The organism is Streptomyces sp. NPDC001393 (assembly GCF_053597455.1).
Map to the genome: position 1 here is coordinate 172,474 of NZ_JBSFIH010000002.1, position 111,672 is coordinate 284,145.

Consider the following 111,672-nt stretch of genomic DNA (forward strand, 5'->3'; position numbering starts at 1 on the left):
GATCTCCCGGGCGCGGTCGACCGTGACCTCGCCCTGGAAGCGGGCGTGCACGGTCAGCGAGTGGGTGGTGATCACCGGAACCCGTACGCAGGTCACGGCGACCGGCAGCCGCGGCAGCCCGAGGATCTTGCGGGACTCGTCGCGGACCTTCATCTCCTCCGACGACCAGCCGTCCTCCCGGAGCGACCCGGCCCACGGCACGACGTTCAGCACGACAGGCTCCGGGAACGGCCCGGTGTCCTCCCCGACGACCCGCCGTACGTCGCCGGGCTTGGTGCCCAGCTCCGTGCCGGCCACCAGGGACAGCTGGGCCCGCAGCGCGTCCACCCCGGCCCGCCCGGCCCCGCTCACCGCCTGGTACGACGACACCACCAGCTCGCGCAGCCCGAACTCCGCGTGCAGCGCGCCCAGGGCGACGATCATCGTCAGGGTCGTGCAGTTGGGGTTGGCGACGATCCCGCGCGGCCGGGTGCGTACGGCGTGCGGGTTGACCTCGGGCACCACGAGCGGCACCTCTGGGTCCAGCCGGAAGGCGGCGGAGTTGTCGACGACCACCGCGCCGCGCGCGGCGGCGATCGGCGCCCAGTGCGCGGCGACCTCGTCGGGCACGTCGAACATCGCGACGTCGACCCCGTCGAAGGCCTCCTCGCTCAGGGCCACCACCTCGACCTCCTCCCCGCGCACGGCCAGCTTGCGGCCGGCCGAGCGGGGGGAGGCGATCAGGCGGATCTCGCCCCAGACGTCCGCGCGCTGGGACAGGATCTGGAGCATGACCGCGCCGACGGCTCCGGTCGCTCCCACGACCGCGAGCGTCGGCTTGCCGGTCATCGGCGGGTACCCGCGCTCACCGGCCGGTGCCGCCGTAGACGACGGCCTCGTCCGAGTCGGAGTCGAGCCCGAAGGCGGTGTGCACGGCACGCACGGCCTCCGGCACGTCGTCCTGGCGGGTGACGACCGAGATGCGGATCTCGGAGGTCGAGATCAGCTCGATGTTCACGCCCGCGTCGCTCAGCGCCTCGAAGAAGGAGGCGGTGACCCCGGGGTTGGTCTTCATCCCCGCGCCGACCAGCGAGATCTTCCCGATCTGGTCGTCGTACCGAAGGGAGTCGAAGCCGATCCCCGGCCGGTTCTTCTCCAGCGCGTCGATGGCCTTGCGGCCCTCGGTCTTGGGCAGCGTGAAGGAGATGTCCGTCAGGCCCGTGGCGGCGGCGGACACGTTCTGCACGACCATGTCGATGTTGATCTCGGCATCGGCGATGGCCCGGAAGATCGCGGCGGCCTCACCCGGCTTGTCCGGCACGCCGACGACCGTGATCTTGGCCTCGGAGGTGTCGTGCGCGACACCGGAGATGATGGCCTGCTCCACCTGCTTGTCCCCAATCGGCTCACTGCTGACCCAGGTGCCCTGCAGCCCGCTGAAGCTGGACCGGACATGGATCGGGATGTTGTAGCGGCGGGCGTACTCCACACAGCGGTGGAGCAGCACCTTGGAGCCGGACGCGGCCAGCTCCAGCATGTCCTCGAAGGAGATCCAGTCGATCTTCTTCGCCTTCTTCACCACACGCGGGTCGGCGGTGAACACGCCGTCGACGTCGGTGTAGATCTCGCAGACCTCGGCGTCGAGCGCGGCGGCGAGCGCCACGGCCGTCGTGTCGGACCCGCCACGCCCCAGCGTGGTGATGTCCTTCTTGTCGGCGCTGACGCCCTGGAACCCGGCGACGATGGCGATGTTGCCCTTGTCGAGCGAGTCGCGGATCCGGCCCGGCGTGACGTCGATGATCCGGGCTTTGTTGTGGACCGAGTCGGTGATGACGCCTGCCTGGCTGCCGGTGAAGGACTGGGCCTCGTGACCCAGGTTTTTGATCGCCATCGCCAGCAGGGCCATGGAGATCCGCTCTCCGGCGGTCAGCAGCATGTCGAATTCGCGCCCGGCAGGCATCGGAGAAACCTGCTCGGCGAGATCGATCAGCTCGTCCGTCGTGTCGCCCATCGCGGAAACGACGACGACAACCTGGTTGCCGTTCTTCTTCGCTTCCACGATCCGCTTGGCGACGCGCTTGATGCCCTCGGCATCGGCTACGGAGGAGCCTCCGTACTTCTGCACGACAAGGCCCACGTGCGCTCCTCGCTCGGTTCGTTTGTGTCGGCTCAGTCTAACGAGCGCCCGAATTCCACCACCCTGCTCCCGCATGGTGAGACATCCGGTCGTCCGTGTCCGGCACCTGCCCAGCCCACGACGCACCACTCGGGAAAGTGCCCCGGCTCACAGTGCCGACTGTGTACGTTTCAACCAGGGGGTGGAGGATGCCGGAGATCCTGCTGGCGGCGATCGTCCTGCTCGGCGGATGCGTCCAGTCGCTGACCGGCATGGGCTTCGCCCTGGTCGCCGTACCGGCGCTGGTACTGCTGCTCGGCCCCGCCGACGGGGTGGTGCTGGCCAACTGCGCCGCCGGCGCCATCAGTGTCGTGGGCCTCGCGGGCGGCTGGCGCCGCGTCCGCCCCGCGGCGATGGTGCCGTTGTGCCTGGCGGCGGCCTGCACCGTCCCGGCGGGCGCCTGGATGACCCGCCAACTCCCCCGTCCGGTCCTGCTGTTGACGATGGGCGCCCTGGTGACGGCGGCCGTCCTGCTGGTGATGCGCGGCGCCCGTCTCCCGGCCCTGCGCGGCGGCAAGGGAGCGGTGACGGCCGGCGCGCTGGGCGGCTTCATGAACGCGGCGGCGGGCGTCGGCGGCCCACCCGTCTCCCTCTACGCCCTCAACGCAGGCTGGACGATGCGGGAGTTCGTCCCCAACGCCCAGTTCTACGGCGTGGCCGTCAACGCCTTCTCGATCGCGGCGAACGGCACGCCTCGCCTGACCGGCGTGCAGTGGGCGGCGACGGTCGGCGCGCTGGCGGCCGGCGCCCTGCTCGGCCACGCGATCGCCGGCCGCGTCCCGGAACGCCGGGCCCGCCATCTCGTCCTGCTGCTGGCCCTGGCGGGCGGGGCGACGGCGGTGGGGAAGGGGTTGTGGGGGATGGGGCCGGCCTAAGCGGCGGCGCCGTTGCCGGTGACGCCGGTGTGGAAGACCGGCCAGCAGACCTCGGTCCGCCACAGCGCGCTGTCCGGGGTCTGACGCCGGCCGACCAGGTAGTACTCGCGGATCGGGCCGTCGACAACGAGTGCGTGGCGGGCCACGTAGGCGGCGAGCGTGCCGTAGGCGCGGTCGACCTCCGAGGGCGGGCCGCAGTGCTCGATCACGGCCAGTTCCGCAGGCGGCACCTCCAGCGGCTCGACCCGGCCGACGGTCCGGAGGGGGCCGTCGCAGGGCACGAACACGGTGACCCGCCCCCGGTGCCGGGTGAACAGCTCGTCCGCGTACACCCCGCCGGCCGTGCCGGTCTCCCGCAGTCCCTGGCTCGCCACGGTCGCGAACAGTTCGCCCAGGGCGCCTTGGAACCAGGCCTCCAGGTCCTGGACGTCGACCGTCGCCGTGACGGCCGCGGCCCGCACCGCGCCGACGCTGCGCAGCTCGATCCCGGCCATGTCCTCGGACGCGGGCGGCGACAGCAGGTCGTGCAGCGCCTCGACCGCCCGCCGGGTGCGGCCCAGCTCCTCCTCCAGCCGGTGCAGGTGCGCGCTGATGTGCCGGTTGCGGCTCTCCACGTCCGTGGCAGCGAGGACGGTCGCGATCTCTTCCAGGGGCATCCCGAGCTCCCGGAAACGGCGCACCACCTGGGCCGTGGGTATCTGCTCGGCCGAGTAGCGGCGGTACCCGGTCCGCGGATCGACGTCGTCCGGCACCAGCAGGCCGACCTCGTGGTAGTGGCGCAGGGTCTTGACGGTCATGTGTGTGGCGCGCGAGAAGTCGCCGATCGACAGGTGGCTCGTCACGCTTCGATTGTGCGGCCTCCCCCCGGGGGAGAGTCCGGGGGCTCGGCTGCCCTTGACCCTCCCGCGACGGCCGACCACAGCCTGATGCACACGGCCGCATCCCGGCCCCTCAGGCATCAGAGCAAGGGAGTTGACCCCACATGTCGCAGAGCACCGCCACGGATGTCGACGCGATCGTGCAGCGCTACGTCGCCGTCTGGAGCGAGCCGGACGCCGCCGCACGCAAGCGTGTCGTCGCCGAGTTGTGGGCCCCGGACGGCGTCGAGTTCGTCGAAGGCGCACAATTCCGCGGCCACGACGGGCTGGTGGACCGGGTCGCGGAAGCGTACGGGCTGTTCGTCGGCTCCGGTGAGTACCACGTCACGCACGACCCCCACGTCACCGTCCACGACGACATCGCCGTCCTCACCGTCCAGCTGAGGTACGCCAAGGGGCCGCGGGAGGGTGAGGTGGCCTGGGCCGCCAGGGCCTTCCTGGTGCTGGACGACGACGGACGGATCCGGCAGGACTACCACCTGACCGTCCAGCCGCTGCCGGAGGCATAGGGCCGTCGTCAGCCGCTGAACTCCCTGAGCGGCTCGGTTTCCAAGGTGAGAACACCACGACCGAGCGGTCGTCACGGTCGATGAGGAGGTGGACGGGGATACCGGCGGCGGCGTAGCCGTCGGCTTCTCGAGGCGCTTTACGTTCCGGCGCAAGCTGATCACGCAACGTCACCCGTTCGGGTTAGACCCGCCTAACTCACGTACAGACTTGGCTGGTTGGGAGGTTCAACCAAGCCCAAAACCCAAGGGAAGGGCTCGAGGCCCGAGGCTCAAGCCCCGGGCTGAAGTGCGGCGATGAACGCCGACCAGGCGGGGGCGGGGAGATGGAGTTCGGGGCCGGTGGGGGCCGTCTTGGAGTCGCGGATGTGGATGGTGGTGGGGGTGGGGGCGACTTCGACGCAGGCGCCGCCTTCCGAGTTGCTGTAGCTCGATTTGGACCACTTCAGCTGGTCGTTCATGGCTGATCCACCATCCGCTCGATGAAACGGGCCGACTCGTCGGGACTGAGAGCCTCCGCGCGGATCATGCTAAGCATCTGCGCAGCGCGGCTGACAGCTGGCGGATCAGCCGAAAGCGAGCTGGACAACGCCCCTTCGGTGAACGTGAACCGCTCATGGTCACGGGTCTCCAGCAGGACCATGGGCCCCATGAGCGCGGGCGCAGTGGCCCGCTCGAACGGAAGCACCTGGATCACTACATTGAGCAGGTTCCCCAGCTCCAGCAGTCGACGCAGCTGCGGCTCACCGACCTGAGGGCTCCGCAGGGCGCCCTCGTACAGGACGAAGCTCAAAGCCACCGGCGGTTTTCGTTCCGTCAGAATCGCCTGCCGCTCCATACGCGCCGCGATCCGCTCTTGCACCGTCTCGTCGTCCAGTAGCGGAACATGGTTCTGAATCAGGGCAGTTGCGTACGCCTTCGTTTGCAGGAGCCCGGGAATGTACGTGACCTCGTACCACCAGAGGCTGATCGCCTCCTTCTCGCGCTCCATGAAATCCACGGCCCCCGCCGGGAACTTCTCTCTGCTCAAGTAGTCCTTGGCAGCGCTCAGCAGCCCCTCCGCTCCGCACAACTCGTCCGCCACGTCCAGGACTCGGGGCGTCGGCATGCGCACCCCCTGCTCCATGGCCTTGATGGTGTCCGGGGAGTAGTTCGACGCGGCGGCCAACTCCTCCCGGGAGACGTTCGCCTTCATGCGCCAGCGCTTCAATTGGTTGCCGCTGAAACGCCACATGGGGGGCGACTGGGACACCGCATGCACCTCCGACCGACACAGCCATGCGTGTAGCACCTGAGTCACTACCGAGGGTAGCGACGCTGACGCCACCGTGTGACCATGACGAACGGAATTCACCGGCCCGCCTGGGTCCCCCTCCGCGGCCACCGACTGCGCGTCGCCGGCGTGCACTTCGACGCCGTGCGGATCGAAGGGAGGTGGGGAGAGGCCGTCGCCGAATCCCTGATCGAGCGCGAGGACGACGACGCGGGGCCCATCGTGTGCGCAGGCGGCAGCGGGACCCGGTGGGTGTACTTCCTGCTGGCGCCCGGGGTCGTACACCACTACGACTGGCCACTCGGCGTGCAGTACTTCGGCCGACGCATCGACCGGACGACCGTCACCTACGTGGGCGTTCCCGCGCTGGACGGCGACACCTGGCCGCTGCGCTGGTACAGCGAGCCGACGCCGACCGCGCCGTACGTCGACGCGGAGGCGCTGCTCGTGGCTACTTCCCTGGCCGCATCCCCAGGGGTGCGCCGATCTCCTCGGCCATGACGCGGCCGGCCTCGAACTCCAGGGTCTCGTCGCCCATGTCGGACTGGTCGGTGTCGAGGCCGTCCAGTTCCTCCAGGGGCTGGTTGAGGCGGACGTGGATGAGGACCGACTGCAGGGCGCGCAGGACGGCGGAGGACGTGGGGCCCCAGTTGGAGAAGTAGGAGAACTGCCACCACCACAGGGCCTCCGTGGTGCGGCCCGCGCGGTAGTGGGCCATGCCGTGGCGGAGGTCGGTGATGATGTCGGCGAGGTCGTCGGACAGGCGGGCCGGGACCGGGGCCTTGCGCGGCTCGTAGGGGTCGAAGACCTCCGAGTACACGTCCACCGGCTCCAGCAGGCGGGCCAGGTTCTCGCGCAGCCCGTCCACGTCGGCGTCGGGGCCCGTGTCCGGCTCGTAGCGCTCGTCGGGGACGATGTCCTCGTGGGCGCCCAGGCGGCCGCCGGCCAGCAGCAACTGGGAGACCTCCAGGAGGAGGAAGGGGACCGTCGAGCCCGGCTCGTCGCCCCTCGCCACCTCCGTGACGGCCACCAGGAAGCTCTCGATCTGGTCCGCGACCTGGACCGCGAAATCGTCCGGGTTCCGACCGGTCGCGTGCAGTGTGGCGTCAGACATCTAGGAGTCGTCTCCCCTCGAAGGCGCGGCCGAGGGTGACCTCGTCCGCGTATTCCAGGTCGCCACCCACCGGGAGGCCGCTGGCCAGGCGGGTGACCTTCAGGCCCATGGGTTTGATCATGCGGGCGAGGTAGGTGGCCGTGGCCTCGCCCTCCAGATTGGGGTCCGTCGCAAGGATCAGCTCCGTGACCGTACCGTCGGCCAACCGCGCGAGAAGTTCTCGTATACGCAGGTCGTCGGGACCGACACCCTCGATCGGGCTGATGGCGCCGCCGAGCACGTGGTAGCGGCCGCGGAACTCGCGGGTGCGCTCGATGGCGACCACGTCCTTGGGCTCCTCGACCACGCAGATGACCGACGGATCGCGGCGCGGGTCACGGCAGATGTTGCACAGCTCCTCCTGCGCCACGTTGCCGCACGTCGCGCAGAAGCGGACCTTCGCCTTGACCTCCAGGAGCGCCTGCGCGAGCCGCTTCACGTCCGTCGGCTCGGCCTGCAGGATGTGGAAGGCGATCCGCTGCGCGCTCTTGGGACCGACGCCGGGCAGCCGCCCCAGTTCGTCGATGAGGTCCTGGACAACGCCTTCGTACAACGGACTGACCTTCCTGGAGACCTTTCGGTACGTACGCTAGTTGCCCCGGGCTCAGAACGGCAGACCGGGGATGCCCGTGCCGCCGCCGAGGCCCTGGGCGAGCGGGCCGAGCTTCTGCTGCTGGAGCGTCTGCGCGTTCTCGTTGGCCGCCTGTACGGCCGCCACGATCAGGTCGGCGAGGGTCTCGGTGTCCTCGGGGTCCACGGCCTTCGGGTCGATCTTCAGTGCGCGCAGCTCGCCGGAGCCGGTCACGGTGGCCTTCACCAGGCCTCCGCCCGCCTGCCCGTCGACCTCCGTGTTCGCCAGTTCCTCCTGCGCCCGCTGGAGATCCTGCTGCATCTTCTGGGCCTGCTGGAGCAACTGCTGCATGTTGGGCTGGCCACCACCGGGGATCACGATCAGCTCCTCTACGTTTTTCTCCGCTGAGCATGAGCCTACGTGGTCCACGCGGCCATCGCCCCGCCACTCTTTCGAGTGAGAAGCACGGGAGCCCTATACCTGATCAAGGCCCTCTTCCGGGCGGAAAAGTCGGGAAAGCGTCCTCTCCGCCACCCATTGGGCGGTAGGAAGGGTCCCGCGCGTCGTCATGGAATGTCACGGAACGTGACCGGTCGTGATCAGTAGGGAGTGCCGGGTGGGTCAGCCGGAGATGCAGCCCGAGGGTCCGCCTCAGGACGGGCGGGGCGAGGGTGCGGCCGGGCTGCGGCCGGGCGATCTGACCGGGCGGGCGTTTCCGCTCGGGGACTGGGGCGAGCCGGCCGAACGGCTCGACGAGCTGTACCGGTGGGTGGAGCGCGGAGCACTGCAGACGGCGTCCTGGTATCTGCGGGACCGGGTGTGGAAGCGGCGCGGCGCCCGGGTGCTGCGCTGCGGCGCGGCCGCGGGTGCGGCGGCCGGGGCGGCACTGCCCCTGCTGGACCTCACCGGGGCCGCCCACGGGGTCGCGCCCTGGGGCTGTCTGGCGCTGCTGCTCGCCGTCGGCTGCGTCGGCATCGACCGGTTCTTCGGCGTGACGTCCGGCTGGATAAGGGACGTGGCCACCGCGCAGGCCGTACAGCGGCGGCTGCAGGCGTTGCAGTTCGACTGGGCCTCCGAGAGCATCCGGGAGGTGCTGGGCCCGGCGGAGGGCACGGCCGGCGAGGCGGCCGAGCGGTGCCTGGGGGTCCTGCGGCGCTTCGCGGAGGACGTCACGGAGCTGGTGCGCACCGAAACCACCGACTGGATGGTCGAGTTCCGCACCGGTTCCGCGCCGCTGGGCATGCAGGCGGCGGTGGCGTACGTCCCCCGGCAGGAGCCCGGCGCCCCGGCAGGCCGCTTCCCCCTCCCGCCCGCCAACGGAACCCGCCCGAACATGCCCAGGCAACGCCCGCCGGAGCCGCGTTAGGCCCGGTCGGGGTCACGTACCGGCGGCCTCGGCGGAGTCCTACTGTTTCGTGTACGTCAGGCTCTCCCCGCCGCCCGCCTTCGTCCGCTTCAGCCTGCCGTCCGGCAGCAGCGTGACCTCGGTGGCCTCGCCCGGGGTGCAGGAGGAGGCGGGTTCGCCGCTGGTGACGGTGGACGGACCGATCTCCAACGGCCCGCCCGCGCTGGGCTGTTGGGCGAGCTTGGCGTCGAAGACACAGTGGTACGTGCCGCCGCCGTCGGTCGGCCCGTCCGCGATCAGCGTCAGCACACTCTGGCCCACCTCGCCCTGCCGGATGGTCAGTTGGCGGGTGTTGGTGCCGTTGGCGTTGTCGATGGTCGTCTCCCAGGTCCCCAGGTAACCGGCCGGAATCGGGCCGTCCGAGGAGGCGGAGACGGAGGCGGAGTCGGACGGCGTCGGCCCGGCCGTACTGGGCGCCCCCGAGGTGCCGGAGCCGCTGACGGTGGGCGCCTGACTGACGGTCCCGCCGCCCTTGTCGCCGCCCCCGCCGCCGTTCCTCATCAACGCGTACACCGAGCCGCCCGCGCCCAGCGCCACCACCAGCGCGATCACGACGAGCAGCGCGGTCGAGCGCCCATTGCGCCGCTCCGGCTCCCGCGCCCCACCGACGGGCGGCGGCCCGTACGGCGGCGTGGACCCGAGCCCGCCGCCATGGGGGGCGTACGGCTGCGGATAGCCGTAGGCACCGCCCGGCTGCGCATACGGCTGAGGCGGAGGCTGAGGCTGTGGATGCTGCTGCGCATACCCGTACGCCCCCGGTACGGCCCCGAACCCCGGGGCCGCCGGTGGCGCGCCCGGCGGTGGAGTCTGCCCCGCAACGACGGTCGGCAGATGATTCACACCGCCGACCCCGACCCCGGGCCCGCTCCCCTCATCAGCAACGGCCCCATGCTCGGCCGCCACAACACCGTCACCACTACCCGCACCAGCCCCGGGCGCGGCACCCCCACGGCCACCACCCGCACCAGCGACAGGCGCAGCACTCCCACCGCCACCACCCGCACCGGCCGACGGCGCATCCGCCCCACCAGGGCCACCCGCACCCGACAACGATTCCTGCACCGGTGGTGCGGGTGGGAACCCGGACCCGGCCGAAGGCCGGGTGCCCCCCGACGCACCCGCACCCGCACCCGCACCCGAGGACGACGACGAGGACGAAGACGAGGACGACGACGAAACAGCCCCGTCCCCCTCCGGATCCTCGACCTCCAGCAACTGCACGGCATGCCGCCCGAGTTGCGCCACCAGCGCCCCCGGCAGCCAGGGATCCCGCGACCGCCCCCCGGCCACCGTGTCCTCCGCCCCCGTCCGCTCCAGAATCGCGTCCAGCGAAGGCCGGCCCCCCGGCTCCTTGCGCAGGCACTCCCGCACCAGGTCGGCGATCCCCTCCGGCACCCCCGCCAGATCCGGCTCCTCCTGGGCGATCCGGAACATCATCGCGTGCACCCCGCTGTTGGCGGTGCCGAAGGGCAGCTTCCCGGTCGCCGCGTACGCCAGCACCGACCCGAGGCAGAAGACGTCGCACGCCGGTGTGATCCGGTCCCCCCGCACCTGCTCGGGCGCCATGAACCCCGGCGACCCGACCAGCGACCCGGTCCGGGTCAGCCCCTCACCGCCCAGCGAGGTCGTCTCCAGCGCCCGCGCGATCCCGAAGTCGATGACCCGCGGACCGTCGATGGTGACGAGGACGTTCGACGGCTTCAGATCCCGGTGCACGATCCCCGCCGCGTGGATGTCCTTCAGCGCGTGCGCGAGCCCCGCCGCCAGGATCCGCACCGACCGCTCGGGCAGCGCCCCGTGATCGTGGCCGACCACCTGCTGCAGGCTCGGCCCGGCGACGTACCCGGTGGCCACCCACGGCACCGCCGCCTCGGTGTCCGCGTCCAGCACGGGCGCGGTCCAGTACCCGCCGACCCGCCGCGCGGCCTGCACCTCCTGCCGGAACCGCGCCCGGAACTCCTCCTGCTCGGCGAGTTCCTCGCGGACCAGTTTCACCGCGACGGTACGGCCCCGGTCGGACCGGGCCAGATACACGTGCCCCATGCCGCCCGCGCCCAGTCGCGCCAGCAGCCGGTAGCCCCCGATGCGCTGCGGATCCCCCGCCGCCAGCTTCTCCATGCCCGCCCCGCCCTCCCCCTGGCCACACATCGCATACGTGTGCAACAGACCGAGAATAGTCCGGCCCCAGAAGGAGTCGCGCGGCCCGCCGCCTACGGTTCCGTAACAGGCCTACCCAGTTCGTCCACGACTGCTGGTGGTGTCGACAACCTGTCGCAGAAACCCCTCGTCCACGGAACAAGACGCCGATGTCGCTTCCGCATCGCGGACATTTACCCTCACCGGCATGACCCCTCAGCCCAACCCCGACGCCGGCGCCGCAGTCAAGGCCGCGGACCGCGCGCACGTCTTCCACTCCTGGTCCGCCCAGGACCTCATCGACCCGCTCGCCGTCGCCGGCGCCGAGGGGTCGTACTTCTGGGACTACGACGGCAACCGGTACCTGGACTTCACCAGCGGGCTCGTCTACACGAACATCGGCTACCAGCACCCGAAGGTCGTCGCGGCCATCCAGGAGCAGGCCGCGAAGCTGACGACCTTCGCGCCCGCCTTCGCGATCGAGGCGCGCTCGGAGGCGGCCCGGCTGATCGCCGAGCGGACCCCCGGCGACCTGGACAGGATCTTCTTCACCAACGGCGGCGCCGACGCCGTCGAGCACGCGGTGCGCATGGCCCGGCTGCACACGGGCCGCCCCAAGGTGCTCTCGGCGTACCGCTCGTACCACGGCGGCACCCAGCAGGCGGTCAACATCACCGGTGACCCGCGCCGCTGGGCGAGCGACAGCGCCACCAACGGTGTCGTTCACTTCTGGGCGCCGTTCCTGTACCGCTCCCGCTTCTACGCCGAGACCGACGAGCAGGAGACCGCGCGCGCCCTGGAGCACCTGGAGACGACGATCGCCTTCGAGGGGCCGGGGACCGTTGCCGCGATCATCCTGGAGACCATCCCCGGTACGGCCGGGATCATGGTCCCGCCGCCCGGCTATCTGGCCGGGGTCCGCGAGATCTGCGACCGCCACGGCATCGTCTTCATCCTGGACGAGGTCATGGCGGGCTTCGGGCGCACGGGTGAGTGGTTCGCCGCCGATCTCTTCGGTGTCGTACCCGACCTGCTGACCTTCGCCAAGGGTGTGAACTCGGGTTACGTGCCCCTCGGCGGTGTCGCGATCTCACCGGAGATCGCCGCGACCTTCGGCAAGCGGCCCTACCCGGGCGGTCTGACGTACTCCGGGCACCCGCTGGCCTGCGCCGCCGCCGTCGCCACGATCAACGTGATGGCGGAGGAGGGCGTCGTCGAGAACGCGCGGCGCCTCGGCGAGAGTGTCCTCGGCCCCGCCCTCGCCGAGCTGGCCCAGCGCCACAGAAGCGTCGGCGAGGTGCGCGGTGTCGGCATGTTCTGGGCGCTGGACCTCGTGAAGAACCGCGAGACCCGCGAGCCGCTGGTGCCGTACAACGCGGCCGGCGCGGCGAACGCCCCGATGGCGGCGTTCGCGGCGGCCGCCAAGCAGCACGGCATCTGGCCCTTCGTGAACATGAACCGCACCCATGTGGTCCCGCCGTGCAATGTCACGGAGGCCGAGCTGAAGGAGGGCCTCGCCGCCCTGGACGCCGCGCTGGGCGTGGCCGACGAACACACGGAGTAGACGAACACAGGGAGTAGCCGCACCGCACCTGCCGCCGGGGAGGCTCGAACGCGTAAGGTGACGTGCTCGTACGAAATCTCCCAGGAGATGCCCGAGCACGTCATCTACGCGCAAGGAGTGACCCCGACCATGCCCGGCAACGGCGCCGTGACCCGCAGCACCCTGCGCCAGCAGATCGCGGACGCGCTCCGTGACGAGGTGCTCGCGGGGCGGCTGCGGCCGGGCCGGGCGTTCACGGTCAAGGAGATCGCCGAGCAGTACGGCGTCTCCGCCACCCCCGTCCGCGAGGCGCTGGTCGACCTGTCCGCGCAGGGCATCCTGGAGGCCGACCAGCACCGCGGCTTCCGGGTGCCGGAGTACTCCGTCACCGACTACCGGAACATGATCGAGGCCCGCAGCCTGGTCACCGACGGCATGTTCCAGGCCCTCAGCACCGGCCACCCCGCCTTCCGCACCCCGCCCGAGGACCCCCGTACGACGGCCGCGCTGACCACGGTGCGCCGCCGCGGCGAGGAGGCCGCACGGGCCGCAGCGGCCGGTGACCTCACCATCCTCATCGGCTACGACCTGCGGTTCTGGCGCGAGCTCAGCGCGCTCTTCGGCAACCCCTACCTCGGCGACTTCCTCAACCGCCTGCGCGTGCAGTCCTGGGTCTGCGCGGTGCAGCACCTGCTCCGCCTGCCCGACCTGCGCGGCCGCCTGTGGGCCGGGCACACGGACCTGGTCGACGCGCTGTCCCGCCGCGAGGCCGACGCCGCCCGCAGCATCGTCGCGGCGTCCAACGCCCATTCGCTTCAGCTGCTGGAACACCTGACCAACGGGTAGATGACCAGTACCCTTCCCAGACCACCTGCTGTGCGAACCCTTCTGTGCGAGGAGCTCTCTTTGGCCTGTGACCTGTGGCTGGTACCGCTCGTGGACGTGTTGTGCCACACCCCGGAAAACCCGTTCGCCGAGGAACTCGCGCAGTACAACAACGCACTGGCGGCGGCCGGCCTCCCGTCGGTGCCCGTGTACCAGTACATGCCGGGCCTGTCCGGCGAGGTCGCGCCCGTGGCCGGCTTCGACTACGACGCCCTCCACTTCCTCCGCCGCGCGTATCTGCTCCAGGTCTGCGGCCTGCCGGTGACCCCGGTGGACGAGCTGGGCGGCGACTACGAACAGCTCCTGGAGATGTTCGAGTCGACGGCCCAGCAGTCCCACCTGGTCTGGCACTACGACCACGCGGGCGCGTACGTCCCGGTGGACTTCCCGCACCCGCTGTCGAACGACGAACTCCTCGCGGGCGGCGGCCCGTTGGGCAGCTCTCAGTCGCTGCTGCGCGAACTGGAGTACGTCGCCGCGTCCATCGGCATCGACCCGGCCAACCCCCCGGCCGCCCCGGCCCCGCCCACGGCCCCCACGGAACTGGAGGAACCGGCCGTCCCGGCGCCGTACGACCCGAGCCCCTTCGCCCGCGAACGGCATGTGTGGCTGGGCCTGCACGCGGCGGCGACCCGCTCGCTGGCCCAGGGCTCGATGATCGTGTTCAGCTGAAGGGCACCTCGGAGCGGTGTGATTTCACCCACCTGTTCTTGCCGTGGGGGAAATGCCCGGCCTACGTTCGATGACATGTCCCCCCACGGCCCCACCTTCGACTTCACCGTCGACCTGAGCTCGCACGAGATGCTCCGGCGCACCCATGTCATGGCCGCCCTCGGCCCCGGCTGGGACCCTGCGGCGGCGCTGCGCGGCGAGGAGGAGGCGCGTGCGCTGCTGTACTCCGGCCTGGACGCCGAGCAGCAGCGCATCTACGACGAGCTGGTGGCGGCCGGTGTGCTCCCGGCGGGGCCCGGCGATGCTGCCGCTTGATCCACAGGCCGACAGGGCCCGGCGCGCCTGGGGGGTGGACTGCCCGAACTGCGACGACCGGAGCGGGTGGCGCTACCTGCTCTCCAACTCCGGCAGCCTGCTGCACCTGCAGTGCCCCGCGTGCCACCACGTCTGGCCCCACGAGACCCACTTCGGCGCCACCCGCTCCACCCCCTGACGGTCAGAAGACCGGCGTTCCCGCCTGCGTCAGCTTCCAGTTGGTGACGGCGAAGTCGGCCGGGTCGAGGGTCTTCTTCGCGGTCACGTAGTCGATCATCAGCTGACGGATCTCGTTCGTCGAGCTGTAGGCGATCGGGGCGGAAGCGATGTGCGGGTAGCCCGAACCGCCGTTCGCGCGGTAGTTGTTGACCGCGACCACGAAGACCTGGTCGTCGGCCACCGGGGCGCCGTTGTAGCTGAGGTTCTTGATCCGCGAGCCCTCCGGCTGCGCGATGTCGATCTCGTAGTCGACGCCCGCCGCCGTGTCGTACATGTAGTCCCAGAAGTTGTTGGCGTTGGTCAGCGTCGCGGTGTCGACCTTCGTGCCGGCCGGAACCTGGTGGTAGTACTTCGCCGCGTACTCCAGGTAGTCCCTGAGCTGGGCGCCCGTCAGCTTCTTGCCGTACAGGGTGTTGTCGTAGATGTAGAGGCCGGCGATGTCCTTGATGGTGACGTTGCCCTTGGGGATGTCCGCCGTGCGGGAGAAGGGGGCCGCGACCGAGATCAGCGGGAGCGCGGCGTCCGACGCGGACAGGCCCGCCTTCACGCTCTCCGTCTGGACCTTGTGGATGAAGTCCATGATCGGCACGTCCTTCCAGCAGGACTCCGCCGCCGAGAGGTCCGCCGTACACGTGCCGACCGCCGTGTTGACGTACTTGACCACCAGCTCGTGGTCGGCCTCCAGGAGCTTCTTGATCTCCGGGTCCTCGTCCACCGTGTTGGGGTTGAGGGTCTGCGCCGTCTTGCTCGTCACCTTCCACTGTCCGTGGTGGAGTTCGAGCTCGAAGTCGAAGACGCTGAGCCGGTAGCCCCAGCAGTACGGCTCCGAGAGCAGGACCTCCTCGCCGGTCTGCTCGTTCTTCACCGTGTAGGACGGGACCTCGACGTGGGTGTGGCCCACCAGGATCGCGTCGATGCCCGGCACCTGCTCGGCCACCAGGTTCGACGCGTTCTCCACGTACGGGAGTTCGTCGCCGTACGACGACGAGCCGTCCAGGCCCGAGTGGTCGGTCAGGAAGACGACGTCACAGCCCAGCGCGCGCAGGCGCGGCACGTACTTCTTCGCCTGCTCGACCAGGCCCGGGAACACCATCTTCCCGCTGACGTTGTCCTTGTCCCACAGCGCGATGCCGGGGTTGGTCAGGCCGAGGATGCCGACCTTGATGTCCGGGGCGCCCGGCACACAGATGCGCTTCACGGTGTACGGCTTGAAGGCGGGCCGCAGGGTCTTCGCGTCGAGGGCGTTGGCGCCCAGCAGCGGGAAGTGGCACTGGCTCTCGAACTTGCGCAGCGTCTCGATGCCGTAGTTGAACTCGTGGTTGCCGAGGGCGGCGGCGTCGTAGCGCATGTGGTTCATGGCCACGGCCATCGGGTGCCTGGGGCCCTTCTTGCCGTCGGTGCCCGTGATCGGGTCGACGCGCGCGAAGTAGTAGGCCAGGGAGGTGCCCTGGATGATGTCGCCGGCGTCGACGAGGAGGACGTGGTCCTCGCCCTTGGCCTCGCGCTGCTGCTTGATGAGGGTGGCCACGCGCGCCACGCCCACGGAGTTGCCCGCCTTGTCGGTGTAGGCGGCGTCCTTGTAGTAGTCCCAGTCGAAGACGTGGCTGTGCAGGTCGGTCGTGCCGAGGATGGAGAACGACCAGGTGCGGGGCGGCTTTCCGGGGCGGTGGCGGTCTTCGGCCGCCTGCGCGGTGCCGGTGCCGACGGCCCCGGCGGCGGCCACCGCCGCACCGGTGACGGCCGACTTCTTCACGAACTCCCGGCGGTTCATGGGACTGACGGGCATGCAAAGCTCCTGGTTCGGCTGGAGTTGGCGAATGGCAGCGGCGGTGCAGTGCGGAGGCTACCCGCGTAGATGCTGCTCGCGCCGGTGATTGCCGGAAACCAGGAAATGGTCATGTCCAGGTCAAGGATGAGTCAGCACGCGGCCTGTGTGAACCCTGGGAAAACCGCCGGTGTCAGATACGGCCGATCATCCTGATCTCCGGCGGCCACAGCACCCCGCTCGCCAGCAGCAGGCAGGGGCCGAGATGCACCGGGCACACCCGGAGCGGGGGCAGCTGGTACCGGGCGACCTCGAAGACCGCGGGATCGGAGCAGTCCGTGCCGTCGCCGGCGGCACCTTCGCCGCCGTACGGTCCCCGGCACCGTGCGTTCCGGTGGACGCTCATACCTCGATTGTCCACCGGAACGCAGGACCACGGCTCCTGAAGCAGGAACGAGGCTCCTCTACAGGAACGAGTTGATCTCGATCGTCTCGTCACGGCCCGGGCCCACGCCGATCGCGGAGATCGGGGCGCCGGACATCTCCTCCAGCGCCTTGACGTAGTTCTGGGCGTTCTTGGGGAGGTCGGAGAAGGACTTCGCCTTGGTGATGTCCTCGGACCAGCCCGGCAGGGTCTCGTAGACCGGCTTCGCGTGGTGGAAGTCGCTCTGCGAGTACGGCAGCTCCTCGACGCGCTTGCCGTCGATCTCGTAGGCCACGCAGACCGGGATCTGCTCCCAGCCGGTCAGCACGTCCAGCTTGGTGAGGAAGAAGTCGGTCAGGCCGTTGACCCGGGTCGCGTACCGGGCGATGACGGCGTCGAACCAGCCGCAGCGCCGGTCACGGCCCGTCGTCACACCCCGCTCGCCGCCGATCCGGCGCAGCGCCTCGCCGTCCTCGTCGAACAGCTCGGTCGGGAAGGGACCGGCGCCGACGCGGGTGGTGTAGGCCTTGAGGATGCCGATGACCCGGCTGATCTTCGTCGGGCCCACGCCGGCGCCGGTGCAGGCACCGCCCGCGGTCGGGTTCGAGGAGGTCACGAACGGGTACGTGCCGTGGTCGATGTCGAGCAGCGTGCCCTGACCGCCCTCGAACAGGACGACCTTGTCGTCCTCCAGGGCCTGGTTCAGGACCAGCACGGTGTCGGCGACGTACGGCTTGATCTGCTCGGCGTAGCCCAGCAGCTCCTCGACCACCTGGTCCACGGCGATCGCGCGCCGGTTGTAGAGCTTGGTGAGGATCTGGTTCTTGACGTCGAGGGCCGCCTCGACCTTCTGGGTCAGGATCGACTCGTCGTACAGGTCCTGGACCCGGATGCCGACGCGGTTGATCTTGTCGGCGTAGGTCGGGCCGATGCCGCGGCCCGTCGTCCCGATCTTCCGCTTGCCGAGGAAGCGCTCCGTCACCTTGTCGACGGTCACGTTGTACGGCGTGATGATGTGCGCGTTGCCGCTGATCAGGAGCTTGGACGTGTCGACGCCACGCTCGTTCAGACCGCTCAGCTCGGAGAGCAGTACCGACGGGTCGACGACGACGCCGTTACCGATGACCGGAACACACGTGGGCGAGAGGATTCCGGAAGGGAGGAGGTGGAGCGCGTACTTCTGGTCGCCGACGACGACCGTGTGGCCGGCGTTGTTGCCGCCCTGGTACCGCACTACATAGTCCACCGAGCCACCGAGCAGGTCGGTCGCCTTTCCCTTGCCTTCGTCACCCCACTGAGCACCGAGCAGCACAAGTGCGGGCACGCGCGTACACCCCTTCCGGGCGGGGCATGTCCAAGGTCGGGGGCGTGGGCGTAAGGTTCACCGCCGCGTGCCACAGCGACCGCCGTTGGTCGCACAACCGTCGGACCGGATGCCCCGGAATAGACGAAGCCCCTGGCGCAATAGCGCAAGGGGCTCTTGCACAAAGATGCTACCCGAGGAAGCGAGGCAGGACCGAGGTGGCGACTTTCGCGATGTCCGAACAGCTGCTGGTGATCATCGATCCGGCGGCACGGCAGACGGACGGGGAGTCCGTACGGATCGCGAAAGACGTGCTCAGCGCGGGTGCGGCGGCGAAGGTGTGCCTGCCGGACGGGCCGGAGGAATTCGCCCGCGCGCTGGGCCGACGGGGTTCCAGGCGGCCGGTTGTGGTGGGCGACGGTCACGCTCTGGTACGGGCCGTGACGCTGCTGCACCGGATGCGCGAGCTGGCCGGATGTGCGCTGTCGGTCGTCCCGGTGGGTGACACCGGCCTCGCCGAGTCGCTGGGCGTGCCCGGCGGCACGGTGGCGGCGGCGCGAGCCGTGCTGGACGGCTCCGAGCGGCGCCTGGACCTGCTGGTCGACGAGAGCGACGGGGTCGTGCTGAGCCGGCTGGGCATCCCGCCGGAGCCGGCAGTGCGGGCGCCGGCGGCCGAGCCGGTCCCGGTCGCCTCCGGCCGCCCCTGGTACCGCTCCCTGGTCCGCACCCTCGCCCCCCGCCCGCCCCGGCTCTCCGCCGTACCGTCGCCGGGTGCCTCCCGGCTCCGGGTCGAGGTCGACGGGCAGACGGTGGTCGACCTGGGCCAGCCCGTGGAGGCGGTGTCGGTGACCCCGGGCACGGGCGGACTCGCGGAGGTGGAGGTACGCCCGCTGTCGGTCGGCGCGGAGGCCACGCCGGTACGGGCATCCGGGCGGACGGTGACGGTGACCGGCGCGGACTTCCGATACCGGGCGGACGCGGGGGTGTCGGGACCGGTACGACGGCGGACGTGGCGGGTGGCGGAGGGGGCTTGGGGGCTGGTGCTCCCGGGGTCGGCGGGGTGAGTCAGCCCTCGTCGTCATCCTCCTGCGGCGCCTGGAAGCCGTCGGTGTCGAGGGTGCAGCCGATGGGGTCGGGGATGTAGAGCTTCTCGCCGAACGACTTGGTGAGGCGCCCCTGGTAACCGTTGGGCGTCGGCTCCCAGAAGACGGTGGCCTGTTCCTCCTGCATGTCGAGGAGAAGGTAAACGGGCACGCCGACCTTGCTGTAGACGTCGAGTTTGTCCGTGCGATCTTCGTCTCGTGTGGCCGGAGAGGTCAGCTCGGCGACGAACGAGAGAGCCTGGCCGTCGAGGCGGTTACTGGTGGTCCGGCGGGCACGTCGGTGAGCCGCGTGAATGTCGGGGCCGTAGGCGCGCTCGACGCCCGGGAACACGTACAACAAGGGGCCCCAACTGATGCGGTGCTCCTCGGGCAGATGAGGACGCAGCTGATCGCAGACCATGTCCATCACGTCCGCGTAGTACGCCTTCGACCACGGCGACACGACGATGCTCCCCCTGATGATCTCGGCCTTGTAGCCGTCGGGCACGTTCAGCTCGTCGAGGAGGTTCAGGAGCTCCTCGAAGCTGCCGCGGGGTTCGGCGTCGTTTATCACCGGTCGCTCTGCCATCAAGGTCATGATGCCCCCTTCCTCCGACACGAACCAGCAGCTACGTAACGTAGTCGATCGGCTACACGATCGGGGCCGTGATCGACAAAGTCGACCCTTCAATGGTCTGGTGACAAATATTTAACCGCGCCAACCCCTTCCCGCGCCCCTCCCCCGTGCAGCATCCTGCTCCATCAGGACCCATCAGGAAGCACGGACCGGACACGGAAGGGGCCACCCGATGGCAATAGACGAGGGCGTCGCCCCAGCGGCCGACACAGGGGACGGTGAAGCGGTTCACCGGCTGAAACCCAATGCCGTGGGGCTGCTCGGCGTGGTCTTCATGGCCGTCGCCACCGCCGCTCCGATCACCGCGATGACCGGCAACGTGCCCTTCATGGTGTCGTCCGGCAACGGCATCGGGGCGCCCGCGAGCTATCTCGTCGCAATGGTCGTCCTGGCAATCTTTTCCGTGGGTTTCACGTCGATGGCGAAGCACATCACGTCCACCGGGGCCTTCTACGGGTTCATTTCCTACGGCCTCGGCCGGACCGCCGGCCTCGCCTCCGGGCTGCTCGCGACCTTCGCGTACGTCGTCTTCGAGCCCGCCCTGATCGGCATCTTCTCCACCTTCGCGACGACGACCCTGAAGGACCAGACCGGCGTGCACCTGCCCTGGTGGGCGTTCGCGATCCTGATGCTCGCGATCAACGCGACCGGCACCTGGTTCGGGGTCAGCGTCGCCGAGAAGCTGCTGGTGGCGCTGCTGGCGACCGAGGTGACCGTGCTGGCGGCGATGGCGGTGTCCGTGGCCTTCCACGGGGGCGGCCCGCACGGGTTCAGCCTCGCGCCGGTCAACCCGGTCAACGCCTTCAAGGGCACGTCCGCCGGACTCGGGCTCTTCTTCGCCTTCTGGTCCTGGGTCGGCTTCGAGTCGACCGCGATGTACGGCGAGGAGTCCCGCGACCCGAAGAAGATCATCCCGAAGGCCACGATGATCAGCGTCCTGGGCGTCGGTGTCTTCTACGTCTTCGTGTCCTGGATGGCCATCACGGGCAACGGTGAGGCCGAGGCCGTGAAGGCGGCCTCCTCCGCCAACCCGCTCGCCCTGTTCTTCAACCCCACCGAGCGCTACGTCGGCCACTGGGCCGTCGACGTGATGCAGTGGCTGATGATCACCGGCTCGCTGGCCTGCGGCATGGCCTTCCACAACTGCGCCGCCCGGTACCTCTACGCCCTCGGACGGGAGGGCGTCCTGCCCTCGCTGAAGAACACCGTCGGCCGCACCCACGCCCGGCACGGCTCCCCGCACATCGCCGGCCTGGTGCAGACGGTGGTGAGCGCCGTACTGATCGCCGCGTTCTGGATCGCGGGCAAGGACCCGTACAACGCGCTCTACGTCCTGCTGGCCATCCTCGGCACGATGGCGATCCTGGTCGTGCAGGCCGTGTGCTCCTTCGCGGTCCTCGTCTACTTCCGCAGGCACCACCCCGAGAGCCGCCACTGGTTCCGGACCCTCACCGCCCCGCTCATCGGCGGCATCGCGATGCTCGGTGTGGTCGTCCTGCTGGTGTCCAACATGGGGGTCGCGGCGGGCACGGAGTCCGGCTCACTGCTGCTGAAGGCGACGCCGTGGCTGGTGGCACTGGTCGCGGCGACGGGCGTGGGCTACGCGCAGTACCTGAAGCACCGGGCACCCGAGCGGTATGCGCTGCTGGGGCGGACGGTGCTGGAGGAGACCAAGGAGCGCTGAGAGGGCGGGAACGCTGAGAAGGCGGGAACGCTGAGAAGGCTCAGCGGCCGTACTTCCGCTCCCGGTACACCCGCCAGCGTTCCATCATCTGGGCCACGTCCTTCTCCACGAACTCGAAGAAGTCCAGCGTCTCGGCCAGCCGGCGTCCCGCAGGGGTGTCGGCGCCGAGGCTGTTCACCCCTTCCCGCAACGCCTCCTCCCAGCGCTTGATGATCGCCTCGCGGTTGGTGAGCGCCTCGTACCACTGGTCGCTGTGCACCCGGTACCGCTCCCGGCGTGAGCCCGGCTCGCGTTCGCGGGAGACCAGGTGGACCTGCGCGAGATAGCGGACGGCGCCGGAGACGGCCGCCGGGCTGATCCTGAGCTGTTCACCCAGCTCGGCGGAGGTCAGGGTGCCGTCGTCGGAGGCGAGCAGCGCGCCGAAGACCCGGGCCGGCATGCGCGGCACGCCCGCCTCCACCAGCTGTGCCGCGAAGTGCTCCACGAACCGCGAGACCGTCTCCGGGTCCCGCTCCGGCGTTCCTGCCCTCGGCTCCGTCATGCCCCTCAGCCTATCCGCGGTTCAAGTGATTCCTTAACTTCACAAATTTCTGAAAGAAGCGTACGTTCGGAGGCATGACGAAGGCAATCACGGTCTCCGGGCTCCACAAGTCCTTCGGCCGTACGCACGCGCTGGACGGCCTCGACCTGGACGTCGAGGCCGGTGAGGTGCACGGCTTCCTCGGCCCGAACGGCGCCGGCAAGTCGACCACGATCCGGGTGCTGCTCGGCCTGCTGCGCGCCGACGCGGGCGCCGCACAGGTGCTGGGCCGCGACCCGTGGCGGGACGCGGTGGAGGTGCACCGCAGGATCGCCTACGTGCCCGGTGACGTCACGCTGTGGCGCAACCTCTCCGGCGGCGAGGTCATCGACCTCTACGGCCGGCTGCGCGGAGGACTCGACGCCCGGCGCCGCGCCGAGCTGATCGACCGCTTCGAACTGGACCCGACCAAGAAGGGCCGCACCTACTCCAAGGGCAACCGGCAGAAGGTCGCCCTGGTCGCCGCCTTCGCCTCGGACGTGGACCTGCTGATCCTGGACGAGCCGACCTCGGGCCTGGACCCGCTGATGGAGGAGGTCTTCCAGGCGTGCGTGGAGGAGGAGCGGGAGCGCGGCCGTACGGTCCTGCTCTCCTCGCACATCCTCAGCGAGGTCGAGGAACTCTGCGACCGCGTCAGCATCATCCGCAAGGGCCGGACGGTGGAGAGCGGCTCGCTGGCCGACCTGCGGCATCTGACCCGGACCAGTGTGAGCGCCGAACTCGCCGGGCCGCCCAACGGGTTGGCCCGCCTGCCGGGCGTGCACGACCTCGACGTACAGGGCCACCGGGTCCGGCTCCAGGTGGACACCGACCAACTCGACGCCGTGCTGCGCTCGTTGACCGCCTCCGGCGTGCGATCGCTGACCTCGACGCCGCCGACGCTGGAGGAGCTGTTCCTGCGGCACTACCAGGACGAGGTGCCCGCATGAACTCCCCACTCGCCGGTACCGGAACCCTGCTGAGGTTCGCGCTGCGCCGCGACCGCGTGCTGATCCCGGTCTGGGTCGCGGTGAACGCGCTGATGGTCCTCTCCATGCCGAACACTCTGCGGACCCTGTACGGCACCCCGGCCGCCCGCGCCGACCTGATGCGCCAGATGGCCACCAACACCTCCCTGCGCGCCATGGTCGGCCCGGTCTTCGACGACTCCCTCGGCGCGCTGACGGCCTGGCGGGTCGGGGTGTACGCGGGCGCGCTCGCCGCCGTGACGAGCCTGCTCGTCGTCGTACGGCACACCCGGGACGAGGAGGAGAGCGGGCGGCAGGAGCTGGTGTCCTCCGGGACGGTGGGGCGCCGGGCCCCGCTCACGGCGGCCCTGCTGACGGCGGCCGTGGCGAACGCGGCCCTGTGCGTGCTGGTCGTGGCGGGGCTGGCCGGGCAGGGTGCCCCGGGCGCCCTGGCCTTCGGGCTCGGGGTGGCGGGTGTGGGCATGGTCTTCGCCACCATGGCGGCGATCGTCGCCCAGCTGACGGAGAGCGCCCGGCTGGCCCGGGGGCTGACGGCGGCCGTGCTGGGCGCGGCGTTCGTCCTGCGCGCGGCGGGCGACTCGGCCTCCTCCGACGGCTCCTCGCTGTTCACCTGGCTGTCCCCGCTGGGCTGGCTGGAGAACCTGCGTGCCTTCGCGGCCGAACGCTGGTGGGTGCTGCTGCTCTTCGCGGCGGCCGCCGCCCTGCAGGGGCTGGTCGCCTACGCGTTGGCCGGACGGCGGGACATCGGCATGAGCTTCCTGCCGACCCGGCCGGGTCCGGCGGCCGGCCGCCTCGGCACGGCGGGCGCGCTGGCCTGGCGGCTGCAGCGCGGCAGCGTGCTCGGCTGGTCGACCGGCTTCTTCGTCGCCGGAGTCGTCTACGGCGGGATGACCGACGGCGCGGCCAGACTCGTCGGCGACAACGCCAGGGCGCGGGAGATCTTCCAGCGGATGGGCGGCCAGTCGGGGCTGACCGACGCGTTCCTCGCCGCGATGGTCGGCATGCTGGGCCTGGTCGCCGCGCTCTACGTCGTCTCCTCCGTGCTGCGGCTGAGCGCTGAGGAAACCTCCGGCCGAGCCGAACCGGTCCTCGCCGCGGCCGTGGGCCGGCTGCGCTGGGCCGCCGGCCACCTGCTGATCGCCTTCGGCGGCTCGGCCCTGCTGATGCTCCTGGCCGGCCTGGGCTTCGCCGTCGGCTACGGCCGGCAGATCGGGCCGGTGCTGGGGGCGTGCCTGCTCCAGGTCGCCGCGGTCTGGGTGATCGGCGGTGTCGCCGTCCTCCTCCTCGGCGTCCTGCCGCGGGGCGCGGTCGCGGCCTGGGGCGTGGCCGGTGCGGTGCTGCTGATCGGCTGGATCGGGCCCGCCCTGAACGCGCCGCGGGTGGTGCTGGATCTGTCCCCGTTCGGCCATCTGCCCAAGCTGCCGGGGGGCGGGATGGAGTGGGGGCCGGTGCTGGTTCTGCTGGGTCTGGCCGTGGTGCTGGTGGCCGGCGGTCTTGCCGGGGTACGGCGGCGGGATCTGGCCGGCTGAGGGATCCGGCCGGCTGGGCGGTGGTGGCCGGCCGGGCGTCGTGGCCGGCCGGGCGTCAGCCGACCACCACGCTCAGCCCCTCCAGCCCCCTGATGACGAAGTTCGGCTTGCGCCGCGGCTCCGCCGCGAGGGTCAGCGTGGGGGCCTGCTGCAGGAGGGCCGTCATGGAGGCGGCGAGCTCGATGCGGGCCAGGGGCGCGCCGATGCAGTAGTGGACGCCCGCGCTGAAGGAGATGTGCGGGTTGTCGGCGCGGGTCAGGTCGAGTCGCTCGGGGTCGTGGAAGACCTCGGGGTCGTGGTTGGCGGAACCGAAGAGCATCGCGATCTCCGAGCCCCTCGGGATCGTCGTGCCGTCGATCTCGATGTCGTCCAGCACCCAGCGCTCGAAGAGCTGCAGCGGGGTGTCGTAGCGCATCAGCTCCTCGATCGCGGAGGGGATCAGGGAGTGATCGGCGCGCAGGGCGGCCAGCTGGCCGGGGTTGCGCAGCAGCGCCCACCAGCCGTTCACCGTGGCGTTGACCGTGGCCTCGTGGCCGGCGTTGAGCAGCAGGACCGCCGTGGAGATCATCTCCTGCTCGGTCAGCCGGTCGTCGTCCTCGTCGTGGGCCGCGATCAGGCCGGAGATCAGATCCTCGCCGGGCTCCTTGCGGCGGGCCGCGATCAGCGTCCGCAGATACTCGGAGAACTCCACCGAGGCACGGACCGCCCGCGCCGCGGTCTCCTGCGACGGGTTCAGCTCGTACATCCCGCAGATGGCCGCCGACCAGGGACGGAGCTGCCCGCGGTCCGCCTCCGGGATGCCCAGCATCTCGGCGATCACCGCGACCGGCAACGGCTCGGCCACGTCGGTCAGCAGATCACCGCCGCCGTCCCGGACGAGGGCCGCCACCAGGTCGTCGGCCAGGCCCTGCACATACGGCGCCAGCCGCTCCACCGTGCGCGGCGTGAACGCCTTCGACACCAGGCGCCGGATCCGGGTGTGGTCCGGCGGCTCCAGGTCGAGCATGCCGTGGTCGTTGAGGGTGTGGAACGGCTCGTGCTCCGGCGCGGGCGGGGTCCGGCCGAACTCCTCGTGCGAGAAGCGGTGCTGGTACGTCCGCCCCAGCCGGCGGTCCCTGAGCAGCGCCGAGACGTCCGCGTGGTGTGGGACCAGCCACTGGTCGGTCGGCTCGTACCGGATCACCCGGCCGCGTGCGCGCAGCTCTGCGTAGGCCGGGTACGGGTCCGCGAGGAACGCCGGGTCCCAGGGATCGAAACCGAGGTCGGTGGGGCCTGCCATGCCGGGACGCTAACCCGCCGGACGGATGTCTGACCAGGGGTCTCCCGTCCGAAGGGGCCGCCCTTCCCGTCAGCCCGGTGTCACCAGGCGCGCCTCGTACGCGAACACCGCCGCCTGCGTGCGGTCTCTGAGGCCCAGTTTGACCAGGACACGGCTCACATGGGTCTTGATCGTCGACTCGGCCACCACCAGGCGCTCGGCGATCTCCGCGTTGGACAGGCCCTGGGCGATCAGGATCAGGACCTCTGTCTCGCGTTCGGTGAGTTCGCCGTAGGCCGCCTGGGCCGACGGGACCAGGCGCGGGGTGTCCGAGAGGCGGGAGAACTCCGTGAGCAGGCGTTTGGTGACGGAGGGGGCCAGGAGGGCCTCCCCCGCGGCCACCACCCTCACCCCGTCGGCCAGTTGGCGGGCCGAGGCGTCCTTCAGGAGGAAGCCGGAGGCTCCTGCGCGCAGGGCCTGGTACACGTACTCGTCCAGGTCGAAGGTCGTCAGCACCAGCACCTTCGCCGCCGCGTCCGCCGCCACGATCTCCCGGGTGGCCTCGATGCCGTTCAGCTCCGGCATGCGGATGTCCATCAGGACGACGTCCGGGGCGAGTTCCCGGACCCGGTCCACCGCCTCCCTTCCGTTGACGGCCTCGCCGACGACCTCGATGTCCGGCATCGCGTTCAGCAGGACGGAGAAGCCCTCGCGGACCATCATCTGGTCGTCCGCGATCAGTACGCGGATGGTCATGCGTCCCCTTCGCTCGCGGTGGCCGCCGGCACCGGCAGGAACACCGTCACCTCGTAGCCCCCGTCCTCCGCCGGTCCCGCCGTCATCTCGCCGTTCAGCATCGACACGCGCTCCCGCATGCCCGTGATGCCGTGCCCCGCACCCGGAGAGGGCTTCACGAGGTGCGGCGCGGGCGGGCGGGTGTTGACTATGCGCAGGCCCAGACCGCCGAGGACATAGCCGATCTCCACGCGGGCGCTCGCTCCGGGTGCGTGCCGCAGGGTGTTGCTGAGGGCCTCCTGCACTATTCGGTACGCCGACAGCTCCACGCCCTGCGGCAGTTCACGCACCGCGCCGGTCACCACCCTGTCCACCGTCAGGCCGGCCTCGCGCACATTGGCCAGCAGCCCGTCGAGGTCGGCGAGGGTCGGCTGGGGGGCGTCCGGCGCCTCGTAGTCCTCCGCGCGGACGACCCCGAGGACCCGGCGCAGCTCGGTCAGGGCCGCCACCGCGTTCTCCCGGATGGTGGCGAACGCCTTCTCCAGCTCCTCCGGCGGGTTCTGGACCCGGTAGGGCGCGGCCTCCGCCTGGATGGCGACCACCGACATGTGGTGGGCGACCACGTCGTGCAGCTCACGGGCGATCGTCGTGCGCTCCTCCAGGAGGGTGCGGCGGGAGCGTTCGTGCTCGGTGACCGTCTGCTGGGCGGTCACCTCCTGCTGGGCCTGGCGGCGGATGTGCCGGACCGAGACGGCCAGCAGGATCAGGGCCGACATGAACAGCATCGGGGTGACATTGGTGTCGTAGCGGTGCCAAACGCCTCCGGTGACGAAGCCGTAGGCCGCGGTCATCACCCACATCGAGGCCGCGGTACGCGGGCGGGTGCGCAGCGCGACAACCGTGAGCACCACCAGGTGGGACAGGAAACTGCCCGGCAGCCAGGGCCAGTCGCTGAAGTCGCCGCGGCCGATCAGGGCGGCGACCGTGCTCGCGGCCAGCGAGCACCAGAACGCCCCCACCGGACGCGCCAGCGTCAACAGGACCGGCCCCAGCGCCAGCAGCCCGCACAGCAGGGCGGCCGGCCCGGACTCGAAGGAGCCCGCCACGGCGAGGGACATCGCGAGCACACCGAGGGCGGCCACCACCACGTGCGGCAGCCAGACCGCGCCGGACAGACGGCGGACGAGCGGGCCGTCGGCGCTCCGGCGGGGCAGCGGGTCGTAGGCGAAGGCGTCCTGGAACAGGTCCTGCCGCAGCCCTCGCAAAGCGTCCGCGGCCAGCCGGAACTCCGGACTGCGCGGCCGGCCGGCCGGGCCCGGCGGTGTCGTCTGCGTGTGCGTCGTCTGGGTCACGTACGCAACGGTAGGCGGGCGGCCGGGCCCGGTCGTCACCTTGGAGAGGGGTTCTCGGGGGTCCCTCTCAGGTACTACGGGTCGCCCCTTGAGGGGTGTCACCGGCCGCCGCCGGGGCGGACCACGCCGGACTCGTAGGCGAAGATGGCCGCCTGGGTGCGGTCGCGCAGGCCCAGCTTCACCAGGATCCGGCCCACATGCGTCTTCACGGTCTGCTCGGCCACGACCAGCCGCTCGGCGATCTCCGCGTTCGACAGGCCCTGCGCGATCAGCGCCAGCACCTCCGTCTCCCGCTCGGTGAGGTCGCCGACGCGCTGCTTGAGCGGGGCCCGGGGGCTGCCGTCCATGCGGGAGAACTCGGCGATGAGCCGGCGGGTGATGCCGGGCGCGAGCAGGGCGTCGCCCGCCGCCACGACCCGGACCGCCTCGGCCAGCTTGTCCGCGGAGGCGTCCTTGAGCAGAAAGCCGGAGGCCCCGGCCCGCAGCGCCTCGTACACGTACTCGTCCAGGTCGAACGTGGTCAGCACCAGCACCTTGACGGCCGGATGCTCGGCGGCGATCCGGCGGGTCGCCTCGATGCCACCGAGCTCGGGCATCCGGATGTCCATCAGCACCACGTCCGGGGCCAGTTCGGCGGTCTGCACGATCGCGTCCAGACCGTCCACCGCCTGCCCGGTCACCTCGATACCGGGCTGGGCGCTGAGCAGCACGCTGAAACCCTGCCGGACCATCTCCTGGTCGTCGGCGATGAGTACGCGGATGGGACCGGCGCCGCTCGTCATGGGTCCTGTTCTCCTGTCGGGAACTCGGGCGGGTACGGATCAGGGGTGGAGGAGCCGGCCGGCAGCCGGTGCTGGAACGCGGCGGGCAGGGCGAGGCCGGCCGGCACCGGGGTGCCGTCGCGCGGGAGGAACGCGGTCACCCGGAATCCGCCGTCCTGCTCCCCCGTCGCGACGACGTGCCCGCCCAGCATCGCCGCCCGCTCCCGCATGCCGAGCAGACCGTGACCGCTGCCCGGCGTCGGCGGGACCGGAAGGCTGGGCGGGGAGTTGGTGATGTCCAGGCATATCCCATGGGGGTGGTGGAGGACCGTCACGCCGACCCTCGCGCCCGGGGCGTGCCGCAGGACGTTGCTCAGGGCCTCCTGGACGATCCGGTACGCCGACAGCTCCACACCCTGTGGATAGCCGCGGGGCTCCCCCTCCACCGTCTTGACCACGTCCAGGCCGGCCGCCCTGGTGTTCTCCATCAGCGCGTCCAGGCGGGCGAGATTCGGCTGCGGCGCATCGGGGGCCGGGCCGGTGCCGGGGGTGGGCAGCCGGTGGGCCTCCTCGACGGCCTCGGGGTCGTCCGGGCCCTCCGACCGCAGCACCCCGAGGACCCGGCGCAACTCGGTCAGGGCCTCCAGGGCGTTGTTGCGGATGCCGGCGAGGTTCTCCTTCAGCTCCTCGGAGGGGTTCTCCACCAGGTGCGGGGCCACCTGGGCCTGGATCGAGATCACCGACATGTGGTGCGCGACCACGTCGTGCAGCTCGCGGGCTATACGGCTGCGCTCCTCCAGCAGCGTGCGCCGGGCCCGTTCCTCGGCGGTGATCGTCGTCTGCTGGACCAGCTCACTGCGGGCCTCGCTGCGGCTGCGCAGGGCCGCGCCGATGGCGGTGGCGATCGCGAACAGGCCGACGGCCACCGTGCCCGTCGGGGAGTAGCGCGCCGCTCCCAGGCCGCCCTCCACGACGGCGGTCACCAATGCGGTCGTCACGAGCGCGGCGACCGTCCCGCGGAACCGGACGCGCAGGGCGAGGAGCACCAGGACGGCCATGTGGGCCAGCAGGACGGGCGTGGCCCAGGGCCAGCCGGGGCTGGCCAGCCGAAGCAGCGGTCCCATCATCTGCTGGCGGGCCAGCAGCGCGGTGGCGAGGGCGGCGAACAGAGACAGGGCCCAGGCGGGCACCGGCCGCCACAGGGCCAGGACGACGGCGACGGCCTGGAGGAACGTGCTGAAGAACGCCACGGCCGTGGTGAAGCCGTAGGCGTTGGCCAGTTCCTCGGCGCCGCCGAGGGCGATGGCCAGGGCGAAGTAGAAGGTGACCAGGTAGGTGAGGAGACGGGCCCAGCGGTGCCGGGACAAAGGGGGTGACTGGGGCGAGGGGTTCTCGCCGAGCCAGGCCCGCAGGCGGCGCCGGGCGGACTTGGGGGTGGGTGCACCGGCCGTCGCGGGGGCGTGGTCGGGTGCAGGTGGCCCCTGGGGGGCGTTCTCACCGTCGGCGGCCGCGGGATTCACAAGGTCAACACTAGGCATTGCGCGGGTTCTTTGCTGGGGGCAGATGGCGGTGGACCACAGGGGACCTGCGGTTTCGGGGGCGGCGAGGGCCCTGTTCGTGATGGCGGAAGGCCGTCCAGCACAGGGCGAGGACCAGGCCGAAGACAGGGAGCCAGACGAGGCGGTACGGCACCCAGCCCGGGGAGTCGGGTTCGGTGTGCAGGCCGGGCACCCGGCCGGCCAGGAGACCCGTGGCCGTCGTGGCCATCATGGCCGTCTGGTGCCAGAGGTAGATCGTCATCGCCGAGAGGTTGACCAGCGCCACCGCCGCCCAGAGCAGCGGGCGGGCCATCGCGCGGCGCAACCGGTCGCGGAGCAGGAGGGCGAGCCCGCACTGGGCCAGGCCGAAGGTGACGGCCGCCAGGGTCGGGGGGTCGAGGTTGGAGATCGTCGCGCCGGGGACGCCGACCATGGACGCCGGGTATCCGGCGCAGCCGACGAGGACGGCCGTGGCCGCCGTACCGCCGAGGAACAGGACCCGGGCCGCGCGGCGGCTGTCCAGCTCGCCCCGGGTCCAGGCCGCGCCCAGGGTGTACGGGACCAGCCAGCCCGCCGGGAGGTTCAGCCAGCCGAGCCAGGACGGGCCGCTGTGCAGACCGAAGCGGAGCAGGTCCACGTGCAGGACGGCGGCCAGGGGCCAGAGCGGGTTGAGGCGGGTGAGGAGCGGGGTGGCGGCCGTCAGGCCGGCGAAGACCAGCAGGAACCACAGCGGTGACAGGGCCAGCTTGAGCAGGGCCTCGATGGTGGCGAGCGGGGTGCCGGACAGGAGGAGGGTCGTGGCGGCCACCGCCCACAGGCACAGGAGTGCGGCCACCGGGCGGAGGAGGCGGGTCAGGCGGGCGTGCAGCCAGGAGCCGTAGGTGTCGCCTCTGTCGCGGGCGGTGGCGAGGCTTCGGGTCGCCACATGGCCGCCGACCAGGAAGAACACGGCCAGGGTCTGGAACAGCCAGGAGATCGGGGCCAGCCAGGGCATGTGCTGCAGCGGGCTGGTGGCGTGCAGGCCGCCGTCCTTGGTGACCAGGGCTGTCACCAGCCAGTGGCCGAGAACGACGCCCAGGATCGCGATCGCTCGGAGGGCGTCCACGGCTCGGTCGCGGGAGGCGGGGGTGAGGGTGTCGAGGTGGTGGGCGGAGTGGTGGAGGGTGCGGAGAAGGTGGCGCCGGGTTCGGGTGCGCGTCGGGTGCGTGTGCGGGTTCGGCTGCGGGTTCGGTCGCGGGTTCGTGGGTGGGCACCCGGCCTCCGGCCGGGTCTGGGTTCCCACCCGCACCACCCGTGCTGCCTTCGTCGTCGGGTGCGGGTGGCCCTCGTGGGGCGACAGCGCCGTCGGCGGCTGCGGGGCCGTGCGCGGGGAAACGACATGAGGGGCCGGCGTGGGCCGGGGGTTGCTGGGCGCGCTGGGGGTGGGGTCAGGCACGGGGCACCTCCGGGGTCTCGCCGAGGGTGATGCGGGCCAGGTCGGCGAGGGAGACCGAGCCCGGGGTGAAGTAGCCGCTGTGGTCGGCGTCGCCCGCGTCGAAGACCCGGGCACCGAAGGCACGGGAGACCGGGTCGGCGCCGAGACCGACGGTGGTGCCGAAGAAGGTGACGCTGACGTGCGGCACATCAGCGACCCAGTCCTCGCTGCCGCGGGCCGCCCAGACTCGTGCCCGGGTGTGCAGGGCCGCGGCGGAGTCCGCGCCGGTGCCAGGGCTGCCGACGAGCACGATGTCGTCGGCGTCCAGGCCCGCGGCGGCCCGGCCGCAGACGACCGTGCCGTAGGAGTGGCAGAGCAGTGAGATGTGCGCCTGGGCCGGGGTCACGGCGCGCAGGTGACGTAGGAAGGCGCGCAGGTGGGGGGCCGCTTCCTTGGCGCGGGTGGTCGTGGTCACCGTGGTGCTGACGGTGGCCGGTGTCTCGTAGCCGAGCCAGGCGACGACCGCGGTGCGGGTGCCTCGGGGCGCGCGGTGGGTGAGGTCCGTGAACAGGGCCGCGGCCGCCTTGTGGAAGCGGGCGTAGGTGTCCAGGGAGGTGTCCGAGCCGGGGACCAGGACGGCGACGCGGTCGGCGTGGGCGAGGTCGCCGAGCACCTCCGTGGCCCGGCCCGCGCCTCGACCGTCGAAGGTGAGGAGGTGGCGGGACGGTGCGGCCAGGGTGCGGTCGGCGGCGGCGCGGTGGGTGTCGCCGTGCGCGGCGGCCATGTCGGCGGCACGGGTGGCGTTGGCCCGGTTGGCGGCGTAGGCCGTCTGGAGGGTCGTCGCCGTGATCGGGGGGAGGGTGGCGGGGGCCGGGGCGGGGATCCGGGGGCGGGTGGCGCCGGAGAGGGGGGCCGCAATGGCCGCGGTGAGGAGGGTGGCAAGGAGGGTGCGGCGCCATTTCTTGTCGTGCGTGGTGTGCGTGGTGTGCGTGGTGTGCGTGTTCGGCTGCGGGGCCGTGGGAGGGCTCCCGGCCTCCGGCCGGGTCTGGGTTCCCACCCGCACCACCCGTGCTGCTTTCGTCGTCGGGTGCGGGTGGCCCTCGTGGGGCGACAGCGCCGTCGGCGGCTGCGGGTCCGTGGTTTCGCGGGTGTGCCCCATGGGCGGGCTTCCTTTCAGATTGCCCGGCCATCGGGCTTGTCTGACAAGGAAGTTATGGATCGGGGCGTGTCGTCGGCGTCCCGCCAGGGAGCTGTTCTGCGAGGTAGCTCTCAGGTACTACGGGTATCACCGGGACCGACCCGCAAGGGGGCGGGCTACCAGGCCAGTTGGGCGATCTCCTCCGCCACCACCGCGCACGCGTCCGCCGCCGGGTCGATGAGCGGGAAGTGGCCGACGTCCTCCAGCAGGGTCAGGCCCACCACCTCACCGGCCTTCGCCGCCGCGTCCGCGTACGACTCGGCCACCGCCTGCGGCACCACCAGGTCCGTACGGCCCTGGACGAGCGTCGTCGCGATGCCCGTGGGCAGGAGCAGGACGGGGTCGGCGCTGGGGCGGCGCTCGGCGAAGGTGTCGTGGCCGCCGAGGAGTTGCAGGCTCGCGTTGCCGCAGACGTCCAGCTTCTCCGCCACCTCGAAGTCCGCGATCGGCGCGAGGGCGACGACACCGCGCAGCGGGGCGGGCCCGCCGGTGCGCCAGGGGGCGTCCGCGGGCAGGACGTGGCGGGCCGCTGCCCACAGGGCGAGGTGACCGCCGGCCGAGTGGCCGGTCAGCACCGTGCGGCGGGGGTCGGCCTGCGGGAGGGCCTCCCGGACCAGAGCGGGCAGCGCGTCCAGGGCGGCGGCGATGTCGTCGAAGGTGTCGGGCCAGCGGCCGGCCACCGGGGTGGCCTCGCCGCCGTCGCCCTTGCTCTGGCCGGGGATCAGGGGGTCGGCGCCGCGCCGGTACTCGACGTTGGCCACGGCGAAGCCCCGGCGGGCCAGGTAGTCAGCGAAAGGGGTGATGTGGCGGCGGTCGTAGCGGGCGCGCCAGGCGCCGCCGTGCAGGACCACCACCACAGGGGCCGGGGAGTCCTGGGCGGTCCGGGGGGCGTAGAAGTCGATCACCTGGTCCGGGTGGCCGCCGTACGCGGCGGTGGCGTCGGGGTCGACCGGGGGGTGCGAGAAGGCCGACTCCTCTTCGGCGGCGGCGCGGGCTGCTGCGGAGTCGTCCGGCATGCTCCAACCTCTCAGCGATGGAACCCTTTTGGCGATGGAACCCATTTGGCGTCTGACCGACCAGTTCGCCGTTGGCGGGACGGTATCAGGCCGGTGACATGCGGGGACAAGGGGATGTCACGCAGGGTGAGGGATAAACGGTTCTGCGGGGAGGGGCCCGGGAGAGGGGTGCCCCTCCCAGACCTCTCCCGGGCCTCTCCCGGGTGCCTCCCTACGCCAGTTCCTCGGCCAGGATCCGGGCCGCGCGCTCGGTCTCGGCGAAGGTGACGTACAACGGGGTGAAGCCGAAGCGGAGGACGTCGGGGTGCCGGAAGTCGCCCACGACACCGCGGGTGATCAGGCGTTTCATCACCTCGCCGGCGTCGTCGCAGCGCAGAGCGACCTGGCTGCCGCGCTCCTCGTGGCGTTCCGGGGTCACGGACTCCACACGCCCCGGCCCGGCGTACGCCCGCACGCACCGCAGGAAGAAGTCCGTCAGCGCGAGGGACTTGGCGCGTACGGCGGAGACGGACACGTCGTCCCAGACCTCCAGGGCCGCCTCCAGGGCCAGCATGGACAGGATGTCCGGGGTGCCCACGCGGCCGCGCAGGGCGCCCGGCGCCGGGGCGTACGACGGGCTCATGCCGAAGGGGTCGGTGTGCGAGTTCCAGCCGGGCAGCGGGGAGTCGAAACCGGGCTGGAGATCGCGACGGACGTACAGGTACGCCGGGGAACCCGGGCCGCCGTTCAGGTACTTGTAGGTGCAGCCGACCGCCAGGTCGACCCCGTGCTCGTCCAGGCCCACCTCCAGCGCGCCCGCGCTGTGGCACAGGTCCCAGACCGCGAGGGCGCCGGCGGCGTGGATCGCGGCGGTCAGCCCCGGCAGGTCGTGCAGGCGGCCCGTGCGGTAGTCGACGTGGTTCAGCAGCACCACCGCCGTACGGTCACCCAGCGCCGCCGGCACCTCCGCCGGCGTCACCGCGCGCAGGGTGCGGCCGGTCAGGCGGGCCGCCGACTCGGCGATGTAGCCGTCCGTGGGAAATGTCGTGGCGTCCACCAGGATCTCGGTGCGGTCCTCGCCCGCCATCCGTACGGCGGCCACAAGTGCCTTGAAAACGTTGACACTTGTGGAGTCGCCCACGACGATCTGCCCGGCCGCGGCGCCGACCAGCGGGGCGATCCGGTCGCCGATCCGCTCGGGGGCCGTCCACCAGCCGCTCTCCTCCCAGGAGCGGATGCGCAGTTCGCCCCACTCCCGGCGGACCACGTCGGCCACGCGGTCGGGGACGTTCGCGGGGAGCGCGCCGAGCGAGTTGCCGTCGAGGTAGACCACCTCGTCGAGGACGAAGCGGTCACGCAGCGGCGCCAGTTCGTCGGCCGCGTCCAGCTTCTCTGCCTCCAGGGCCAGTTCAGACATGGGACCTCGCCGTCCACAGCTCCGGGAACACGTTCTTGCGGGCGCGCTTCTCCAGCCAGGCCACGCCGGCCGAGCCGCCCGTGCCGGGCTTGGCGCCCATCGCGCGGCGGGTGGCGACCAGGTGGTCGTTGCGCCAGCGCCAGACCAGTTCGCCCACGTCGGTCAACGCCTCGCCCAGCCGGGCGAGTTCGGCGTCCTGGTCGCCGGAGTAGATCGCCGCCCAGGCCTGCTCGACCGCGTCGGAGGGCTCGTAGCGCTGGGAGACGTCCCGGTGCAGGACGGACGCGGGGATCGCGTGCCCGCGCCGGGCCAGCAGCCGCAGCACCTCGTCGTACAGGCTCGGCTCGTGCAGCGCCTTCTCCAGCTCCGCGTGTGCGCGCGGGGCGCCGCGGTGCGGTACGAGCATGGACGCGGACTTCTCGCCGAGCAGGAACTCCATGCGGCGGTACATCGCCGACTGGAAGCCGGAGCCCTCACCGAGGGCGGAGCGGTACGAGTTGAACTGCGCCGGGGTGAGCTGGCCGAGGGGCTTCCAGGAGGCGTTGAGGGCCTCCAGTTCCCGTACGGAACGCTTCAGCGCGGCGATCGCGGTCGGCACGTCGTCGCCGCGCAGGGCGGCCGCCGCGGTCTCCCACTCATGGACGACGACGGTGAACCACAGCTCCATGACCTGGGTCGTGACCAGGAAGACCATCTCTCCGGGATCGTCGGAGAGGGTGTGCTGGAGGTGGGTGAGCAGGTCCGCCCTGACGTAGTCCTCGTACGGCGTCGTGCCCGCGAAATCGAGATGCGGAGTCTCGGGCTCCTGAGTCTCCATGGACTGCTGAGCCGATTGGGACATCGCTGTCTCCTGTTGTTGCTCCGGGTAGCGGTCCGCCCCTGCCGATGCCGGCACGGGGGCCCCGGTCCCCACCCGGCATCCTCCGCAATGGACCCGGATCCGGCAAGGCCCGCCTGCTGCCAGACGGGCCACACCACCGACTTCCGCCGGACTAGCCCAGCGTCTGCGCCGCCGTCGGAGAGGAGTCCTTCAGGAACTGCGTGCAGCGCTCGTACTCCTCCTGCTCACCGATCGCGTGGGCGGCACGGGCGAGGGCGTGCAGGGCGCGCAGGAAACCGCGGTTCGGCTCGTGCTCCCAGGGGACCGGGCCGTGCCCCTTCCAGCCGCTGCGGCGCAGGGCGTCGAGGCCGCGGTGGTAGCCCGTACGGGCGTAGGCGTACGACTCCACGACCGCGCCGCGCTCGAACGCCTCGTCGGCCAGCTGGGCCCAGGCGAGGGAGGAGGTGGGGTACTTGGCGGCGACGTCGGCGGGGGCGGTGCCGGCGGCGAGCTGTTCGCGGGGCTCGGGGTCGTCGGGGAGGTGAGTGGGGGGCGGACCGCCGAGAAGGTTTTCGTGAATCGTCATGGGGTCCAGTTTGGCTCACCTCACGGTTTGGTGTGCTGGGGCCACTGCTCGCCGACAGGGCCTAACCCCGTCGCTCCCCCTCCAGCGGCGGCGCCGTCACGCAGCCGTGCACGTGGCACTCCGGGTGTCGGCACTCCGGGGCCGGGCGGCGGACCAGGGTGAAGGCCAGCAGGGAGCCAACCACCAGGACCGCCGCGCACATCGGCATGGCCCGCCGGAACGCCGCGTCGAAGGCGGCCGGGACCCGGTACGCCTCCGGGCCCATCCCGGTCAGGAGAGGGAGGGCGGCGACGGCCACCAGCCCCGCCGCTCTCGCCGCCGCGTTGTTGATGCCGCTGGCCAGGCCCGCCCGGGAGGTGTCGACCGAGGCGAGCACCGTCGCCGTCAGCGGGGCCACGAGGGTCACCATGCCCGCGCCCATGACCAGCAGGGCCGGCAGGACGTCGGTGAGGTAGTGGGCGTTCGGGCCCACGCGGAGCATCAGCAGCATCGCCGCAGCGCAGAGGAGAGGACCGATCGTCAGGGGCAGGCGCGGGCCCGTGCGGTCGGACAGCGCACCGGAGCGGGAGGAGAAGAGGAGCATCAAGGCGGTGGTCGGGAGCAGGGCCGTACCGGCCGCGAGCGGCGAGTAGCCCGCCACCACCTGGAGCTGGAGCGCGGTCAGGAAGAAGAAGCCGCCGAACGCCGCGTACACGCACAGGGTGACCAGGTTGACCGCCGTGAACTGGCGCGAGGCGAAGATGTCCGGGGGGAGCATCGGGGCAGGGCGGTGTCGCTCCACGTACACGAAGGCCACCGCCGCCGCCAGGCCCGCCAACGCCGTCAGGGCCACCACCAGCGAGCCCGCCCTCGCCTCGATCAGCGCGTACGTCAGCAGGGCCAGGGCCAGGGCGCCCAGGGCGGCACCCAGCACGTCGAAGCGACCGCGGCTGTCGCTGTCGGAGGACTCCGGCACGTGCCGCACCGCGACCGGTACGCACAGCAGGGCCAGCGGGACGTTCAGCAGGAACACCCAGCGCCAGCCGGGGCCGGTCACCAGCCAGCCGCCCAGGAACGGGCCGACCGCCGCGCCGATCCCGCCGAAGCCGGACCAGAGGCCGACGGCCCGGCTGCGGTCGTCGCGGTGGAAGGACGACTGGATGATCGCCAGGGAGCCGGGGGTGAGGAGCGCGCCGCCGATGCCCTGCAGGGCCCGGGCGGCGATCAGCACCGGCGGGTTCGGCGACAGGCCGCACAGCAGGGACGCCGCCGCGAACCACACCACGCCCAGCACGAAGATCTTCCGGCGGCCGTAGTGGTCGCCCAGCGAACCGCCGAGCAGGATCAGTCCGGCCAGCGTGACCATGTACGCGTTGACCGTCCATTGCAGGGCGGCCAGGCTCGCGCCCAGGTCCTGCCCGATGCGCGGGAGCGCCACGTTGACGACGGTCGAGTCCAGCAGCGCCATGCTGGAGCCGAGGACCGTGGTGAGCAGGATCCACTTGCCCTGGGACGAGGACAGCCGGACATCGGGCACCCCCCAGGTATACAGCGGGCCCGGCGGCCGGCACAGCCGCCGGGCCCACCGCGGGGGTACCCGGTTACTTGATCTTGTTGCCCGCCGAGCGCAGGTTCTGCGTGGCCTCGACGACACGCGCGGCCATGCTCGCCTCGGCCAGCTTGCCCCAGGTGCGCGGGTCGTAGGCCTTCTTGTTGCCGACCTCGCCGTCGACCTTCAGGACGCCGTCGTAGTTCTGGAACATGTGGGCGGCGACCGGACGGGTGAAGGCGTACTGGGTGTCCGTGTCGATGTTCATCTTCACGACGCCGTTCTCGAGCGCGGTGAGGATCTCCTGCTCGGATGAGCCGGAGCCGCCGTGGAAGACGAAGTCGAACGGGGAGGCCTTGCCGAACTTCGCGGCCACGCCCTCGTTCAGCTCCTTCAGCAGCTCGGGGCGGAGCACGACGTTGCCCGGCTTGTACACGCCGTGCACGTTGCCGAAGGAGGCGGCCAGCAGGTAGCGGCCCTTCTCGCCCAGGCCCAGGGCCTCGGCGGTGCGGATGGCGTCCTCGACCGTGGTGTAGAGGGAGTCGTTGATCTCGTGGGAGACGCCGTCCTCCTCGCCGCCGGTCGGGGTGATCTCGACCTCCAGGATGATGTTGGCGGCGCGGGTGCGCTCCAGCAGCTCCTGGGCGATCTCCAGGTTGTCGGCGAGGGTCTCGGCGGAGCCGTCCCACATGTGGGACTGGAACAGCGGGTTCTTGCCGGCCTTCACGCGCTCCTCGGAGATCGCGATCAGCGGACGTACGTACCCGTCGAGCTTGTCCTTCGGGCAGTGGTCGGTGTGCAGCGCGATGTTGACCGGGTACTTCTCGGCGAGGATGTGCGCGTACTCGGCGAGGGCGACCGCGCCGGTCACCATGTCCTTGCTGTACTGGCCGCCGAGGAACTCGGCACCACCGGTCGAGATCTGGACGATGCCGTCGCTCTCCGCCTCCGCGAAGCCGCGCAGCGCCGCGTTCAGGGTCTGGCTCGAGGTGACGTTGATGGCCGGGTAGGCGAACTTGCCTGCCTTCGCCCGGTCGAGCATCTCGTTGTAGACCTCGGGGGTTGCGATGGGCATCTGTCCGCTCCTTGTGTTGCGGGTTGGGGTTGTGCGTTACGGCCCTGACCTAGACCTGGGGGTTTCGACGCCGTCGTCGTCCCCATCTTTCCAGACATGGACCGGTGGTCCATGCGCCGGACAAGTCCAGGTCAATCCGCGTCGTCAGTCCAGACCCAGTTCATCCTTCGAGAAGGCGAAACGGTACGGAACGCCCGCGCCGGCCTCGATCTTCTCGGCGGCGCCGGTTGCGCGGTCCACGATGGTCGCCACGGCCACGACCTCGGCGCCCGCCTCGCGCACGGCTTCCACGGCGGTGAGCGGGGAGCCGCCGGTGGTGGAGGTGTCCTCGACGACCAGCACCCGACGGCCCTTGATCTCCGGGCCCTCGACCCGCCGCTGCAGGCCGTGCGCCTTCGCCGCCTTGCGTACGACGAACGCGTCCAGCTTCTTCCCGCGCGCGGCGGCGGCGTGCAGCATGGCGGCGGCGACCGGGTCGGCGCCCATGGTGAGGCCGCCGACGGCGTCGAACTCCAGGTCCGCGGTCAGATCCAGCAGCACCTGACCGACCAGCGGGGCGGCCTCGCCGTCGAGGGTGATGCGGCGCAGGTCGACGTAGTAGTCGGCCTCCAGACCCGAGGAGAGGGTCACCTTGCCGTGCACCACGGCCTTGTCCTTGATCTGCTGCAGCAGCGCGCCACGTACATCCGTCATGCCGACCAGCTTAAAGGCGCCGCCAGCTCCAGGTGGTGCTCGCCTCCAGCGGCTCCAGCGGGGTGACCAGGCGCGGAAGGGTGTTCAGGCCGTTGGGCGGGCCGGTCTGCGGCTCCACGCACACGGCCTCGGCCTGCTCGTCGTAGACGACCACCCACTCCTCGCGGCTGGTCACCTTCAGCTGAAGCTGTCCGGGCCAGGTGAGGGTGACGTCGACGCCGTCGGGCATGCCGAAGCAGTCGTCCCAGGGGCCGGGCTTCGGGTCGATCCGGTTGCCGGTGGGCAGATGGTCGTCCCCGCGCTCCTCCTGCCAGGCGGGCTTGAAGTCGACGGCCACGTCCTCACCGCCCAGGTTCCGGTTGAACCAGGGGTGCCAGCCGATCTGCGCCGGGAAGGAGTCGTCCCGCGCCTCCACCGACATCGTCAGCGTCAGGCCGTCCTCGGCGAGCGTGACGACCTGGGTGACGCGGCCGGGGTGCGGCCAGGGGTCGACCAGGTCGTACGTGATCACCGCCTCGCTGTCCGAGACGCGCGCGGTGCGCCAGGCGCCGTCGCGGGCGGTGCCGTGGATGGCGTGCGGCGGGGAGTTGAGCGGCATCTGGCGTACGGTGCCGCCGTCCAGGAAGCGGCCGTCCCTGGTGCGACCGCACCACGGCACCATCGGGAAGCAGCCGTAGCGGTGCCCTTGCCTCAGCAGTTGGAGGGCGTCGACCTCGAGGCTGCTGATCCGGCCGCCGTGCGCGGGGCTGACGCGTACTTCCGCGTTGCCCGCGGTCAGCGTGATGTCTTCGTTACTCACGGGACGAGGCTACTGGGGGGAGACGGGTGCGCTTTCGCTCAGCGGCGTTTTCGCAAGGCCCTGCTCACGACGATCGCCGACGCCACCACCAGTGCCGCCGCCGGTGCCGCCCAGCGCAGTGCCGATGTGGCCGTGACGGTCTGCGGCGCCGGAACCGGTGCGTAACGCCCCCGCGGCGGGGCATGGTCGACCTCCTCCGCGCTGCGGCCGATCATCGTGCGGCGGGCGTGGGCGGCCTCGGCGGGGGGCTCGCCGGTGTCGGCGAAGTCCCCGGAGAAGCGGTCGGCCGCCGGGTCCAGGGACGGTGGCGGGACCTCGGTCTCGAAGACGGAGGTCTGCTCGGCCTCGGGTTCCGGCGCCTCCTGGGGCGTCGCCAGGTTCTCCACGAAACAGTTCAGCAGCCGGGTCAGGGCGGCGTGGACCGCGTCCGGCGGGAGCTCGGCGATACGGCCGTCCGCGTCCGCCGTGCCCTCGACCGTGACCGTCGTACCGCCCTCGGCCTCCGCCAGGCGCAGGGTGAGGGCGAGTTTCACGGCACCGGTGCCGCGGGCCTCGGTGGCGTCGGCCTCGACGGCGTACGTGCCGTCCGTGCGGGCTACGACCCGGGCCGTACCCCGGTAGGTGACGGAGTGTCCTTGGACGCGGAGCTTCAGGCGTCCGGCGACGGGTTCGGCACCGGCGTCCTGTTGCAGGCCGGGGACCGCGCGGGCGACGCGCGCGGGGTCGGCCAGGGCGGCTCTGAGCGGCTCGAGCGGAACCGGGACGAAGACCTGGTGCTCCATGTCGGGTGAGCCTACCCAGGTGTGACCGGAAATCACCCGCGCCCGACCGGCTCGCCAGTACCTCAGACCGGCTCGCCGGCACCTCCCGACCAGCTCGCCAGCACCTCCGACCGGCTCGCCGGCCCCCCAACCGGCTCACCAGAAGCCCCCGACCAGCCCGCCCCCCGACCGGCTCCTCAGTACCGCGGATGCACCAGCGTCGACGCGGGCAGCCCCTCGATGCGGGTCCGCTGCGCCGCCCGTGCGTCCGCGGTCAGGTCCGCCGGTGTCAGGGTGCGCAGCGGTCCGGTGGTCAGGCGCAGCGGTGGCGGAGTGGCCCCCGGGCGGGCCAGCAGGAAGCCCCAGTCGTGCGGGGCTCCGGGCGCGCCCGCCGCGCGGTCGGGGCCGGCCGGGAAGCCGGAGTCGTGGCCGAGGACCCGGTAGGGGGAGGCGGCGAGGCCCGCGGCGCTCAGGGTCGCGGCGACCGTCCAGAAGACGCGGGGGCGGGTGGTGACCGACCCGGCGTGGACGACGAGCCGGCCACCGGAGGCGAGGACGCGGCGGGCCAGGCCGTAGAACTCCTGGGAGTAGAGCTTGGTGCTGGCGGTGATGCAGGGGTCGGGGAGGTCGGCGATCACCACGTCGTACCGGGCGGGGGGCGCGCCGCGCAGCCAGCCGAGGGCGTCGGCGGTGGTGGTGTGGACGCGGGGGTCGTCGTAGGCGTGGCCGTTGGCGGCGGCGAGGCCGGGGTCGTGGCGGGCCAGGCGGAGCAGGCCAGGGTCGAGTTCGACGACGTCGACGCGGCGCACCCCGCCGTGGCGCAGCACCTCGCGGGCGGCCAGGCCGTCGCCGCCGCCGAGGATCAGTACGCGCGCGTGCGGGCCGGCGGACATGGCCGGGTGGACGAGGGCCTCGTGGTAGCGGCGTTCGTCGCGGCCGCCGACGCGGAGCCGGCCGTCCAGGAAGAGGTCGAGGGGCTTGCCGTCGGTGCCGCCGGCGAGGACGACCTCCTGGACGTCGGTCTGTTCGGCGACCCGGACGTCCTTGCCGTAGACGGCGTGCCGGGCGGCGCGTTCGAACTCGTCGGCGAGGGCCGCGGCGGAGGCGAGGACGCCGAGGACGACGAGGCCGACGAGGAGCAGGGTCCAGCGGGCCCGGCGGGTGAGGTCGCGGCGGAAGAGACCGAGGACCAGGGCGCCGCCGGCCACGACGTTGACCGTGCCGGTGAGCAGCGCGCCCGTCAACTGGCCGAGGACGGGCAGGAGAAGGAAGGGAAATGCCAGGCCGCCGACCAGCGCGCCGACGTAGTCCGCCGCGAACAGGTCGGCCACCGCGCCGCCCGCGTCCTGGTGGCGGATGCGCTGGATCAGCTCCATCAGCAGCGGGACTTCGGCGCCGATGAGCAGGCCGATGGCGAGCGAGAAGGCGACCAGCAGGCAGCGCGGGCCCTCGGCCCACATCCCGCCCCAGCCGCCGGTCCAGGCGAAGACGGCGTACAGCGCCATCGCGCTGCATCCGCCGATCAGCGCGAGGGCGGTCTCGATCGCGCCGAAACCGGCCGCAGCGTGCCAGCGCAGCCGCTTGGCGCCGAGGGAGCCGATGCCCATCGCGAACACCATCACGGACAGCACGACGGAGGCCTGGGTGACCGAGTCGCCCATCAAGTACGAGGCGAACGCGACGAGTTCGAGTTCGTAGACGAGTCCGCAGGCCGCGCAGACGAAGACGCACACGAGGACCAGGAACCGCCCGGTGCCGGGCCGGACGGGCAGCCGAGCGGGGCCTGTCCAGGACGGCGGGCAACCCGGTTGCGCGGGAGCGTGCGGATCGATCACTCTGCGACGTTACGTCACACGCTCGGTACGCTTCGTCACCCACACGTGTGGATCTGGAGGCAGTTGACGTGTAAGGGGTTTATGTCTGCGCGGCGCGCTCAGTTCAGTTGTGCGGTCGGCACCCGCACGCCGACCCTGGTCCGGGTGGCCACCAACTGGCCGTCCTGCGGGTAGGCGTGCCAGGTGCGCCAGTGCACCTGGCCCTCGTGGCGCTGGGCCAGCATCGCGGTGAAGGCGTGCGGGCTGCCCGGGAAGACGCCGGCGAGGCCGTGCGGATGGTCGGAGACGAGGGCCAGCAACTCCTGGGCGCGGCCCGCGAACGAGCCGGGGGTGAGCACCTCGACGCGCGCGGCGAACTCGTACTCCCAGTCGCCGACGCGCTTGGCGACGCCGAGGGGCAGCGGGGTGCTGGAGCCGGGGATGCAGGCGACCGTCTCCGAACAGCGGCCGCGCTCCTCGTCCAGCAGCACCTGGTGGGACGCGCCGAGCAGTCTCAACTGGAGCTTGGCCCCGGTGAGTTCCAGGTCGAGGGTGGCCAGGGCCGGCAGCGGCTCGCGTCCCAGGGCCCAGGCCAGGTCGGCAGCCCGTGTATCGGTGTAGGAGGTGTTCAGGGTCGTGAGCATGGATCGGCTCCGCTAACACGCGATGAGGGGGAGATCTGCCATGTCAGCCCAGCCGGCTCGGCCGGGGCGGGAGGTCTCAGGGACGTCCGAGGGGCTGCGTTGGCGGTTTAGAGGGAATCATGGACAGTGGCGCCCCGACAGCGTTTTTACCCAACTTCGTGGGGTTTCCATCCCTCAGAGGGCTCCACAGTTCAACTGTTCAACCATGGCCGCGCCGGGCGCGGCCCACGAACGGCGAGCGCCCTCCGGCCGTCCTCGTCCGTACGCACGGCGAGCGCCCGCCGGCCGACCTCGTCCGGCGGGCGCTCGCATGCGGCCCGGATACGGTTCCCCCGGGAGCTCGGCTGCCCCGTGTCAGCTGCCTCCCCCGCATCCGCCCCCGCCGCAGGAGGAGTGGCCGCCGCAGGAATGGCCGCCACCGCAGGAGTGGCCGCCGTGGTGACCGCCATGGTGGCCCCCGTGGTGCCCGCCCGACGGACCGGAGTCGGCGCCGCCCGCCCACCAGCTGCCGCTGCCGTCGTACGCCGAGGACGAGGACGACGAGCGGTACGACCCGGACCGGCCACGGCCGCTCTTGCCGAGCGACACCTTCCGCCGCCGGCTCCCGGCCAGCACCGTGACGGCCACGACCAGGATGACGATGATCCCGATGACCATGGCGTCACCCTCCTTCCGTTCCCCCGAAGCGGTCCCCCATGGACCGCGGTGACCGGCAGATGCCCGGCCGTCCCACGGCGCAAAGCAGAGTTGAGGAACTCCAGAGCTTGGGCGCAGGATGGCCCCCATGACCTCCAGCGCACGCCCTCACCTCAATCGCCGGCTCGCCGAGTTCGGGACGACGATCTTCGCCGAGATGTCCGCGCTCGCCCTGTCGACCGGGTCGATCAACCTGGGCCAGGGTTTCCCCGACACCGACGGCCCCGAGGAGGTCAGGGAGGCGGCCGTACGGGCACTGCGCGACGGCCGCGGCAACCAGTACCCGCCGGGGCCGGGCATCCCGGAGCTGCGCACCGCGATCGCCGCGCACCAGCGGCGCCGCTACGGGCTGGACCACGACCCCGACACCGAGGTACTGGTCACGGCGGGCGCGACGGAGGCGATCGCGGCCGCGCTGCTGGCGCTGGTGGAGCCGGGCGACGAGGTCGTGGCCCTGGAGCCGTACTACGACTCCTACGCGGCGAGCATCGCCATGGCGGGCGGCACGCGCGTACCCGTGACCCTGCGCCCGCACGAGGGCTCCTTCCGCCTGGACCTGGACGAGCTGCGGGCCGCCGTCACCGGCCGCACCCGGCTGCTGCTGATCAACACCCCGCACAATCCGACCGGTACGGTCCTCACACGGGCGGAGCTGGCCGCGATCGCCGAGCTGGCGGTCGAGCGGGACCTGCTGGTGGTGACGGACGAGGTGTACGAGCACCTGGTCTTCGACGACGCCGAGCACCTGCCGCTCGCCACCTTCCCCGGCATGCGCGAGCGCACGGTGACGATCGGTTCGGCCGGCAAGACGTTCTCCTTCACCGGCTGGAAGGTCGGCTGGGCCACGGCGAACGGCCCGCTCGTCTCCGCCGTCCGGACGGCCAAGCAGTACCTGACCTACGTCAGTGCGGGCCCCTTCCAGTACGCGATCGCCGAGGCGCTGCGCCTGCCGGACTCGTACTTCGACAGCTTCCGCACCGACCTCCGCCGCAAGCGCGACCTGCTCGGCGACGGCCTGCGCGCGGCCGGGTTCGAGGTCTACCAGCCCCAGGGCACGTACTTCATCACCACCGACATCAGCCCGTTCGGCGAGAAGGACGCCTACGCCTTCTGCCGCTCGCTCCCCGGACGCTGCGGTGTCGTCGCCATCCCCAACTCGGTCTTCTACGACGACCCCGACGCGGGTCGCAGCCAGGTTCGATTCACTTTCTGCAAGAAGGACGACGTCCTCCACGAGGCTGTTGGTCGGCTGCACCGCCTGGCCGACTGAACAGCCCGGTCTTTATCAGCCGCCGCTGCGGCCGTCAATGGACATGGCGACGACCGGGCGTGCCGCCTTTCGCCGATTCGGCGGCACATATCCGTACGCAGAATTTCAGTTCGATCTCATTGACAGGCGCAGTGAGCGCTCGTTAACCTCTCGCATGCCCGGTCAAGATCGACGCGGGCAAGTCAGTTGTTCGGCACGTTGCACGTTGCCTCCACCGACCACATTTATCGGCTGCGAGGCGGACCTCCATCACATCCTTGGCTCACCCATGCAATAAGGATGCCCCATTGTCCGGTTCCGCACGTTCCAGTTCCGCACAGCAAAGAATTACCTACCCGCTGGTCGGCATATCCGCCCACGCCGCGCCATCCGGCGCAAAGCCTCGGTGCTGAGCCGCGTCCGGTCGCGCGACCTGCTCGCCGGACTGCTGCCCGAGAAGGGCCCCGCTCGCACCCTCACTCTCATCACCGCCGTCCACGGCCAGGGCCTATGGGCGGCGATCAGCGCGATCTACGCGACGTCCGTGGTCGGGCTGTCCGCGGGACAGTTCGCCGTCGGCGTCGTGGTCGCCGCGGCCGTCTCCCTCGCGTCGAGCACCCCGGCGGGCCACCTCGCGGACCGGATCGGTGCCCGCACGGTCCAGCTGTGGTCGCTCATTCTGCTCGGCCCGCTCACCTTGGGCCTGCTCCTGGTGCACGGGCTGGCCGGCTACGTCGTGGTCGTGTCGCTCCAGTCCGCCGCGTTCAGCGCGAGCCGGAGCGCGCGGATGGCGATGATCGCCGGGCTGGTCCCGGCCGAGCAGCGGGTCCGGATCCGCGCCTACCTGCGCGCCACCACCAACACCAGCCTGGCGCTGGGGGCCACTCTGGCCGGCTTCATCCTGGCCGTGGGCACCCCGACCGCCTACCGCTCGGCCGTGGTGATCAACGGAGCGATCTACCTGACGGGCGGCCTGCTCACGCTGCTGCTGCCCGCGGTCCCGTCCCAACCGGCCCGCCCCGGGCCCCGGTTGGAGGTGCTCACCGACCGCCCGTATCTGAGCCTGGTACTGCTGGACGGCGTCCTCTCCATGCACAACCAGCTGCTGGAGGTGGTCCTGCCGCTATGGGTCGTCGAGTGCACGCACGCGCCCCGCTGGATGGTGGCCACCATCCTCGTGGTCAACACCGTCGCGGTGGTGCTGTTGCAGGTCAGGGCGGCCAAGGGTAGCGATCAGCCGCGTGGCGCGGCCCGCTCGGTGCGGTTCGGCGCGGCCTTCGTCGGGCTGGCCTGCACCGCCTTCGCCTTCAGCGACGGGCGCTCCGCCGTGTTCGCCTCGGTGCTGCTCGCGCTCGGCGCCGGCCTGCACGTGGTCGGGGAGATCTGGCAGTCGGCGGGCAGTTGGGGCATCTCCTTCGGGCTGGCGCCCGACCACGCCCAGGGCCAGTACCAGGGCACCTACGCGATGAGCGCGGATCTGGGCAAGCTCGTGGCCCCGGCGCTGCTGGTCTGGCTGGCCATCGGGCACCGGACCGGCGGCTGGCTCGTCATGGCGATCGCCTTCGCCCTGATCGGCGCCTGCTTCCCGCCGATCGTGGCCTGGGCCGAGCGGAACCGGCGCAGCGCGCCCGACCTGGGTGCCGCGGTACCCGAATCAAGTTGACGGGGGAAATCGGAAATGGCACGACACGTCGTCTTCGTAACCTGGAAGACGGGGAACGCTCCTGCCTTCGAAGCCGCAAAACGGCTCGGCCACCGGGTGACGCTCATTCGTTCCCGGCAGATGGAGAAATACCAGAACATCGATTTCAACGAGACTGACCACGGGAAATTCGTCGACGCGGTGCACCTGCTCGACGACGCCACGGAATTCGAAGCGCTGCGGGCCTGCGTACTGGATATCCACGCCGAGTACGCCATCGACGGATTCCTGGCGACCGTGGACGCGCTGGTGGTCCCGGTCGCGCGCATCGCGGAGGAACTCGGCATTCCGTTCACGAGCGCCCATGGCGCGGCGACCGCGAAACAGAAGGACGCCTGCCGGGCGGCGCTGGCCGCCGCCGGCGTGGACACGACCGAGCACGCGGCCGTCGAGGGCCTCGACGGCGCGCTCGGCTTCGCCGCCGCCCACGGCTACCCGCTGGTGGTCAAGCCCGCCTGCGGCTCCGCCAGCGAGGGGGCGCACGTCGTCCCCGACGAGCAGCGGCTGCGCGAGCTCTTCGCCGAGCTGGACGGCTCCGAGCGTCAACGTGCCGCCTACCGCCATGGCATGCTGGTGGAGCGCTACCTGACCGGACGCTTCGTGTCGGCCGAGATCGGCCTCTCGCACGGACGCTTCCTCCGCTTCGCGGTGAGCGAGCGGAAGACCTGGGACCAGCACAAGCCGCTGGAGCTGGGCACCACCATCCCCGCCGCGATCAGCGAGGCCGACCGCCAGGTCGTCATGGAGTTCGCCGAGCGCGCCCTGACCGCGCTCGACATGCGCCTGGGCGTCTTCCACGTCGAGGTCATGCTCGGAGAGGACGGCGTCGCCCGGCTGATCGAGCTCAACCCCCGGGTGATGGGCTCCTGCCTGCCCGAGCTGTTCGTCATGGCCGGCGGGGGAGACCTCTTCGAGCTGCTGGTGCGGATCTACCTCGACGAGGAGATCCCGGCGCAGGACCCGGCCTTCTCCGCGTACGCCACCGTGCGCTGGTTCGGCGCCGCTCAGCGGCAGCCGAAGCCGGAGACGGTCCCCGACCTGTCCTGGGCGGCCGAGTACGGCACGGCGCTGCGCTCGCTGTGGGTGCGGTTCCCCCGGACGGAGCTGCTCGAACCCTGCCGCGGCAATGTCGGCAACTTCGGCGAGGTCCAGGTGGTCCATGCAGACCACGCGACCTCGATCCGGATCGCGGAAGAGATCGTCGAGCGGGTCGAGGCCCAGCTCGGTTTCGAAGTGACGAGGTGACGGGATGACGCTGCCGGCCCTGTACAGCACGACCCGCGCCCAGCTGAGCCGGCTCGGCCTGCCCGAGTCCGACGGACACGCGGCCGAGCCCTCCGAGGCGCGCTTCCCCGACGGCGCCCAGTTCCGCATCGAGGTGCCCACGGTCAACTCGCCCGAGGCCGCCGAGTTCCTGCTCTCCGAGAGCCGCCGGCGCGGCTTCACGGTCAACCGGATCACCGAGACCCTCGGCATGTGCCGCCACACCGACCGCGACCTGCGCTCCTACGTCGCCCTCGGCCGGGAGTACGGTGCCGAGATCGTCATGTCTGTCGGCCCGCGGGCCGCCTACGACATCGGCGCCAGCGTGCAGACCGCCGAGGGCGTCCGGATCGGCTACCGGTTGCGCGGCCAGGACCAGTTGATCCGCGCGGTCGAGGACATCCGGCGCGCCGTGGAACTGGGCGTGCGCGGCTTCGTCGTCTACGACGAGGGCCTGCTGTGGGTGCTGAACCGCCTGCGGGCGGACGGCGATCTCCCCAAGGACATCCACCTCAAGGTCTCCGCCCACTGCGGGCACGGAAACCCGGCCTCCGCCCAGGTGCTGGAGATGCTCGGCGCCGACAGCATCAACCCGGTCCGCGACCTCACCCTGCCGATGATCGCCTCGATCCGGCGCTCGGTCAGCGTCCCCCTGGACATCCACGTGGACAACCCGAAGGCCTCCGGCGGCTTCGTCCGCACCTACGAGGCGCCGGAGTTCGTGCGGATCGCGGCGCCCGTCTACCTCAAGACCGGCAACAGCGCGCTGGAGCGCCACGGCAGCCGGCCCAGCCGGGACCACCTCCACGACGTGCTGCGACAGGTCGAGATCGTCACGGAGTTCCTCGGCCGCCACTACCCGCAGGCGGTGCAGTCCCCGCCGCGCGAGTGCCTCGCCCCGCTGCTCACCTGAGCCCACCCGAGCCTTACCGGCGATTCCGACCCGGGAGTACCACACCCCATGTGCCGCATCCACGGCTGCTTCGGCGTGCCCGTCGGCGACCGCGACCGCGCCGTTCTCACCTCCGTCTCGGCCGGCCAGGTCCACGGCGGACCGGACGCCCAGACCCTCAAGCTCGGCCCCACCTGGGCGCTGGGCAACAACCGACTCGCCATCCAGGGGGTCGCAGGCGGCAACCAGCCGTTCGAACGCCCGGGCCTGACCTGCGTGTTCAACGGCGAGATCTACAACCACGCCGCCCTGCGCGCCGAACTGGCCGGTCACGGCTACCGCTTCGAAGGCACCTGCGACGGCGACGTACTGCTGCCGCTCTACGAGCTCCACGGCGACGCGTTCGTCAGCAGGCTCGAGGGCATGTACGCGATCGCGATCGTCGACGAACGCCGCGAACCGCGCCTGAAGCTGTTCACCGACCATGCCGGCATGAAGTCCCTGTTCTACTACCTGTCCTCGGACGGCCGCCGGATCTGCTTCGCCTCCGAGCTCCAGGCGCTCTCCCGGTTCCCGGACTTCCCGGCCGGGCTCGACCCGCTGGCCGTCGACCGCTACCTGGGCGGCAAGGCCGTCTGGGGACCGGGCACGGTCTACCGCGAGGTACGCACCCTGGAGCCCGGCGGCATGCTCAGCTTCGCCGACGGGCGCCTGGTGACCGCGCGGACGGAGCTCACGGGGCCTGTGGAGCCCGCCGCCGAGACGGAGGACTGGAGCGGCGCGGACGGCCCCGCCCGCGCCGCCGAGCACCTCGACGCGATGCTGCGGGACGAGCTGGCCCGGATGCTCAGCGCCGACGTCCCGGTCTGCGTCATCACCAGCGGCGGGCTCGACTCCAGCTACCTCACCGCCCTCAGCAGCACGCTCGTCCCCGACCTGGCCTCGTTCAACATCGCCTACGAGGGCGACTGGCCCAGCGACGAACGGCACTTCGCGGCCCAGGTCGCCGAGCACTGCGGCACCCGGCACCATCAGGTGCTGGTCCGCCCCGCGGACTTCCCGGCCGTCATCGACCGGTACGTGCGCCACCTCGACCAGCCCAACAACGCCCCGCACAGCCTCAGCACCTTCGCCCTGTTCGAGGCGGTCCACCAGGCCGGCTTCAAGGTGGCACTGACCGGCGACGGCGCCGACGAGCTCTTCGCCGGCTACGCCCGCTTCGCCAAGGCTGCCGGTGACGACGGACCCACCTGGCACCGCGGCTACCAGGAGACGATGGCGGCCACCGGGACCGCGACCCTGACCCGGCTCTACCACCCCGACTACCTCGCCCGGGTCCGTGCGGACGGCGGCTTCTTCGCCGACCGCAGTGGCGACGAGCTGGCCCGCCGGGTCGCGGCGGGCGACCGGGACAAGCTGGAGACGCTGCTGCGCTACGACCAGGTGGAGCGCTTCCCCTCCTACATCCTGCGCCGGGTCGACCACCTGAGCATGGCGCACGCGGTCGAGGCCCGGATCCCCTTCCTGCAGCCGTCGGTGATGCGCTTCGCCCACGCGCTGCCCGCCACGCTGAAGGTCGCCGGGGGGACGGTCAAGGCGCCGGTCGCGCTCGCCGCCCGGCGCTGGCTGCCGGCCGGCATCATCGAGCGGCCCAAGCAGCCGTTCACCCTGCCGATCGCGGCGATGATCCAGCCCGGCGAGGCCCTGTACGACCTGATCGGGGACACCCTGCTGGGCCCGGACCCGCGCTGCGGCGCGCTGTTCCGCCGCGAGGTCGTCCAGGACCTCTTCCAGCTGCAGACCGAGAGCCCGCACGCGGACGCGGCCGAGACGCTCTGGTCCCTGCTCGTCCTGGAGACCTGGCTGTCCGTCAGAGGCCTCACCCTCTGACCGGGGCAGGGGCCTCACCCTCCGACCGGCCCGCCCCTCCGTCCGACCGAGAAGAACCCACCCACAGGAGAGACCGCGATGGACGAAACCCGCATACCGATCCAGTCCCTGCTGGCCAAGGCCACCAAGGCGGACATCCGACGCGACCCGTTCCCGCACGTCGTGCTGGAGAACCCGCTGGGCGACGAGCTGTACCAGGCGCTGGCGACGACGATGCCGACCGCCGAGCACATCAGCGAGCGGATCGGCAAGCCGATCACCTCGAACGAGCGCTACAACTACATGTCGGAGCTGGTCCTCAGGGACGAGACGCTGCCGCAGGTGTGGAAGGACTTCGTCACCTACCACTCGTCCCCGGAGTTCTACGCCGAATTCCTCGAGCTGTTCTACGAGGACCTGATCGCGGCCAACCCGGACGCCGAGAAGATCTGCGGCCCGCTGCACGACCTGCGCGTCGGTCGACGCCACCGCAACTCCTTCGAGACCCACGACATCCTGATGGACTGCACCGCGGTCATCAACTCCGCCGTCACCGGCCGCCCGTCCGCCTACCGGGGGCCGCACGTCGACAAGCCGTACAAGCTCTTCGGCGGCCTGTTCTACATGCGGCTGCCCGAGGACGACGCCACCGGCGGCGACCTCGTGCTGTACCGCTACCGCAGCGATGCGCCGAAGTTCTTCACCAGCAAGTCCGAGTACGGTGACAACCGCTACGACATCGACCCCTCCCACGTGGAGGAGGTCACCACCGTCCCCTACCGCTCCAACACGCTGGTGCTGTACCCGATCAACCCGCTGGCTCTGCACGGCGTCTCGGTCCGCAGCCTGACCCAGCACCAGCGCCGCTTCGTCGCCCTCGTCGGCGACCTCCAGCACCACCTTTTCGATCTCGCCCTGTGAGCCGCCCCGTGATTCCCTTCGACCAACGCTCCGGCCGCCTCTGGTACGACGGCCGGCTCGTGGACTGGGCCGACGCCCGGATCCACGTCCTCACCCACGGCCTGCACTACGCCAGCAGCGTTTTCGAAGGCGTGCGGGTCTACGGCGGCAAGCCGTTCCTGGCGCGCGCCCACGTGGAGCGGCTGCGTTCCTCGGCCGCCCTCCTCGACTTCGACCTGCCGTACGGCGACGACGAGCTGTGCGCGGCGACGGCTGCGGCGATCGCCGCAGCCGGGATCGTGGACGGGTACGTCCGGATGAACGCCTGGCGCGGCTCCGAGGTGATCCAGACCGCCGCCCTGCGGACCTCGGTGCATGTCTCCGTGGCCGCGTGGGAGGTGCCGGCCGGCTACTACGCGCCCGCCGACGTGCTGGACAAGGGGATCGCGCTCACGGTCGGCCGGTACCGCCGTCCGGCTCCCGACACGGCGCCGGTCAAGAGCAAGGCGGCCGGCAACTACATGATCGGGACGATCAGCAAGAACGAGGCACTGCGCGCCGGCTTCGACGACGCCCTGCTGCTCGACAGCGAGGGCTTCATCGCGGAGGCCACCGGGGCCCATCTGTTCTTCACCAAGGACGGCACGCTCCACACGCCCACCACCCGCAGCACCATCGACGGCATCACCCGGGCGTGCGTCCTGCGCATCGCCGAGCACCTGGGCATCCCGTGCGAGGTGACCGACCTGCGGCCGGAGTTCGTCGACGAGGCCGACGGCGCCTTCGAGTGCGGCACGGCCTGTGAGATCCTGCCGGTGGCCCGCATCGACGACCGGCGCTACACCCTGGCCGGACACAAGGTGATCGGCGAGATCGTCGCCGCCTACCAGGAACTGACCACCGGAACCGGTGAGCTGACGGTCAGCGACACATGGGCGCGCTAGCGGTCCTGACGAAGCTGGTCCCGGTCGTCCTCGCGTTCGGGGTGGGGGCGGTCTTCGCCCGACGAAAGATCGTTCCCGCCGACAGCTCCAAGGTGTTCTCCGACTTCGCGTTCCTGTTCGCCATCCCCTGCTACCTGCTCACCAACATCTACCGGAGCGACCTGCACGCGCTGTTCTACTGGCGTGCCATCTCCGGCTACGTGACCGGCGCCTTCGTCGGGGTGCTGGCGGTGGGGCTGGTGGCCCGGCTGATGGTCGGGGCCGACACCCGGAGCACGGCCATGCGGATCATGGCCGGGGTGCAGGTGAACACCGCCTACTTCGCGGTGCCGGTGTTCATCATGCTCTTCGGCACCGCCGCGCCGATCTTCCCGATCCTGCTGTTCCAGGTGTGCGTGCTCTCCTCCCTGGTCATCCTGATCATGGAGCTGGGCCCGGCCGAAGAGGGCAGCGGCAACCCGCTCAAGCGGCTGGGACGGGCTCTGTGGTCCTCCCTCAACACCCCGGTCGTGCTGGCCTGCAATCTCGGCATCCTGCTCAACCTCACGTCGGTGCACGTGCCCGCGTCGCTGCTCGACGGGTTCTCCTTCGTGGGGGCCAGTGCCTCTCCGGTCGCGCTGTTCGCACTCGGCCTCCACATCGGCGGCGCCGGCCTCGCCCTGCGCGGGACCTCGGTCGAGGAGCTCTGGCTGGTCGGCTTCAAGTGCCTGCTCTTCCCGCTGTTCACCTGGGCGCTGTGCGGGCTGGTGCTCGGCGTGTCCGGAGTCTGGCTGCAGTACCTGGTCCTGATCGCGGCCATGCCGGCACCGCAGAACCTGTTCATCTTCGCGCAGCGCTACAACGTGGACGTCGGCCTGTCGGCCTCACTCGTCATCAAGAGCTCGGTGGCGTCCCTGGTCCTGCTCCCGCTCTGGATCCAGGCCGTCCACGGCTGAGCCGCGCCCTCCCCCTTCCTCCGTTCTCTGTTCTCTGTTCCCCCCAAGTTCCCCCCAAGCGATTCCAGGAGCTGACACTGATGACCACCGTCGCCCCGGCCCGACTCGACGTCCGTCGTGTGGCCGGCCGGATCGGCGCCGAGATCCATGGCGTCGACCTCTCCACGGAGCTGTCCGACGAGGTCGTGGCCGGGATCTGGCAGGCCGTGCTCGAACACAAGGTCGTGTTCTTCCGTGGCCAGGACATCGGCCACGCCCGCCACGTCGCCCTCGGGCGGCGTTTCGGGCACCTGACCCGGCGCCCGGGTGCGAAGCACGGCGTCCACCCCGAGGGCTTTCCGGAGATCCTCACGGTCGACGCCAAGGCCGACGTCGAGCGCTACGGCAAGGACTTCGAGGAGCACTTCCGCGCCAAGTGGGTCTCGCCGCTCGCCGGTTGGCACAGCGATCTGACCCCGGCCGTCAACCCGCCCACGGCCTCGATGCTGCGCGCCGAGACCACGCCCGCCTTCGGCGGGGACACCCAGTGGACCAACACCGTCGCCGCCTACGAGGGCCTCTCCGAGCCGCTGCGGCGCCTGGTCGACGGGCTGCAGGCCGAGCACGCCTTCTTCACCGCCGTGCACCTGATGCACTCCGACGAGCGCGACCGGGAGATCCTGGCGAAGTACTGCGCCGAGCCGGAGGTGGCCATCCATCCCGTGGTCCGGGTCCATCCGGAGACGGGGGAGAAGGCGCTGTTCGTCAGCCCCGGTTCCACCACCCGGATCATGGGCCTGAACCGGCTGGAGAGCCGCCGCCTGCTCGACCTGCTCTTCGAGCACCTCACCTCGGCCGAGTACACGGTCCGGTTCCAGTGGGAGCCGGGCAGCATCGCCTTCTGGGACAACCGCTCCACCTGCCACTTCGCGCCCACCGACTTCTCCCACCTGGACGTGGACCGGGTGATGCACCGGGTCACCGTCCTCGGTGAGCCCGCGGTCGGTCCGGACGGCTTCACCTCGCAGCTCGTCGCCGGCGAGCCGATGACCGCCTGGTAGCCGGGCGCCCGGCAACGGTCGGGCGGCGCCCACCGGGACGCCGCCCTGCCCGATCCCACCTGCCCGGACCCGGACCCCGAAGCACAAGCCCTGCACCCGAGAGCGCTCCAGACAAGGACCAGCCATGTCCCACGTCCCCAATCCCGTCCTGCACATCGGCTGGGCGGTCCAGTCGGTTACGGCGCTGACGCGCGTCGGCGCCCAGGTCACCTGCGTCGTCACCGCGCGGGATGCGGCCGCCGCGCGCGCCGCGGGCGCGACCGCGGTCGTGGTGCCGGATCCGACGAGCGTGGAGGACATCCTCGGCGGTCTGGCACGGCAGGCGCTGCGCGTGGCCGACTTCGGCGTCGTCTGCAGCGGACTGGAGTTCTGCCTGGTGCAAGCGGCGGTCGTGGCCGAGCTGGGCGGCGTGCGCGGCACCGGCTCGGCGCGCACCCTCGCCATGCGGGACAAGTTCGTCCAGAAGACCCAGGTACGCGGCGCCGGCCTGCCCACGGCCGCCTGCGCGGTGCTCGACGACGCCGAGGCGCCGCTCGCCCCGGCGCTCCGCTTTCCGCTGGTGTTGAAGCCGCTGGACGGCGCCGGGGCGAAGCACACCGTCGTGGTCCGCGACGACGAGGCGATGCGCGCCGCTGCGGGGCAGGACGGACCGTGGCTGCTGGAGGAGTTCGTCCCCGGCCGGGAGTTCTTCGTCGACGGAGTGGTGCGCGACGGCGAGATCCGGCTCTTCTCCCTCTCCCGCTACCTGCAGAACCTGATCGAGGTCCACGACGGCGGACTGGTCGCCTACCTCGCCGTGCCCGAACACGAGAGCCCCGACCTGTACGAGCGGACCCGGTCCCTGGCCGAGGCCGCGCTCAAGGCGCTGGACCACCACGACGGCGTCTTCCACCTGGAGGTCTTCTGGGACGGCGCGGACGCGGTCTTCGGCGAGTGCGCCGCCCGGGTGGGCGGCGGGAAGGCGGACCGGCTCACCGAGCTGACCTTCGCCGTCGACCTGCACGAGGAGTGGGCCCGCGCCGTGCTCGGTCTCCCCACGGCGGTCCCGGACGTGCCGGTGCGCTCGCGGTCCTGCCACGGCGGTGTCACCCTGCGCACCCCTCAGGGCGAGCTGACCTCGGTGCCCTCGCCCGCGCAGGTGCTCGAGCGTCCCGGCGTGCTCCATGCGGAGATCCGGCTCGCGCCCGGCGACACGGCCCCCGACTTCTCTGCGGCCACCAACGTCCGCGCCGGGCAGGCTCTGGTGGCCGGCGCCGACACGGGTGAGGTCGAGGCGCGGATCCAGGACCTCGACACCTGGTTCTTCGACAGCGTGGAGGTAGCCGTGGCCGAGTGAGGACTCATTCGGGTTCGCGATGTGAGCGCCCTCGGGGGGCGGCGAGCCCGCAGACGGGTGACGACGCAGGCGACAACGGCGCTTCACCGTGCGGCAGAACCTCACCGTCACGCATGGTGCTCAGATGTGACCCAGGCCAGCACCACCCTGTCCCCGCCCGTAGCCGCGCCGGGGCCGGCGCAGCGAGACCGCGCCCGGCCCTCCCTCGTCCGCGCGGGCGGCGCCGCCGTAGGGCTCTTTCTCGGTGTGCGGCTCACCGGGGTGGCCGTGCTGGCCCTCGTCGCGCACATCGCCGGCCGACACCCCCTGCACCTGCTCGGCCGGTCCTGGGACTCGGTCTGGTACCTGGGCATCGCGGTGCACGGCTACGGTCACGACCTGCCCTCCCACGACCCGGGCCCGCACAGCGACCTCGCGTTCTTCCCGCTGTACCCGGCGCTGCTGCGGGCGGTCACGGCGCTGGTCCCGGTCGGCGGCGGCATCGCCGGGCTGTTGATCTCGTGGTCCGGGGCCGCCGTGGCCGCCGCCGGGATCCACGCGGTCGGCTCCCGGCTGCACGGGCGGGCCACCGGTGTCGCGCTGGTGCTGGTGTGGGGGCTGCTGCCGCACGCGGTGGTGCTGTCGATGGCGTACACCGAGCCGGTGCTGACCGCGTTCGCGGCCTGGTCGCTGTATGCGCTGCTGGCCGGGAACTGGGTGTGGGCGGGCGCGCTGGCCGCGGGCGCGGGGCTGGCCCGGCCGAACGGGTTCGCGGTCGCCGCCGCGGTGCTGACCGCGGCCGGGGCCGAGGTGTGGCGGCGCCGCGGAAGGGTTTCCCACAGGCTGTGGACGGGCGCGGCACTCGCCCCGCTGGGCTGGACGGGCTATGTGCTGTGGGTCGGGCGGCGCAAGGGTGATCTGCTCGGGGGCTACTTCGAGGTGCAGCGGCTGTGGGGGTCGACGTTCGACTTCGGGCGCGGTTCGCTGCAGTTCGTGCGGGCGATGCTGCTGCACGGCAGCCAGTTCGTGTTCCCGATGGCGCTGGTCCTGGTCGCGGCGGCGACGGTGCTGTACGCGCTGCTCCTGCTGGACCGCGCTCCGCTGCCGCTGCTGGTGTTCAGCGGGGTGCTGCTGCTGGTCGCGCTCGGCGGGTCGGGCTTCTTCGAGTCCAAGCCGCGGTTCCTGCTGCCGGCGTTCCCGCTGCTGCTGCCGCTGGCCCGGGGCCTGGCGCGCACGGCGAGAGCCCGGCCCTGGCACGCGACCGTGCTGGTCGCGGCCCTGGCCGGGCTCAGCTATGTCTACGGCGCGTACCTGGTGGTGTACGCGCAGGCACCGCTGTAGGCGGTGGGGCGGCGCTTACTCGCCGTCTTCCTCGGGGTTCTCGTCCGCCTCGTTGACCTCCTGCTCCAGGCCGAGCTGCTCGACGAGCCACCGGTCGAACTCGATCGCGGCCCGCACCCAGCTGACGGTCGAGGAGACGAAGTGGTTGATGTCGACGCCCGTGCCGATCAGCATCTGGGCTTCGCCGATCAGCCGGACGGTGCCGTCGTCGTGGGTGTGGGTGTACACCTTGGGCCACAGGGTGCGGCGGTTCCAGTCGTCGAGGGACTCCAGCAGCTGCGGCTTCTCGTCGATCTTGTGCGGGCGGTCGTAGAAGGTCCGCACCGAGAAGACGGCCTGCTCGGCCTCTCCGCGGAACATGAAGTAGGTGCGGAACTGCTCCCACGGAGCCGCGAGGTCACCCTCCTCGTCGACGACGTACTTCAGCTCCATCTGGTCGAGGAGCTGTTTCACGAGGTCCTGATCCGGGACGACGGGGCCCGCCGGTCCTTGGGGCTGCGGTTCGGGCTGGCCCCCGAAGTTCGGAATCGAGGACGGGTCGATGCTCACCGTGTTTTTCCCTTCATGCGGATTCCGCCATCCTCCCCCACGGGGGGAGGGGGGGTGCAAGCCCCGACGCCGACTGTCAGCCGTGGGCTGACACGATCCGGCTGGTCGGGTGGACGGCCGGTGAACCAGTGGGGTCGACATGGTGGGGACCTGAACGGCGCGGGCGCGGTCACGGTGGAGGTGTGGAGGTGACATACGAGGGCCCGGGCCGGGCCCTCGTACGGTTCCCCGCGTTCCCCGCGTTCCCCGCGTTCCCCGCGTTCCCCGCGTTCCCCGCGTGAGCGTCACAGCGTCTTGCCGGTCGCCGGCCCCACCAGCAGGCCCTCGCCGAAGCGGTCGACGCGGACCGTGTCGCCGTCCTTGATCTCGCCGGCGAGGATCTCCTTGGCGAGGCGGTCGCCGATGGCGGTCTGGACGAGGCGGCGCAGCGGGCGGGCGCCGTACGCCGGGTCCAGGCCCTCCTCCGCCAGCCAGGCCAGCGCCTCGGGGGTGACGTCCAGCGTGAGCCGGCGCTCGGCCAGGCGCCTGCCGAGCCGGTCGATCTGGAGCTGTGCGATCCGCTCCAGCTCGGGCTTGGTCAGCGCCGAGAAGACCACCAGGTCGTCGAGGCGGTTGAGGAACTCCGGCTTGAAGGAGCTCCGGACCACCTCCAGGACCTGCTCCTTCTTCTCCGCCTCGCTCGTCAACGGGTCGACCAGGAACTGGCTGCCCAGGTTGGAGGTGAGCACCAGGATGGTGTTGCGGAAGTCGACCGTGCGGCCCTGACCGTCGGTCAGGCGGCCGTCGTCCAGCACCTGGAGCAGGATGTCGAAGACCTCGGGGTGGGCCTTCTCCACCTCGTCCAGCAGGACGACGGAGTACGGGCGGCGGCGGACGGCCTCCGTGAGCTGGCCGCCCTCCTCGTAGCCGACGTAGCCGGGAGGCGCGCCCACCAGCCGGGCCACGCTGTGCTTCTCGCCGTACTCCGACATGTCGATGCGGACCATGGCCCGTTCGTCGTCGAAGAGGAAGTCCGCGAGCGCCTTGGCGAGTTCGGTCTTGCCGACGCCGGTCGGGCCGAGGAAGAGGAAGGAGCCGGTGGGGCGGTCGGGGTCGGCGATGCCGGCCCGGGAGCGCCGTACGGCATCGCTCACCGCGCGGACCGCCTCGGCCTGGCCGATGAGCCGCCTGCCCAGCTCGTCCTCCATGCGCAGCAGTTTCTGCGTCTCGCCCTCCAGCAGGCGGCCGGCCGGGATGCCGGTCCAGGCGGCGACGACGTCCGCGATGTCGTCGGGGCCGACCTCCTCCTTGACCATGGTGTCCTTGGATGCCTCCTCCTCGGCCTCGGAGGCGGCCTCCAGCTCCTTCTCCAGCTGCGGGATCTCGCCGTACAGCAGCTTGGCGGCGGTGTCGAAGTCGCCGTCGCGCTGGGCGCGTTCGGCCTGGCCGCGCAGGTCGTCCAGCTTCTCCTTCAGCTCACCGACCCGGTTGAGGGACTGCTTCTCCTTCTCCCAGCGGGCGGTCAGGTGCCGCAGCTCCTCCTCCTTGTCGGCGAGGTCGCGGCGCAGCTTGTCCAGGCGGGCGACGGAGGCCGGGTCGGTCTCCTTGGCGATCGCCAGCTCCTCCATCTTCAGCCGGTCGACGGCGCGCTGGAGTTCGTCGATCTCGACGGGCGAGGAGTCGATCTCCATGCGCAGGCGGGAGGCGGACTCGTCGACGAGGTCGATGGCCTTGTCGGGCAGGAAGCGGGAGGTGATGTAGCGGTCGGAGAGGGTGGCCGCCGCGACCAGCGCCGAGTCCGCGATCTGGACCTTGTGGTGAGCCTCGTAGCGGCCCTTGAGGCCACGGAGGATCGCGATCGTGTCCTCCACGGTCGGCTCGGCGACCAGTACCTGCTGGAAGCGGCGCTCCAGCGCGGGGTCCTTCTCGATCCGCTCCCGGTACTCGTCCAGGGTGGTGGCGCCGACCATGCGCAGCTCGCCGCGGGCCAGCATGGGCTTGAGCATGTTGCCCGCGTCCATGGCGGAGTCGCCCCCGGCCCCGGCGCCCACGACGGTGTGCAGCTCGTCGATGAAGGTGATGATCTGGCCGTCGCTCTCCTTGATCTCGGACAGCACGGCCTTCAGACGCTCCTCGAACTCGCCGCGGTACTTGGCGCCGGCCACCATCGCCCCGAGGTCGAGCGCGACCAGCCGCTTGTCCTTCAGCGACGAGGGCACGTCACCCTTGACGATGCGCTGGGCGAGCCCCTCCACGACGGCGGTCTTGCCGACGCCGGGCTCGCCGATGAGGACGGGGTTGTTCTTCGTACGGCGGCTGAGCACCTGCACGACCCGCCGGATCTCCTGGTCCCGCCCGATGACCGGGTCGAGCCGGCCCTCGCGGGCGGCGGCGGTGAAGTCGGTGCCGAACTTCTCCAGGGCCTTGTACTGGCCCTCGGGGTCGGCGGTGGTCACGCGGCGTCCTCCCCTGGCCTTCTTGAAGGCCTCCAGCAGCTTCCTGGCGTCGGCGCCCTGCTGGGTGAGCAGCTCACCGGCCCGGCCGCCCTTCGCGGCGATGCCGATGAGCAGGTGCTCGGTCGACAGGTAGTCGTCACCGAGCTCCTTCGCGCGCTCGCCGGCGTCGGCGAGCACGGCCAGCAGCTCGCGATTGGGTTGCGGGGGCGCGACCGTGGAGCCGGTCACGCTGGGCAGCGCGGCCAGCAGCTTCTCCGCCCCGGCGCGTACGGCGGCCTGGTCGGCCTCGACGGCGGCGAGCAGGTCGGTGATGTTCTCGTTGTCCTGACCCTGCAGCAGGGCCAGCAGCAGGTGGGCAGGGGTGAGATCCGGGTGCCCCTCCCTCACGGCCCGGTTGCTCGCCGCGTTGATCGCGTCCCGGCTCCTGTTGGTCAGCTCGGCGTCCACGTCGTCCGTTCTCCTCCTCGGGCACACTCTCCACTGCTGACTTAACCAGCGTACACAAAGTTGAGTCTATTCCGCTCAAGGCAGCTGGGAAGTCTTGCGGGGACTAGGTTGCGGGGCATGGCGATCCACTCCGAGCAGTACCTGGCGTTCTGGCGGGAACGCCACCTGTGCACCCTGACGACGCTCCGGCCCGACGGCAGCCCCCATGTGGTGCCGGTGGGGGTGACGTACGACGCGGAGGCCGGGCTGGCCAGGGTGATCACCAACGGGGCCAGCGCGAAGGCGGGACATGTGCGCGCGGCCGGACCGGAGGGCGCCCGGGTCGCGGTGTGCCAGGTGGACGGCCGGCGCTGGGCCACGCTGGAGGGGCGTGCGCGGGTACGGACGGAACCGGAGCGGGTCGCGGAGGCGGTACGGCGCTACGCCGAGCGCTACGAACGGACACCGAGGCCGAATCCGGCGCGCGTGGTGATCGAGATCGAGGTGGAGCGCGCCTTGGGGAACGGCTGAGACGACCGAAAACTTTCAGCCACCCTGGAAGCGGTCCCATACCCCGAAAAACCGTGGAATGTCCGCAGAAAACTGCAGCGGCGTCACCGTGTTCAGGTCACGGTGACGCCGCTGCGGGGGGAAGCACCTGAGCGATCTTTTACGACGGGGGAATCGCGTCAGGCACTGCGGGGGGTGGCTGAGATGGTCCTCAGGTCCTGGTCCGTGGGCTCGGCGAGCCGGTGGTCCCGCTGGTCGAGGTTCACAAAGATCATTCCGTACCGGATGGCACACCGCACGGGCTGGGGCGCGCCGCGCGGCTTGCGCAGGCACCGGTACGCCCGCACGTCCTCTTCCTCGTCCCGCGTCACGACGACGGGCTCACCGAACACGGTCACCATCAGCGAGTCGCCGCTGTGGGGGATGGCGGTGACCAGGTCGATGAAGTGCCAGCCGGAGCGGTAGGCCGTGGCCATCTCGCGGCGGAAGGAGCGGTCGTCGGGTGGAGTGGTCATCGGTCAGCCCCAGGTGGTGTCGTCTGCACCGTCGGCATGATGAGCCGACGGGGTGCTGTCGGCACTCAAGGCGACAGTCCGAGGAGCCACTCCCCAGGTGGTGTCCGCCATGACGTCACGCTTCACACCGGAGAGGCCACTCAGCGCGCCGATGGCCACAACGGCAGAGAAAGTGACGGCAAGCATCGACCGAAGCATTCTCTTGCGCATAGTCGGCTTCGTCCTCACTTGAAGGTCCCCTCTCCCCCCGTCAAACAAGACGATGTCTCATTTGGGCACGTCATGGCCACACGATCGATGCATCATGTTCCTGCATGTTCAGGACCCTGGGGGGTGGAGATTTGACAACGAATCGGACCAAAGTGTCACATCCCCATGCGATGACCGAGCTCTGCGAGGAGGGTAGCCGCCTCTACGCACAGGCGCTGCGCTCGGGGCGCGTCGCCCGTGCCGACGTGGAACCCGCCCCCTGCCTCATGGAGTTCGCCCTCCTGCACCCGGACCCCGACGACGCGAACTGGCTGCGCCCCACCCCTCCCTCGGTGGCCCTGGCCCAGCGGCTCAACCCCATCGAACGCGAGATATCCGAACGCAGGCGGCTGTCGGTCGAACTGGCCGAAGCCTTCGAACCGTTCATGGCCCTCAGTGCGCAGAGCGCCACACCCGCGCACGCCATCTCGGTGCTGGAGGGCCTGGACCGCATCAACGCGGCACTCGACGCGGCGACGGCCGAGTGCCGCTCCGAGGTGCTCACCGTGCAGCCGACCAGCCGCCGCCTCGAACACACCCTCCTGCAGGGGCTGGAACGCGACCGCCCGCTCCTCGAACGCGGCGTGCGCATCAGGACCCTCTACCAGCACACGGCTCGCTACAGCCCCGAGACGCTCGGGTACGTGTCCCAGTTCTCCGAGGGCAAGGTCGAGTACCGGACCATCGACGAGCTGGTGGAGCGGCTCATCATCTGCGACGAGACCGTCGCCTTCATCCCCACCCGTGACGACCGCCAGGTCGCCCTTGAGCTCCGGCACCCCGGCCTGGTGCGCTATCTGATCAAGGTGTTCGAGTTCATGTGGGCCCGCGCGGTGCCGCTGAGCACCGGCGCACCCTACGAGACCGCCCCCGACGGCATCACGGAGATCCAGCACTCCATCGCCAAGCTCCTGGTGGAGGGCCACGTCGACGAGGCCATAGCGCGCCGCCTGGGCATGAACGTCCGCACCTGCCGCGCGCACATCGCCAAGCTCGCCACGGCCCTGGGCAGCGGCAGCCGGGCCCAACTCGGCTTCCTGATAGCGCAGTCGGGGATTCTCAAGCAGGAGCCCTGACGCCCGACGGAACAAGAGAGTCACTGTGACGACACGTGCGCACCGGCACGGCCCGGAGGAACTGTGCGAACCGGGCATGGAGCTGTACGGCCGCGCCCTGCGCGAGGGGGCCGTAGGAGAACACGAGGCCGCCGAGGTGCCCTGCGTGCTCCGCTCCGGGCTGCTCCAGCCGGACCTCGACGACGTACGCCGGCTGCGTCCCGTCGCCCCGGCCGTGGCCCTCCCGCGCCTGCTGCGCGGCATCGCCGAGGACATCGCCCGGCGGCGGCGCGCCGAGACCCGTCTGGTCGAGGCCTTCGAGCCCTTGCTGGCGCTCGGCACCGGCCCCGCCGCAGACCCGGAGCCCGGGCAGATCACCCTGCTCAGCGGCCTGGAGCGGATCAACGACGCCATCCGGCAGGCCATGCTGCAGTCCTCCGAGGAGGTACTCACCATCCAGCCGGGCGGCAAGCGCCCCGTCTCCTCCCTGACCATCGCCCTCCCCAAGGAGCAGGAGCTGCTGTCGCGGGGCGGCCGGATGCGCACCCTCTACCAGCACACCACCCGGCACGACCCGGCCGTTCTCGCCCACTACGAGATCCTGGACGGCGATGTCGAGGTGCGCACCCTCGACGAGGTGCCCGAGCGCCTCATCGTCCTCGACCGGACGGTCGCCTTCGTACCCGCCACCGCGGACCGGACCATGGCCGCGGAGATCCGCCATCCGCCGCTGGTCGCCTACCTGGCCACCGCGTTCGACCGCTTCTGGAGGCTGGCCACCCCCATGTATCCCCAGGCCGTCCAGCGGCCCTCCCTGGGCGGCATCACGCCCCGCCAGCGCGCCATCGCCGCCCTCCTGGTCGAGGGCCACACCGACGCCGTCATCGCCGACCGGCTCGGCATGAACGTCCGCACCGCCCGGCTGCACATCGCCAGGCTCGCGGCCGCGCTCGGCAGTGAGAGCCGCGCCCAACTGGGCTATCTCATCGGGCAGTCCGGCATTCTCGACGAGCGGGGGGAGATGAGCGCGTGACGCATCAGGAGCACGGGGTCGAGGAGTTGTGCGCCGCCGGTGAGGAGGTGTACGAACGGGCCCTGCGGGAGGGGTGGATACCCGCCGGGGATGCCGCCGAGGTGCCCTGTCTCACCGACTTCGGGCTGCTCCACCCGGTCCTGGACGACGTCGGACTGCTCGAACCGGTGGCGCCCGCCGCGGCCCTGCACCGGCTGCTGCGCGCCTCCGCGGCCCGGGTCGCCGAGGAACGGCGGCGCGAGGAGAGGCTGGTGGAACGGTTCGGGCCGCTCCTGCGGATCGGCGTGGGGCAGCCGCCCGGCACCGGTACCGAGCCGGCGATGCTGCGCCTGCTCAGCGGCACCGAGCAGATCAACCGGGCCATCACGGACGCGATGGTCGACGCCACCGAGGAGTCCCTGACCATCCAGCCGCACGCCGGCCTCACCGGGCCGCGCGGAGAGACGGCCCGCGACACCGCGTTCCGGCGCGACCAGGCGCTGCTGGACCGCGGCGGCCGTATCCGCACCCTCTACCAGCACACCCTGCGCCATGTGCCGGAGGTGTACGGGCCGTTGGAGCACTTCCGGCGCGGCGACACCGAGGCCCGCAGCCTGGACGAGGTGCCGGACCGGCTCATCGTCATCGACCGCAAGGTCGCCTTCCTTCCGGCCGACGACAACGGCACCCTCGCCCTGGAGGTCCGCCACCCGGCGCTGATCAAGTACTTCGTCACGACCTTCGAGCGGCTGTGGCGGCTGGCCACGCCGATGTTCCCGAAGGCGGTGCAGCCGCCGTCGGTGAACGGCGTCACGCCCCGCCAGCGCTCCATCGCCGCCCTCCTGGTCGAGGGCCACACCGACGCCGTCATCGCCGACCGCCTGGGCATGAACATCCGCACCGCCCGGCTGCACATCGCCAAGCTCGCCGCCACCCTCGGCAGCGACAGCCGGGCCCAGCTGGGCTATCTCATCGCACGCTCGGGGATTCTTGATCAGGAGCCGTGAGCGCGCCGGCCGGCAGCCCGGAGCCGCGGTGGCCGTCCAGGCCGACCTGGGCGATCCGGACGCCCAGCTGGGTACGGCTGGCCGCGCCGAGGGTCTCCGACAGCCGGGCGATATGGGCGCGGCAGGTGCGCACGCTGATGCCGAGCCGCTCGGCGATGACGGCGTCCTGGTGGCCCTCGGCGAGCAGCGCGGCGATGGACTGCTCGCGGTGCGAGATGCCTTCGATGCCGGTGTCGGGCAGCGGGGCGGTGAGCGGGATGGCCAGGCGCCAGAGCCGCTCGAAGACCGTCACCAGGTATTCGACCAGGGCCGGGTGGCGCAGCTCCAGGGCCATCGTCCGGTCGGCGTTGGCCGGGATGAAGGCCACCGTGCGGTCGAAGAGGATGAGCCGGTCGATCACCTCGTCCAGGGTGCGGGCCTCCACCGTGTCGCCCATCAGCTCCAGGTAGTTGAGCAGGCCCTGGCCGTGCCGGGCCACATGCGTGTACAGGTCGCGCATGCGCACCCCGCGGCCGCGCAGGGCCAGCGCCCGGTGCAGCCCCTCGGTCAGCTCCGCCTCCCGGCGGATGCCGCCGGGCTGCACGGTGAGCACCTCGGTGGTGCACGCCTCGGTCGCCTCGTCCATCGCGGCCTGGATCCGGGAGAGCCCGTCCAGCACCCGGATCGCGCTGCCCTCGGCCGGTGCGGCCAGGGCGCCCAGCTGACGGCCGAGTCCGGCGTACCACTCGAAGGCGGCCACCGCCGAGCCCACCCGGCGCTGGCTCTCGCTGACCTCGTCGTAGACCCCGCGCAGCAGCCTGGTCATGACCTCCTGCGGGGAGGTCGGCACCAGCCAGTCCATGTCGTCGGGGTCCGGGTGCAGCAGGGCCAGCTCCAGCAGGCAGGGCACCGCCTCGGCATCAGTGCGCGGCACGCGACCCCGGCGTACGGCCCGGGAATAGACCCGGTCGCCGGCCGCGCACAGTCGGTCGGCGCCGTGTGGATGTTCCTCCGCCCCGCGCCCGGCCATCGCCCATTTCACCCCCGGTGTGCTGCCACTTCCGCAGCGCAACTATGCGCGGGCGCCGACCGGGTCCGCAACACGGCTCTCCGCAACAGGGCCGCCGTAAAACGGCGTTATGTCCGGGTATCGGGCAGGCTCCGCCCCTCGCATTGCAACAAGCTGATGGTGGTGGGGCGGACCGCGTCACGGCATCGTTGGTCCCGCTTCCCCCGGGTGTCACTCCAGCACCCGGACCGGCCCCGGCCCGGCACCCCCCCCCCGCCCCGCCGGGGCCGTGCCCCGCGCCCACGGGGGTGGCGCGGGGCGGGAGCACTTCGCGGAACCCCGGCCCGCTGTGGCGCGCTACTTCAGGCCGAGCGCCGCACAGGCCGCCTTGTACTTGGGCGTGCAGATGTCGGCCACCGTGTAGATGCCGTCCGCGATGACCGTGGACTTGATGTTGCTCTTGGTCAGGGCGACCGGCTGGATCAGCTTGGACGGGATGCTCTTGGTGGTGGGGCTGTCGACCTTGTCCTGGGTGAGCGCGTCGAACTGGATGTCCTGGCCATGGACCTTGGCGACGGCCATCTGCGCGGCGGCCTCGGCCTCGTCCGGGTAGGCCTTGTAGACGCTCATGTACTGCTCACCGGCGACGATCCGCTGGACCGCGTCGAGTTCGGCGTCCTGGCCGGTGACCGGGGGCAGGTTCGTGACGCCGGCCGCCTTCAGGGCCTTGATGACGCCGCCGGCCATGCCGTCGTTGGCGGCGTAGACACCGGCGATGTTGTTCTTGCCGATCGCGGCGATGGCCTTGGCCATCTCGGTCTCGGCGAGCTCCGGCTTCCAGTCCGTGGTGTCGTACGTCGCCGCGATCGTCACCTTGCCGGTCAGCTCGGAGAGGGCGCCCTGCTTGAACTGCTTGGCGTTCGGGTCGGTGGGCGAGCCGTTCACCATGACGACCTTGCTGGAGGTGTCGGCGCTCGAGCCGAGGGCCTCCAGCAGGGTGCGGCCCTGCACCTCGCCGACGAGCTCGTTGTCGAAGGAGACATAGGCGTCGATCGGGCCCTCGGCGAGGCGGTCGTAGGCGATGACCGGGATGCCCGCGTCCTTGGCCTTCTGCACCTCGGGGGCGATCGCGTGCGAGTCGACCGCGTCGACCATGATGATGTCGACCTTCTCGTCGATCATCTTCTGCATCTGCGAGGCCTGCCGGGTGGCGTCCGCGTCGGCGTTGGCGTACTCGACCCGGCCCTTCTTGCCCGTCAGTTCGGCCACCTTGTTCTGGATGATGGGGTAGTCGAACTTGTCGTAACGGGTGTTCGCCTTCTCCGGCAGCAGCAGGCCCACGGTGATGTCGCCGCCCTTGCTCGGGCTCGCGCTCGCGCCGCTCCCCGTCGCTCCCAACATGCCACAGCCGGCGAGCGAGAGGGTCATCGTGGATGCGGCCACGGATATGGCGATACGACGCATTCGGGGGCTCACTTCAGGTGCGTTCCGGACGTAGGGCTGCTATACGACCCAGGTGTCTGAAAAGACAACGCGGAGGCCACACCCGCCGTCAAGAAGAACTACTTAACGAGTCCGCAACACCACGCTCAGCTGACTCTGTGAAGGGGCAGCGGAATCACCTCCAAACTCTCTTTACGGACCTTCCATTCAAAGGCAGTTCATGGGTCGGCAAAGATCGGTACAACCAACCCGGTTCACCGCGAGTCGTGATCACCGGCGGCCGTGCGCCGCTTTCCCGACTCGACCAGAGGACCGAATAAACCCAGCCAGGCGCGAGACCGAGCGGGCTGTCGGTGTAGGAGGTGGCGGTGGTCGTGGCTGTCGCCGGTGTCCGACACCGCCACCGCCCGACGGTGAGACCTTCGTCTTCACGGTCGAGGACATCGCCCCGGCGCTCTGGTCGTACGGCGGCAACACCTGCGGTGACATCGGAACGCCGAAGGGGCCCGCGGTCTCCCGCGGGCCCCTTCACCGTGTTCCCCTCAGTCCTGCTGCCGCCCCTTGGGCCGCCACACCACCAGCGCACTGGTCTGCTGGACCTCCTGGTACGGGACCAGGTCGCGGCGGTAGGAGGCGTGGACGGCGGCCTCGCGCTGCTGCATCGCGGCCGCCGCGCCGTCCAGGGCCGCCTGCAGCTCCGCGACGCGGGACTGCAGCGCGGCGACCTGGTTCTCCAGTTCGATGATCCGCTTGATGCCGGCCAGGTTGATGCCCTCGTCCTGCGACAACTGCTGCACCTGGCGGAGCAGTTCGATGTCGCGGGCCGAGTAGCGGCGGCCCCGCCCGGCGGTGCGGTCCGGGGAGACCAGGCCCAGCCGGTCGTACTGGCGCAGCGTCTGCGGGTGGAGTCCGGAGAGCTGGGCCGCCACCGAGATGACGTAGACCGGGGTCTCCTCGGTCAGTTCATACGGGTTTCGTCGACGGCCGTCCATCTCTCTCAGTCTCCCTTCGCGGCCTCGAACAGCTCCGCCCGCGGATCCTCGCCCGCGGTCGCCTCGCGATACGCCTCGAGCGCTTCACGAGCCTTCCCCGACACGTCCTTGGGCACACGCACCTCGACGGTGACCAACAGGTCGCCGCGGGTGCCGTCCTTGCGGACCGCGCCCTTGCCCCGGGCGCGCATGGTGCGGCCGTTGGGCGTGCCGGGCGGCAGTTTCAGGGTGACGGGCGGGCCGCCGAGGGTCGGCACCCGCACCTCGCCGCCGAGGGCCGCCTCGGGATACGTCACCGGCACGGTGACGGTGAGGTTGTCGCCCTTGCGGCCGAACACCGGGTGCGCGCCGACGTGCACGACCACGTACAGGTCGCCGGCCGGGCCGCCCCGCTCGCCGGGCGCGCCCTTGCCGCGCAGCCGGATGCGCTGGCCGTCGGTCACCCCGGCCGGGATGCGGACCTGCATGGTGCGCGAGGACTTCGCGCGGCCGCTGCCCTTGCACTCCATGCAGGGGTGCTCGGCGATCAGGCCGCGGCCCTTGCAGTCGGGGCAGGGATCGGTGAGCGAGAAGCCGCCGCCGGAGCCCCGGGCGACCTGCCCGGTGCCGACGCAGGTCGGGCACACGCGCGGCGTGCCGTTCTTGTCGCCGGTGCCCGAGCAGGCCTTGCAGGGCGCCTGGGAGGACATGCGCAGGGGCACCGTGGCGCCCTCGATGGCCTCCGTGAAGCTCAGCGTGACCTCGGTGTCGATGTCCTGGCCGCGGCGCGGCTGGGTCCGGGTCGTGCCCGTGCCGCCGCGGTTGAACAGGCCCCCGAAGACGTCACCGAGTCCGCCGCCGAAGCCTCCGCCCTGGGTGGTGGTCCCGCCGCCTCCGAAGAGGTCGCCCAGGTCGAAGTTGAAGGAGCCGCCGGCGCCCGGCCCGGGGCGGAAGCCGCCGTTGCCGAACAGGGCGCGTGCCTCGTCGTACTCCTTGCGCTTCTTGGGATCGCCGAGTATGTCGTTCGCCTCGGAGATCTCCTTGAAGCGCTCCTCGGCCTTGGCGTTGCCCTTGTTGGCGTCCGGGTGGAACTCGCGGGCGAGCTTCCGGTACGCCTTCTTGATCTCGGCCTCGGTGGCGTCCTTGGGGACGCCGAGGACCTTGTAGTAGTCCTTCTCGATGAAGTCCTTGGTGCTCATCCCCGGCGTACCCCCTTTCTCGGCTTCCCCGTGGGTGTCTTCACGTCAGCCCTCGTCCGGGCCACCGTTCTCCTTGTTGTCGCCGGCGCCGGCCTGCTTCGCCTCGGTCGTGTCCTCGGCGCCCTCGGCCTTGGCGGTCTGCGCGCCGGGCTGCGGCTCGGCGACGGCCACCCGCGCGGGGCGGATGGTGCGCTCGCCGATGCGATACCCGGGCTGCAGGATCGCCACGCAGGTCGTCTCGGTGACGTCCGGCGCGTAACTGTGCATCAGGGCCTCGTGGATGGTCGGGTCGAAGGGCTCGCCCTCCTTGCCGAACTGCTGCAGGCCCATCTTGGCCGCGACGGTCTCCAGCGACTCGCCGACCGACTTGAAGCCGCCGACCAGTTCACCGTGTTCCCGCGCGCGGCCGATGTCGTCGAGCACGGGCAGGAGCTCGGTCAGGAGGTTCGCGACGGCGATCTCCTTGACCGTGATCCGGTCCCGCTCGACCCGGCGGCGGTAGTTCTGGTACTCGGCCTGGAGGCGCTGGAGGTCCGTCGTGCGCTCGTTCAGCGCGGTGCGCACCTGGTCCAGCTGGGCCACCAGACCCGCGTTCTCGTTTCCGTCCCCGGCCGGGGCCGCCCCCTTCTCGGGAGCGGCCTTCGACTCGGCGTCGTCGGGGGTGGCGCCGGAGGGGACGTCGGGCTTCTCGTCAAAACCCGGGGTCTCCTCCGTCATTACGCGGCACCGTCCTTGCGCTCGTCGTCCACGATCTCGGCGTCCACGACGTCGTCGTCAGCGGCCTTGCCGCCCTGAGCAGCGCCCTCGGGGCCGCCCGCGGCCTGCGCGGCCTGGGCGTCGGCGTACATGGCCTGGCCCAGCTTCTGCGAGACGGCGGCGACCTTCTCGGTGGCGGTGCGGATCTCGGCGGTGTCCTCGCCCTTGAGGGCTTCCTTCAGCTCGCCGACCGCGGCCTCGACCTCGGTCTTGATCTCGCCGGGGACCTTGTCCTCGTTGTCCTTGAGGAACTTCTCGGTCTGGTAGACCAGCTGCTCGCCCTGGTTGCGGGCCTCGGCGGCCTCGCGGCGCTTGTGGTCCTCCTCCGCGTAGCGCTCGGCCTCCTCGCGCATGCGGTCGACCTCTTCCTTCGGGAGCGAGGAGCCGCCGGTGACGGTCATCTTCTGCTCCTTGCCGGTGCCGAGGTCCTTCGCCGTGACGTGCATGATGCCGTTGGCGTCGATGTCGAAGGAGACCTCGATCTGCGGGACGCCGCGCGGCGCCGGCGGCAGACCGGTCAGCTCGAACATGCCGAGCTTCTTGTTGTACGCCGCGATCTCGCGCTCGCCCTGGTAGACCTGGATCTGCACCGACGGCTGGTTGTCCTCGGCCGTGGTGAAGATCTCCGAGCGCTTGGTCGGGATGGTCGTGTTGCGCTCGATCAGCTTGGTCATGATGCCGCCCTTGGTCTCGATACCGAGGGACAGCGGGGTGACGTCGAGCAGCAGGACGTCCTTGACCTCACCCTTGAGGACACCGGCCTGGAGCGAGGCGCCGATGGCGACGACCTCGTCCGGGTTCACGCCCTTGTTGGCCTCCTTGCCGCCGGTCAGCTCCTTGACGAGCTCGGCGACGGCGGGCATACGCGTGGAGCCACCGACGAGCACGACGTGGTCGATGTCGTTGATGGAGATGCCGGCGTCCTTGATGACGTTGTGGAACGGCGTCTTGCAGCGCTCCAGCAGGTCGGCCGTCAGCTGCTGGAACTGGGCGCGGGTGAGCTTCTCGTCCAGGTGCAGCGGGCCCTCGGCGGACGCGGTGATGTAGGGCAGGTTGATCGAGGTCTCGGTGGAGGAGGACAGCTCGATCTTGGCCTTCTCTGCGGCCTCACGGAGGCGCTGCAGGGCCATCTTGTCCTTGGACAGGTCCACGCCGTGGCCGGACTGGAACTGCTTGACCAGGTAGTCCACGACCCGCTGGTCCCAGTCGTCACCACCGAGGTGGTTGTCACCGTTGGTGGCCTTCACCTCGACGACGCCGTCGCCGATCTCCAGCAGGGACACGTCGAAGGTGCCGCCACCGAGGTCGAAGACCAGGATGGTCTGGTCGTCCTTGTCGAGGCCGTAGGCCAGCGCGGCGGCGGTCGGCTCGTTGACGATGCGCAGGACGTTCAGACCGGCGATCTCGCCGGCCTCCTTGGTCGCCTGACGCTCGGAGTCGTTGAAGTACGCCGGGACGGTGATGACCGCGTCGGTCACCTTCTCGCCCAGGTAGGCCTCGGCGTCCCGCTTCAGCTTCTGCAGGATGAACGCGGAGATCTGCTGCGGGTTGAAGTCCTTGCCGTCGAGCTGGATCTTCCAGTCGGTGCCCATGTGGCGCTTGACGGAGCGGATGGTCCGGTCCACGTTGGTGACCGCCTGGCGCTTGGCGACCTCGCCGACGAGCACCTCACCGTTCTTGGCGAAGGCGACGACGGACGGCGTGGTCCTGGCGCCCTCGGCGTTGGTGATGACGGTGGGCTCGCCGCCCTCCAGAACGCTGACGACGGAGTTAGTCGTGCCCAGGTCGATGCCGACCGCACGTGCCATGGTTGATTCCTCCAGCTGACTTGAGTGGAACGGACTCAAGTGTGCACGACGGCCACCGCTGGGTCAACAGACCTGAGTCGGTGAGACTCAAGTCTTATCCGTTCCTTACACGCAACTGGCCGGTCGCCTGCCCCCTGACCTGCGTCGATGGCCCACGCCGAGGCGTCTGGGCGGGGATACGGACACGGATGCGAAGGAGTACGAGCACGGCGAAAAGGGCCCCTCCGGCCACCCACAGCACGGCCCCCTCCCCCGTCCACCCGGTGTGCACCAGCACCCCGACGAGCACCGCCGAGAAGGCGCCCGCCCCCAGCAGCACGACCGACCCCGCCGGGGTGAGCCCGAGCCCGCGCAGCCGGTGCGCGAGATGGTCGGGGCCACGCCGCAGCAGCGGTCGCCGGGCCAGCCCCCGGGCGAGGACCACCAGGACGGCGTCGGCGACGGCGACCGCGGCGAGGCAGAACACCACCGCGGCGCTCGGCCGGAGGGCGTACCCCGCGCGCGTGAAGACGACGGACGACGACAGCAGGAACCCGGTGAACAGCGAGCCGCAGGCGCCGAGCCCGATCCGCGCGGGGGGCCAGTTGTGCATCAGGAAGCCGGTCAGGGCGGCGGCCAGGACGCTCAGCAGTACGGCGAGCCCGTCCATCACCTCGGCCGCGGCACAGGCGCCGGCCCCGAACGCGGTCACCACCCCGACCGTCCCGGCCAGCCCGTCCGCGTGATCGAGCCCCTTGAAGGCCAGGGAGGCGAGCACGATCCAGCCGACGGCGAGGAGGCCGCCCAGCACGCCCGTCTCGTCGTACGGCACCACCCAGGCCGCCGCCAGGGCCGTACCGGCGACGAGCACGCGCGCGCGGAGCCGCCAGACATCGGCGACCAGGCCGAGCGCGGCTACCACGGCGGCGGCGACCAGCAGTTCGTCGACCCCCTCGCCGAGCGGCGCGATCCCGGTCCGCTGCCCCACCCAGGCGACGAGACAGGTGACGGACACCACCGCGAGCCCGCCGAGCAGCGGCAGGCGCCGCTGCCGGCGCCGGTCGACGATGCCCGCCCGCAGCGCGGGCACCCTGAGCAGCGCCGCGAGCAGGGCGGCGAGCAGCAGGGAGGCGGTGGCGGCGGCGATCCCGTAGAGCACGGCTCTAAGGTAGGGGCGAAAGTATCAATTCGGTACGAATAACACGATCCGATGACCCGTGGGATGATGCGCATCACCCCGCGCTCGGCTGCAACCCGACGGAAGATGGGGGTAGTCTCAGACGGACTGCATAAGTTACCGCTTAGTAAGTTCGAGGCCGCCTCAGGAGCCCCAATGCAACTCGCCGCGATCATCGTGTCGCTGGTCCTGATCGTGGTCGGCGTGGCACTGTTCGGCCGCGCCCTCCTCCAGATCTACAACTTCATGCGGCTGGGCCAGTCCGTGCCGGCCGGAACACGGACCAACGACCCCGCACAGCGCACCATGACCGTGGTCAGGGAGTTCCTCGGCCACACCCGGATGAACCGCTGGGGCGTCGTCGGCGTGGCGCACTGGTTCGTGGCGGTGGGCTTCTTCTCCCTGCTGCTGACGATCGTCAACGCGATCGGGCAGCTCTTCCAGGCCGACTGGATCCTGCCGGTCATCGGCGACTGGGCGCCGTACAACGTCTTCGTCGAGTTCCTCGGCACGATGACGACGCTCGGCATCCTCGTGCTGATCGCGATCCGCCAGCTGAGCCACCCGCGCAAGCCGGGCCGCAAGTCCCGCTTCGCCGGCTCCAACTTCGGCCAGGCGTACTTCGTCGAGGCCGTCATCCTCATCGTCGGCGTCTGCATCTTCATGCTGCACGCCCTGGAGGGCGCCCAGCACCATGTCGACGGCTACGAGGCCTCGTTCTTCATCTCGTACCCGGTGGTGTCCTGGCTGAAGGGCATGGACGTCTCCACGCTCCAGAACCTCACCTACTTCTTCGCCGGCCTGAAGATCGCGACCTCCTTCATCTGGATGATCACGGTCGCCCTGAAGACCGACATGGGTGTGGCCTGGCACCGCTTCCTGGCGTTCCCGAACATCTTCTTCAAGCGCAACGCCACCGGTGAGACCTCCCTCGGCGCCCTGCTGCCGATGACCTCGGGCGGCAAGCCGATCGACTTCACCGATCCCGGCGAGGACGACGTCTTCGGTGTCTCCCAGGTCGAGCAGTTCTCCTGGAAGGGCCTGCTGGACTTCTCCACCTGCACCGAGTGCGGCCGCTGCCAGTCGCAGTGCCCCGCCTGGAACACCGGCAAGCCGCTCTCCCCCAAGCTGCTGATCATGTCCCTGCGGGACCACGCGCACGCCAAGGCGCCGTACCTGCTCGCGGGCGGCGGCAAGACCATGGAGGGCGAGGAGAAGGCGTCCGAGGAGGCCCTGAAGGACGTCCCCGCGGCGGCTCTCGCGGAGGCCGAGCGCCCGCTGATCGGCACCGCCGAGGAGAACGGCGTCATCGACCCGGACGTGCTGTGGTCCTGCACCACCTGCGGCGCCTGCGTCGAGCAGTGCCCGGTGGACATCGAGCACGTCGACCACATCGTCGACATGCGCCGCTACCAGGTCATGATCGAGTCCGCGTTCCCGTCCGAGGCGGGCACGATGCTCAAGAACCTGGAGAAGAAGGGCAACCCCTGGGGCCTGGCGAAGAAGCAGCGCCTGGAGTGGACCAAGGAGGTCGACTTCGAGGTCCCGGTCGTCGGCAAGGACATCGAGGACCTCTCCGAGGTCGAGTACCTGTACTGGGTCGGCTGCGCCGGCGCCCTGGAGGACCGCGCCAAGAAGACCACCAAGGCCTTCGCCGAGCTGCTGCACATCGCGGGCGTGAAGTTCGCGATCATGGGCGGCGACGAGAAGTGCACCGGTGACTCCGCCCGCCGCCTCGGCAACGAGCCCCTGTTCCAGGAGCTCGGCATGGAGAACGTGGCCGCGCTGAACATGGCCTTCGGCGAGGAGACCGACGAGGACGGCAACGTCACGGCGGAGTCCAGGAAGCCGAAGTCGGCGAAGAAGATCGTCGCCACCTGCCCGCACTGCCTCAACACCATCGGCAACGAGTACCCGCAGCTCGGCGGCGACTACGAGGTCATCCACCACACCCAGCTGCTCCAGCACCTGGTCGACGAGGGCAAGCTGGTCCCGGTCACCCCGGTCGAGGGCATCATCACCTACCACGACCCCTGCTACCTGGGCCGCCACAACAAGATCTACACGCCCCCGCGCGAGATCATCGGCAAGGTCCCGGGCCTCAGGAACGAGGAGATGCACCGCCACAAGGAGCGCGGCTTCTGCTGCGGCGCCGGCGGCGCCCGGATGTGGATGGAAGAGCGCATCGGCAAGCGCATCAACAACGAGCGCGTCGATGAAGCCCTCTCGCTGAACCCCGACATCGTGTCGACGGCCTGCCCGTTCTGCCTGGTCATGCTGACCGACTCGGTCAACGGCAAGAAGAACGAGGGCAAGGCCAAGGAGTCCATCCAGGTCGTGGACGTGGCCCAGCTGCTCCTCGACTCGGTGAAGACCCCGGTCGACCCGGCCGGCGAGGCGGAGGCCGAGAGCGAGCCGGAGCCCGAGCCGGTCAAGTAACAGCGGTTCCACGCCGTACGACGCCCCCCTGCCCACACCGGGCAGGGGGGCGTCGGTGTGCTGTCTGCGCTACACCATCCGGTGGCTTGTGCGCGGCTTCATGTTATTTGTGCCATCAATTTCCTATTTGTTCCACTATCCAGGTATTGGAGCTGCCCTCACCGAGTCCGGGCGTCCCAAGTCGAGGAGAGTGGAAGAGATGACGACATCGCCTGGATGGCGATCTGCCGTGGCATCAGCAGCCGTGGTCGCGGCGCTCGTCGCCGCACCTCTGGCAGGCGCGGCGACCGCGTACGCCAGCGGCAATCCCTACCCCCTGCATCCCACGCACACGGCGAAGCCGCCGCACCACGAGCACTGCGACGACGACGAGCACGGCGACCACGACGAGCACAGTGACCATGACGAGCACAGTGACCATGACGAGCACGGTGACCACGACGAGAACTGCGACCACGACGAGCACGGACACGACATCGGTGAGGGCCGCCCGGGGAAGCAGCACCTGGCGCACACCGGTGCCGAGGACCACACGCGGGACATGGTCCTGGGTGGCGTGGCCGCCGCTCTGATCGCAGCGGGTGCCGGCACCATGGTGGTTGCGCGCCGTCGCGGCAACTCGTGACACTGTCCGCACCACGGCTGTCCCTGCCTCTGAGGCGTCCCGGCCGCACGCCGGACGCCTCAGAGGCACGTCAGCGCGTTCCCGGCCCTCGGGTCAGGAACGCGCTGCTGGCCGCCGACGCGGGGGCGCCGGCGGAGGCCCGGCAGGAGCGACTGATGCGTACCGCGGCCGAACATGCCGCGTCCGCCCACGAGTTGACCACCGGACCGGCCTGGTACACCGCAGCCCAACTGCCCTACATCGGCCGTCCTTTCGAGACCGGGCGCGGCACGCACAGCTCTCGGACCGACTGGCCGGAGCCGTACTGCCACCGCTCGTGCAAGCCGTCCCCCGCTTCCCGGCGGGCGCGCAAGCGGGCGGCATTCCGCACGTCCTCACCGAACTGGAGGGCAAGGCACCCCAGTTCACCCGGCCCGCACAGATCGCGTCCGAGGTGCAGGACGAGGCCTACCGTCTGCCCCGCTCCACCTGGCTCTCGTCCCGCCTCCGGCCCCGCGCTCCGCGACACGCAGGGCGTCGCCGAGCGCCTGCGTCAAACACTCGGCCAGGAAACGGAGTTCGCCGGGCGGCATGTCCGGCAGGATCTCCCGGGCGTGGGCGAGAAGTTGCCCACCCATGCCGAGCTGCACGGACTCCGTGGCATCGGCCGGCCGGGAGAGCGGGCCGTCACGGTCGTCGCCGATCAGACAGCAGGACTTGCCCTCGGACCCGGCCCAGGGCAGCAGGCGGGGCGCCTCCATCACGCCGCCTCCACATACGGCCGTACGGCCCTGGTGGCGGTGGCGTCGAGGGGAGCGTCGAGGCCGTACGGGCTCCGGTGACGGGGCAGGGGCGTCAACGGGGGCTGGACCCAACGGAGTTCGAGGTACGGCAGGGGTTCCCTTCCGGGCGGGAAGAGCAGCAGGCGCACGCATGCCGCGAGGCGGCGGATAAGGTCGGTCACGTCATCAGCTCCGATTCAGCTGGTGGCCACGCCTCGGGACGGCGGCAACCGTCGCCGGGGCTCCGCCTGGGCGGTATACCGCAGTCTACCGCGGTCGCGCGGTCTACCGCAGAGTTTTAGCGTCAACCGCATGACCCCCGAGCTTGACCGCACTCGCCCGGTGTGGCGCCAGGTGGCCGAGGCCATCGCCACGCGAATCGCCAGCGGCGAGTACCCCCTGGGAGCCCGCGTGCCCTCCGTTGTCGAAATGTCCGCCGAGTTCGGCATCGCGACCTCGACCGCACAGAAGGCGCTGGCCCATCTCAAGGCCGAGGGACTCATCCGAGCCGAGGTCGGTCTCGGCTCCTTCGTGGCGAAGCGCCCCGCCGAACCTGCCGAACCGCCCGCATGAGGCATCCGGCGACGGGGCGCCCCGCGCGGCAGCGCTACGCCCCCTTCGGCCCCGCCTGCTGGACCACCTCGAAGGACCACAGGGTCGAGCCGGAGGCGGCGGGCTTCGGCCGCTCGGCGCCCTCCGCACCGCCCTGGTGGGCGGACTTCATCGGCCCCTCCATCCAGGCCTGGAACGACTCCTCGTCCCGCCAGCGCGTGTAGACGAGGTAGGTGTCGGTGCCCTCGACGGGGCGGAGCAGCTCGAACCACTCGAAGCCGTCGGAGCTCTCCACCGCGTGGGCGCGGGAGGCGAACCGCTTCTCCAGCGTCTCCCGCTGCTCGGCGGGCACGGTCAGCACATTGATCTTGACTACGCTCATGGCACCATCCTGACCCACCACCCACGCGCTTGAGCACCGCCCCGGGGTGTCGCGGTGAGGAGTGTCCTCGGGAAACCCTGGAAAACCCCGGGACCGTCCCCTGACGGTCCCTTAGGGGATGTCACAGGTCGGCCGCAAAGCCGGGCCCGGACGCCCGGGCCCGGCACACCACTCTCCGGGACCAGGTACGTTCGATGACGTGGCTGGATTCAGGAACGGACGCGGGGGCCGGAACAACCGCACCCCCCAAGCACAGCAGGCGCCGCAGGGACCGTCGTACGGCCGGCCCGGACCGCAGGCCGGGCAGCCGGGACCGTCGTACGGGCAGCCCGCGGGTCCCGCACACGGCTACCCGCAGGCGCCGCAGCGGCCGTACCCGCAGCAGTCGTACCCGCAGCCGGGACAGCAGTCGTACGGCAGGCAGGGTCAGTCGTACGGCTACCCGGGCCCGGCCGACGACGGACCGGAGTACTTCGGGGACGACGGCGGCCAGGACCCGTACGCGGCCAACAACCCGGGCCACACCCAGGCGTTCTCGATCGACGAAGCCGCCGGTTACACGCAGGGCGCGACCTACCACGCCGGCTCGGCCGCGGCGCCCGCCGCTCCGCTGGGCCCGCCGCTGCACTGGAAGGAGCTGCTGAAGGGGATCATCACCTCCCCCAACCAGACCTTCCTGCGCATGCGGGACTACACGATGTGGGCCCCGGCGCTCATCACCACCTTCCTCTACGGCCTGCTGGCCGTCTTCGGCTTCGACGGCGCCCGCAAGGACGCGATCGGCGCGACGCTGTCCAACGCGGTGCCGATCGTGCTGATCACGGCGGTCGTGATGGTGCTCGGCCTGTTCATCCTGGGCGTGGTCACCCACACGCTGGCCCGTCAGCTCGGCGGTGACGGCGCCTGGCAGCCGACGGTCGGCCTGTCGATGCTGATCACGGCCCTCACGGACGCGCCGCGGCTGCTGGTCGCCATGTTCTTCGGCGGCGACGCGGCCTTCGTCCAGCTCCTCGGCTGGGCCACCTGGATCGGCGCGGGCGCCCTGCTGACCCTGATGGTCTCCCGCTCCCACGACCTGCCCTGGCCGAAGGCGCTGGGTGCGTCGGCGATCCAGCTGGTCGCGCTGCTGTCGATAGTGAAGCTGGGCACCTTCTAGTGCCGCATCAGGCAACGTTCGCCCCGTCGTGACGGTCGCCCGGTTGCTGTTCCGGGCGGCACCGGACCGTCAGAATGATCACGTGGCTGAACGGGTGCGGGTCCGTGAGATCGATGACGCCGAGGGCAGACGGCTGCTGCGGATCATCCGTAGAGGCACCGGGTCGGTGATTACATCGCCAGGACCGGACTCGACCGCCAACCGCCGTGACCTCGGCCATTGAAGATCTCTAGCGCATCGCCTTCATGATGGCGTCATAGGCGGGCTTGTGGGTTCCGTCGTCGGAGATGATCGCGAAGGAGCTACCGTCCTGACCTGCGTCGTCGCCAGTGTCCTGCAGCAGGTAGTACAAGATCACCGCCGGTGCCCCCTTCTTGAGCGAGGCGATGACCCGTGGCATGTAGATGCGCTGGTCCGTCTCGGAGCTGCAGCCCCGGCAGGTCGGAATACCGATTTCCCCGATGCTGACCGGCTTGTTGTAGCGCGCCTGCAAAAGGGCGATGCGGGCACCGAGCTTGTCGATCTCACCGCTGTCCGTGCCCGGGTAGACATCGACCGTCACCGTGTCGAGCACCGGTGCCAGCACGTCGAAGTAGCGGAACCAGTCGGCTTGTTCCGCGTCGTTCATGGGGTAGCCGCTGGCGTTGGTGGTGACCTTGACACGCGGGTTGGCCCGGTGGATCACGGCGCCCGCGGTCTCGATCAGCACCTTCAGCTGCTGCAGGTAGGAGGAGGACAGCCCATTCACACCCAACGGCTTGAACTGGCGGAAGTCGCTGCCGTCGGCCTCGTTGAACACCTGCCAGACATCTACGTCGTCCCGGTAGCGCTGAGCCAGGAAGGTCCAGTAGTCCCTCGACACCTTCACGTAGTCCGCGAAAGCGAAGTTCTGCGCCCAGTCGGGGGCGCCGCTGGTCACCAGAAAAACGTGCAGGCCCTTACAATGCGCGTATGACAGGGCCTGGTCGTAGGCGGCCAGCCCCTGATCGGACCACGTGATGGCGTCGACGCTCCCACCGGTGGAGACTACCCAGCTGGCGATCCCGATGCGGACCCACATCTGGCCGTTCGCGACCAGGTCGTCCACATTGGCCTTGAACCGTTCGACATCACTGCTCGAGTGGCTGTTCCGGAGGCCGGCGTTGAAGCCGAATTCCGTCGCCCCGCCCGGCGAGGAAGTTGAAGGGCCCGGCGAGGAAGCTGAAGGGCCCGGCGAGGAAGCTGGAGGCCTCACCTCGGCGCCGCGGACGACGAGGAACGCGACCACGGCGGTGAGGACCACCAGGACGAGCCCGCTCCCCCGGAGGGCACCTGTGCGGGTCAACGCGGCCACGGGCAGCCCCTTTGTCATTGCGGTCGCTTTCCTGGACTGCCAAGGTGCCCTCACGTCCCTGGACGACTCTGTCCGACAAGGGGGCGGCCTCGCTGCGCCTGCCCGCCCTCCCCGCGGTCGCCGAAACCGGTTTCCTGGTGCGCGGCGGGCAGGGCGAGGGCCGGCTCGGCGGCGGCGCTCCCGTCGGCCCCGGCGCCGTACGGGCCTCGGCCCGGGGGAGTGAAGGTCGTGACGACGCCGAGGATCGAAGCGCGGGCACGGTCCAGCAGCTCCCGGCTGCGGGTGATCTGCGGCGAGGTAGTCGCCCCCCAGCGCGTGCACAGCAGTACTCCGCCGGCGAGCCCCGCCAGATGGGCGGTGTCGGCGACCCGCAGCAGTGCCGGGGAGTCGAGGACGACGACCTCGTACTGGTTCACCAGCTCGGCGAGCAACTCGCCCATGACCGGCCCAGACAGCAGCTGGGTAGGGTTGGGCGGCGGGGTACCCGCGCCCAGGACGGCAAAGTGGCCATCAGCGCTCTGCAGCGCCTGCTCGACCGGCATCTGGCCGGCGAGGACCTGGGCCAGTCCACGGTCCTCGGCCAGCCGGAGGAGGGGGGCCACACCGGGTGAGCGCAGGTTGGCGTCCACGACGAGCACCCGGCGTCCGGACTCGGCGAGGGCGCGGGCCACGTTGAGCGCGGTGGTCGTCGTCCCCTCCCCCGGGTTGGGGCTGGTGACCAGCAGCGCGCCGGGCTCGGCCTCGACCATCACGAAGCGCAGGTTGCCGGCCACCACCTGCACCGCCTCGGCGAACCGGGAATGCGCCACCGGACCGAGTGGACGGCGCGCCGCTTCTGCGTCCTTCGGGATCAGGCCCAGCACGGGGGCCCCCGCAGCCGTGGCCGCGGCCACATCATTGTGCACTCGCTTGTCGAGGCGGTCCCGCATCACCGCGACGATCATGGCCACCACCAGGCCGAGCAGTGCACCAACCTCCAAGTAGAGTGGCAGATCGGGCGAGGACGGGCCGGTAGGGAGCGTAGGAGTCTCGGTGACCGTGATCCTGACCGGGGCACGGCTCTTGGAAGTGACCCCCTCCACCTGCCGCAGCAGTGCGTCGAACTGCTGGTCGATACCCTGGGCAATGCGCAGCGCCCGATGGGGCGACGCGTCCGTGACAGTGACGTTGATGATCGGGGTGTTCGCCACCACCACGGGGGCGATCTCCTTCGAAACCTGCTGCGGGGTCAGGCCCAGCCCCAGCACGCGGGTCAGCCGCGCGGCGAACTCCTGCGAGGTCAGCAGTTCCACGTAAGCCGTGGTCCGGGCCAGCGACAACGTGTTGCCGGCCGCGGCTGCGGTGACGTCGGCGGCCGCTCCGCTGCTGCTGATGAACAGCTGGGTGGTGGCCGTGTACTGCGGAGGGCTTGCCTTGGCCACCCCTGCCCCGACCCCGACGCCGAGCAGCAGCCCCACGAGCAGGACGGTCCAGCCCCGGACGAAGCTGCGCATGTAGTCGATCAAAGTCACGGTTACCCTCTCACATCCCACAGCGACGCTCTCGGTCGCCACCGGCACGAACCAATCAACCCCACGCCAGGGCCTTCAATCGGCGCTCGCCGCTCGCTCGCTGCGACGGGTGAGTCCTTGCTGCAGGCCGGCGGCTTCGGGGCGGACAGCGGACGGTGTCCGCCCGCCGCAGAGCCGCCCCGGCCGGGATGGTCGCAGTAAGGGCGACCCCGGCCATCCCAACGCCGCTGCGATCACCAGCGGCAGAACCGGCGACAGGTGCTTGAGATAGGAGCCGTAATCAGGCTCGAAGTAGCTTTGCGTGGTCAGGAACGCGATCGCCAGCATCGCGCAACGGATCGCCCGGTCGTCAGGGGGCGCGTCTGCACGGCGGCAGAGCAGGCGCTCCCGCGGGCCGAGGACGGCGATGCCAAAGCACAGCCAGATGCACGCGATGAGCACCAGGCAGACCAGGTAGACCGGGGAGGCTTGGGCGGCCAGGGGCGTCGGCACCACGAGCTGTGCGAGCGTGACAAGGTTCTCTGCGCTGTCCGCCACGGGCCCGGAGCCGACAGACACCGGGACGATCGCGGTGACCGCGTCCGCCGAGCCGAATCTGCCCAGGTTGACCGTGGTCCGCACGGACTGCAGGGGCGCACCGAGCACCAGCGGGGCCACGGTCGTGGCTGCCACCGTAAAGACCACCACCGTGAGCAGAACCAAGCGCCGGTCGGTGCGCCATCTCATCAGCAGCCGAAGTACCAGCCAGAGCCCGAGAACGAGGAACCAGTACTGCCGCAGGAACACGGCGTAGAGCAAGCCGGCGCCGACGACCAGCAGGTCGCCGCGCCAGCCGGCCGGAGCGAGCAGGACGACGAGCGTGACCGGCAGCACCCATACGTCCTTGGAAAACTGGCTGAGGTAGACGCTGGCCAATCCGACGTAGACCACCACGAGGAAGACAGCGCCGAGGGTGAGCCGTCCGCGGGCACGCCGCAGTGACGCCCACAGTCCCAGCATCGCCAGGACCACGCCGAACGCGCCGGCAGCGAACACGGAGCGGGCCATTCCCAGTGCCTTGTAGAGTCGGCCCACGTACAGGAAGCTGGTGTCGTTCAACGGCGCGTACTGCCCTGTCGCGATGCTCTGCAGGGTGATGCTGTCGTAGAAGTACTTGGGCAGGAGCAGCTGGTGCGCGAGAAGCGCGAGCGGCACCATCGCCAGGCAGCCCAGCGCGCAGAGGCCCGTCAGGCGCCCGTCCGAGTGCGTGGGAACGGAGTCGCGCAGGTCACGCAGCTTCAGCAGCACGGAATTCCTCATCCGTGCTCACCACGCGCCCCGAGTACCCGGGGCGCGCCTCCACGCCGCTTCCGCGCCGGCGCGCAGCCACCATCCACTCCTACGCGGAGGAGGGCGCGAGGCTGCCGGCTCGGACATGGGCACAATAACCATCACCACCTCGTTGTAACAGGCGGAGTGCCCGACCAGGTCTGTAGTCACGAGTGGCTTGCGGACAAATCACCCGCAGGGTGGATTCGGAACCCGGCAATCCGCACTGGAGATTCCGGACCGACTACTGTCAGGCACCGCGATCCGGCCTGTGAGCGGGCCTGCTGGCGGGCGTGCGTTCCCTTGTTGACCTACGCACCCGATATCCTCAGCCGACATCCGCAGGTTCGGGCGGTGGCTTGCGAAATCACGGCCTCATGCCCGGCGTTCAAATGCGAAGGCCACCTGAAGGTACCGCGCAAACACATCGAACGGATCGTCACCAGGGCCTGGGACCGGCCGAACCCGATCCGACCGACGCGGTCCGGCTGCTGCGCAGCACGTTCCACGGGCTCGTCGCCCCGGAGAAGGACCCCGACCGCGAACCACGCCCACGCAGGCGGGCGACCTACACCCGCCCGCACGGGGTCCGGCATCTTTTCGCCACCTACGACCTGGTCAAGGACCAGCTCTACGGGCACATCAAGAAGACCAAGAACCGCTCCAAGTTCTTGGAGTTCTGCCGCTACCTGCGCTCGCTTCACCCGCTGGAGGTGCGGATCGCGATCGTCTGTGACAGCTACTCGCCCCACCTGAGCACCAAGCGGTGCCAGCGGGTCGCGACGTGGGCCGCGGCGAACAACGTCGAGATCGCCCACACCCCGGCCAACAGCTCCTGGCTCAACCGGATCGAGGCCCAGGGCAGCATGATCCGCCGCTACATCATCTGGCGGAACAAGCACGCCACCGATCAGCGCCTACGCGAGATCGTGAACAGGGCGAACGTTGCTTGATACGGGGCACCGGATCCGGTGGCACGACCGGTGCCGTGCGCACGAAGTCCCGCACCCGGTCCTTACTGTCGCGGTGCCGTAGCCTCTGGTCCGTGGCCAGGACATGAGCGGACTCATGGGAAGCGGAATGGGCGGGCGAGGGGTGCGCCAAGTGCGCGCAGGGCCGCCCGGACGAGGACGAGTGGGGCGTCCGCTGGTACACCGATGAGTTCGCCGACGCGTACTTGCTGAAGCGGCCCGCGAGCCCGGGGTACAGCGTGGTGGTCCTCCGGGGCCGGCACGTGCCAGATCCCGCTCTCTTCACCGACGCGGAGGTCACCGGTCGGCGATCCGGACCGTCGGCGCCGCGATTCATCGCGCTTACGCGCCCGCGCAGATCAACTACCAGTGCATGAACAACTCCGTGGCGCACGTGCACACCCACGTGCTGCCGCGCTACCCGGACGACCCGGGCCCGCGAACCATGCTCCCGGACCATGCACTCGCCGACGCCCGCTCACTCGACCCGGCCGAGCTGTGATTCGCACAGAGGTTTCTCGCACAGGGAAGGGCCCCGGCGCTGCACGCAGCCGGGGCCCTTCCTGTGCCCGGTGTTCTCGATGTTCTCCGGTGTTCTCAGGCGTCGAGGACCTGCCCGGCCCGCTTCACCACGGGAGGCAACACGCTCCACGGGAAGTTGATCCAGTCGTCGGTCCGCTTCCAGACGTACTCGCACTTCACGAGGGAGTGGGACTTCTCATAGATCACCGCGGAGCGGACCTCGGCGACCGTGTCGAGGCAGAAGTCGCGCACGAGCTTCAGCGTCTTGCCGGTGTCGGCGACGTCGTCGGTGATCAGCACCTTCTTGTCGGAGAAGTCGATCGCGTTGGGGACGGGCGCGAGCATGACCGGCATCTCGAGAGTGGTCCCGACCCCGGTGTAGAACTCGACGTTCACGAGGTGGATGTTCTTGCAGTCGAGGGCGTAGGCGAGCCCGCCGGCGACGAAGACCCCGCCCCGGGCGATGCTGAGCACGATGTCGGGCTCGTAGCCGTCGTCAGCGATGGTCTGCGCGAGCTCGCGGATGGCGCCGCCGAACGCCTCGTAGGTCAGGTTCTCCCGCACGCCCTGCGTGTCACTCATGCTGCTGTGGCCCTCACACCTGGGTCCGATGGAAATTGACGTAGGACCGCGAGGCGGTCGGCCCGCGCTGCCCCTGGTACCGGGAGCCGTAGCGCTCGCTGCCGTACGGGAACTCGGCGGGCGAGCTGAGCCGGAACATGCACAGCTGCCCGATCTTCATCCCGGGCCAGAGCTTGATCGGCAGGGTGGCGAGATTGGACAGCTCAAGGGTGACGTGCCCGCTGAAACCGGGGTCGATGAACCCGGCGGTGGAGTGCGTGACGAGCCCGAGCCGCCCGAGCGAGCTCTTCCCCTCGAGCCGCGAGGCAAGATCGTCGGGCAGGCTGATGACCTCGTACGTGGAGGCGAGCACGAACTCCCCGGGGTGCAGGATGAACGGCTCGTCGCCCTCTGGCTCGACCAGCCGGGTCAGATCGGGCTGCTCGACCGAGGGGTCGATGTGCGGGTACCGGTGGTTCTCGAACACCCGGAAGTAACGGTCCAGCCGAACATCGACGCTCGACGGCTGCACCATGGATTCGTCGTAGGGATCGATCCGTACCCGCCCGGCGTCGATCTCGGCCCGGATGTCCTTGTCTGAGAGAAGCACGTAGCGAGGATACGCAAGGCGCGCGGAGCCGTGACAATCGTGACGACTTCGCGCGCCTGTGTTACCGCTGCGGTCTGTGATACAACCGCTCGCCTCTGTTACTTCTGACTGTCTCTGTTACCTCTGACCGTCCCTGTCTCCACTGTGTGCCACTGTCGGCTGTTCCCGCTAGCGCCTCTCCAGGGCGACCGGCACCACGCTGCGGAGCCGGGCGCACCGGGGACACCTCATGAGCCGGCCGGGGCCGAGCCGGTCGGCCTGCTGCATCGGGAACGAAGCGGTGCTGAAGACGTGCCCGTCCGCACAGCGGACGACGGTGCGTTCCATCAAGTCCCTCAAGTCCCTTCCCCAAGAGCCTCGTCGGGCTCAACGCCCCGACGACAAAAGCCACATTACGGGATGAAAGAGACGACTCTCCAGGCGGCACTCCGGCTTCCCTGGACCCCTCCGCCAGGCCTCCACGGTACGCCCCAACTCGGCCCACCCGCAGCCGGATCCCTCCCCTGAAACAGACTCAGACCCCCGGCTCTCGGCACCAGGGGTCTGTGATGATGTAGAGTAAGCAAGGTCCGGACACCGGTTCCGCGAGGATCATGTCCGTACTTACGCGGGTGTAGTTTAATGGTAGAACATCAGCTTCCCAAGCTGAGAGCGCGAGTTCGATTCTCGTCACCCGCTCCATGTGAAACCCCCAGGTCGGAGACCCGGGGGTTCGTTGTTGTCTAGACCATTTTCGCGGAGCGTCTGCCGGCGTCAGCACGGGCAGACGGTGCAAGGGACGAGGCCGAGCAAACAGCACCGGCCCTTACGCCTGGCTCCGGCATACCCGCCGCCGAGCCTGCACCAACAGGGCCCTGGCCCCCGCTCAGTCAACTCGGCGGCTCCTCGTGATCCCGTCGCCCTTCGAAACCAAGCCGAGCCAGGCCAATGACCACGCCGTTCCCTACGAAACCCAAAACCCCGACAGAGTTACAGAGTTACTGAGCACGACGGTTGCACGGCCGGTGGGCGGGTCCGGTCAGTGTCGGGGCGTTCGGGCTGCGGCGGTGTCGTGGAGGAGTCCGGCGAAGGTCTGGGCGGCGGGGGTGAGGGGGTGGTCGGCCATGCGCACCAGGAGGATGCGGCGGACGGGGGCCGGCGGCTGGAGGGGCAGGACGTCGACGCCGGGTCGGATGCCCTCCAGGGCCAGGGTGGGGGCGAGGGCGACACCGATGCCGGCGGCGACCATGGCCTGGGCTTCCTGGTAGTCGTGGGCCTCGTAGGCGATGTGGGGCTCGAAGCCGGCGGCGCGGCAGCCGCGGACGAGGGCTTCGGCCACCGGGTGATGGTCGGCGCGGGTGATCCAGGAATCGTGTGCGAAGTCGGCTAGTGAGGCGGCGTCGCGGCCGGCGAGCGGATGGTGGTCGCTGACGAGAAGGGCCGGCGGGTCGTCGAGGAGTGGGGTGACGACGATGTCCTCCCGGTCGATCCGGCTCCAGTCGTAGTCCCACATCAGCGACATCTCGATCTCCCGGTTCTCCAGCATGGTCCAGAGTCCGGCGATGCGGGCGCTGCGGACGGTCAGCCGTACGTCGGGGTGGGCGTCGCGGAAGGCGATCACGGCCTGCGGGAGGAGCGAGGCGCCGACGGTGGGGAAGGTGCCGATGCGCAGGGTGCCCGCGCGCAGGCCGGCGAAGTCGGCGAGTTCGTTTTCCGCGGCCTGCAGTTCGCGTTCGATCCGTTGCCCTCGTTCGGCCAGGGCCCGTCCGGCGTCGGTGAGGGTGACGCCCCGGGCGTGGCGTTCCAGCAGGGGCTGGCCTGCCTCCGTTTCCAGGCGGCTGATCTGCTGCGATACCGCTGACGGGGTGTAGTTGAGGGCGCGGGCTGTCGCGGTCACCGAGCCGCGCCGGGCGACCTCCGTGAACAGCAGGATGCGCCGGACGTCGAGCATGCCGCCACCTCCAGCGTTCACTTCAGCTTAATGGCTATCCAGTTTTTCGAGATTGTACTTCACGCTTCCGTAACTCACCGTGGAGGGCACCACGCACGGCGAGACCGCCGGTGGACTTCCCCTTCCCTGGCTGTGAGGAGTCGGTTGTGCTGCGTCTGCAGGGCGAGATGATCCGCGGAGGAACCAGCAAGTGCTGGATCTTCGACCACCGCGACGTGGCCGCCACGGGCGTGGACGTCGATGCCCTCCTGCTCGCCGCCTTCAACGCCGCCGACCCCCGTCAGATCGACGGCGTGGGCGGCGCCTCCTCCACCACCTCCAAGGCCGCCGTCGTACAGGCGTCGCCCCAGGCCGGCGTGGATGTCGAGTACGCCTTCGCGCAGGTCGGTATCGGCGACGAGCGCGTGGAGTGGGCCAGCAACTGCGGCAACTGCGCCACCGCTGTGGCCCTGTACGCCGTCCACCACGATCTCGTGCCGATCGCGTCGGACACCACCACCGTCCGCATGCTCAACGTCAACACCGGGGCCCGCCTCACCGGCACGATCCCCACCCCCGCGGGCGTGGCCCCGGAGGAGGGCACGGCCGTGGTGCCGGGTACCTCGGCGCCGGGCGTGCCGGTCCTGCTCGGGTTTCAGGACCCGGCGGGCTCGACGACCGGCCGCGCTCTGCCGACCGGCCGGGCACTGGACGAGCTGACCGGCCCGGACGGCCCCCTCGAGGCATCCCTGGTGGACGCCGGCGCTCCGGCCGCTTTGTTCGAGGCCAAGGCGTTCGGCCTCGACGGCACGGAATCCCTCTCCGCGTTCGCCACCGCAGTGCCCGCGCTGACACTGCTGCGCCGCCAGGCAGCGCTGGCCATGGGCCTGGCCCGCGAGGGCGACCCGGTCAGCCACGCGGTACCGAAGGTGGGCATCGTCGCCCGCCCCGCCCCCTATCGCACCACACAGGGCATCCTCGTCAACCAGGACGAGTACGACCTGGCCGTGCGCATGGTCTCCATGCACGCCCCGCACCCGGCGATCGGCCTGACCTCCGCCGTGGCCCTGGCCACGGCCGCCGCCACCCCTGGCACCCTCGCCCACCGCGTCGCCCGGCAGAGCGCCGACGGAACGCTGCGCCTGGGCACCCCCGCCGGCGTGGTCACCACCCAAGCCGTCCCCGCACCGGACGGCGCGTCCCCCACGGTGCTGCTGCACCGCGCCGCCCGGCGTATCGCCCGAGCCGAACTCCTCGTTCCCGTCCTGGAAGGACGCCCCGCATGAGCCGCAACGACGCCGCCCCGGGTACCGTCACCGCACCACCGGGCCGCATCCGCCGGATGCTGTCCCACCTCTACGTCCAGTGCCTGATCGCCGTCCTCCTCGGAGCCGCCGTGGGCGGGCTGTGGCCGTCCGCCGGCGCTGACCTCAAGCCGCTCGGCGACGGCTTCATCGCGCTGGTGAAGATGTTCATCGCACCGGTCATCTTCTGCACGGTCGTCCACGGCATCGCCTCCATGGGCAACGCCCGCGCGGTCGGCCGCGTCAGCCTGAAGGCCCTGGTCTACTTCGAGGTGCTGACCACCGTGGCCATGGTGATCGGCCTGGTCGTCGTCAACGTCGTCAAGCCGGGCAGCGGTCTGCACATCGACCTCTCGACCCTGTCCACCAAGGCCCTGCCGCCGGAGGCGACCGGGGCCCACGAGGGCTTCGCCGCCTTCCTCCTCGCCACCATCCCGGCCACCCTCATCAGCGCCCTGACCGGCAACGAGATCCTGCCCGTGCTGCTGGTGTCGGTGCTGTTCGGCTTCGGCCTGCACGCCGGCGGAGAGGCCGGCCTGAGCATCGCCCGGGGCGTCGAGAAGTTCTCCACAGTCCTGTTCACGCTCATCCGCTGGATCATGCGGCTGGCCCCCATCGGCGCGTTCGGCTCCATGGCCTTCACCATCGGCCACTACGGCCTGGGCACCCTGCGCCACCTGGCGCTGCTGGTCGGCTCCTTCTGGCTGACCGCCCTCCTCTTCGTCCTGGTCGTCCTCGGGACCGTGATGCGCCTGAACGGACTGCGACTGCTGCCCTTCCTGCGCTACATCAAGGAAGAACTGCTGATCGTCCTGGGCACCTCCTCCACCGAGCCCGTCCTGCCGCGCATGATGGCCAAGCTCCAGCACGCCGGCGCCTCGAAACCGGTCGTCGGCATCACGCTGCCCGCCGGGTACTCCTTCAACCTCGACGGCACCGCCATCTACCTGACCATGGGCTCGGTCTTCCTCGCCCAGGCCCTCGGCATCCACCTCAGCCTCACCCGGCAACTGGCCATGCTCGCCGTCATGCTGCTCACCTCCAAGGGCGCCGCAGGCGTCACCGGCTCCGGCTTCATCGCCCTGGCCGCCACACTCAGCGCCGTCCCTCACGTCCCGCCCGCCGCCCTCGCACTGATCTTCGGCGTCGACCGGTTCATGTCCGAAGCCCGCGCCCTGACCAGCCTGGTCGGCAACGGCGTCGCCACCCTGGCCGTCGCCCGCTGGGAAGGCGAGCTCGACCAGGACCGCGCCAAGGCCGTCCTGCGCGGCGACATTCCCTACGCCCCTGCCCCCACTCCCGCGGTGCCGGCCGAGCCCGATCCGAAGGAGACGTCCGCACCAACCCGTGACCCCGTCCCCGCCGCAAGCTGACGTCGCAAGCTGACGTCGCATGGGCGGGCCGGCTCAGAGCAGATGCTCCGGGCCGGCCCGCCCACGTGACGGGAAACGGTCAAGGCGGAAAATCTGTGGCTCTTCGCGGCAACCTTTCCGGCCTCTCGGACCACTCAGTGTCGTCCGGCCAGGTGGTCCGGTCAGATGCACAGCTGAAAGAGAGCACAGACATGCCCCTTGAACGAGAGCACAGACATGTCCCCAGCCCGCCCACGTCAACGGTGGCGTCCCACGCCGGCGGCCGCCGTGCCGACGGCCACGCCCGCGGTGGTCGCCCGAAGCATCGTGGCCGCCGGCTGCTCGCGCGTCGGGGTTTCTGGGCGGGCCTCGTCATGGTGGTCGTGGCCGGCTCCGCCGTTGTGGTCAACCAGGCTTCGGCGCAGCAAACCCTGGATCTGAAGAAGTGGTACGTGCTGGTCAACCGCAACAGCGGCAAGGTGCTGGACGACCGCGCCTTCGCCACGAACGACGGCGCGGCGGTGGTGCAGTGGGCGCGCCACGGCGAGGCCAACCAGCAGTGGCGGCTCATCGACGCGGGTGACGGGTACTACCGGCTGCAGAACCGGAACTCCGGCAAGGTGCTGGACGACCTCGGCTGGTCGAAGACAGCCGGCTCCGCCATCGTGCAGTGGAAGGACCTGAACGGCACCAACCAGCAGTTCAAACTGGCCAAGTCGCCGGACGGCTACGTGCGTTTGGTCAATCGCTTCAGTGGCATGGCCGTCGAGGTCCACAACGCCGCCAAGGCCGACGGGGGCGACGTCGTCCAGAACCGCGACCGGGGCGGCGCCGATCAGCAGTGGCAACTCGTCCCGGCCGGGAGTGTCGGTACACAGCCGTCGTCTCCCACTCCCAGTGACGGCAGCTCGACGACACGTTTCATGGGCAGCAGCACGGTGCTCATCGGCGGCTCGATGTCCGACGCCTCGGCGACCGCCGCGCCGTTCGACGTGCGGTACGCCTATGTGCACAGCCAGCCCGCGCCCTCGTCGGACTACTACACGGCAGCGCGCTGCCACGACGGGTGGTCGGGCTGGTGGGGCTGCTGGACCGGCAGCACCACGGCGCCCGGCACGTACGTGACCTATCGGGACACCGTGGCGGCCCAGGCGACGTACAAGGGCAGCCCGCGCCCGCAGAAGATGCTCTGGACCTGGTACTCCTTGCGCGACCTCGGGGATGCGGCAGGCCAGGGCGACGGCCCGGGCGAGGTCCAGGCCATCAACAGGACCGACCTGCTCACCCGATACCTGAACGACTACCGCTTCTTCCTCCAGAAGATCGGCACGTCGCACGACGCGATCGACCTCGAACCCGACTTCTGGGGCTACGTCCGGTCGCTCGGCAATCCGCACCAGGTCGCCGCGCAGGTCACGGCCTCGAATCCGACGGACTGCGGATCGCAGGAGAACAGCGCCGCCGGCCTGGCCCAGTGCCTGATATCGATGGCGCACAAGTACGCGCCGAACACCGCCGCGGGGCTGCACCTTTCTTGCTTCGACTGGCAGACCAACACACAGGCATGCGTCAAGGACTACGCGAACCTCGGGGCGAAGAACGCCGACTTCCTGGTCACCGACGTGTCGGACCGCGACGCAGGCTGGTACGCACAGCCGGCCCACGGCGGCAGTGACCACTTCTGGACCGACCAGAAGGCCGCCGCCGCGCTGCAGTTCTACAAGACGATGGCCGAGTCCGTGGGCAAGCCGGTGGTCCTGTGGCAGATCCCCGTGGGCAACATGGCGCAGAACAACACCCTCAACCATTACAAGGACGACAAGGTGGACTGGTTCTTCGCGCACATGGACCAGGTCGCGAACGCCCATGTCGCCGGCCTGCTCTTCGGTCCAGGGCAGCAGGAACAGACCACGGTCGAGACCGACGGCGGAAACCTGATCAGCAAGACCATCGCCTACCACAACTCAGGTGGCACAGCACTCAAGTAGGCGAAGGCACGAATGCGCCCCCATCTCTCCGATGGGGGCGCATTCGTCATCTTCGTCGGGCTCAGCGGGTGGAGGTGCGCACGCCGTAGACCGCTCGTCTACGCGCCGGCGCACCGCACCCGATCGCGATCACCGTTGATCAGGCGGGTCAGCGCTGCAGGGTGAGGACACCCGGCCGCCACGGCAGTCGGTCGTAGGGGCCGGTCGCCGTGGGGGACTTGCCCTGGTAGAGGAACTGCAGGTGGCAGGGGTCGATGGTCATGGTCTGGTCGGGGTTGGTGCGGACCAGGTCGCCGTGGCTGATGTCGTTGGTCCAGGTGGCACCGCTGTTGGCCTGGCCCGCGAAGGGGTTGCTCTCGCTGGCGGCCTGCGAGGTCCAGGAACCACTCAGGCTGGTGGCGGTGAAAGAGCGGAAGTAGCGCTGCTCGTTCGCACCCCGCGCCTCGACGATCATGAGGTACTGGTTCTGGCCCTGCACCTTGTAGACCTGCGGCGCCTCGAACAGGTTCTTCACCGTGTCGCTCATGACCGTCGTGTAGGACGAGCCGAAGCTGCGCGGGAAGTTCCCGATCGGCATGCTCGCCCGGTAGATCTTGCCGTTGTCACCGGCGAAGAACAGGTAGATGTTCTGGTCGTCGGCGATCAGGGTCTGGTCGATCGGGCCGGTGGGGGATTCAGTCTTGGGGATGCTGCCGGTGAACAGCGGCTGCGGCGCGGACCAGCCGCCCGGGTTGGTGGGGTCGCTCGACGTGCGGTAGACGAAGGGCGACGCTCCCCACTGGGACGCCAGCACCCAGATCTTCTTGGGCGCGAAGTAGAACAGCGTGGGCGCCACCGCGGACTGGCTCATCCCGGTCTGGCCGGCCGACGCCATGTCCGACCAGTTCGTGAAGGGCTTGAACATCATCGAGCCGTACGACGATCCCGACACGCTCGACGCGTAGACCAGGTGCTTGCCGTTGTACACCACGTCGGTGAAGTCCTTCACCGCGTCCCACCCGTTCGCCGGCTGCGCCAGCGCACCCGTCGATGTCCACCGGTACGTCGATGGAAGAGCACACGTGCCGCCCGTCGGCGCGGGCGTCGAAGCTCTTAGGTTCCAGTGCTGGTTGGCGCCGCCGGCCGAGTCCCAGACCTGGACGGGAGTGCCGTTGGCGGTCCGGCCGCCGGGGATCTCCAGTGCCCGGCCGCTGGCGACGTTGGTCAGCGTGTAGGAGCCGTCGTCGTTCTGGTGGGCTCGCCAGTGCTGGTTGGCGCCGCCGTTCGGGTCCCAGACCTGCATCCTCGTTCCGTTGCCCGTCTGGTTGCCGGGCTCGTCCAGTACCCGGCCGCTGGCGACGTTGGTGAACGTGTAGGAGCCGTCACTGTTCCGGCCGGCCCGCCACTGCTGGTTGGAGGCACCGCTGGCGTCCCACACCTGGAGCGGGGTGCCGTTGCCGTTGTATCCCGCGGGCTCGTCGAGAACGCGTCCGGCGGCCACGTCGGAGAGCGTGTAGACGGTGCCGGAGGTGATGCCTCCGTCCGGTGTGCCGCCGCTGCTGCCGCCCAGGGCGGTGAGTACCGCGTTGTAGGCGGGCTTGTTGTTGCCGCCCGCGTCGAACAGCAGCGGGTTCTCACCGGTGCGCCAGGAGTCGCTGTCGCGGATGCCCCACACCGTGATGCCCGTGCACCGGGCGACGTTCATGCACGTCTGGACGGCGCCTGCGTACGCCGTCGGTGACGCCTGGGCGATGTCGAGTTCGGTGATCTGGACGTCCACGCCGAGCGCGGCGAACTTGGACAGAGTGGTCTGGTAGCCGGCCGGCGGGCCGCCGGCGCCGAAGTGGCTCTGGAAGCCGACGCAGTCGATGGGCACACCGCGCGCCTTGAAGTCCTTGACCATCGCGTAGACGCCCTGCGTCTTGGCGTCGGTCCAGTTCTCGATGTTGTAGTCGTTGTAGCAGAGCTTGGCCGAGGGGTCGGCGGCCCGGGCCGTGCGGAAGGCCTCCTCGATGAAGCCGTTGCCGAGCACGTCCTGGAAGACCGAGCTGCGGTGCTGGCCGCTGCCGTCGTCGGCGAACGCTTCGTTGACCACGTCCCAGGCGTAGATCTTGCCCTTGTAGTGGGTCATCTCGGTGGTGATGTGGTTGTCCATCACGCTGCGCAGGGTGCCTGCGTCGGTGATGGACTTCACCCAGCCGGGCAGTTGGGAGTGCCACACCAGGGTGTGGCCGCGCATTCGCTGGCCGTGCGCGGCGGCGTGGCCGACGATCGAGTCGGCCGGGCCGAAGTTGAAGTTCCCGCGGGAGGGTTCGGTGGTGTCCCACTTCATCTCGTTCTCCGGGGTGATCATGTTGAATTCCCGGTCGAGGATCGTGGAGTACGTCGAGTCGCCGAGCCTGCCCGAGGACACTGCCGTACCGAAGTAGCGGCCACTGCCGGCCGCCGCGGCGGCCAGGGTCGGCGTGCGGGCATTCGGCGTGCGTGCGGCCTGGGCGACCAGCGGTACGGCAGCACCAGCGGCGGCGAGGACCACGGCGGCGGCGAGCACGCGGCGGGTGGCCGGACGGCGGCGATGAGAGCGGTTCTGATCTGACAACGGCATGTCCTTCTGGCACAACGGGCCTTGATCCGGCCCCGGTTACCCGCCAGTTGCCGCCACGCACACAAAGGTTGCCGCGATCGAGGGAAGAATTTTCACGGCCGTCGTCACCATCCCCAACCCAGTTCCGCGGCGACCCGCTGGCCACCATGGGGGCCGCCTACGGCCTTCACCGGGTCGGGACGAACCCTCCCCGGACCGACGCGGAGCCGCCCGAACCCTGTGCGTCGACGCGGTAGCCGTCGCCCGCGGCACTGCGCACGCCGGTGCCGTTGTTGAACTGGGCGGCGAACTCATAGCTCCCGGCCGGCACGGTCAGGCCCGGCTTGAGGACCCAGCGATAGACCAGCGTGCCGCCGGCCTCCTGGGCGGTGACGGTGAAGTCACCACTCGGCAGGGTCTGCCAGGTGCCGGTGATCTTCACCCCGCCGGTCTGCACGATCCGCATCTCGATCGTGAGCGAGGTGAGCGGCTGGGTCGTCTTGAGGGCGAGGTTGCTCTGCGTCCAGTAGACGGTGCTGTGCGGGTCCACCGAGCCGGCCGACCACAGCGGCCCGTTCTGGCTCTCGCCGGCGGTCGGCGATGGACTGGTGGCCGACGGAGTCGGGCGCGCGCTGCCCGGGGTGGTGACCGGGGCCGGCGCGACAGGGGTGGGGCGAGCCGATGTCGGGCGCGGGGAGCCGGCGGTCGGGGACGGGGTGGCAGGCGTGGTCACGGTGGCCGACGGCGACGAGTGCGCGACGATGGCGGCGACGGCGAGGCCGCCGGTCGCCAGGATGCCGGTGGCGGCGAGCCCGGCGAGCGCGACCCTGGTCCCGGACCTCGCGAACGGCCTGGCGCGGTGACGGACGGCGGGGCCGGCCATGCCGCGTTGCACCCGGGCCAGCATCCGCGCACGGTCGGGCCGGTGGGCCTCGGCGGCCTCGCGCAGCCGACGGGCGATCTCCTCGTTCACCGGTTCCTCCTCCCTGCCACCAGGTCCCCGACCGCTCGCGCGCCCAGTATCCTTTCCAGCTCGGCCATTCCCTTCGAGGTCTGGCTCTTCACCGTACCGACCGATATGCCCAGCGCTGCCGCCGTGTCCTTCTCCGACAGGTCGAAGGCGTGCCGCAGCACCACACAGGCGCGTTTGCGGAACGGCAGCCGGGCGAGCGCCGCGCGGACGTCCAGCACGGCCGCCATGTCCGGCCCCTCCGTCTTCTCGGGGCTGCGGGACCAGAACAGCGTGATCCGGAGTCGCTCGCGCACCGCGCTGCGGATCCGTCCGCGCGCCAGGTTGGCCACCACACCGCGGGCGTAGGCGAGCGGGTGGTCGGCCTGCCGCAACCGGTCCCAGCGCTGCCACAGGGCGACCAGGGCATCCGCCGCGAGGTCGTCCGCCGCGTCACTCTCGCCGGTCAGCAGGTGTGCTAGACGGGCGAGTTCGGCATAGTGGCGTTCGAAGAATTCGTGGAACTCCGCGGACGCGTCATCGAGGACCATCCCCCGGTCGCCCTCTCCTGGCAATGGTGTGCGCGTTAGTTGCGCGTTTAACAACAACGGGGGGTGCAGCCTAACAGTGCCCGGCCCGGGATTCGAACAGCGGCCGTGCTCGGTTGTGGGCCGGTGAAGGCCGGCCGACGGGCTGGTCAATGCCGGGCGAACTGGACGCCGGTCGGCTGCGCGACGTCCGGCCGCACGGCGATGCCGTCGACGGTCAGCCGCTCCCCGTAGATGTCGGTGATCCTGAGCGCCCCGCCGCAGCCGGTGCCATCGGCGGACAGGAAGTAGTTGTAGTCGGTGCGGGGCAGCTGCCGCCAGCCGCCGGCGGCCCGCACCTCCAGCGCGGCCACCGGGTTCCGGTGGCCGATCACCTGGATCCCGCACCACCACTTGGTGGACCCGGTCTTGTACCGGATGGCGATCGTGCCCGGCAGGTCCGGGCTCAGCAGCGACCAGGTGACCGGGAGTCGGCCCACCGACAGGTCGGCGAGCTTGGCGAACGCCTGTCGGCTGAGGTCGAGTTGCCCCGGCGCGCAGGGCCACGGGCATTCGTTGACGATCCGTACCGTGATGGTGGCCCCGCTTGCCGCGCGGACCAGCACGTAAGCCCCGCACGCCTTGGCCGACTCGTAGTCGGTGACGTTCATCGCTGCGATCATCAGGTCGTCGGACGGCCCGTACAGGCAGGAGCCGCTGCCGTCACCCGCCGCGTAGGCGGTGGCGACTCCCTGGTAGCTGACGGCTGGTCTGATCCGTCCGGCCAGGGCCGCCGCCCTGGAGCTCGCGGGCGCGGTGCTCCTGGCCGAGGCCGTCGCAGTGGCCGATACCGAAGACGACGGCGTGGCCGAGGCCGAGGCCGGAAGCGTGGGGCTGGCCGAGGCCGTCGGCTGCACCGTCGCACCCGCACCGCCGCCCGCCGCAGACCCGGCACCGGACGGGGCGGCCGCCCGCGCGCCTGCGGCGGACGCGTCGGCTGCCCTTCCGGCACCGGTTCCGCTCCCGGGGAGAACGGTCAGGGCCAGGCACGCCAGCACACCGACGACCAGCAGCCCCAAGGGAATACCCGTGACCAGTCCGCGCCTGCGCCACGACTGCGGCGCGGCATGCTTCGTTGCCCTCATGCCCGTCCATCCGGTAGTTCGACTCGGCCTTCCGGCTCCCAGTTGCCGCAGGAGACGAGAAGGTTGCCGCCCCGACACTGATTTCCCGGCGACCGGTGCACGGCACGAAAGGGATCCGAAGAACATCGGACACGGCGGCAACCTTTTCCATCCCGAGCGGCCACCCAGGGGTGCACCAACCACGGCGAGCCGCAGTCAGCGGCGCCACGCCACCCGTATCCACGCACTCCGATCGGGAGCCACACGTGTCACCTGACGACCCGAGAACCACCGAGCAGCCGATGCCCCGGGGCCGTACGCACCGCCGTAACCGAACGCGCCGCCGCATGGTCGCGGGCGCGGTGGCCGCACTCGTGGCCGGCGCCGGTGCCGGCGCCCTGGCGCTCAGCGCGGGCGCCGCGCCGGCCGTCGACATCACGGTGGATGCCGGTACCTCCCTGGGTACGGTGCCCAGCAGCGGTGTCGGCCTCAACACGGCCGTCTACGACGCCTACATGAACGACGCCAAGGCGGCGTCGCTGATGAAGGCGGCCGGGATCCGGCAGCTGCGCTTCCCCGGCGGCTCGGTCGCGGACGCCTACCACTGGAAGACCCACACCGTGACCGGCGGCAGCTGGGCCGCGCCGGGCACCGACTTCGACCACTTCATGGCCACCGCGACGAAGGTCGGCGCCCAGCCGATCATCACCGCCAACTACGGGTCCGGCACCCCGCAGGAGGCCGCGGACTGGGTCAGGTACGCCAACGTCGACAAGCACTACGGCGTGAAGTACTGGGAGATCGGCAACGAGGTCTCCGGCAACGGGTACTACGGCAGCAAATGGGAGGTCGACAACCACGCCGACAAAAGCCCGAGGGAGTACGCGAAGAACCTGCTCGCCTACGCGAAGGCTATGAAGGCCGTGGACCCGAAGGTGAAAATCGGAGCGGTGCTCAACACGCCGGGCTCCTGGCCGGACGGGGTGAAAGCTGCAGGCGACGACGCCGACTGGAACCACACGGTGCTCTCCATCGCGGGCAAGTCGATCGACTTCGTGATCATCCACTGGTACCCGAGCGGTGCCGGCACGGCCGACATCCTGAGAACCCCCGCCCAGATCGCCGGCACCACCTCCGCGGTGCGCTCGCTGCTCCACACCTACGCGGGCCCACACGCCTCCTCGGTGAAGATCGCGGTCACCGAGACCTCCAGCGCCATGTCGCCGGCCCAGACCAGCCAGGCCGCGGCGCTGTTCGCGCCGGACACGTACATGAGCTGGCTCGAACAGGGGGCCGTCAACGTCGACTGGTGGGACTTGCACAACGGCATGGGCAAGCCCACCACCGTCAACGGCGAGACCGACTACCAGGACGGGGGTGTCCTCTCCGTCGGCTCCTGCTCCGGCGGGACCTGCGAGCCGGCCCGCGAAACGCCCTTCCCCACCTACTGGGGCATCCGCTCGCTGACCGCACTCGCGCAGCCCGGCGACACCATGGTCAAGGCGTCCTCGGCCAACCCGTCGGTCGCCGTGCACGCCGTGCGGAGCAGCAACGGCGGCCTGAACGTCATGCTGATCAACAAGAACCCGCAGAACGCGGCGCAGGTGTCGCTCTCCTACTCCGGATACACCCCGGCCCCCGGAACGGTCACAACCGTTTCGTACGCCAAGGGCGGCACCGCCCTGACCACGGCGACGCGGGGAACAGCGGCCGCACAGACGCTGCCCCCGTACTCGATCACGATTCTCCGGCTGAAGCCCTCGTCGGCGACCGCCGGCCATGGCATCCCGTCTGCTGCCTCCACACCGACCGCCGCCACGCCGACGCCCGCTGCGCCGGTTGCCTCCGCCGCAGGCACGATCGGCACCCGAGCGCAGGCGACGGCGGCCGGCGTACCCGTCGGCCGGCCGGACCGGAGCAGCACGGCCGGCGGCCTGGCTGCGACCGGGATGAGCAACGCTGTCACCTACAGCGCCGCCGGCGGCCTGCTGGCCATCGCTGCAGGCTCCGTGCTGGTACTTCGCGTACGTCGCAGCAGGACTTCGCACGGCAGGTGAACCACGCCAGCGGCCGACGGCCGCCTAACGGCCTTGGGGACAACTGAGGGCGGGGCACGATGGCCTGGGGTAACGGGGCGGGGCGGCACGGTCCAGGGCACGAGTCACATCTCCCGATCGTGCCGCACCCCCACACCAGGCCGGCGGCGAGGAAGCCGTTGTACAGCCCTTGATTGCGAGCAGGTCGGCGCGGCGGGTTTCTCCGCCGATGGCTCACTGCTCGCGGTCGGCGACCAGTCGGGCCGGGCCGCCCTCGTGGGACGGGAACGTCCGCCGACGCGCCGGTGTGCTGCGCAACGTCTTCCCGGCACCGCTCGGCAAGACCCTGGAAGCGGTGAGCGCGTTCCGCACCCCGCTCACGGCGAAGGGCCCCGGCCGCGACGCGGACGCGACACCTGGTGTCTTCAACTCCGGAAGCCATGAAGCGATCGATGCCGCGCATCTTGTCAAACATTAAACCGACTTCTAGAGTCCGGCGCTGGAGGGAGCGTGGGACCGCTCCCCCGCCTCATGTCATCCGAGCAAGGGAACCGCGATGTCATCTGCACTTCCCAGGCCGGGCCGCCTGATAGTTGCCGCCCTGGCGGCGCTGTCACTGCTTCTCCTGGGACAGCCGCAAGCCCACGCGGCGTCCTGGGGAGCCCCCCAGACCATCAACTCGTGGAACACCATCAACGGACGGTGGACCGCCAACAACGAGCTGGAGACCTACACCCCCGACTGCGTCTGGTACGAGGGCAACACCCTCGTCGTCAAGACCTACAGGTCGGGCAGCACGTACTACTCGGGCCGCGTGGAGTCCAAGGCTCTCTACGGCTACGGCACTTACAGCTTCACTGCGAACATGCCGAGCGGCCAGGGCCTCCTGCCTGCGGTATGGGCGGCCTACCTGAATCCGTGGCTGCCCGAGTTCGACGCCGCCGAAATCGTCGGCCAGAACCCGAACACCGTCTACCAGACCTCCCACGACTCCAACAACGCCCAGACCCAGTTCTCGAAGACGAATTCTGCGGGCTGGACCAACGCGTACCACACGTACTCGTTCACCTGGTGGCCCGATCACATCGACTTCGCCGTGGACGGCACCATCACCGGCACCAAGTGGTACACCACCGCCCCGGGTGTCGGGATGCACTTCATCGTCGACACCGCCGTCGGCGGCGACTGGCCGGGCAACCCCAACGACTCGACATGGGCCACAGCAGACGGCGCGAGGTACCTGAAGGTCTCCTCGATCACGTACACCCCGTACCAACCGTAAGGGCTCCGCTTCAGGACCAGCGCGAGAAGGCCGTGGCCGCCTACGAGCCCACCGCACCCAGGGACCTGCCCGTCCGCCCGTACCGCGGTGGCGATACTCGGCACACTGGTCTCACTGTCTGGGAGCTGCACGACGCCAACCCGACGATGGGCCGGCGCGCGCTTTACCGGGCGGGCATCCGCATCGGCCGCGACCACATCGCCTCCGTGGTCTACACCCTCGGGACAATCCTGTATTGGATCGGCCCGATCGGTCCCGGCGGGTTCGTTTGTAACCCATTTGGCTGACATGGAGACGCTCTGATGAGTCCAGCAGTAAAGCAGTCCGTAGCCGTGACGACCGTTGGCGTCCTGGCCCTCCTCGCTCTGATCTCGTTCTTCGCTCAACTCCATTCTTCGGGGAACTATGCGAAGATCTTCGGGTCAGCGGCCTTCGTCGCAGGGGCTGTCTTCTTTGCACTCGGCTGGGTGAAGCGCAAGAGTTAGTAATCGTCTTGCGCCGCCGCTCCTTCATCCGCTTGATGATCGGCGTGAGCATGGCCTGGAAGTCCGCGGTCGTGAAGTCGTCGTCGCTGAGCCACAGTTCCCTGAGCTCCCGCAGCTCCTCGCGGTCCTTCTCGTCCGCGATGATGTCCGCCTCCGGGCTCGTGGTCGTGGCGGCGAACCCCCAGGTCGTCGTCAGCGGGCACGCGGCCACCGACGCGGCAGCGTGCCTGTTTGCTCTCGCCCCGGCTCGCGCGGGAAGAACGCGGCCGTCCACGGATGGAGACGGGACTCTTCGGGTGAAAAACCGGAGCAGGGCCACCAGACCGGCGGTTCGCTGGCTGTTGGGACGGTCTTCAAATCTTACGTTCGGCTTCAGCCCTCACAGCGGGGGCGCCCGTGCACAGAGTCTCGTCGGCACCTGCCGCGGACCACGAAGCCGAGAGGAGGCGTCATGCACCTGATCCGCGGTGCACTCGCCGCTGCAACGGTGGCGGCTTCCGTCTCAGCCATCGGCCTGCCCTGCTTCGTCGCGGACTGGGTGCCCGGGAGTTCCGATGCCACGCAGGTCCGCATGGTCAGCGCCGCCGGCCTCTCGCGGGGCAAGGCCCACGCACCCGCCACGGATCCGGTCCCGCAGCAATCAGCGCTTCCCTGCTGGAGCTACGGCGGCCCTTACTGCGGCTGGGTGAGACCCTACTGGGGCGGTTGTGACAAGGAGTGGGGCCTGAGCTACGGGTTCAAGGACTCTGACTGGCTCTGTCCCCACGACCCGCTCCCGAGCCCCTCAGCCACCCCCAGTCCCTCGGGCACCTCGGCCACCCCCAGCTCTTCCGGTACCCCGCCCTCCTCCGGGGGCGACGGTTCCTCGGTCACTCTCAGCCGCTTGGCCAGACCCCACCAGTCGGCAAGCCCCATGGCCGAGCCCGGCCCCACGCCCACATCCAGTCACGCAGGTCACGTCATCCATCGCCGGAAGCAGCGTTTCCCGACCGCTCCCTCACCGGAACCTCCGGGGACCGGTAGCAGTGACGCTGAGCACCCGCCGATGGCAGCTGAACCGCAGGTCCTGCCGTCGGTCGAAGACCCGCTCGGCTCTCACCCCGATCGCGACACCGGGGCCGGCCTGCCGGTACCGGACCGTGAGACAGCTGATGCCGGCCAGATGGAGGGCGAGGACGGCTGAACCAGGCCGGTCGCACGAGTGGACAGCATCCGAGTCGGCGTAGGAGTCGCCATGCCCGGCGGGGGTGGCGCCAGTGCTCTGGCACCTGACGCACGCCCGGACGAGACCGTGGGCAATGCCGCTCTCAGGGGCGGCACGGACGTCGTGGACAGCGCCGGGCGGGGCGGGCGACGCCCCCAGCCGGGCGGCCGTCGGGGCCGCGAGGATCTGCACGTCCACGCCGTGTTGTCCGCGCCGGGCGGAGCGGTAGGCAGGGTCGTGTGATGCGGTGGACGGGCAGCGCCGTCCCGTCCAGGGGACGCACGTTTCATGACCCCGCTCGGGTGATGGCCGCGCCCCAACCGTCGAGGCCGAGAACTTCGCGCACCTCGGGTTCCTGATGTGCCGTGGCGTCAGGGACCTGAGGTGCTGCCGGTTCCTCTTCCGGTCGACTGTCAGTCGGCAGATCCGCGTCGGCGGAGCCAGGCCGTGGCCAGCGTTCCCAGGACCACCAGCAAACCGCCGGCCGCGATCGCGACGTTCTTCGCGCTCAGGAGGTCGGTGCTCCAGCCGGCGGCCGTGCTGTCGTGCGGAACGGAGGAAGGGGCACCCCGCCCAGGCAGCGGGGCGCCGGACGAGCCGCTCCCGCCCGGAGTCGGACCGCCATGCGGACGAGCGCGGTCTCCGTCGTCCTTGCCCTTCTCGCAGTGGGTGGCCGGAAAGGGAAAGGCTCGCCTGTGGTTGTCGAAGGCCCTCACCACGAAGAGCGGGTGCACCCTGAAGAAGTCACGGATCTCGAACTCGTACTGGCCGGTGGTCTGGGTGGGGTATCTGACGTCCAGGTACGTCGAGACGGTGAAGCTGGTCCAGGGTGCCGCCGGTGACGAGGACGATCCCGGGGTGCCTTGGAGGACGAGAGCCTCCGGCCCGCGCCGGCCATTGGTCAGAATCGCCCTCAGGGTTTTGTCGATGAGCACGACTCCGCGCTGACTGTGGCAGGGACGCCAGGGGCCGTGGGGCCCGTCGTCTTCGTCTTCATGAAGCCGCGGGAAGGCGGCCGCGTGCCGTGCAGGCGCCTGCGCAGCGGCGCACGTCGATGCAGACACGAGAGCGACAGCCGCGCCCGCCAGCGGTGCTGCAACCCAGGCACGAAGATTCATCCAATGACCTCCATGGGTGGCACACGCAGGTGACCGCCTGCTGGGTGACACATCGAACCCCAGAAGAAGGTAAAAGAAATCGGCTCGTCAGATTGTGAGCGTTTCCGGGGAGCCGCGCTTGCTGTCACTCAACTGCAGCAGTCCCGGCGGAGATCGCGGGCCGCGGGCGGCTTCGGCCGGGTGTCGCCGCACCCGCAGCGGACCCACAGGGACCGGACCTCCCGACACGAACCGTCCCTCCTGCCCGTAGACGGCGTCCGCGGTCACCCAGGCGAGGAGGGAGATCGGAGCCACGGCACGTGGTACGAGGCGCTTGGCCAGCTCTCCCTTGGTGGCGAAGCCGCGTTCGTCGGGGGGGCCTTCGCAGCCCGGCAGCGCTCGCGGTCGTCCGTCCACGAATGATGCCCCACAGCGACGGTCGCCTCCCGGCTTCCAGTGCGCGGGATTCCTCCGCGGCGGCCGAGCCAGCGAGGCCGCGTAGATCAGCGAACACTCCATGGTCGACCGTCACCACCAGGAGCGCATCGCTCTCCATCTCCGTGAACAGGTCCGGATGGCCGAGGTCCAACCACCGTCCATCCAGGATTTCGCCGTCACGGCCCCGTCCTCGCACCTCGCCATCAGGGACGAAGCCGAGACTCCTCTGATCCACCCAGCCCAGCAAGAGCCATCAGAAACGGCCCAGGCCGAAGCGACGAGTACGGTGCTCACGTCCCCGGAACCAGCACCAGAACCCGCACCGGGCCGGGCGGCACAGCCGTGAGTGTGTCGTCCCCGGAGCTCCGCCACCCCCAGGACCGCAACGTCTCAACCGCCCTGTGGTCCCGGGCGTCCACCAGCGTGACGCCGAGTACGGCGCCGTGGTCGGCGAGCAGTCGCCGCTGGAAGCGCCGGGCGAGATTCCAGGCACGGTCCGGGTGCTCCCGGTGCACACGGGGAGGGACGACGATCCCGGATACGACGAAGAGTCGTCTGGAGGCGGCGCGGCGGAGCAGGCTCCCTGGCAGATGTCCGTCGAAGCCCTCCCACCACGGACCGGCACCGCCCGTGGGAAAGCCGTAAGCGCATCCGGTCAGGGCGGTACTCTCCGCGATCAGCAGCGAGAACCCCGGTCGTCGTGCGTCGGCCGCGAGATGCCGCAGGAAGGCGCCGCGCCCCTGGTTCCACGCCCATGGGCCGTCACCGGACACCTTCGCGTACAGGTCGCCCAGCTCTTGCAGGCGATCCTCGACCTGCCCGCGGGTCAGCGGGCGGAGGCGTTCTCCCTCGTACGGTGAGGCTCCCCGCTCCCACCTCGGCCGGCCCGGAGCACGTGTGCGCGGCTTGGCCGGTGCTGGCCGGGGCGCGGGAACGTTCGACGGCGTCGGGGTGGTCGGGAGGAACATGTACGCGGTCATGGGGCGGACCCTGCCCCGGGCGCGGACGAGGACCGCCCCCGTGTCGTCGATCACCGAGAGCGGCACCGGTGTCGGAGCCGATGCACGGAGTGCCCTCGATGTCTCCACCGTACTCCCAGGCATACGCCCGGCCGGACGGCCGGTCGGGCGGGGTACGCACGGCCGCCCTTGCCCGGCATACCCTTCAGAAGAGGGGTGCCGTGGAAAAACCCCGCAGCCCCGTCACCGTCGCTGGGCGGCTCAGGCAACGACCGCGTTCTGGTGTGTACCCATCACCCGCCAGGAGGTCCGTATGGAGCACAAACCCTTGCCCTCCGAGAGTCACGCCGAGGTCCGCATCGTGGCCGCGACCCCTGAGGTCGCCCGGCGCGTGGCCGACGTCCTCCGCCGCTGCTTCGCCTCGACCGAGCAGCGCAGCTATCCCGCCGGCCGCGAAGGAGGGACCCGGCTCCATCTCACCCTCGACACCGCGAACGCCGCGGAACCCGCACGGTCCTGGCTCTCGACCAGTACATCGACGGAGCACGTGCAAGCACACGCCGACGAGGTGTGACCCGGGTCCCTGAGGCCTCGGGGATCCACCGTCGCGTCCATGCCCATGCGGCCGTCAACACCTCGGAGAACGACAGCCATGACGAAACTCCGCGAACGCAGGAAGAACCGGAAGGCGGTCCTGGAATCCCTGTACCGGGCCTTCGAGCACAACCGCCCCGAGGTCAGCGGATCGGTGCTCCGTGCCGAGCTGGACCTGCCCGAGGAGGACCTCTCCGCCGCGTGCGTCTACCTGGCCGACGAGGGCCTGATCAACGTGGAGTGGACCTCGCACCGGACCCCGGCCGCCGTCTCTCTGACACACGTCGGCGTCCGCCTGATGGAAGAACTGGAGGAGGAGCGGGAGGAGGAGCGGGAGTGGCAGGACGACCGGGAGAGGGCAGAGCGGTCGCAGTCGGGCGACTGACCCGCCCGCCTCTCGTCGGCCGGGGAGTACCTTGACCGTACCGAGAGCTCTTCGCGCAGCGCTTCCGGCGGTGCCGTTCCCGGCGAGTGACCAAACGGGCAGTCGCTCCACGGCTCCCGGGACGGGACCGCACGATGGAACCGAGCAGTACGCCGACCGGAGGGGTGCCCGCGGCCGACGCGCACACGTACCGCATGCCCCTGCCGCGCCTGACCCTCACCCCGGACGTCAGCCACGGCCCGCTGGACGGGGCCTGGTGGCCGCGCTGCGCCGCGCTGGAACTCGAACTGCCCTCGCTGGTGGGCTCGTTGGAGCCGGACCCGGACACCACGGTGCGGGTCACCGTGGATCCCGCCGAATGGCCCGACGCGCCACGCACGGTCATGTCACCCGGCCGGGAGATCGCCGTTGAGCCGGCCGGCCCCGGAAGCGCCACGCACGTCATCACCCTGGACTGCGGCACCGTAGGGCGCTGGGTGCTGCTGGTCGTCCCGCCCGAGGAGCCCGCCGGAACAGCCGCTCGGCTGCTGGCCGCGGCAGCCGACCCCGAGAACCCGCTGACCGCCGCGCGCATGCTGACGCTCGCCGAGACCGGGCTCCTCGGGAGCACGACAGGGGAGACACCATGAGGCACGCCATCCCGTGGGCACCCTCGGCAGGGACCGTCGGCCCACCTCAAGTGCCCTCCTCGCACGGATCGTTGACCAGTCAGGGCGAAGCACCCGAGCTCTTCGAGGAGTGTCGCATCGTCCGCGCGCACGGCGAGCTGGACGCGCAGACCGTGGCACCGCTGGTCCGCGCCCTGGCCGAGGCCCGCGCCGCACGTCCCGGACGGCTCCGCCTCATCGTGGACCTGAGCCGGGTGACTTTCTCCGACGGCAGCATCCTGGCGCCTCTGTGCGAGGCGTGGTCCGACTGCCGCGCCCGGGGCGGCTGGATACGCGTCGTCTACGACAGCCACACGACCGACCTGGTCTTCCGCTGCACCGGTCTCCTCCACCGCTTCCCCGCCTACGCCAGCGCGCAGGACGCCTGGGAGGGACGAACGGCCGACACCGGCGCGCCAAAGGCACCCGGACGGCACAGCTGACCGCGCACCCGAGAGCACCGTGCCACACCTCCGCGACCAGGTCGTCCGGCTGCGCAGGGCCACCATGGCGCGCGCGCCGAGCACCGTCGTCCTGGTGGCACCCGGCCAGGGGCGCAGGGACCTGCTGGTCGTCCCGCCGGAGGCCACCGAACGGGCCGCCGCGTCGATCATGTCCGCAGCCGGGCTGACACCGGAGCAGCGCGACTTCGCGAGCTGAGTACGTCGGCCGGGGAGGGGATATCTGCCACGGCGAGACCACATGTCCGTGCCCGCCGGAGTTAGGGTTGTCGCACGAGGCAGATGGCGCGAAGGCGGATGGCGCCGAATCCTTCGCGGCACGGGTGCCACGCACACCCGGGCCCCTCGCCGCGCCCCCGAAACGAAGGTGCCATGCCCGCTGAGAACACCCCGGTCGCCGGCAACCTCGACGACGACGACTATCCCGCCTACACCATGGGGCGGGCCGCCGATGTTCTCGGCACCACCCCCGCCTTCCTCCGGGCCGTCGGCGAAGCCGGGCTGATCGCCCCGCTGCGTTCGGAAGGCGGCCACCGCCGGTACTCCCGCCGCCAGTTGCGCATCGCCGCCCGCGCCAGGGAACTGGTCGACCAGGGCACCCCCGTCGAGGCCGCGTGCCGCATCATCACCCTGGAGGACCAGCTCGACGACGCCCTCCGACTGAACCGGGAAATGCGCCGGAAGCTGGACGAGCCCGGTGCGGATACCTAGTCCCGCCGATATAGAAATGCGCACTCCAGCGGGATGACGATTACCGGACCGGTCCGAAAACTCATCCCTGCTGCCACCCGCCTGTGTTAACGTGATAGCTGTTGCGGTTTTGGTTGCCAGAGATTTTTTCTTTGCAGAGCTTTCCGGGATCTTTCCGGAGGGGTGATCATCGCGGCGACCCGGCTCCGTAAAGTGCGGAGTCCGGCACTGCCCCTCAAGGGAGATTCAATATGGCATCTGGCACCGTGAAGTGGTTCAACGCGGAAAAGGGCTTCGGCTTCATCGAGCAGGAGGGTGGCGGCGCTGACGTGTTCGCCCACTACTCGAACATCATCAGCAACGGTGGCTTCCGCGAGCTTCAGGAAGGCCAGAAGGTTAGCTTCGACGTCACGCAGGGCCAGAAGGGCCCGCAGGCCGAGAACATCGTTCCCGCCTGACGCTGACGCGAACCGTCGCGAGCCTCTGGTTCGCGCATCATGTGGCTGGGGCCCGCGCTCTCGGGGTGCGGGCCCCAGCCCATTTTTTCTGCCCCCGCAAGGCCGTGCGGAACGTAAGAAACGTCAACCCAGGGTCTTCGGATTTCACTCGGCTCAGTCCTGTGATTCCCCTCAAGGAATTCCTCGATACGTGCCGCATCGAGGAAGGCCCCGTCGTGGACCGCACCCGTTCCGCTCGTTCCAGCAGCTCCAACAGTTCCAGCAGTTCCAGCCGCTTCCGGGCGCAGCAACCGCACCGTCGAGATTCCGGTCCGGGCTCCCGGCACAAGAGCGGTCAACGAGCACGCCCCACCGCACGCCGACAGGAGTTCGCCCTGCCGGTCACCCTCACCGAGCCGCTCCCCGCGGTCGGGACGTTCGCCGAACTGGACATGCCCGCACGGCTGCTGGCCGCGCTCCGCACCGAGGGCGTGACCGTTCCCTTCCCGATCCAGGCGGCCACCCTGCCGAACGCGCTGGCGGGCCGGGACGTCCTGGGCCGGGGTCGGACGGGCTCGGGCAAGACGCTCGCCTTCGGCCTGCCGGTACTGGCCCGCCTCGACGGGCAGCGGGCCCAGCCCAAACAGCCGCTCGCCCTCGTCCTCGTCCCCACCCGGGAACTGGCCCAGCAGGTCACCGACGCGCTCACCCCGTACGCCCGTGCCCTGCGGCTGCGGCTCGCCACCGTGGTGGGCGGCATGTCGATCGGCCGGCAGGCGAGTGCGCTGCGCGGCGGCGCCGAGGTCGTCGTCGCCACGCCCGGCCGCCTCAAGGACCTCATCGAGCGAGGGGCCTGCCGACTGGACCAGGTCGCCGTCACCGTCCTGGACGAGGCCGACCAGATGGCCGACATGGGCTTCATGCCGCAGGTGACCGAGCTGCTCGGCCAAGTCCCCGCCCGCGGCCAGCGGTTGCTGTTCTCGGCCACCCTGGACCGCAACATCGACCTCCTGGTACGCCGCTACCTCCACGACCCCGTCGTGCACTCGGTCGACCCGTCCGCGGGAGCCGTCACCACCATGGAGCACCATCTGCTGCACGTGCGCGACGCCGACAAGGACACCGCCGCGACCGAGATCGCCGCCCGCGACGGACGCGTGATCATGTTCCTGGACACCAAGCACGCGGTGGACCGGCTCGCCGCGCACCTGCTGTCCGTCGGGGTGCGCGCCTCCGCCCTGCACGGCGGCAAGTCCCAGCAGCAGCGCAACCGGACGCTCGCCCAGTTCAAGGACGGCCAGGTCACGGCCCTGGTGGCCACCAACGTCGCCGCCCGAGGCATCCACGTCGCGGGCCTCGACCTCGTCGTGAACGTCGACCCTCCCGGCGACCACAAGGACTACCTGCACCGCGGCGGCCGTACGGCACGCGCCGGCGAGTCCGGCACCGTCGTCACCCTCGTCCTGCCGCACCAGCGCCGCGCCGTGGACCGTCTGATGGCCGACGCCGGCATCACTCCGGGCACCGCCCGGATCCGTCCCGGCGAGGCCGAACTACAGCGCATCACCGGCGCCCGGACCCCCTCCGGCGTGCCCGTCACCCTCACCGCCCCGGTCGACGGACGAACCGAGGGCAGGGGCGAGGGCCGACGCGAGGGCAAGGGATCCGCCGGCCGGAATCGCAGGGGGCGGGCCGCCGGCCACGGCGGGAGCGGCCGGGCCGCCGCCCGCGCCCGTCGCTCCGCCCAGAGGAACACCCCGTAGCCCCCGTACGGGGGATGCACTCCCAGCAGTCAGGCAGATCGTCGCCCGTCCCGCCCGCCCCGACGAAGAGGAGAAGCCCTTGACGCAGCATCCGTCCCGAACACAGCAGGCCGACGGCGCCGATCTGACCGCCCGCGACGCCATGCACGCTCCCGGGCCCCAGGTCGACGACCACATGACGGTCGACGTCGCCCTGTCCGTGCTCATCGGTGCCCGTGTCCCGCACCTGCTCCTCCAGGACGAGGACGGGCGGTGCGCGGGACTGGTCACCCGGGCCCAGCTCGCCGCGCACCGCGGCGGCTCGTGGTACAGCGACCGGACCCGGCTGCGGGACATCCCGCTCGACCGCGGACCGTTCACCTCGTCCGTCGCCGCACTCGGCGAGGCGGAGGCCGCCATGCGGGACCGGACCCTGGGCTTTTCCCCCGTGATCGACGAACACGGCTACGCCCTGGGCATCCTCGCCCTGACGTCCTGAGCCATCACCCCCTGTCCGCCCTGTGGAGGCATCCATGCGCTGTGTCATCGCCCGGTTCCCCTTCGACCTGACCAAGTTCGAGGTCGAGCAGTCGATGA

The 111,672-nt window shown here is 70.6% G+C and carries 109 protein-coding genes, 1 tRNA gene and 3 pseudogenes (2 of these 113 cut by a window edge); 53 read left to right on the forward strand and 60 right to left on the reverse strand.

Going from position 1 to position 111,672, the window contains the following annotated elements; all coding sequences use genetic code 11:
* Together ACWC2T_RS03750 and ACWC2T_RS03755 are read right to left on the reverse strand one after the other, a co-directional pair.
* Positions 1 to 828, reverse strand: partial view of an aspartate-semialdehyde dehydrogenase gene (locus tag ACWC2T_RS03750; protein WP_450668829.1) — the 5' portion only. It extends 246 nt beyond the left edge of the window; the window shows 828 of its 1,074 coding nt (coding positions 1-828); it begins with the start codon at positions 826 to 828; its stop codon lies off the left edge, out of view.
* 16 nt (positions 829 to 844) lie between these two features.
* Positions 845 to 2,116, reverse strand: coding sequence for an aspartate kinase (locus ACWC2T_RS03755; protein WP_450668830.1), 1,272 nt, complete (start codon positions 2,114 to 2,116; stop codon positions 845 to 847).
* A 188-nt stretch (positions 2,117 to 2,304) separates the two neighbouring features.
* Here ACWC2T_RS03755 and ACWC2T_RS03760 point away from each other — a divergent pair, with 188 nt between their 5' ends.
* Entirely contained in the window at positions 2,305 to 3,030 is a 726-nt protein-coding gene (locus ACWC2T_RS03760; protein WP_450668831.1) for a sulfite exporter TauE/SafE family protein, read from the forward strand.
* Here the strand turns inward: ACWC2T_RS03760 and ACWC2T_RS03765 are convergent.
* Complete coding sequence (locus ACWC2T_RS03765; protein ID WP_450668832.1) at positions 3,027 to 3,872, reverse strand: MerR family transcriptional regulator; 846 nt, start codon at positions 3,870 to 3,872, stop codon at positions 3,027 to 3,029. The two genes, ACWC2T_RS03760 and ACWC2T_RS03765, sit on opposite strands and share 4 nt — an antisense overlap.
* 140 nt (positions 3,873 to 4,012) lie before the next feature.
* On the opposite strand from ACWC2T_RS03765, the gene ACWC2T_RS03770 reads away from it, so the two are divergent.
* The gene (locus ACWC2T_RS03770; protein ID WP_450668833.1) at positions 4,013 to 4,417 is read left to right on the forward strand and encodes a nuclear transport factor 2 family protein; all 405 of its coding nucleotides are present in this window, start codon (positions 4,013 to 4,015) and stop codon (positions 4,415 to 4,417) included.
* A 269-nt stretch (positions 4,418 to 4,686) separates the two neighbouring features.
* Here ACWC2T_RS03770 and ACWC2T_RS03775 read toward each other — a convergent pair whose 3' ends face one another.
* Together ACWC2T_RS03775 and ACWC2T_RS03780 are read right to left on the reverse strand one after the other, a co-directional pair.
* On the reverse strand, positions 4,687 to 4,875 hold the full coding sequence (locus ACWC2T_RS03775; RefSeq protein WP_450668834.1) for a DUF397 domain-containing protein: 189 nt from the start codon (positions 4,873 to 4,875) through the stop codon (positions 4,687 to 4,689).
* A complete protein-coding gene (locus ACWC2T_RS03780; protein ID WP_450669061.1) occupies positions 4,872 to 5,648 on the reverse strand; it encodes a helix-turn-helix domain-containing protein in 777 nt (258 codons plus the stop codon). Before ACWC2T_RS03780 ends, ACWC2T_RS03775 begins: the two co-directional genes overlap by 4 nt.
* 102 nt (positions 5,649 to 5,750) lie before the next feature.
* On the opposite strand from ACWC2T_RS03780, the gene ACWC2T_RS03785 reads away from it, so the two are divergent.
* Complete coding sequence (locus ACWC2T_RS03785; RefSeq protein WP_450668835.1) at positions 5,751 to 6,188, forward strand: hypothetical protein; 438 nt, start codon at positions 5,751 to 5,753, stop codon at positions 6,186 to 6,188.
* On the opposite strand, the gene ACWC2T_RS03790 is transcribed toward ACWC2T_RS03785, so the two are convergent.
* Genes ACWC2T_RS03790 through ACWC2T_RS03800 form a run of 3 tightly spaced genes read right to left on the reverse strand, consistent with a single transcriptional unit; the run spans position 6,139 to position 7,789 of the window.
* Complete coding sequence (locus tag ACWC2T_RS03790) at positions 6,139 to 6,801, reverse strand: DUF5063 domain-containing protein (RefSeq protein WP_450668836.1); 663 nt, start codon at positions 6,799 to 6,801, stop codon at positions 6,139 to 6,141. The two genes, ACWC2T_RS03785 and ACWC2T_RS03790, sit on opposite strands and share 50 nt — an antisense overlap.
* A complete protein-coding gene (recR, locus tag ACWC2T_RS03795) occupies positions 6,794 to 7,393 on the reverse strand; it encodes a recombination mediator RecR (protein ID WP_031164801.1) in 600 nt (199 codons plus the stop codon). The genes ACWC2T_RS03790 and recR overlap by 8 nt, the downstream gene beginning before the upstream one ends.
* Positions 7,394 to 7,444: 51 nt before the next feature.
* Positions 7,445 to 7,789, reverse strand: a complete 345-nt coding sequence (locus tag ACWC2T_RS03800; RefSeq protein WP_351209821.1) for a YbaB/EbfC family nucleoid-associated protein — start codon at positions 7,787 to 7,789, stop codon at positions 7,445 to 7,447.
* Positions 7,790 to 8,027: 238 nt separating this feature from the next.
* Between ACWC2T_RS03800 and ACWC2T_RS03805 the strand changes: the two genes are divergently transcribed.
* Entirely contained in the window at positions 8,028 to 8,777 is a 750-nt protein-coding gene (locus ACWC2T_RS03805; RefSeq protein ID WP_450668837.1) for an SLATT domain-containing protein, read from the forward strand.
* Between the two features lie 39 nt (positions 8,778 to 8,816).
* Here ACWC2T_RS03805 and ACWC2T_RS03810 read toward each other — a convergent pair whose 3' ends face one another.
* The gene (locus ACWC2T_RS03810) at positions 8,817 to 10,934 is read right to left on the reverse strand and encodes a serine/threonine-protein kinase (RefSeq protein WP_450669062.1); all 2,118 of its coding nucleotides are present in this window, start codon (positions 10,932 to 10,934) and stop codon (positions 8,817 to 8,819) included.
* Positions 10,935 to 11,160: 226 nt separating this feature from the next.
* On the opposite strand from ACWC2T_RS03810, the gene ACWC2T_RS03815 reads away from it, so the two are divergent.
* The 5 genes from ACWC2T_RS03815 (at position 11,161) to ACWC2T_RS03835 (ending at position 14,545) form a co-directional block, all read left to right on the forward strand.
* The gene (locus tag ACWC2T_RS03815; RefSeq protein ID WP_450668838.1) at positions 11,161 to 12,516 is read left to right on the forward strand and encodes an aminotransferase class III-fold pyridoxal phosphate-dependent enzyme; all 1,356 of its coding nucleotides are present in this window, start codon (positions 11,161 to 11,163) and stop codon (positions 12,514 to 12,516) included.
* A gap of 129 nt (positions 12,517 to 12,645) precedes the next feature.
* Entirely contained in the window at positions 12,646 to 13,341 is a 696-nt protein-coding gene (locus tag ACWC2T_RS03820; protein WP_450669063.1) for a GntR family transcriptional regulator, read from the forward strand.
* Positions 13,342 to 13,401: 60 nt separating this feature from the next.
* On the forward strand, positions 13,402 to 14,052 hold the full coding sequence (locus tag ACWC2T_RS03825) for a hypothetical protein (protein WP_450668839.1): 651 nt from the start codon (positions 13,402 to 13,404) through the stop codon (positions 14,050 to 14,052).
* Between the two features lie 75 nt (positions 14,053 to 14,127).
* The gene (locus ACWC2T_RS03830; protein WP_450668840.1) at positions 14,128 to 14,367 is read left to right on the forward strand and encodes a DUF6400 family protein; all 240 of its coding nucleotides are present in this window, start codon (positions 14,128 to 14,130) and stop codon (positions 14,365 to 14,367) included.
* Entirely contained in the window at positions 14,354 to 14,545 is a 192-nt protein-coding gene (locus ACWC2T_RS03835; RefSeq protein ID WP_450668841.1) for a hypothetical protein, read from the forward strand. The genes ACWC2T_RS03830 and ACWC2T_RS03835 overlap by 14 nt, the downstream gene beginning before the upstream one ends.
* Positions 14,546 to 14,548: 3 nt before the next feature.
* On the opposite strand, the gene ACWC2T_RS03840 is transcribed toward ACWC2T_RS03835, so the two are convergent.
* From ACWC2T_RS03840 to ACWC2T_RS03850, 3 genes are all read right to left on the reverse strand, one after another.
* On the reverse strand, positions 14,549 to 16,372 hold the full coding sequence (locus tag ACWC2T_RS03840; protein ID WP_450668842.1) for a bifunctional metallophosphatase/5'-nucleotidase: 1,824 nt from the start codon (positions 16,370 to 16,372) through the stop codon (positions 14,549 to 14,551).
* Between the two features lie 172 nt (positions 16,373 to 16,544).
* A complete protein-coding gene (locus tag ACWC2T_RS03845; protein WP_450668843.1) occupies positions 16,545 to 16,757 on the reverse strand; it encodes a hypothetical protein in 213 nt (70 codons plus the stop codon).
* 58 nt (positions 16,758 to 16,815) lie between these two features.
* Positions 16,816 to 18,099: an adenylosuccinate synthase gene (locus ACWC2T_RS03850; RefSeq protein WP_450668844.1), complete on the reverse strand. Its 1,284-nt coding sequence runs from the start codon at positions 18,097 to 18,099 to the stop codon at positions 16,816 to 16,818.
* Positions 18,100 to 18,311: 212 nt separating this feature from the next.
* Here ACWC2T_RS03850 and ACWC2T_RS03855 point away from each other — a divergent pair, with 212 nt between their 5' ends.
* Complete coding sequence (locus ACWC2T_RS03855; RefSeq protein ID WP_450668845.1) at positions 18,312 to 19,142, forward strand: diacylglycerol kinase; 831 nt, start codon at positions 18,312 to 18,314, stop codon at positions 19,140 to 19,142.
* Between the two features lies 1 nt (position 19,143).
* Here ACWC2T_RS03855 and ACWC2T_RS03860 read toward each other — a convergent pair whose 3' ends face one another.
* Complete coding sequence (locus ACWC2T_RS03860; protein ID WP_450668846.1) at positions 19,144 to 19,758, reverse strand: Uma2 family endonuclease; 615 nt, start codon at positions 19,756 to 19,758, stop codon at positions 19,144 to 19,146.
* 211 nt (positions 19,759 to 19,969) lie between these two features.
* Between ACWC2T_RS03860 and ACWC2T_RS03865 the strand changes: the two genes are divergently transcribed.
* Positions 19,970 to 21,481 (forward strand): APC family permease, encoded by a 1,512-nt coding sequence (locus ACWC2T_RS03865; protein WP_450668847.1) that lies wholly within the window; start codon positions 19,970 to 19,972, stop codon positions 21,479 to 21,481.
* Positions 21,482 to 21,521: 40 nt separating this feature from the next.
* On the opposite strand, the gene ACWC2T_RS03870 is transcribed toward ACWC2T_RS03865, so the two are convergent.
* The gene (locus ACWC2T_RS03870; protein WP_450668848.1) at positions 21,522 to 22,022 is read right to left on the reverse strand and encodes a GbsR/MarR family transcriptional regulator; all 501 of its coding nucleotides are present in this window, start codon (positions 22,020 to 22,022) and stop codon (positions 21,522 to 21,524) included.
* A 74-nt stretch (positions 22,023 to 22,096) separates the two neighbouring features.
* On the opposite strand from ACWC2T_RS03870, the gene ACWC2T_RS03875 reads away from it, so the two are divergent.
* Both ACWC2T_RS03875 and ACWC2T_RS03880 read left to right on the forward strand, forming a co-directional pair.
* A complete protein-coding gene (locus ACWC2T_RS03875; protein WP_450668849.1) occupies positions 22,097 to 22,990 on the forward strand; it encodes an ABC transporter ATP-binding protein in 894 nt (297 codons plus the stop codon).
* Positions 22,987 to 24,558 (forward strand): ABC transporter permease, encoded by a 1,572-nt coding sequence (locus ACWC2T_RS03880; RefSeq protein WP_450668850.1) that lies wholly within the window; start codon positions 22,987 to 22,989, stop codon positions 24,556 to 24,558. Before ACWC2T_RS03875 ends, ACWC2T_RS03880 begins: the two co-directional genes overlap by 4 nt.
* 55 nt (positions 24,559 to 24,613) lie before the next feature.
* Here the strand turns inward: ACWC2T_RS03880 and ACWC2T_RS03885 are convergent, their stop codons facing one another.
* The 19 genes from ACWC2T_RS03885 to ACWC2T_RS03975 form a co-directional block, all read right to left on the reverse strand.
* Positions 24,614 to 25,837: a cytochrome P450 gene (locus tag ACWC2T_RS03885; protein ID WP_450668851.1), complete on the reverse strand. Its 1,224-nt coding sequence runs from the start codon at positions 25,835 to 25,837 to the stop codon at positions 24,614 to 24,616.
* Between the two features lie 69 nt (positions 25,838 to 25,906).
* Positions 25,907 to 26,572: a response regulator gene (locus ACWC2T_RS03890; protein WP_450668852.1), complete on the reverse strand. Its 666-nt coding sequence runs from the start codon at positions 26,570 to 26,572 to the stop codon at positions 25,907 to 25,909.
* Entirely contained in the window at positions 26,569 to 27,903 is a 1,335-nt protein-coding gene (locus ACWC2T_RS03895; protein ID WP_450668853.1) for a sensor histidine kinase, read from the reverse strand. Before ACWC2T_RS03895 ends, ACWC2T_RS03890 begins: the two co-directional genes overlap by 4 nt.
* A gap of 98 nt (positions 27,904 to 28,001) precedes the next feature.
* Entirely contained in the window at positions 28,002 to 28,685 is a 684-nt protein-coding gene (locus ACWC2T_RS03900) for a response regulator (protein WP_450668854.1), read from the reverse strand.
* Positions 28,682 to 30,184: a sensor histidine kinase gene (locus ACWC2T_RS03905; RefSeq protein WP_450668855.1), complete on the reverse strand. Its 1,503-nt coding sequence runs from the start codon at positions 30,182 to 30,184 to the stop codon at positions 28,682 to 28,684. The genes ACWC2T_RS03900 and ACWC2T_RS03905 overlap by 4 nt, the downstream gene beginning before the upstream one ends.
* Positions 30,185 to 30,194: 10 nt before the next feature.
* Positions 30,195 to 31,484 (reverse strand): acyltransferase family protein, encoded by a 1,290-nt coding sequence (locus ACWC2T_RS03910; RefSeq protein WP_450669064.1) that lies wholly within the window; start codon positions 31,482 to 31,484, stop codon positions 30,195 to 30,197.
* A 145-nt stretch (positions 31,485 to 31,629) separates the two neighbouring features.
* On the reverse strand, positions 31,630 to 32,775 hold the full coding sequence (locus ACWC2T_RS03915) for an alpha/beta hydrolase (RefSeq protein ID WP_450668856.1): 1,146 nt from the start codon (positions 32,773 to 32,775) through the stop codon (positions 31,630 to 31,632).
* 155 nt (positions 32,776 to 32,930) lie between these two features.
* Positions 32,931 to 33,830 (reverse strand): alpha/beta hydrolase, encoded by a 900-nt coding sequence (locus tag ACWC2T_RS03920; RefSeq protein ID WP_450668857.1) that lies wholly within the window; start codon positions 33,828 to 33,830, stop codon positions 32,931 to 32,933.
* A gap of 211 nt (positions 33,831 to 34,041) precedes the next feature.
* On the reverse strand, positions 34,042 to 35,226 hold the full coding sequence (gene kynU / locus ACWC2T_RS03925; protein ID WP_450668858.1) for a kynureninase: 1,185 nt from the start codon (positions 35,224 to 35,226) through the stop codon (positions 34,042 to 34,044).
* Complete coding sequence (locus ACWC2T_RS03930) at positions 35,219 to 36,067, reverse strand: tryptophan 2,3-dioxygenase family protein (RefSeq protein ID WP_450668859.1); 849 nt, start codon at positions 36,065 to 36,067, stop codon at positions 35,219 to 35,221. The genes kynU and ACWC2T_RS03930 overlap by 8 nt, the downstream gene beginning before the upstream one ends.
* A 151-nt stretch (positions 36,068 to 36,218) precedes the next feature.
* On the reverse strand, positions 36,219 to 36,632 hold the full coding sequence (locus tag ACWC2T_RS03935; protein ID WP_351209776.1) for a DUF3151 domain-containing protein: 414 nt from the start codon (positions 36,630 to 36,632) through the stop codon (positions 36,219 to 36,221).
* Positions 36,633 to 36,693: 61 nt separating this feature from the next.
* Entirely contained in the window at positions 36,694 to 38,148 is a 1,455-nt protein-coding gene (locus ACWC2T_RS03940) for an MFS transporter (RefSeq protein WP_450668860.1), read from the reverse strand.
* A 64-nt stretch (positions 38,149 to 38,212) separates the two neighbouring features.
* On the reverse strand, positions 38,213 to 39,235 hold the full coding sequence (fbaA, locus tag ACWC2T_RS03945; protein ID WP_450668861.1) for a class II fructose-bisphosphate aldolase: 1,023 nt from the start codon (positions 39,233 to 39,235) through the stop codon (positions 38,213 to 38,215).
* 144 nt (positions 39,236 to 39,379) lie between these two features.
* Positions 39,380 to 39,928: an orotate phosphoribosyltransferase gene (gene pyrE / locus ACWC2T_RS03950; protein ID WP_069779633.1), complete on the reverse strand. Its 549-nt coding sequence runs from the start codon at positions 39,926 to 39,928 to the stop codon at positions 39,380 to 39,382.
* 10 nt (positions 39,929 to 39,938) lie between these two features.
* The gene (locus tag ACWC2T_RS03955; protein WP_450668862.1) at positions 39,939 to 40,727 is read right to left on the reverse strand and encodes an aldose epimerase family protein; all 789 of its coding nucleotides are present in this window, start codon (positions 40,725 to 40,727) and stop codon (positions 39,939 to 39,941) included.
* A gap of 38 nt (positions 40,728 to 40,765) precedes the next feature.
* Complete coding sequence (locus ACWC2T_RS03960) at positions 40,766 to 41,509, reverse strand: SRPBCC family protein (protein WP_450668863.1); 744 nt, start codon at positions 41,507 to 41,509, stop codon at positions 40,766 to 40,768.
* 176 nt (positions 41,510 to 41,685) lie between these two features.
* On the reverse strand, positions 41,686 to 43,323 hold the full coding sequence (locus ACWC2T_RS03965) for a polyamine aminopropyltransferase (RefSeq protein ID WP_450668864.1): 1,638 nt from the start codon (positions 43,321 to 43,323) through the stop codon (positions 41,686 to 41,688).
* Positions 43,324 to 43,421: 98 nt separating this feature from the next.
* The gene (locus tag ACWC2T_RS03970; RefSeq protein ID WP_388762215.1) at positions 43,422 to 43,946 is read right to left on the reverse strand and encodes a DUF2617 family protein; all 525 of its coding nucleotides are present in this window, start codon (positions 43,944 to 43,946) and stop codon (positions 43,422 to 43,424) included.
* Between the two features lie 354 nt (positions 43,947 to 44,300).
* Positions 44,301 to 44,603, reverse strand: coding sequence for a hypothetical protein (locus ACWC2T_RS03975; RefSeq protein WP_450668865.1), 303 nt, complete (start codon positions 44,601 to 44,603; stop codon positions 44,301 to 44,303).
* A gap of 118 nt (positions 44,604 to 44,721) precedes the next feature.
* On the opposite strand from ACWC2T_RS03975, the gene ACWC2T_RS03980 reads away from it, so the two are divergent.
* The 11 genes from ACWC2T_RS03980 (at position 44,722) to ACWC2T_RS04030 (ending at position 58,092) form a co-directional block, all read left to right on the forward strand.
* On the forward strand, positions 44,722 to 45,912 hold the full coding sequence (locus tag ACWC2T_RS03980; RefSeq protein WP_450668866.1) for a pyridoxal phosphate-dependent aminotransferase: 1,191 nt from the start codon (positions 44,722 to 44,724) through the stop codon (positions 45,910 to 45,912).
* Between the two features lie 385 nt (positions 45,913 to 46,297).
* On the forward strand, positions 46,298 to 47,554 hold the full coding sequence (locus ACWC2T_RS03985) for an MFS transporter (protein WP_450668867.1): 1,257 nt from the start codon (positions 46,298 to 46,300) through the stop codon (positions 47,552 to 47,554).
* Positions 47,555 to 47,569: 15 nt separating this feature from the next.
* Positions 47,570 to 48,838: an ATP-grasp domain-containing protein gene (locus ACWC2T_RS03990; RefSeq protein ID WP_450668868.1), complete on the forward strand. Its 1,269-nt coding sequence runs from the start codon at positions 47,570 to 47,572 to the stop codon at positions 48,836 to 48,838.
* A 4-nt stretch (positions 48,839 to 48,842) separates the two neighbouring features.
* On the forward strand, positions 48,843 to 49,769 hold the full coding sequence (locus ACWC2T_RS03995; protein WP_450668869.1) for a peptidase: 927 nt from the start codon (positions 48,843 to 48,845) through the stop codon (positions 49,767 to 49,769).
* 48 nt (positions 49,770 to 49,817) lie between these two features.
* The gene (gene asnB / locus ACWC2T_RS04000) at positions 49,818 to 51,638 is read left to right on the forward strand and encodes an asparagine synthase (glutamine-hydrolyzing) (RefSeq protein ID WP_450668870.1); all 1,821 of its coding nucleotides are present in this window, start codon (positions 49,818 to 49,820) and stop codon (positions 51,636 to 51,638) included.
* Positions 51,639 to 51,716: 78 nt separating this feature from the next.
* A complete protein-coding gene (locus ACWC2T_RS04005) occupies positions 51,717 to 52,538 on the forward strand; it encodes a hypothetical protein (RefSeq protein ID WP_450668871.1) in 822 nt (273 codons plus the stop codon).
* Positions 52,535 to 53,461: an aminotransferase class IV gene (locus ACWC2T_RS04010; RefSeq protein ID WP_450668872.1), complete on the forward strand. Its 927-nt coding sequence runs from the start codon at positions 52,535 to 52,537 to the stop codon at positions 53,459 to 53,461. The genes ACWC2T_RS04005 and ACWC2T_RS04010 overlap by 4 nt, the downstream gene beginning before the upstream one ends.
* On the forward strand, positions 53,449 to 54,396 hold the full coding sequence (locus ACWC2T_RS04015) for an AEC family transporter (protein ID WP_450668873.1): 948 nt from the start codon (positions 53,449 to 53,451) through the stop codon (positions 54,394 to 54,396). Before ACWC2T_RS04010 ends, ACWC2T_RS04015 begins: the two co-directional genes overlap by 13 nt.
* Before the next feature lie 80 nt (positions 54,397 to 54,476).
* Positions 54,477 to 55,436, forward strand: coding sequence for a TauD/TfdA dioxygenase family protein (locus ACWC2T_RS04020; RefSeq protein ID WP_450668874.1), 960 nt, complete (start codon positions 54,477 to 54,479; stop codon positions 55,434 to 55,436).
* A 124-nt stretch (positions 55,437 to 55,560) separates the two neighbouring features.
* Positions 55,561 to 56,772 (forward strand): ATP-grasp domain-containing protein, encoded by a 1,212-nt coding sequence (locus tag ACWC2T_RS04025; protein WP_450668875.1) that lies wholly within the window; start codon positions 55,561 to 55,563, stop codon positions 56,770 to 56,772.
* 126 nt (positions 56,773 to 56,898) lie between these two features.
* Positions 56,899 to 58,092, forward strand: a complete 1,194-nt coding sequence (locus ACWC2T_RS04030) for a hypothetical protein (protein ID WP_450668876.1) — start codon at positions 56,899 to 56,901, stop codon at positions 58,090 to 58,092.
* Between the two features lie 15 nt (positions 58,093 to 58,107).
* On the opposite strand, the gene ACWC2T_RS04035 is transcribed toward ACWC2T_RS04030, so the two are convergent.
* Both ACWC2T_RS04035 and clpB read right to left on the reverse strand, forming a co-directional pair.
* Complete coding sequence (locus ACWC2T_RS04035; protein WP_450668877.1) at positions 58,108 to 58,641, reverse strand: YbjN domain-containing protein; 534 nt, start codon at positions 58,639 to 58,641, stop codon at positions 58,108 to 58,110.
* Between the two features lie 284 nt (positions 58,642 to 58,925).
* Positions 58,926 to 61,523, reverse strand: a complete 2,598-nt coding sequence (clpB, locus tag ACWC2T_RS04040; protein WP_450668878.1) for an ATP-dependent chaperone ClpB — start codon at positions 61,521 to 61,523, stop codon at positions 58,926 to 58,928.
* A gap of 117 nt (positions 61,524 to 61,640) precedes the next feature.
* Between clpB and ACWC2T_RS04045 the strand changes: the two genes are divergently transcribed.
* Positions 61,641 to 62,033 carry a pyridoxamine 5'-phosphate oxidase family protein gene (locus ACWC2T_RS04045; protein WP_450668879.1) on the forward strand — a complete coding sequence of 131 codons (393 nt, stop codon included), beginning with the start codon at positions 61,641 to 61,643 and terminating at the stop codon, positions 62,031 to 62,033.
* Between the two features lie 158 nt (positions 62,034 to 62,191).
* Here ACWC2T_RS04045 and ACWC2T_RS04050 read toward each other — a convergent pair whose 3' ends face one another.
* On the reverse strand, positions 62,192 to 62,527 hold the full coding sequence (locus tag ACWC2T_RS04050; protein ID WP_351209750.1) for a hypothetical protein: 336 nt from the start codon (positions 62,525 to 62,527) through the stop codon (positions 62,192 to 62,194).
* 380 nt (positions 62,528 to 62,907) lie between these two features.
* Between ACWC2T_RS04050 and ACWC2T_RS04055 the strand changes: the two genes are divergently transcribed.
* The 3 genes from ACWC2T_RS04055 to ACWC2T_RS04065 are packed head-to-tail and all read left to right on the forward strand — an operon-like array spanning position 62,908 to position 65,850.
* Entirely contained in the window at positions 62,908 to 63,852 is a 945-nt protein-coding gene (locus tag ACWC2T_RS04055; protein ID WP_450668880.1) for a helix-turn-helix transcriptional regulator, read from the forward strand.
* A 25-nt stretch (positions 63,853 to 63,877) separates the two neighbouring features.
* Entirely contained in the window at positions 63,878 to 64,864 is a 987-nt protein-coding gene (locus ACWC2T_RS04060) for a LuxR C-terminal-related transcriptional regulator (RefSeq protein ID WP_450668881.1), read from the forward strand.
* The gene (locus ACWC2T_RS04065; protein WP_450668882.1) at positions 64,861 to 65,850 is read left to right on the forward strand and encodes a helix-turn-helix transcriptional regulator; all 990 of its coding nucleotides are present in this window, start codon (positions 64,861 to 64,863) and stop codon (positions 65,848 to 65,850) included. The genes ACWC2T_RS04060 and ACWC2T_RS04065 overlap by 4 nt, the downstream gene beginning before the upstream one ends.
* On the opposite strand, the gene ACWC2T_RS04070 is transcribed toward ACWC2T_RS04065, so the two are convergent.
* The 7 genes from ACWC2T_RS04070 to ACWC2T_RS04100 all read right to left on the reverse strand — a co-directional run bounded on the left by ACWC2T_RS04070 (position 65,813) and on the right by ACWC2T_RS04100 (position 74,153).
* Positions 65,813 to 66,859, reverse strand: a complete 1,047-nt coding sequence (locus ACWC2T_RS04070) for a LuxR C-terminal-related transcriptional regulator (protein WP_450668883.1) — start codon at positions 66,857 to 66,859, stop codon at positions 65,813 to 65,815. The two genes, ACWC2T_RS04065 and ACWC2T_RS04070, sit on opposite strands and share 38 nt — an antisense overlap.
* 336 nt (positions 66,860 to 67,195) lie before the next feature.
* The gene (locus tag ACWC2T_RS04075) at positions 67,196 to 68,302 is read right to left on the reverse strand and encodes a sugar ABC transporter substrate-binding protein (protein ID WP_450668884.1); all 1,107 of its coding nucleotides are present in this window, start codon (positions 68,300 to 68,302) and stop codon (positions 67,196 to 67,198) included.
* A 521-nt stretch (positions 68,303 to 68,823) separates the two neighbouring features.
* Positions 68,824 to 69,273 (reverse strand): heat shock protein transcriptional repressor HspR, encoded by a 450-nt coding sequence (locus ACWC2T_RS04080; protein WP_351209734.1) that lies wholly within the window; start codon positions 69,271 to 69,273, stop codon positions 68,824 to 68,826.
* A 5-nt stretch (positions 69,274 to 69,278) separates the two neighbouring features.
* Positions 69,279 to 70,451 carry a molecular chaperone DnaJ gene (gene dnaJ / locus ACWC2T_RS04085; RefSeq protein ID WP_450668885.1) on the reverse strand — a complete coding sequence of 391 codons (1,173 nt, stop codon included), beginning with the start codon at positions 70,449 to 70,451 and terminating at the stop codon, positions 69,279 to 69,281.
* A 45-nt stretch (positions 70,452 to 70,496) separates the two neighbouring features.
* Positions 70,497 to 71,168, reverse strand: a complete 672-nt coding sequence (gene grpE, locus ACWC2T_RS04090; RefSeq protein ID WP_450668886.1) for a nucleotide exchange factor GrpE — start codon at positions 71,166 to 71,168, stop codon at positions 70,497 to 70,499.
* A complete protein-coding gene (dnaK, locus tag ACWC2T_RS04095) occupies positions 71,168 to 73,015 on the reverse strand; it encodes a molecular chaperone DnaK (RefSeq protein ID WP_055705133.1) in 1,848 nt (615 codons plus the stop codon). Before dnaK ends, grpE begins: the two co-directional genes overlap by 1 nt.
* Positions 73,016 to 73,109: 94 nt before the next feature.
* On the reverse strand, positions 73,110 to 74,153 hold the full coding sequence (locus ACWC2T_RS04100) for an MraY family glycosyltransferase (RefSeq protein WP_450668887.1): 1,044 nt from the start codon (positions 74,151 to 74,153) through the stop codon (positions 73,110 to 73,112).
* Between the two features lie 174 nt (positions 74,154 to 74,327).
* On the opposite strand from ACWC2T_RS04100, the gene ACWC2T_RS04105 reads away from it, so the two are divergent.
* Positions 74,328 to 76,610: a (Fe-S)-binding protein gene (locus ACWC2T_RS04105; RefSeq protein ID WP_450668888.1), complete on the forward strand. Its 2,283-nt coding sequence runs from the start codon at positions 74,328 to 74,330 to the stop codon at positions 76,608 to 76,610.
* Positions 76,611 to 76,839: 229 nt separating this feature from the next.
* Entirely contained in the window at positions 76,840 to 77,235 is a 396-nt protein-coding gene (locus ACWC2T_RS04110) for a hypothetical protein (protein ID WP_450668889.1), read from the forward strand.
* Between the two features lie 739 nt (positions 77,236 to 77,974).
* Here the strand turns inward: ACWC2T_RS04110 and ACWC2T_RS04115 are convergent.
* Positions 77,975 to 78,178 (reverse strand): hypothetical protein, encoded by a 204-nt coding sequence (locus tag ACWC2T_RS04115; protein WP_450668890.1) that lies wholly within the window; start codon positions 78,176 to 78,178, stop codon positions 77,975 to 77,977.
* A 130-nt stretch (positions 78,179 to 78,308) separates the two neighbouring features.
* Between ACWC2T_RS04115 and ACWC2T_RS04120 the strand changes: the two genes are divergently transcribed.
* Positions 78,309 to 78,569 carry a GntR family transcriptional regulator gene (locus ACWC2T_RS04120; protein WP_450668891.1) on the forward strand — a complete coding sequence of 87 codons (261 nt, stop codon included), beginning with the start codon at positions 78,309 to 78,311 and terminating at the stop codon, positions 78,567 to 78,569.
* A gap of 34 nt (positions 78,570 to 78,603) precedes the next feature.
* On the opposite strand, the gene ACWC2T_RS04125 is transcribed toward ACWC2T_RS04120, so the two are convergent.
* On the reverse strand, positions 78,604 to 78,930 hold the full coding sequence (locus ACWC2T_RS04125) for an antibiotic biosynthesis monooxygenase family protein (protein WP_450668892.1): 327 nt from the start codon (positions 78,928 to 78,930) through the stop codon (positions 78,604 to 78,606).
* A gap of 118 nt (positions 78,931 to 79,048) precedes the next feature.
* Between ACWC2T_RS04125 and ACWC2T_RS04130 the strand changes: the two genes are divergently transcribed.
* Entirely contained in the window at positions 79,049 to 80,086 is a 1,038-nt protein-coding gene (locus ACWC2T_RS04130) for a YIP1 family protein (protein ID WP_450668893.1), read from the forward strand.
* Between the two features lie 229 nt (positions 80,087 to 80,315).
* Here ACWC2T_RS04130 and ACWC2T_RS04135 read toward each other — a convergent pair whose 3' ends face one another.
* The 3 genes from ACWC2T_RS04135 to ACWC2T_RS04145 all read right to left on the reverse strand — a co-directional run bounded on the left by ACWC2T_RS04135 (position 80,316) and on the right by ACWC2T_RS04145 (position 84,217).
* Positions 80,316 to 81,368 carry a hypothetical protein gene (locus ACWC2T_RS04135; RefSeq protein ID WP_450668894.1) on the reverse strand — a complete coding sequence of 351 codons (1,053 nt, stop codon included), beginning with the start codon at positions 81,366 to 81,368 and terminating at the stop codon, positions 80,316 to 80,318.
* Positions 81,369 to 81,469: 101 nt separating this feature from the next.
* Positions 81,470 to 82,978, reverse strand: coding sequence for a Wzz/FepE/Etk N-terminal domain-containing protein (locus tag ACWC2T_RS04140; RefSeq protein WP_450668895.1), 1,509 nt, complete (start codon positions 82,976 to 82,978; stop codon positions 81,470 to 81,472).
* Positions 82,979 to 83,005: 27 nt separating this feature from the next.
* A complete protein-coding gene (locus ACWC2T_RS04145; RefSeq protein ID WP_450668896.1) occupies positions 83,006 to 84,217 on the reverse strand; it encodes a hypothetical protein in 1,212 nt (403 codons plus the stop codon).
* Between the two features lie 548 nt (positions 84,218 to 84,765).
* Between ACWC2T_RS04145 and ACWC2T_RS04150 the strand changes: the two are divergent.
* Together ACWC2T_RS04150 and ACWC2T_RS04155 are read left to right on the forward strand one after the other, a co-directional pair.
* Positions 84,766 to 85,191 (forward strand): annotated as a pseudogene (locus tag ACWC2T_RS04150) (transposase); the annotation flags it as partial.
* Between the two features lie 391 nt (positions 85,192 to 85,582).
* Positions 85,583 to 85,711, forward strand: coding sequence for a hypothetical protein (locus ACWC2T_RS04155; protein ID WP_450668897.1), 129 nt, complete (start codon positions 85,583 to 85,585; stop codon positions 85,709 to 85,711).
* 95 nt (positions 85,712 to 85,806) lie between these two features.
* Here ACWC2T_RS04155 and ACWC2T_RS04160 read toward each other — a convergent pair whose 3' ends face one another.
* The 3 genes from ACWC2T_RS04160 to ACWC2T_RS04170 all read right to left on the reverse strand — a co-directional run bounded on the left by ACWC2T_RS04160 (position 85,807) and on the right by ACWC2T_RS04170 (position 87,229).
* A complete protein-coding gene (locus ACWC2T_RS04160) occupies positions 85,807 to 86,313 on the reverse strand; it encodes a phosphoribosyltransferase (RefSeq protein ID WP_450668898.1) in 507 nt (168 codons plus the stop codon).
* Positions 86,314 to 86,326: 13 nt separating this feature from the next.
* Entirely contained in the window at positions 86,327 to 86,902 is a 576-nt protein-coding gene (dcd, locus tag ACWC2T_RS04165) for a dCTP deaminase (protein WP_055705140.1), read from the reverse strand.
* A gap of 168 nt (positions 86,903 to 87,070) precedes the next feature.
* Positions 87,071 to 87,229 (reverse strand): hypothetical protein, encoded by a 159-nt coding sequence (locus tag ACWC2T_RS04170; protein ID WP_388762310.1) that lies wholly within the window; start codon positions 87,227 to 87,229, stop codon positions 87,071 to 87,073.
* 280 nt (positions 87,230 to 87,509) lie between these two features.
* Between ACWC2T_RS04170 and ACWC2T_RS04175 the strand changes: the two genes are divergently transcribed.
* Positions 87,510 to 87,583: transfer RNA gene (locus ACWC2T_RS04175), tRNA-Gly, on the forward strand.
* 337 nt (positions 87,584 to 87,920) lie between these two features.
* Here the strand turns inward: ACWC2T_RS04175 and ACWC2T_RS04180 are convergent.
* Positions 87,921 to 88,832: a LysR family transcriptional regulator gene (locus tag ACWC2T_RS04180; RefSeq protein ID WP_450668899.1), complete on the reverse strand. Its 912-nt coding sequence runs from the start codon at positions 88,830 to 88,832 to the stop codon at positions 87,921 to 87,923.
* A gap of 146 nt (positions 88,833 to 88,978) precedes the next feature.
* On the opposite strand from ACWC2T_RS04180, the gene ACWC2T_RS04185 reads away from it, so the two are divergent.
* From ACWC2T_RS04185 to ACWC2T_RS04195, 3 genes are all read left to right on the forward strand, one after another.
* Positions 88,979 to 90,097, forward strand: a complete 1,119-nt coding sequence (locus tag ACWC2T_RS04185; protein ID WP_450668900.1) for a PrpF domain-containing protein — start codon at positions 88,979 to 88,981, stop codon at positions 90,095 to 90,097.
* A complete protein-coding gene (dctA, locus tag ACWC2T_RS04190) occupies positions 90,094 to 91,488 on the forward strand; it encodes a C4-dicarboxylate transporter DctA (RefSeq protein WP_450668901.1) in 1,395 nt (464 codons plus the stop codon). Before ACWC2T_RS04185 ends, dctA begins: the two co-directional genes overlap by 4 nt.
* 191 nt (positions 91,489 to 91,679) lie before the next feature.
* On the forward strand, positions 91,680 to 93,455 hold the full coding sequence (locus ACWC2T_RS04195; RefSeq protein ID WP_450668902.1) for an RICIN domain-containing protein: 1,776 nt from the start codon (positions 91,680 to 91,682) through the stop codon (positions 93,453 to 93,455).
* 148 nt (positions 93,456 to 93,603) lie between these two features.
* Here the strand turns inward: ACWC2T_RS04195 and ACWC2T_RS04200 are convergent, their stop codons facing one another.
* The 4 genes from ACWC2T_RS04200 to ACWC2T_RS04215 all read right to left on the reverse strand — a co-directional run bounded on the left by ACWC2T_RS04200 (position 93,604) and on the right by ACWC2T_RS04215 (position 98,639).
* Complete coding sequence (locus ACWC2T_RS04200) at positions 93,604 to 96,039, reverse strand: non-reducing end alpha-L-arabinofuranosidase family hydrolase (RefSeq protein WP_450668903.1); 2,436 nt, start codon at positions 96,037 to 96,039, stop codon at positions 93,604 to 93,606.
* A gap of 166 nt (positions 96,040 to 96,205) precedes the next feature.
* Positions 96,206 to 96,991, reverse strand: coding sequence for a hypothetical protein (locus tag ACWC2T_RS04205; protein WP_450668904.1), 786 nt, complete (start codon positions 96,989 to 96,991; stop codon positions 96,206 to 96,208).
* Positions 96,988 to 97,518 carry a SigE family RNA polymerase sigma factor gene (locus tag ACWC2T_RS04210; protein ID WP_450668905.1) on the reverse strand — a complete coding sequence of 177 codons (531 nt, stop codon included), beginning with the start codon at positions 97,516 to 97,518 and terminating at the stop codon, positions 96,988 to 96,990. Before ACWC2T_RS04210 ends, ACWC2T_RS04205 begins: the two co-directional genes overlap by 4 nt.
* A 146-nt stretch (positions 97,519 to 97,664) precedes the next feature.
* On the reverse strand, positions 97,665 to 98,639 hold the full coding sequence (locus ACWC2T_RS04215; protein WP_450668906.1) for an expansin EXLX1 family cellulose-binding protein: 975 nt from the start codon (positions 98,637 to 98,639) through the stop codon (positions 97,665 to 97,667).
* Positions 98,640 to 98,884: 245 nt separating this feature from the next.
* On the opposite strand from ACWC2T_RS04215, the gene ACWC2T_RS04220 reads away from it, so the two are divergent.
* Positions 98,885 to 100,675 carry an LPXTG cell wall anchor domain-containing protein gene (locus tag ACWC2T_RS04220; RefSeq protein ID WP_450668907.1) on the forward strand — a complete coding sequence of 597 codons (1,791 nt, stop codon included), beginning with the start codon at positions 98,885 to 98,887 and terminating at the stop codon, positions 100,673 to 100,675.
* On the opposite strand, the gene ACWC2T_RS04225 is transcribed toward ACWC2T_RS04220, so the two are convergent.
* Positions 100,581 to 100,892 carry a DUF1304 family protein gene (locus tag ACWC2T_RS04225; protein WP_450669065.1) on the reverse strand — a complete coding sequence of 104 codons (312 nt, stop codon included), beginning with the start codon at positions 100,890 to 100,892 and terminating at the stop codon, positions 100,581 to 100,583. The genes ACWC2T_RS04220 and ACWC2T_RS04225 overlap by 95 nt on opposite strands.
* A gap of 69 nt (positions 100,893 to 100,961) precedes the next feature.
* Between ACWC2T_RS04225 and ACWC2T_RS04230 the strand changes: the two genes are divergently transcribed.
* From ACWC2T_RS04230 to ACWC2T_RS04245, 4 genes and pseudogenes are all read left to right on the forward strand, one after another.
* Positions 100,962 to 101,132, forward strand: coding sequence for a hypothetical protein (locus ACWC2T_RS04230; protein WP_450669074.1), 171 nt, complete (start codon positions 100,962 to 100,964; stop codon positions 101,130 to 101,132).
* Positions 101,133 to 101,210: 78 nt separating this feature from the next.
* Positions 101,211 to 101,936, forward strand: a complete 726-nt coding sequence (locus tag ACWC2T_RS04235; protein ID WP_450668908.1) for a glycoside hydrolase family 16 protein — start codon at positions 101,211 to 101,213, stop codon at positions 101,934 to 101,936.
* Positions 101,937 to 102,052: 116 nt separating this feature from the next.
* Positions 102,053 to 102,157, forward strand: a pseudogene (locus ACWC2T_RS04240) (YibE/F family protein); the annotation flags it as partial.
* A 1,309-nt stretch (positions 102,158 to 103,466) separates the two neighbouring features.
* Entirely contained in the window at positions 103,467 to 103,604 is a 138-nt protein-coding gene (locus ACWC2T_RS04245; protein WP_450668909.1) for a hypothetical protein, read from the forward strand.
* Between the two features lie 434 nt (positions 103,605 to 104,038).
* Here ACWC2T_RS04245 and ACWC2T_RS04250 read toward each other — a convergent pair whose 3' ends face one another.
* The 3 genes and pseudogenes from ACWC2T_RS04250 to ACWC2T_RS04260 all read right to left on the reverse strand — a co-directional run bounded on the left by ACWC2T_RS04250 (position 104,039) and on the right by ACWC2T_RS04260 (position 106,140).
* Positions 104,039 to 104,560, reverse strand: coding sequence for a hypothetical protein (locus ACWC2T_RS04250; RefSeq protein ID WP_450668910.1), 522 nt, complete (start codon positions 104,558 to 104,560; stop codon positions 104,039 to 104,041).
* 411 nt (positions 104,561 to 104,971) lie between these two features.
* A pseudogene (locus ACWC2T_RS04255) lies at positions 104,972 to 105,141 on the reverse strand (transposase); the annotation flags it as partial.
* Positions 105,142 to 105,450: 309 nt separating this feature from the next.
* Positions 105,451 to 106,140: a hypothetical protein gene (locus tag ACWC2T_RS04260; RefSeq protein WP_450668911.1), complete on the reverse strand. Its 690-nt coding sequence runs from the start codon at positions 106,138 to 106,140 to the stop codon at positions 105,451 to 105,453.
* Between the two features lie 292 nt (positions 106,141 to 106,432).
* On the opposite strand from ACWC2T_RS04260, the gene ACWC2T_RS04265 reads away from it, so the two are divergent.
* The 10 genes from ACWC2T_RS04265 to ACWC2T_RS04310 all read left to right on the forward strand — a co-directional run.
* A complete protein-coding gene (locus ACWC2T_RS04265) occupies positions 106,433 to 106,693 on the forward strand; it encodes a hypothetical protein (RefSeq protein ID WP_450668912.1) in 261 nt (86 codons plus the stop codon).
* 78 nt (positions 106,694 to 106,771) lie between these two features.
* Complete coding sequence (locus ACWC2T_RS04270) at positions 106,772 to 107,098, forward strand: hypothetical protein (RefSeq protein WP_450668913.1); 327 nt, start codon at positions 106,772 to 106,774, stop codon at positions 107,096 to 107,098.
* Positions 107,099 to 107,232: 134 nt separating this feature from the next.
* Positions 107,233 to 107,727, forward strand: a complete 495-nt coding sequence (locus tag ACWC2T_RS04275; RefSeq protein WP_450668914.1) for a DUF5994 family protein — start codon at positions 107,233 to 107,235, stop codon at positions 107,725 to 107,727.
* Positions 107,728 to 107,798: 71 nt separating this feature from the next.
* Positions 107,799 to 108,188, forward strand: coding sequence for an STAS domain-containing protein (locus ACWC2T_RS04280; RefSeq protein ID WP_450668915.1), 390 nt, complete (start codon positions 107,799 to 107,801; stop codon positions 108,186 to 108,188).
* A 19-nt stretch (positions 108,189 to 108,207) separates the two neighbouring features.
* Positions 108,208 to 108,405 (forward strand): DUF5994 family protein, encoded by a 198-nt coding sequence (locus tag ACWC2T_RS04285; protein ID WP_450668916.1) that lies wholly within the window; start codon positions 108,208 to 108,210, stop codon positions 108,403 to 108,405.
* Positions 108,406 to 108,578: 173 nt separating this feature from the next.
* Complete coding sequence (locus tag ACWC2T_RS04290) at positions 108,579 to 108,917, forward strand: MerR family transcriptional regulator (RefSeq protein ID WP_450668917.1); 339 nt, start codon at positions 108,579 to 108,581, stop codon at positions 108,915 to 108,917.
* Between the two features lie 230 nt (positions 108,918 to 109,147).
* Positions 109,148 to 109,354 carry a cold-shock protein gene (locus ACWC2T_RS04295; RefSeq protein WP_020943091.1) on the forward strand — a complete coding sequence of 69 codons (207 nt, stop codon included), beginning with the start codon at positions 109,148 to 109,150 and terminating at the stop codon, positions 109,352 to 109,354.
* Positions 109,355 to 109,569: 215 nt separating this feature from the next.
* Positions 109,570 to 111,096, forward strand: a complete 1,527-nt coding sequence (locus ACWC2T_RS04300) for a DEAD/DEAH box helicase (RefSeq protein WP_450668918.1) — start codon at positions 109,570 to 109,572, stop codon at positions 111,094 to 111,096.
* A gap of 142 nt (positions 111,097 to 111,238) precedes the next feature.
* Positions 111,239 to 111,574: a CBS domain-containing protein gene (locus ACWC2T_RS04305; protein ID WP_450669066.1), complete on the forward strand. Its 336-nt coding sequence runs from the start codon at positions 111,239 to 111,241 to the stop codon at positions 111,572 to 111,574.
* A 34-nt stretch (positions 111,575 to 111,608) separates the two neighbouring features.
* Positions 111,609 to 111,672: the 5' end (the start) of an SCO5918 family protein gene (locus tag ACWC2T_RS04310; protein WP_450668919.1), read on the forward strand. The gene runs 224 nt beyond the window's last position; the window shows 64 of its 288 coding nt (coding positions 1-64); the start codon lies at positions 111,609 to 111,611; its stop codon lies off the right edge, out of view.

Bases quoted from the DNA above. Each gene is read 5' to 3' on its own strand.
- ACWC2T_RS03990 (WP_450668868.1), top strand. From the start codon at position 47,570: ATGGCACGACACGTCGTCTTCGTAACCTGGAAGACGGGGAACGCTCCT.
- ACWC2T_RS03880 (WP_450668850.1), top strand. From the start codon at position 22,987: ATGAACTCCCCACTCGCCGGTACCGGAACCCTGCTGAGGTTCGCGCTG.
- ACWC2T_RS04025 (WP_450668875.1), top strand. From the start codon at position 55,561: ATGTCCCACGTCCCCAATCCCGTCCTGCACATCGGCTGGGCGGTCCAG.
- ACWC2T_RS03960 (WP_450668863.1), bottom strand. From the start codon at position 41,509: ATGGAGCACCAGGTCTTCGTCCCGGTTCCGCTCGAGCCGCTCAGAGCC.
- ACWC2T_RS03785 (WP_450668835.1), top strand. From the start codon at position 5,751: ATGACGAACGGAATTCACCGGCCCGCCTGGGTCCCCCTCCGCGGCCAC.
- ACWC2T_RS04005 (WP_450668871.1), top strand. From the start codon at position 51,717: ATGGACGAAACCCGCATACCGATCCAGTCCCTGCTGGCCAAGGCCACC.
- ACWC2T_RS03870 (WP_450668848.1), bottom strand. From the start codon at position 22,022: ATGACGGAGCCGAGGGCAGGAACGCCGGAGCGGGACCCGGAGACGGTC.
- ACWC2T_RS04020 (WP_450668874.1), top strand. From the start codon at position 54,477: ATGACCACCGTCGCCCCGGCCCGACTCGACGTCCGTCGTGTGGCCGGC.
- ACWC2T_RS03885 (WP_450668851.1), bottom strand. From the start codon at position 25,837: ATGGCAGGCCCCACCGACCTCGGTTTCGATCCCTGGGACCCGGCGTTC.
- ACWC2T_RS04275 (WP_450668914.1), top strand. From the start codon at position 107,233: ATGGAACCGAGCAGTACGCCGACCGGAGGGGTGCCCGCGGCCGACGCG.
- pyrE (WP_069779633.1), bottom strand. From the start codon at position 39,928: ATGACGGATGTACGTGGCGCGCTGCTGCAGCAGATCAAGGACAAGGCC.
- ACWC2T_RS04245 (WP_450668909.1), top strand. From the start codon at position 103,467: ATGGCAGCTGAACCGCAGGTCCTGCCGTCGGTCGAAGACCCGCTCGGC.
- ACWC2T_RS04120 (WP_450668891.1), top strand. From the start codon at position 78,309: ATGACCCCCGAGCTTGACCGCACTCGCCCGGTGTGGCGCCAGGTGGCC.
- ACWC2T_RS03815 (WP_450668838.1), top strand. From the start codon at position 11,161: ATGACCCCTCAGCCCAACCCCGACGCCGGCGCCGCAGTCAAGGCCGCG.
- dnaK (WP_055705133.1), bottom strand. From the start codon at position 73,015: ATGGCACGTGCGGTCGGCATCGACCTGGGCACGACTAACTCCGTCGTC.
- ACWC2T_RS04075 (WP_450668884.1), bottom strand. From the start codon at position 68,302: ATGCGTCGTATCGCCATATCCGTGGCCGCATCCACGATGACCCTCTCG.
- ACWC2T_RS03920 (WP_450668857.1), bottom strand. From the start codon at position 33,830: ATGCCGGACGACTCCGCAGCAGCCCGCGCCGCCGCCGAAGAGGAGTCG.
- fbaA (WP_450668861.1), bottom strand. From the start codon at position 39,235: ATGCCCATCGCAACCCCCGAGGTCTACAACGAGATGCTCGACCGGGCG.
- ACWC2T_RS04200 (WP_450668903.1), bottom strand. From the start codon at position 96,039: ATGCCGTTGTCAGATCAGAACCGCTCTCATCGCCGCCGTCCGGCCACC.
- ACWC2T_RS04105 (WP_450668888.1), top strand. From the start codon at position 74,328: ATGCAACTCGCCGCGATCATCGTGTCGCTGGTCCTGATCGTGGTCGGC.
- ACWC2T_RS03975 (WP_450668865.1), bottom strand. From the start codon at position 44,603: ATGGTCATCGGGATCATCGTCATCCTGGTCGTGGCCGTCACGGTGCTG.
- ACWC2T_RS04055 (WP_450668880.1), top strand. From the start codon at position 62,908: ATGACCGAGCTCTGCGAGGAGGGTAGCCGCCTCTACGCACAGGCGCTG.
- ACWC2T_RS03995 (WP_450668869.1), top strand. From the start codon at position 48,843: ATGACGCTGCCGGCCCTGTACAGCACGACCCGCGCCCAGCTGAGCCGG.
- ACWC2T_RS03780 (WP_450669061.1), bottom strand. From the start codon at position 5,648: ATGTGGCGTTTCAGCGGCAACCAATTGAAGCGCTGGCGCATGAAGGCG.
- ACWC2T_RS03845 (WP_450668843.1), bottom strand. From the start codon at position 16,757: ATGAGCGTCCACCGGAACGCACGGTGCCGGGGACCGTACGGCGGCGAA.
- ACWC2T_RS04235 (WP_450668908.1), top strand. From the start codon at position 101,211: ATGTCATCTGCACTTCCCAGGCCGGGCCGCCTGATAGTTGCCGCCCTG.
- ACWC2T_RS03980 (WP_450668866.1), top strand. From the start codon at position 44,722: ATGGCCCCCATGACCTCCAGCGCACGCCCTCACCTCAATCGCCGGCTC.
- ACWC2T_RS03840 (WP_450668842.1), bottom strand. From the start codon at position 16,372: ATGCCCGTCAGTCCCATGAACCGCCGGGAGTTCGTGAAGAAGTCGGCC.
- ACWC2T_RS04215 (WP_450668906.1), bottom strand. From the start codon at position 98,639: ATGAGGGCAACGAAGCATGCCGCGCCGCAGTCGTGGCGCAGGCGCGGA.
- ACWC2T_RS04290 (WP_450668917.1), top strand. From the start codon at position 108,579: ATGCCCGCTGAGAACACCCCGGTCGCCGGCAACCTCGACGACGACGAC.
- ACWC2T_RS03970 (WP_388762215.1), bottom strand. From the start codon at position 43,946: ATGCTCACGACCCTGAACACCTCCTACACCGATACACGGGCTGCCGAC.
- ACWC2T_RS03875 (WP_450668849.1), top strand. From the start codon at position 22,097: ATGACGAAGGCAATCACGGTCTCCGGGCTCCACAAGTCCTTCGGCCGT.
- ACWC2T_RS04265 (WP_450668912.1), top strand. From the start codon at position 106,433: ATGGAGCACAAACCCTTGCCCTCCGAGAGTCACGCCGAGGTCCGCATC.
- ACWC2T_RS04160 (WP_450668898.1), bottom strand. From the start codon at position 86,313: ATGAGTGACACGCAGGGCGTGCGGGAGAACCTGACCTACGAGGCGTTC.
- ACWC2T_RS03770 (WP_450668833.1), top strand. From the start codon at position 4,013: ATGTCGCAGAGCACCGCCACGGATGTCGACGCGATCGTGCAGCGCTAC.
- ACWC2T_RS03810 (WP_450669062.1), bottom strand. From the start codon at position 10,934: ATGGAGAAGCTGGCGGCGGGGGATCCGCAGCGCATCGGGGGCTACCGG.
- ACWC2T_RS03820 (WP_450669063.1), top strand. From the start codon at position 12,646: ATGCCCGGCAACGGCGCCGTGACCCGCAGCACCCTGCGCCAGCAGATC.
- kynU (WP_450668858.1), bottom strand. From the start codon at position 35,226: ATGTCTGAACTGGCCCTGGAGGCAGAGAAGCTGGACGCGGCCGACGAA.
- ACWC2T_RS04125 (WP_450668892.1), bottom strand. From the start codon at position 78,930: ATGAGCGTAGTCAAGATCAATGTGCTGACCGTGCCCGCCGAGCAGCGG.
- ACWC2T_RS04070 (WP_450668883.1), bottom strand. From the start codon at position 66,859: ATGGCCGGGCGCGGGGCGGAGGAACATCCACACGGCGCCGACCGACTG.
- ACWC2T_RS03915 (WP_450668856.1), bottom strand. From the start codon at position 32,775: ATGGGGCACACCCGCGAAACCACGGACCCGCAGCCGCCGACGGCGCTG.
- ACWC2T_RS03930 (WP_450668859.1), bottom strand. From the start codon at position 36,067: ATGTCCCAATCGGCTCAGCAGTCCATGGAGACTCAGGAGCCCGAGACT.
- ACWC2T_RS03855 (WP_450668845.1), top strand. From the start codon at position 18,312: ATGTCCGAACAGCTGCTGGTGATCATCGATCCGGCGGCACGGCAGACG.
- ACWC2T_RS04270 (WP_450668913.1), top strand. From the start codon at position 106,772: ATGACGAAACTCCGCGAACGCAGGAAGAACCGGAAGGCGGTCCTGGAA.
- ACWC2T_RS04080 (WP_351209734.1), bottom strand. From the start codon at position 69,273: ATGGACGGCCGTCGACGAAACCCGTATGAACTGACCGAGGAGACCCCG.
- ACWC2T_RS03775 (WP_450668834.1), bottom strand. From the start codon at position 4,875: ATGAACGACCAGCTGAAGTGGTCCAAATCGAGCTACAGCAACTCGGAA.
- ACWC2T_RS03760 (WP_450668831.1), top strand. From the start codon at position 2,305: ATGCCGGAGATCCTGCTGGCGGCGATCGTCCTGCTCGGCGGATGCGTC.
- ACWC2T_RS04155 (WP_450668897.1), top strand. From the start codon at position 85,583: ATGAACAACTCCGTGGCGCACGTGCACACCCACGTGCTGCCGCGCTAC.
- dctA (WP_450668901.1), top strand. From the start codon at position 90,094: ATGAGCCGCAACGACGCCGCCCCGGGTACCGTCACCGCACCACCGGGC.
- ACWC2T_RS04195 (WP_450668902.1), top strand. From the start codon at position 91,680: ATGCCCCTTGAACGAGAGCACAGACATGTCCCCAGCCCGCCCACGTCA.
- ACWC2T_RS04045 (WP_450668879.1), top strand. From the start codon at position 61,641: ATGGCGATCCACTCCGAGCAGTACCTGGCGTTCTGGCGGGAACGCCAC.
- ACWC2T_RS04180 (WP_450668899.1), bottom strand. From the start codon at position 88,832: ATGCTCGACGTCCGGCGCATCCTGCTGTTCACGGAGGTCGCCCGGCGC.
- ACWC2T_RS03865 (WP_450668847.1), top strand. From the start codon at position 19,970: ATGGCAATAGACGAGGGCGTCGCCCCAGCGGCCGACACAGGGGACGGT.
- ACWC2T_RS04260 (WP_450668911.1), bottom strand. From the start codon at position 106,140: ATGACCGCGTACATGTTCCTCCCGACCACCCCGACGCCGTCGAACGTT.
- ACWC2T_RS03830 (WP_450668840.1), top strand. From the start codon at position 14,128: ATGTCCCCCCACGGCCCCACCTTCGACTTCACCGTCGACCTGAGCTCG.
- ACWC2T_RS04210 (WP_450668905.1), bottom strand. From the start codon at position 97,518: ATGGTCCTCGATGACGCGTCCGCGGAGTTCCACGAATTCTTCGAACGC.
- ACWC2T_RS03860 (WP_450668846.1), bottom strand. From the start codon at position 19,758: ATGACCTTGATGGCAGAGCGACCGGTGATAAACGACGCCGAACCCCGC.
- ACWC2T_RS04170 (WP_388762310.1), bottom strand. From the start codon at position 87,229: ATGGAACGCACCGTCGTCCGCTGTGCGGACGGGCACGTCTTCAGCACC.
- ACWC2T_RS04015 (WP_450668873.1), top strand. From the start codon at position 53,449: ATGGGCGCGCTAGCGGTCCTGACGAAGCTGGTCCCGGTCGTCCTCGCG.
- asnB (WP_450668870.1), top strand. From the start codon at position 49,818: ATGTGCCGCATCCACGGCTGCTTCGGCGTGCCCGTCGGCGACCGCGAC.
- dnaJ (WP_450668885.1), bottom strand. From the start codon at position 70,451: ATGAGCACCAAGGACTTCATCGAGAAGGACTACTACAAGGTCCTCGGC.
- ACWC2T_RS03835 (WP_450668841.1), top strand. From the start codon at position 14,354: ATGCTGCCGCTTGATCCACAGGCCGACAGGGCCCGGCGCGCCTGGGGG.
- ACWC2T_RS03790 (WP_450668836.1), bottom strand. From the start codon at position 6,801: ATGTCTGACGCCACACTGCACGCGACCGGTCGGAACCCGGACGATTTC.
- ACWC2T_RS04295 (WP_020943091.1), top strand. From the start codon at position 109,148: ATGGCATCTGGCACCGTGAAGTGGTTCAACGCGGAAAAGGGCTTCGGC.
- ACWC2T_RS03900 (WP_450668854.1), bottom strand. From the start codon at position 28,685: ATGACGAGCGGCGCCGGTCCCATCCGCGTACTCATCGCCGACGACCAG.
- ACWC2T_RS04305 (WP_450669066.1), top strand. From the start codon at position 111,239: ATGCACGCTCCCGGGCCCCAGGTCGACGACCACATGACGGTCGACGTC.
- ACWC2T_RS04130 (WP_450668893.1), top strand. From the start codon at position 79,049: ATGTCACAGGTCGGCCGCAAAGCCGGGCCCGGACGCCCGGGCCCGGCA.
- grpE (WP_450668886.1), bottom strand. From the start codon at position 71,168: ATGACGGAGGAGACCCCGGGTTTTGACGAGAAGCCCGACGTCCCCTCC.
- ACWC2T_RS03935 (WP_351209776.1), bottom strand. From the start codon at position 36,632: ATGACGATTCACGAAAACCTTCTCGGCGGTCCGCCCCCCACTCACCTC.
- ACWC2T_RS03890 (WP_450668852.1), bottom strand. From the start codon at position 26,572: ATGACCATCCGCGTACTGATCGCGGACGACCAGATGATGGTCCGCGAG.
- ACWC2T_RS04050 (WP_351209750.1), bottom strand. From the start codon at position 62,527: ATGACCACTCCACCCGACGACCGCTCCTTCCGCCGCGAGATGGCCACG.